At 38.9% G+C, this 115343-nt stretch carries 106 protein-coding genes, 8 tRNA genes, 2 rRNA genes, 1 pseudogene and 2 riboswitches (2 of these 119 cut by a window edge); of the genes and pseudogenes, 106 read left to right on the forward strand and 11 right to left on the reverse strand.

The window, feature by feature from the left end:
- The 10 genes from MHH33_RS01345 to MHH33_RS01390 all read left to right on the forward strand — a co-directional run.
- Positions 1–2436, forward strand: a 23S ribosomal RNA gene (locus MHH33_RS01345) (it extends 496 nt beyond the left edge of the window).
- 67 nt (positions 2437–2503) lie between these two features.
- A 5S ribosomal RNA gene (gene rrf / locus MHH33_RS01350) occupies positions 2504–2619 on the forward strand.
- Between the two features lie 20 nt (positions 2620–2639).
- Positions 2640–2714, forward strand: a tRNA-Asn gene (locus MHH33_RS01355).
- 13 nt (positions 2715–2727) lie between these two features.
- Positions 2728–2800: transfer RNA gene (locus tag MHH33_RS01360), tRNA-Thr, on the forward strand.
- Positions 2801–2838: 38 nt separating this feature from the next.
- Positions 2839–2913, forward strand: a tRNA-Glu gene (locus MHH33_RS01365).
- A gap of 158 nt (positions 2914–3071) precedes the next feature.
- Positions 3072–3147 (forward strand) — tRNA-Val (locus MHH33_RS01370).
- 22 nt (positions 3148–3169) lie between these two features.
- Positions 3170–3253, forward strand: a tRNA-Tyr gene (locus tag MHH33_RS01375).
- Positions 3254–3271: 18 nt separating this feature from the next.
- A tRNA-Gln gene (locus tag MHH33_RS01380) sits at positions 3272–3346 on the forward strand.
- Between the two features lie 12 nt (positions 3347–3358).
- Positions 3359–3431: transfer RNA gene (locus tag MHH33_RS01385), tRNA-Lys, on the forward strand.
- Between the two features lie 22 nt (positions 3432–3453).
- Positions 3454–3526, forward strand: a tRNA-Ala gene (locus MHH33_RS01390).
- Between the two features lie 65 nt (positions 3527–3591).
- On the opposite strand, the gene MHH33_RS01395 is transcribed toward MHH33_RS01390, so the two are convergent.
- Complete coding sequence (locus tag MHH33_RS01395; protein ID WP_342542704.1) at positions 3592–4482, reverse strand: LysR family transcriptional regulator; 891 nt, start codon at positions 4480–4482, stop codon at positions 3592–3594.
- 93 nt (positions 4483–4575) lie between these two features.
- Here MHH33_RS01395 and MHH33_RS01400 point away from each other — a divergent pair, with 93 nt between their 5' ends.
- From MHH33_RS01400 to MHH33_RS01530, 27 genes are all read left to right on the forward strand, one after another.
- Positions 4576–5646: a citrate/2-methylcitrate synthase gene (locus tag MHH33_RS01400; protein WP_342542705.1), complete on the forward strand. Its 1071-nt coding sequence runs from the start codon at positions 4576–4578 to the stop codon at positions 5644–5646.
- 29 nt (positions 5647–5675) lie between these two features.
- On the forward strand, positions 5676–6260 hold the full coding sequence (locus MHH33_RS01405; protein WP_342542706.1) for a GNAT family protein: 585 nt from the start codon (positions 5676–5678) through the stop codon (positions 6258–6260).
- A 67-nt stretch (positions 6261–6327) separates the two neighbouring features.
- Positions 6328–7233 carry an arginase gene (rocF, locus tag MHH33_RS01410; RefSeq protein WP_342542707.1) on the forward strand — a complete coding sequence of 302 codons (906 nt, stop codon included), beginning with the start codon at positions 6328–6330 and terminating at the stop codon, positions 7231–7233.
- A gap of 237 nt (positions 7234–7470) precedes the next feature.
- Positions 7471–8034, forward strand: a complete 564-nt coding sequence (gene sigW / locus MHH33_RS01415) for an RNA polymerase sigma factor SigW (RefSeq protein ID WP_342542708.1) — start codon at positions 7471–7473, stop codon at positions 8032–8034.
- Positions 8035–8046: 12 nt separating this feature from the next.
- On the forward strand, positions 8047–8673 hold the full coding sequence (locus MHH33_RS01420) for an anti-sigma factor (RefSeq protein WP_016429491.1): 627 nt from the start codon (positions 8047–8049) through the stop codon (positions 8671–8673).
- A 257-nt stretch (positions 8674–8930) separates the two neighbouring features.
- Entirely contained in the window at positions 8931–9767 is an 837-nt protein-coding gene (cdaA, locus tag MHH33_RS01425; protein ID WP_016429492.1) for a diadenylate cyclase CdaA, read from the forward strand.
- Positions 9760–11043 (forward strand): CdaR family protein, encoded by a 1284-nt coding sequence (locus tag MHH33_RS01430; protein ID WP_016429493.1) that lies wholly within the window; start codon positions 9760–9762, stop codon positions 11041–11043. The genes cdaA and MHH33_RS01430 overlap by 8 nt, the downstream gene beginning before the upstream one ends.
- A gap of 28 nt (positions 11044–11071) precedes the next feature.
- Positions 11072–12424 (forward strand): phosphoglucosamine mutase, encoded by a 1353-nt coding sequence (glmM, locus tag MHH33_RS01435; RefSeq protein WP_016429494.1) that lies wholly within the window; start codon positions 11072–11074, stop codon positions 12422–12424.
- A 158-nt stretch (positions 12425–12582) separates the two neighbouring features.
- Positions 12583–13032 carry an Lrp/AsnC family transcriptional regulator gene (locus MHH33_RS01440; protein WP_016429495.1) on the forward strand — a complete coding sequence of 150 codons (450 nt, stop codon included), beginning with the start codon at positions 12583–12585 and terminating at the stop codon, positions 13030–13032.
- Positions 13033–13362: 330 nt separating this feature from the next.
- On the forward strand, positions 13363–14304 hold the full coding sequence (nikB, locus tag MHH33_RS01445; RefSeq protein WP_342542709.1) for a nickel ABC transporter permease: 942 nt from the start codon (positions 13363–13365) through the stop codon (positions 14302–14304).
- 16 nt (positions 14305–14320) lie between these two features.
- Positions 14321–15217: an ABC transporter permease gene (locus tag MHH33_RS01450; RefSeq protein ID WP_342542710.1), complete on the forward strand. Its 897-nt coding sequence runs from the start codon at positions 14321–14323 to the stop codon at positions 15215–15217.
- A gap of 135 nt (positions 15218–15352) precedes the next feature.
- Positions 15353–16906: a glutathione ABC transporter substrate-binding protein gene (locus tag MHH33_RS01455; protein WP_342542711.1), complete on the forward strand. Its 1554-nt coding sequence runs from the start codon at positions 15353–15355 to the stop codon at positions 16904–16906.
- An 11-nt stretch (positions 16907–16917) separates the two neighbouring features.
- Positions 16918–17922 carry an ABC transporter ATP-binding protein gene (locus tag MHH33_RS01460; protein ID WP_342542712.1) on the forward strand — a complete coding sequence of 335 codons (1005 nt, stop codon included), beginning with the start codon at positions 16918–16920 and terminating at the stop codon, positions 17920–17922.
- Positions 17897–18898, forward strand: a complete 1002-nt coding sequence (locus MHH33_RS01465) for a dipeptide ABC transporter ATP-binding protein (RefSeq protein ID WP_342542713.1) — start codon at positions 17897–17899, stop codon at positions 18896–18898. Before MHH33_RS01460 ends, MHH33_RS01465 begins: the two co-directional genes overlap by 26 nt.
- 33 nt (positions 18899–18931) lie before the next feature.
- On the forward strand, positions 18932–20536 hold the full coding sequence (locus tag MHH33_RS01470) for a gamma-glutamyltransferase family protein (RefSeq protein WP_342542714.1): 1605 nt from the start codon (positions 18932–18934) through the stop codon (positions 20534–20536).
- Entirely contained in the window at positions 20530–21126 is a 597-nt protein-coding gene (locus MHH33_RS01475) for a chromate transporter (RefSeq protein WP_342542715.1), read from the forward strand. Before MHH33_RS01470 ends, MHH33_RS01475 begins: the two co-directional genes overlap by 7 nt.
- The gene (locus MHH33_RS01480; protein WP_016429503.1) at positions 21123–21653 is read left to right on the forward strand and encodes a chromate transporter; all 531 of its coding nucleotides are present in this window, start codon (positions 21123–21125) and stop codon (positions 21651–21653) included. Before MHH33_RS01475 ends, MHH33_RS01480 begins: the two co-directional genes overlap by 4 nt.
- A gap of 1037 nt (positions 21654–22690) precedes the next feature.
- Positions 22691–24493, forward strand: a complete 1803-nt coding sequence (glmS, locus tag MHH33_RS01485) for a glutamine--fructose-6-phosphate transaminase (isomerizing) (RefSeq protein ID WP_016429504.1) — start codon at positions 22691–22693, stop codon at positions 24491–24493.
- A 609-nt stretch (positions 24494–25102) separates the two neighbouring features.
- Entirely contained in the window at positions 25103–25942 is an 840-nt protein-coding gene (locus MHH33_RS01490; RefSeq protein WP_342542716.1) for a TnsA endonuclease N-terminal domain-containing protein, read from the forward strand.
- The gene (locus tag MHH33_RS01495; RefSeq protein ID WP_342542717.1) at positions 25939–28098 is read left to right on the forward strand and encodes a transposase; all 2160 of its coding nucleotides are present in this window, start codon (positions 25939–25941) and stop codon (positions 28096–28098) included. Before MHH33_RS01490 ends, MHH33_RS01495 begins: the two co-directional genes overlap by 4 nt.
- Positions 28073–29764 carry an ATP-binding protein gene (locus tag MHH33_RS01500; RefSeq protein ID WP_342542718.1) on the forward strand — a complete coding sequence of 564 codons (1692 nt, stop codon included), beginning with the start codon at positions 28073–28075 and terminating at the stop codon, positions 29762–29764. Before MHH33_RS01495 ends, MHH33_RS01500 begins: the two co-directional genes overlap by 26 nt.
- Before the next feature lie 96 nt (positions 29765–29860).
- Positions 29861–31690, forward strand: a complete 1830-nt coding sequence (locus MHH33_RS01505; RefSeq protein ID WP_342543712.1) for a TnsD family transposase — start codon at positions 29861–29863, stop codon at positions 31688–31690.
- A 55-nt stretch (positions 31691–31745) separates the two neighbouring features.
- Positions 31746–33608, forward strand: coding sequence for a TnsD family Tn7-like transposition protein (locus MHH33_RS01510; protein ID WP_342542719.1), 1863 nt, complete (start codon positions 31746–31748; stop codon positions 33606–33608).
- Between the two features lie 310 nt (positions 33609–33918).
- Entirely contained in the window at positions 33919–34059 is a 141-nt protein-coding gene (locus tag MHH33_RS01515) for a hypothetical protein (RefSeq protein ID WP_342542720.1), read from the forward strand.
- A gap of 289 nt (positions 34060–34348) precedes the next feature.
- On the forward strand, positions 34349–35941 hold the full coding sequence (locus MHH33_RS01520; RefSeq protein WP_342542721.1) for a type I restriction-modification system subunit M: 1593 nt from the start codon (positions 34349–34351) through the stop codon (positions 35939–35941).
- Complete coding sequence (locus tag MHH33_RS01525; protein WP_342542722.1) at positions 35931–37100, forward strand: restriction endonuclease subunit S; 1170 nt, start codon at positions 35931–35933, stop codon at positions 37098–37100. The genes MHH33_RS01520 and MHH33_RS01525 overlap by 11 nt, the downstream gene beginning before the upstream one ends.
- A 23-nt stretch (positions 37101–37123) precedes the next feature.
- Positions 37124–40291, forward strand: coding sequence for an HsdR family type I site-specific deoxyribonuclease (locus MHH33_RS01530; protein WP_342542723.1), 3168 nt, complete (start codon positions 37124–37126; stop codon positions 40289–40291).
- A 189-nt stretch (positions 40292–40480) separates the two neighbouring features.
- Here MHH33_RS01530 and MHH33_RS01535 read toward each other — a convergent pair whose 3' ends face one another.
- Positions 40481–40711, reverse strand: coding sequence for a hypothetical protein (locus MHH33_RS01535; protein WP_342542724.1), 231 nt, complete (start codon positions 40709–40711; stop codon positions 40481–40483).
- A gap of 285 nt (positions 40712–40996) precedes the next feature.
- Positions 40997–41593 carry a toll/interleukin-1 receptor domain-containing protein gene (locus MHH33_RS01540; RefSeq protein ID WP_342542725.1) on the reverse strand — a complete coding sequence of 199 codons (597 nt, stop codon included), beginning with the start codon at positions 41591–41593 and terminating at the stop codon, positions 40997–40999.
- A 339-nt stretch (positions 41594–41932) separates the two neighbouring features.
- On the opposite strand from MHH33_RS01540, the gene MHH33_RS01545 reads away from it, so the two are divergent.
- Complete coding sequence (locus MHH33_RS01545; protein ID WP_342542726.1) at positions 41933–42487, forward strand: GNAT family protein; 555 nt, start codon at positions 41933–41935, stop codon at positions 42485–42487.
- 196 nt (positions 42488–42683) lie between these two features.
- On the opposite strand, the gene MHH33_RS01550 is transcribed toward MHH33_RS01545, so the two are convergent.
- Positions 42684–44363 (reverse strand): AAA family ATPase, encoded by a 1680-nt coding sequence (locus tag MHH33_RS01550; protein ID WP_342542727.1) that lies wholly within the window; start codon positions 44361–44363, stop codon positions 42684–42686.
- A 660-nt stretch (positions 44364–45023) separates the two neighbouring features.
- Between MHH33_RS01550 and MHH33_RS01555 the strand changes: the two genes are divergently transcribed.
- Together MHH33_RS01555 and MHH33_RS01560 are read left to right on the forward strand one after the other, a co-directional pair.
- Positions 45024–45386 carry a hypothetical protein gene (locus MHH33_RS01555; protein ID WP_342542728.1) on the forward strand — a complete coding sequence of 121 codons (363 nt, stop codon included), beginning with the start codon at positions 45024–45026 and terminating at the stop codon, positions 45384–45386.
- Positions 45335–45487 carry an HNH endonuclease signature motif containing protein gene (locus MHH33_RS01560; protein WP_342542729.1) on the forward strand — a complete coding sequence of 51 codons (153 nt, stop codon included), beginning with the start codon at positions 45335–45337 and terminating at the stop codon, positions 45485–45487. The genes MHH33_RS01555 and MHH33_RS01560 overlap by 52 nt, the downstream gene beginning before the upstream one ends.
- 354 nt (positions 45488–45841) lie before the next feature.
- On the opposite strand, the gene MHH33_RS01565 is transcribed toward MHH33_RS01560, so the two are convergent.
- Entirely contained in the window at positions 45842–46249 is a 408-nt protein-coding gene (locus MHH33_RS01565) for a hypothetical protein (protein WP_342542730.1), read from the reverse strand.
- A gap of 38 nt (positions 46250–46287) precedes the next feature.
- Positions 46288–46608: a hypothetical protein gene (locus MHH33_RS01570; RefSeq protein ID WP_342542731.1), complete on the reverse strand. Its 321-nt coding sequence runs from the start codon at positions 46606–46608 to the stop codon at positions 46288–46290.
- Positions 46609–46761: 153 nt separating this feature from the next.
- Between MHH33_RS01570 and MHH33_RS01575 the strand changes: the two genes are divergently transcribed.
- Positions 46762–47055: a hypothetical protein gene (locus MHH33_RS01575; RefSeq protein WP_342542732.1), complete on the forward strand. Its 294-nt coding sequence runs from the start codon at positions 46762–46764 to the stop codon at positions 47053–47055.
- A 590-nt stretch (positions 47056–47645) separates the two neighbouring features.
- On the opposite strand, the gene MHH33_RS01580 is transcribed toward MHH33_RS01575, so the two are convergent.
- Positions 47646–48602, reverse strand: a complete 957-nt coding sequence (locus MHH33_RS01580; RefSeq protein ID WP_342542733.1) for a hypothetical protein — start codon at positions 48600–48602, stop codon at positions 47646–47648.
- 366 nt (positions 48603–48968) lie between these two features.
- Here MHH33_RS01580 and MHH33_RS01585 point away from each other — a divergent pair, with 366 nt between their 5' ends.
- The 4 genes and pseudogenes from MHH33_RS01585 to MHH33_RS01600 form a co-directional block, all read left to right on the forward strand.
- The gene (locus MHH33_RS01585) at positions 48969–50516 is read left to right on the forward strand and encodes a zinc-ribbon domain-containing protein (RefSeq protein ID WP_342542734.1); all 1548 of its coding nucleotides are present in this window, start codon (positions 48969–48971) and stop codon (positions 50514–50516) included.
- 347 nt (positions 50517–50863) lie between these two features.
- Positions 50864–51442, forward strand: a complete 579-nt coding sequence (locus MHH33_RS01590) for a hypothetical protein (RefSeq protein WP_342542735.1) — start codon at positions 50864–50866, stop codon at positions 51440–51442.
- 1219 nt (positions 51443–52661) lie between these two features.
- Complete coding sequence (locus MHH33_RS01595) at positions 52662–53492, forward strand: hypothetical protein (RefSeq protein ID WP_342542736.1); 831 nt, start codon at positions 52662–52664, stop codon at positions 53490–53492.
- Between the two features lie 18 nt (positions 53493–53510).
- Positions 53511–53756, forward strand: a pseudogene (locus MHH33_RS01600) (heteromeric transposase endonuclease subunit TnsA); the annotation flags it as partial.
- A 542-nt stretch (positions 53757–54298) separates the two neighbouring features.
- On the opposite strand, the gene MHH33_RS01605 reads toward MHH33_RS01600, so the two are convergent.
- The gene (locus tag MHH33_RS01605; protein WP_016429505.1) at positions 54299–55390 is read right to left on the reverse strand and encodes a CotH kinase family protein; all 1092 of its coding nucleotides are present in this window, start codon (positions 55388–55390) and stop codon (positions 54299–54301) included.
- 324 nt (positions 55391–55714) lie between these two features.
- Between MHH33_RS01605 and MHH33_RS01610 the strand changes: the two genes are divergently transcribed.
- The 19 genes from MHH33_RS01610 (at position 55715) to flgL (ending at position 74715) form a co-directional block, all read left to right on the forward strand.
- Entirely contained in the window at positions 55715–56029 is a 315-nt protein-coding gene (locus MHH33_RS01610; protein ID WP_342542737.1) for a hypothetical protein, read from the forward strand.
- A gap of 813 nt (positions 56030–56842) precedes the next feature.
- Positions 56843–57205, forward strand: coding sequence for an SRPBCC domain-containing protein (locus MHH33_RS01615; protein ID WP_255349295.1), 363 nt, complete (start codon positions 56843–56845; stop codon positions 57203–57205).
- Between the two features lie 324 nt (positions 57206–57529).
- Positions 57530–57979: a flagellar assembly protein FliW gene (fliW, locus tag MHH33_RS01620; RefSeq protein WP_342542738.1), complete on the forward strand. Its 450-nt coding sequence runs from the start codon at positions 57530–57532 to the stop codon at positions 57977–57979.
- Between the two features lie 3 nt (positions 57980–57982).
- Positions 57983–58204 carry a carbon storage regulator CsrA gene (csrA, locus tag MHH33_RS01625; RefSeq protein ID WP_342542739.1) on the forward strand — a complete coding sequence of 74 codons (222 nt, stop codon included), beginning with the start codon at positions 57983–57985 and terminating at the stop codon, positions 58202–58204.
- A gap of 177 nt (positions 58205–58381) precedes the next feature.
- Positions 58382–59155: a flagellin gene (locus tag MHH33_RS01630; protein WP_342542740.1), complete on the forward strand. Its 774-nt coding sequence runs from the start codon at positions 58382–58384 to the stop codon at positions 59153–59155.
- 151 nt (positions 59156–59306) lie between these two features.
- A riboswitch (cyclic di-GMP riboswitch) is annotated at positions 59307–59397 on the forward strand.
- A 77-nt stretch (positions 59398–59474) separates the two neighbouring features.
- Positions 59475–65294 (forward strand): hypothetical protein, encoded by a 5820-nt coding sequence (locus MHH33_RS01635; protein ID WP_342542741.1) that lies wholly within the window; start codon positions 59475–59477, stop codon positions 65292–65294.
- Positions 65295–65539: 245 nt separating this feature from the next.
- On the forward strand, positions 65540–66253 hold the full coding sequence (locus MHH33_RS01640; RefSeq protein WP_016429512.1) for a glucosaminidase domain-containing protein: 714 nt from the start codon (positions 65540–65542) through the stop codon (positions 66251–66253).
- Positions 66254–66425: 172 nt separating this feature from the next.
- Positions 66426–66770: a flagellar protein FlaG gene (flaG, locus tag MHH33_RS01645; RefSeq protein ID WP_016429513.1), complete on the forward strand. Its 345-nt coding sequence runs from the start codon at positions 66426–66428 to the stop codon at positions 66768–66770.
- Between the two features lie 61 nt (positions 66771–66831).
- Positions 66832–68325 carry a flagellar filament capping protein FliD gene (gene fliD, locus MHH33_RS01650; protein ID WP_342542742.1) on the forward strand — a complete coding sequence of 498 codons (1494 nt, stop codon included), beginning with the start codon at positions 66832–66834 and terminating at the stop codon, positions 68323–68325.
- Positions 68325–68714 carry a flagellar protein FliT gene (locus tag MHH33_RS01655; protein ID WP_342542743.1) on the forward strand — a complete coding sequence of 130 codons (390 nt, stop codon included), beginning with the start codon at positions 68325–68327 and terminating at the stop codon, positions 68712–68714. The genes fliD and MHH33_RS01655 overlap by 1 nt, the downstream gene beginning before the upstream one ends.
- Positions 68715–68732: 18 nt before the next feature.
- Positions 68733–69110 carry a flagellar export chaperone FliS gene (gene fliS / locus MHH33_RS01660; RefSeq protein ID WP_342542744.1) on the forward strand — a complete coding sequence of 126 codons (378 nt, stop codon included), beginning with the start codon at positions 68733–68735 and terminating at the stop codon, positions 69108–69110.
- A gap of 48 nt (positions 69111–69158) precedes the next feature.
- On the forward strand, positions 69159–69962 hold the full coding sequence (gene motA / locus MHH33_RS01665; RefSeq protein WP_016429517.1) for a flagellar motor stator protein MotA: 804 nt from the start codon (positions 69159–69161) through the stop codon (positions 69960–69962).
- Positions 69952–70725 (forward strand): flagellar motor protein MotB, encoded by a 774-nt coding sequence (gene motB / locus MHH33_RS01670; protein ID WP_016429518.1) that lies wholly within the window; start codon positions 69952–69954, stop codon positions 70723–70725. The genes motA and motB overlap by 11 nt, the downstream gene beginning before the upstream one ends.
- 11 nt (positions 70726–70736) lie before the next feature.
- Positions 70737–71168 carry a flagellar basal body-associated FliL family protein gene (locus MHH33_RS01675; protein WP_342542745.1) on the forward strand — a complete coding sequence of 144 codons (432 nt, stop codon included), beginning with the start codon at positions 70737–70739 and terminating at the stop codon, positions 71166–71168.
- A gap of 68 nt (positions 71169–71236) precedes the next feature.
- A complete protein-coding gene (locus MHH33_RS01680; RefSeq protein ID WP_016429520.1) occupies positions 71237–71674 on the forward strand; it encodes a flagellar operon protein in 438 nt (145 codons plus the stop codon).
- Between the two features lie 25 nt (positions 71675–71699).
- Complete coding sequence (gene flgM / locus MHH33_RS01685; protein ID WP_342542746.1) at positions 71700–71972, forward strand: flagellar biosynthesis anti-sigma factor FlgM; 273 nt, start codon at positions 71700–71702, stop codon at positions 71970–71972.
- Positions 71973–72001: 29 nt separating this feature from the next.
- Entirely contained in the window at positions 72002–72484 is a 483-nt protein-coding gene (locus MHH33_RS01690; protein ID WP_016429522.1) for a flagellar protein FlgN, read from the forward strand.
- A 25-nt stretch (positions 72485–72509) separates the two neighbouring features.
- Complete coding sequence (gene flgK / locus MHH33_RS01695; RefSeq protein ID WP_342542747.1) at positions 72510–73808, forward strand: flagellar hook-associated protein FlgK; 1299 nt, start codon at positions 72510–72512, stop codon at positions 73806–73808.
- A 25-nt stretch (positions 73809–73833) separates the two neighbouring features.
- Complete coding sequence (gene flgL / locus MHH33_RS01700) at positions 73834–74715, forward strand: flagellar hook-associated protein FlgL (protein ID WP_342543713.1); 882 nt, start codon at positions 73834–73836, stop codon at positions 74713–74715.
- A gap of 764 nt (positions 74716–75479) precedes the next feature.
- Here flgL and MHH33_RS01705 read toward each other — a convergent pair.
- Complete coding sequence (locus MHH33_RS01705; protein WP_342542748.1) at positions 75480–76310, reverse strand: flagellar hook-basal body protein; 831 nt, start codon at positions 76308–76310, stop codon at positions 75480–75482.
- 14 nt (positions 76311–76324) lie between these two features.
- Complete coding sequence (locus MHH33_RS01710; RefSeq protein WP_342542749.1) at positions 76325–77167, reverse strand: flagellar hook-basal body protein; 843 nt, start codon at positions 77165–77167, stop codon at positions 76325–76327.
- 230 nt (positions 77168–77397) lie between these two features.
- Positions 77398–77482: riboswitch (cyclic di-GMP riboswitch) on the forward strand.
- An 83-nt stretch (positions 77483–77565) separates the two neighbouring features.
- Here MHH33_RS01710 and flgB point away from each other — a divergent pair.
- From flgB to MHH33_RS01845, 27 genes are all read left to right on the forward strand, one after another.
- Positions 77566–77967 carry a flagellar basal body rod protein FlgB gene (gene flgB, locus MHH33_RS01715; RefSeq protein WP_016429527.1) on the forward strand — a complete coding sequence of 134 codons (402 nt, stop codon included), beginning with the start codon at positions 77566–77568 and terminating at the stop codon, positions 77965–77967.
- A gap of 5 nt (positions 77968–77972) precedes the next feature.
- The gene (flgC, locus tag MHH33_RS01720) at positions 77973–78428 is read left to right on the forward strand and encodes a flagellar basal body rod protein FlgC (RefSeq protein WP_342542750.1); all 456 of its coding nucleotides are present in this window, start codon (positions 77973–77975) and stop codon (positions 78426–78428) included.
- 25 nt (positions 78429–78453) lie between these two features.
- Positions 78454–78750 (forward strand): flagellar hook-basal body complex protein FliE, encoded by a 297-nt coding sequence (gene fliE / locus MHH33_RS01725; RefSeq protein WP_016429529.1) that lies wholly within the window; start codon positions 78454–78456, stop codon positions 78748–78750.
- 22 nt (positions 78751–78772) lie between these two features.
- Positions 78773–80416 carry a flagellar basal-body MS-ring/collar protein FliF gene (gene fliF, locus MHH33_RS01730; protein WP_342542751.1) on the forward strand — a complete coding sequence of 548 codons (1644 nt, stop codon included), beginning with the start codon at positions 78773–78775 and terminating at the stop codon, positions 80414–80416.
- 11 nt (positions 80417–80427) lie between these two features.
- Complete coding sequence (gene fliG, locus MHH33_RS01735; RefSeq protein ID WP_342542752.1) at positions 80428–81441, forward strand: flagellar motor switch protein FliG; 1014 nt, start codon at positions 80428–80430, stop codon at positions 81439–81441.
- 79 nt (positions 81442–81520) lie between these two features.
- Complete coding sequence (locus MHH33_RS01740) at positions 81521–82231, forward strand: FliH/SctL family protein (protein WP_342542753.1); 711 nt, start codon at positions 81521–81523, stop codon at positions 82229–82231.
- The gene (gene fliI / locus MHH33_RS01745) at positions 82212–83534 is read left to right on the forward strand and encodes a flagellar protein export ATPase FliI (protein ID WP_342542754.1); all 1323 of its coding nucleotides are present in this window, start codon (positions 82212–82214) and stop codon (positions 83532–83534) included. Before MHH33_RS01740 ends, fliI begins: the two co-directional genes overlap by 20 nt.
- Entirely contained in the window at positions 83531–83995 is a 465-nt protein-coding gene (fliJ, locus tag MHH33_RS01750; protein ID WP_342542755.1) for a flagellar export protein FliJ, read from the forward strand. Before fliI ends, fliJ begins: the two co-directional genes overlap by 4 nt.
- Positions 83996–84002: 7 nt before the next feature.
- Positions 84003–85334 (forward strand): flagellar hook-length control protein FliK, encoded by a 1332-nt coding sequence (locus MHH33_RS01755; protein WP_342542756.1) that lies wholly within the window; start codon positions 84003–84005, stop codon positions 85332–85334.
- An 18-nt stretch (positions 85335–85352) separates the two neighbouring features.
- On the forward strand, positions 85353–85817 hold the full coding sequence (locus MHH33_RS01760) for a flagellar hook capping FlgD N-terminal domain-containing protein (RefSeq protein ID WP_342542757.1): 465 nt from the start codon (positions 85353–85355) through the stop codon (positions 85815–85817).
- Positions 85818–85859: 42 nt separating this feature from the next.
- Positions 85860–86684 (forward strand): flagellar hook-basal body complex protein, encoded by an 825-nt coding sequence (locus tag MHH33_RS01765; RefSeq protein WP_342542758.1) that lies wholly within the window; start codon positions 85860–85862, stop codon positions 86682–86684.
- A 52-nt stretch (positions 86685–86736) separates the two neighbouring features.
- The gene (locus tag MHH33_RS01770) at positions 86737–86952 is read left to right on the forward strand and encodes a flagellar FlbD family protein (RefSeq protein ID WP_036660291.1); all 216 of its coding nucleotides are present in this window, start codon (positions 86737–86739) and stop codon (positions 86950–86952) included.
- A gap of 16 nt (positions 86953–86968) precedes the next feature.
- On the forward strand, positions 86969–87955 hold the full coding sequence (gene fliM, locus MHH33_RS01775) for a flagellar motor switch protein FliM (protein ID WP_342542759.1): 987 nt from the start codon (positions 86969–86971) through the stop codon (positions 87953–87955).
- The gene (fliY, locus tag MHH33_RS01780; protein WP_342542760.1) at positions 87945–89015 is read left to right on the forward strand and encodes a flagellar motor switch phosphatase FliY; all 1071 of its coding nucleotides are present in this window, start codon (positions 87945–87947) and stop codon (positions 89013–89015) included. Before fliM ends, fliY begins: the two co-directional genes overlap by 11 nt.
- Before the next feature lie 26 nt (positions 89016–89041).
- Positions 89042–89722, forward strand: a complete 681-nt coding sequence (locus tag MHH33_RS01785; protein WP_342542761.1) for a flagellar biosynthetic protein FliO — start codon at positions 89042–89044, stop codon at positions 89720–89722.
- Positions 89719–90411 carry a flagellar type III secretion system pore protein FliP gene (gene fliP, locus MHH33_RS01790; protein WP_342542762.1) on the forward strand — a complete coding sequence of 231 codons (693 nt, stop codon included), beginning with the start codon at positions 89719–89721 and terminating at the stop codon, positions 90409–90411. The genes MHH33_RS01785 and fliP overlap by 4 nt, the downstream gene beginning before the upstream one ends.
- A gap of 15 nt (positions 90412–90426) precedes the next feature.
- Positions 90427–90696: a flagellar biosynthesis protein FliQ gene (fliQ, locus tag MHH33_RS01795; RefSeq protein WP_016429542.1), complete on the forward strand. Its 270-nt coding sequence runs from the start codon at positions 90427–90429 to the stop codon at positions 90694–90696.
- A 10-nt stretch (positions 90697–90706) separates the two neighbouring features.
- Entirely contained in the window at positions 90707–91486 is a 780-nt protein-coding gene (fliR, locus tag MHH33_RS01800; RefSeq protein WP_016429543.1) for a flagellar biosynthetic protein FliR, read from the forward strand.
- The gene (flhB, locus tag MHH33_RS01805) at positions 91487–92575 is read left to right on the forward strand and encodes a flagellar biosynthesis protein FlhB (protein WP_016429544.1); all 1089 of its coding nucleotides are present in this window, start codon (positions 91487–91489) and stop codon (positions 92573–92575) included.
- A gap of 22 nt (positions 92576–92597) precedes the next feature.
- Positions 92598–94658 (forward strand): flagellar biosynthesis protein FlhA, encoded by a 2061-nt coding sequence (gene flhA, locus MHH33_RS01810; protein ID WP_342542763.1) that lies wholly within the window; start codon positions 92598–92600, stop codon positions 94656–94658.
- Positions 94655–95809: a flagellar biosynthesis protein FlhF gene (flhF, locus tag MHH33_RS01815; protein WP_342542764.1), complete on the forward strand. Its 1155-nt coding sequence runs from the start codon at positions 94655–94657 to the stop codon at positions 95807–95809. The genes flhA and flhF overlap by 4 nt, the downstream gene beginning before the upstream one ends.
- On the forward strand, positions 95802–96659 hold the full coding sequence (locus MHH33_RS01820; RefSeq protein ID WP_342542765.1) for a MinD/ParA family protein: 858 nt from the start codon (positions 95802–95804) through the stop codon (positions 96657–96659). The genes flhF and MHH33_RS01820 overlap by 8 nt, the downstream gene beginning before the upstream one ends.
- 374 nt (positions 96660–97033) lie before the next feature.
- Positions 97034–97810: a FliA/WhiG family RNA polymerase sigma factor gene (locus tag MHH33_RS01825; RefSeq protein ID WP_342542766.1), complete on the forward strand. Its 777-nt coding sequence runs from the start codon at positions 97034–97036 to the stop codon at positions 97808–97810.
- Positions 97811–97864: 54 nt separating this feature from the next.
- Positions 97865–98329, forward strand: a complete 465-nt coding sequence (locus MHH33_RS01830; protein ID WP_342542767.1) for a hypothetical protein — start codon at positions 97865–97867, stop codon at positions 98327–98329.
- Positions 98330–98356: 27 nt separating this feature from the next.
- Entirely contained in the window at positions 98357–98782 is a 426-nt protein-coding gene (locus MHH33_RS01835) for a YaaR family protein (protein WP_342542768.1), read from the forward strand.
- A gap of 31 nt (positions 98783–98813) precedes the next feature.
- On the forward strand, positions 98814–99173 hold the full coding sequence (locus tag MHH33_RS01840; RefSeq protein WP_016429551.1) for a PilZ domain-containing protein: 360 nt from the start codon (positions 98814–98816) through the stop codon (positions 99171–99173).
- Between the two features lie 167 nt (positions 99174–99340).
- The gene (locus MHH33_RS01845) at positions 99341–99682 is read left to right on the forward strand and encodes a zinc ribbon domain-containing protein YjdM (protein ID WP_342542769.1); all 342 of its coding nucleotides are present in this window, start codon (positions 99341–99343) and stop codon (positions 99680–99682) included.
- A gap of 556 nt (positions 99683–100238) precedes the next feature.
- Here MHH33_RS01845 and MHH33_RS01850 read toward each other — a convergent pair.
- A complete protein-coding gene (locus tag MHH33_RS01850; protein ID WP_342542770.1) occupies positions 100239–100865 on the reverse strand; it encodes a DUF899 family protein in 627 nt (208 codons plus the stop codon).
- A 216-nt stretch (positions 100866–101081) separates the two neighbouring features.
- Here MHH33_RS01850 and MHH33_RS01855 point away from each other — a divergent pair, with 216 nt between their 5' ends.
- The 15 genes from MHH33_RS01855 to MHH33_RS01925 form a co-directional block, all read left to right on the forward strand.
- A complete protein-coding gene (locus tag MHH33_RS01855) occupies positions 101082–101612 on the forward strand; it encodes a sigma-70 family RNA polymerase sigma factor (protein ID WP_342543714.1) in 531 nt (176 codons plus the stop codon).
- On the forward strand, positions 101596–102603 hold the full coding sequence (locus MHH33_RS01860) for a DUF4179 domain-containing protein (protein ID WP_342542771.1): 1008 nt from the start codon (positions 101596–101598) through the stop codon (positions 102601–102603). The genes MHH33_RS01855 and MHH33_RS01860 overlap by 17 nt, the downstream gene beginning before the upstream one ends.
- Positions 102604–102736: 133 nt before the next feature.
- Positions 102737–103468 (forward strand): ZIP family metal transporter, encoded by a 732-nt coding sequence (locus MHH33_RS01865; protein ID WP_342543715.1) that lies wholly within the window; start codon positions 102737–102739, stop codon positions 103466–103468.
- A 318-nt stretch (positions 103469–103786) separates the two neighbouring features.
- Positions 103787–104899 (forward strand): ABC transporter substrate-binding protein, encoded by a 1113-nt coding sequence (locus MHH33_RS01870; RefSeq protein ID WP_342542772.1) that lies wholly within the window; start codon positions 103787–103789, stop codon positions 104897–104899.
- Entirely contained in the window at positions 104889–105722 is an 834-nt protein-coding gene (locus MHH33_RS01875) for an alkaline phosphatase family protein (protein WP_342542773.1), read from the forward strand. Before MHH33_RS01870 ends, MHH33_RS01875 begins: the two co-directional genes overlap by 11 nt.
- A 117-nt stretch (positions 105723–105839) precedes the next feature.
- Positions 105840–106694 carry an ABC transporter permease subunit gene (locus MHH33_RS01880; protein ID WP_342542774.1) on the forward strand — a complete coding sequence of 285 codons (855 nt, stop codon included), beginning with the start codon at positions 105840–105842 and terminating at the stop codon, positions 106692–106694.
- Positions 106691–107545: an ABC transporter permease subunit gene (locus tag MHH33_RS01885; protein WP_342542775.1), complete on the forward strand. Its 855-nt coding sequence runs from the start codon at positions 106691–106693 to the stop codon at positions 107543–107545. The genes MHH33_RS01880 and MHH33_RS01885 overlap by 4 nt, the downstream gene beginning before the upstream one ends.
- The gene (locus MHH33_RS01890) at positions 107545–108558 is read left to right on the forward strand and encodes an ABC transporter ATP-binding protein (RefSeq protein WP_342542776.1); all 1014 of its coding nucleotides are present in this window, start codon (positions 107545–107547) and stop codon (positions 108556–108558) included. Before MHH33_RS01885 ends, MHH33_RS01890 begins: the two co-directional genes overlap by 1 nt.
- Positions 108559–108585: 27 nt before the next feature.
- Positions 108586–109368, forward strand: a complete 783-nt coding sequence (locus tag MHH33_RS01895) for a DeoR/GlpR family DNA-binding transcription regulator (protein ID WP_342542777.1) — start codon at positions 108586–108588, stop codon at positions 109366–109368.
- A gap of 120 nt (positions 109369–109488) precedes the next feature.
- Positions 109489–110361: an HAD family hydrolase gene (locus tag MHH33_RS01900; protein WP_342542778.1), complete on the forward strand. Its 873-nt coding sequence runs from the start codon at positions 109489–109491 to the stop codon at positions 110359–110361.
- Between the two features lie 29 nt (positions 110362–110390).
- On the forward strand, positions 110391–110720 hold the full coding sequence (locus tag MHH33_RS01905; protein WP_342542779.1) for a multidrug efflux SMR transporter: 330 nt from the start codon (positions 110391–110393) through the stop codon (positions 110718–110720).
- Positions 110721–110760: 40 nt separating this feature from the next.
- Entirely contained in the window at positions 110761–111081 is a 321-nt protein-coding gene (locus MHH33_RS01910) for a multidrug efflux SMR transporter (protein ID WP_342542780.1), read from the forward strand.
- A gap of 69 nt (positions 111082–111150) precedes the next feature.
- Positions 111151–112512, forward strand: coding sequence for a D-serine ammonia-lyase (locus tag MHH33_RS01915; RefSeq protein WP_342542781.1), 1362 nt, complete (start codon positions 111151–111153; stop codon positions 112510–112512).
- An 879-nt stretch (positions 112513–113391) separates the two neighbouring features.
- The gene (locus tag MHH33_RS01920; RefSeq protein WP_016429567.1) at positions 113392–115251 is read left to right on the forward strand and encodes a sensor histidine kinase; all 1860 of its coding nucleotides are present in this window, start codon (positions 113392–113394) and stop codon (positions 115249–115251) included.
- Positions 115226–115343, forward strand: the beginning of a protein-coding gene (locus tag MHH33_RS01925) for a response regulator transcription factor (RefSeq protein WP_016429568.1). It continues 518 nt past the right edge of the window; 118 of the gene's 636 nt are visible here — the first part of the coding sequence; it begins with the start codon at positions 115226–115228; its stop codon lies beyond the right edge, outside the window. The genes MHH33_RS01920 and MHH33_RS01925 overlap by 26 nt, the downstream gene beginning before the upstream one ends.

The raw sequence follows: 115343 nt of genomic DNA on the forward strand, positions 1-115343 counted from the left end.
GAACCAGTACCGTGAGGGAAAGGTGAAAAGCACCCCGGAAGGGGAGTGAAAGAGATCCTGAAACCGTGTGCCTACAAGTAGTTAGAGCCCGTTAATGGGTGATAGCGTGCCTTTTGTAGAATGAACCGGCGAGTTACGATTGCATGCAAGGTTAAGCTGAGAAGGCGGAGCCGCAGCGAAAGCGAGTCTGAATAGGGCGATAGAGTATGTAGTTGTAGACCCGAAACCAGGTGATCTACCCATGTCCAGGGTGAAGGTAAGGTAACACTTACTGGAGGCCCGAACCCACGCACGTTGAAAAGTGCGGGGATGAGGTGTGGGTAGCGGAGAAATTCCAATCGAACCTGGAGATAGCTGGTTCTCTCCGAAATAGCTTTAGGGCTAGCCTCAATTTTGAGAATCCTGGAGGTAGAGCACTGTTTGGACTAGGGGCCCATCCCGGGTTACCGAATTCAGACAAACTCCGAATGCCAGAGATTTATAATTGGGAGTCAGACTGCGAGTGATAAGATCCGTAGTCAAGAGGGAAACAGCCCAGACCACCAGCTAAGGTCCCCAAGTAATTGTTAAGTGGAAAAGGATGTGGCGTTGCTTAGACAACCAGGATGTTGGCTTAGAAGCAGCCATCATTTAAAGAGTGCGTAATAGCTCACTGGTCGAGTGACGCTGCGCCGAAAATGTATCGGGGCTAAACAATTCACCGAAGCTGTGGATGGATTCCGTATGGAATCCGTGGTAGGAGAGCGTTCTAAGGGCGTTGAAGCTAGACCGGAAGGACTGGTGGAGCGCTTAGAAGTGAGAATGCCGGTATGAGTAGCGAAAGACGGGTGAGAATCCCGTCCACCGAATGACTAAGGTTTCCTGAGGAAGGCTCGTCCGCTCAGGGTTAGTCGGGACCTAAGCCGAGGCCGATAGGCGTAGGCGATGGACAACAGGTTGATATTCCTGTACCACCACTCCACCGTTTGAGTAATGGGGGGACGCAGAAGGATAGGGTAAGCGTACTGTTGGTTATGTACGTTCAAGCAGTAAGGCGTGGAATGAGGCAAATCCCGTTCCTATAACGTTGAGCTGTGATGACAAGGACCATTAGGTCTGAGTTCCTGATTTCACACTGCCAAGAAAAGCCTCTAACGAGGTGGAAGGTGCCCGTACCGCAAACCGACACAGGTAGTCGAGGAGAGAATCCTAAGGTGAGCGAGAGAACTCTCGTTAAGGAACTCGGCAAAATGACCCCGTAACTTCGGGAGAAGGGGTGCTCTATTAGGGTGTTAAAGCCCGAGAGAGCCGCAGTGAATAGGCCCAGGCGACTGTTTAGCAAAAACACAGGTCTCTGCAAAACCGTAAGGTGACGTATAGGGGCTGACGCCTGCCCGGTGCTGGAAGGTTAAGAGGAGTGCTTAGCGCAAGCGAAGGTGCGAATTGAAGCCCCAGTAAACGGCGGCCGTAACTATAACGGTCCTAAGGTAGCGAAATTCCTTGTCGGGTAAGTTCCGACCCGCACGAAAGGCGTAACGATCTGGGCACTGTCTCAACGAGAGACTCGGTGAAATTATAGTACCTGTGAAGATGCAGGTTACCCGCGACAGGACGGAAAGACCCCGTGGAGCTTTACTGTAGCCTGATATTGAATTTTGGTACAACTTGTACAGGATAGGTAGGAGCCTGAGATTCCGGAGCGCCAGCTTCGGAGGAGGCGTCGGTGGGATACTACCCTGGTTGTATTGAACTTCTAACCCTTGCCCCTTAGCGGGGCAGGAGACAGTGTCAGGCGGGCAGTTTGACTGGGGCGGTCGCCTCCTAAAGTGTAACGGAGGCGCCCAAAGGTTCCCTCAGAATGGTTGGAAATCATTCGTAGAGTGTAAAGGCAGAAGGGAGCTTGACTGCGAGACCTACAAGTCGAGCAGGGTCGAAAGACGGGCTTAGTGATCCGGTGGTTCCGCATGGAAGGGCCATCGCTCAACGGATAAAAGCTACCCCGGGGATAACAGGCTTATCTCCCCCAAGAGTCCACATCGACGGGGAGGTTTGGCACCTCGATGTCGGCTCATCGCATCCTGGGGCTGTAGTCGGTCCCAAGGGTTGGGCTGTTCGCCCATTAAAGCGGTACGCGAGCTGGGTTCAGAACGTCGTGAGACAGTTCGGTCCCTATCCGTCGTGGGCGTAGGAAATTTGAGAGGAGCTGTCCTTAGTACGAGAGGACCGGGATGGACACACCGCTGGTGTACCAGTTGTTCTGCCAAGAGCATCGCTGGGTAGCTATGTGTGGCCGGGATAAGTGCTGAAAGCATCTAAGCATGAAGCCCCCCTCAAGATGAGATTTCCCATTACGCAAGTAAGTAAGATCCCTCAAAGACGATGAGGTAGATAGGTTCGAGGTGGAAGCGCGGTGACGTGTGCAGCTGACGAATACTAATCGATCGAGGACTTAACCAAAATGAATTTGAATGGTTTTCAATGACCCGTTTATCCAGTTTTGAGTGAACAAACACTCAAAAAAAAGTCTAGTGATAATGGCAAAGAGGTCACACCCGTTCCCATACCGAACACGGAAGTTAAGCTCTTTAGCGCCGATGGTAGTTGGGGGTTTCCCCCTGTGAGAGTAGGACGTCGCTAGGCTTTTTTATTTATACTTTTATTCCGAAGTAGCTCAGTGGTAGAGCAATCGGCTGTTAACCGATTGGTCGTAGGTTCGAGTCCTACCTTCGGAGCCACTACTTTCTTCTTGCTTCCATAGCTCAGCAGGTAGAGTGCTTCCATGGTAAGGAAGAGGTCACCGGTTCGAGCCCGGTTGGAAGCTTTTTTCCAAAAATACAGTACTCGTTTATCATACATATCGGCCCCTTGGTCAAGCGGTTAAGACACCGCCCTTTCACGGCGGTAACACGGGTTCGAATCCCGTAGGGGTCACCATGAATTTCTTTTTACGTAACTTTAACCAGTTCGTAAAAAGGATCAAAAGCAAGTAGTTCTAGGAAACGAACGAATGAATGAGGGAACGTACAAAAGTACGTGACTGAAATGAATGCGTGAGTTGACAACGAAATACGCCGCTTTTCATTCTTTTTACCGGAGGATTAGCTCAGCTGGGAGAGCATCTGCCTTACAAGCAGAGGGTCGGCGGTTCGAGCCCGTCATCCTCCACCATTATTTTTATATGTTTACCCTTGGAGGGGTAGTGAAGTGGCTAAACACGACGGACTGTAAATCCGTTCCTTCGGGTTCGGCGGTTCGAATCCGCCCCCCTCCACCATTTTTTCGATTTTACTAATGGGGTATAGCCAAGCGGTAAGGCAACGGATTTTGATTCCGTCACGCCCTGGTTCGAATCCAGGTACCCCAGCCATAACACTTGTACGAGCCATTAGCTCAGTTGGTAGAGCATCTGACTTTTAATCAGAGGGTCGTAGGTTCGAATCCTACATGGCTCATTTTTTTATTTAATCTTTTTTCGGGGCCTTAGCTCAGCTGGGAGAGCGCCTGCCTTGCACGCAGGAGGTCAGCGGTTCGATCCCGCTAGGCTCCATAATTGAAAAGGTGTTTGGAATATTTATATTCCAAACATCTTTTTTTGTTTTTATGAAATCATGTTTATCCAAAATAATGCGATGACAAGAGTTGAATGAACTCTTTCTCCAATTCCCCTTGTTTCTTTACGACAACATAGGTCGTGACTTTCGGTAATTCAAATAAATCAAAATGGACATTCTTCAATCTGCCCTCCAGTAGTTCACGTCTGACAATAGAGTGAGGAAGGAATGAGATACCGAGCCCTTCCTGGATAAAACGTTTGGTGATATGTGCTTGAGAGACTTTCATGGAACGCAAGCCGGTTACTTGTTTTCTTAACTTTATCAACACGTCATCCCAAAACACGGGGTGATGGTGGGTAAACAGTGTATAAGTTTGTAAAAACTCCATTTCATCGTACGCAGGTCCACTTTCATCATCATAGATATCCACAGGAGCAATGAAAAGAAGAGGTTCTTCAAAAATTGGAATCGATTCAATATGTTTATAAGTCGAATTTAATGCGGATATCCCCAAATGCACGTCTTCTTTATCCACAAGTTCTTCGATGAGGTGCGATTCTTCCACGCGAATCGTGATTTCTAAGTCTGGATGTTGCCGCATAAATGAACGCAGGATATGAGGTAATATGGTTTCTGCCAACAACGGAGAAATGGCAATGGTCCAATTCCTTCTAAACCCCTGTTTGTAAGCATGAATGGTTTGGATACTTTCTTCATATTGTTGAAGGAGTTTGTCTGCTTTATCCACAAATAATTTGCCAGCATCCGATAGCGTAACCCGGTTTTTGTTACGTTCAAATAAAGAAATTCCTAAAAATTCTTCCAACAATTTAATGTGCACGGAAACACTCGGTTGTGACATTAAAAGTTGCTCGGAAGTTTTACGGAAATTAAGCGTCTTGGCAGCTACACTGAATGTTTTTATCCATTGAATTTCAATAACAAACACCTCTATTTAAGAAAATTAATTAAGTTAATTATAACTATTTAATTTTTATAATCAATTTGCCGACGTATACTTCTTTTATAGGAGGCGATCAGTATGTTTCAAAAAGGTTTGAAAGACGTGGTGGCCGTTCACACGAAAATCGCATCGGTCGATGGAGACAAAGGTGAATTGCGCTACCGTGGAGAACTTGTGGATAAAATCATCCCAAATGCAACATTTGAACAGTTGTCCACATTTTTATGGACAGGAGAGAAGGAACCAGTTTCCTCATTACTGAAAGAAGGAAGAGTACTTCCTGAACATGTACTAAACCTAATGGGGAAATTGCCCATTGATTTACAAGTGATGGATGTATTGAAGGTAGCTGTTTCGGCTTACGGAACCCCGTCATTCCTGGGAAAATCAACATATGAACAATCGGTTATTTTAACAGCTGCTCTTCCGGTAATCGTTGCTTTTTATTATCGAAGACAACAAGGATTGGAGCCTTTGTCTTCACTTGATAATCTCGGACATACAGCCAACTTTTTATACTTGTTAACAGGGATATCCCCAACACCTGCACAAGTGGAAGCGCTTGAGACGTATTTGTTATTAACAATGGAGCATGGTTTGAATGCATCGACGTTTGCTGCACGTGTCACCATCTCAACGGAGTCTGATATTCCATCTGCAATTGTATCTGCACTTGGGACGATGAAAGGTCCTTTACATGGAGGTGCTCCTTCAGGGGTGCTTGATTTATTAGATGAGATGCAGTCTCCCGAAGGTGTGCGTGCAGTCATAGAAGAAAAGCTAGCTAGAGGAGAACGCATAATGGGGTTCGGTCACAGAATCTATAAAACGGAAGATCCACGTTCGATTGTGCTTCGTGAAAAATGTTTATCACTTCAAGGAGAAGATGCATGGCTTGATCTTGCTACTTTTGCTGAAAAAGAAATAATTCATCTGTTAAATGAACATAAACCTGGCCGCAAGCTGTATACCAATGTCGAGTTCTATGCAGCGGCCATCATGCGGGCCATTAATTTGGACCCGGCACTCTTTACACCTACCTTCAGTGTGGCTCGAATTGTCGGGTGGACTACCCATGCGATGGAACAAGCAGAAGATAACACAATTTTCAGACCGCAGTCTGTATATATTGGAAAAACTTTTGTATGATAGTGTAAAAGTTGTTGGGAGTGTGGAATATGAGCGTTTTATTAATGCATGATGATGTGACGTTACGACCGATGCAAGAATCCGATATTGAAAGACTGTGGAAACTGACAACGTTCGAAACGTTTACTTTTATGCTTAATAAATTTCAACATATGGAAGAGTTTGAAAAGTGGATGAGCTCCGGCTATGAAGATATGCAATTAACTGTTTCGACAATTGTTTTTGTTGCAGCGAACTCAAAAACGGATGAACTGTATGGTTCTACACGTATATATAACATTGACCATGCGAATAAAACATGTGAAATAGGCGGTACTTTTTATGGCAAACCATTTCAACGGACGCATATCAATACGACAGCTAAGTGGCTGCTGCTCACATATGCCTTTGAAACGCTTGGCATGATTCGCGTTCAATTTAAAACAGATGAAGAAAATGTGGAGTCTCAAAAAGCGATTGAACGACTCGGAGCCCAAAAAGAAGGCATCTTACGAAATGAACGAATTCGCTCGACTGGAAAACCGCGCAATGCAGTTGTTTACTCAATCATTGATAAAGAGTGGGCCAGCGTCAACAAAGGGTTGCAAGAAAAAATGAATAAATATTCAAAATGATGTGCAGTTGAGCCAAGTGTACCTCTTGATTTACAATAGACCTAAGTAAATGGGGAGGTATAAAATAATGAATAAATTAAATATATCTTTAATTGGGGTACCGATGGATTTGGGGCAAAATCGTCGTGGGGTTGATATGGGACCGAGTGCGATTCGTTACGCTGGCGTTGTTGAACGTTTAGAAGAGATTGGTCACACGGTAACAGACGAAGGCGATATCCAAATTGCAGCGGCAGAAAAAACTGCTCCAACGAATACAAATTTACGCAACTTAAAAGAAGTAACAGATGCAAGTACAACTTTAGCTAATAAAATCCATGATGTTATGGAAAATGGTCAATTCCCGCTTATTCTAGGTGGAGATCATAGTATTGCCATTGGCACATTGGCTGGTTTAGGCGATCGTTATGAAAATCTAGGCGTTATCTGGTACGATGCGCATGCAGATTTAAATACGGGAGATACGTCTCCATCTGGTAATATTCACGGAATGCCACTTGCAGTAAGTATTGGATTGGGCGATGAACAATTGGTGAATATTCGTGGATTTGCACCAAAAATCAAGCCTGAAAATGTTGTCATTATCGGCGCACGTTCAATTGATCCTGGTGAGCGTGAGTTAATTAAAGAAAAAGGCATCAAAGTGTTCACGATGCATGATATCGATAAGCTTGGAATGACGGAAGTTATGGACAAAGCTATGTGGTATTTAAAAGATCGTGAAGTAGATGGTGTCCATTTATCACTTGATTTAGATGGAATTGATCCGATTTATACACCAGGTGTGGGAACTCCTGTACCGGGTGGAATCAGTTACCGCGAAAGTCATTTAGCGATGGAAATGCTGTATTCTGCAGACATAATCACATCAGCTGAATTCGTTGAAGTAAACCCGATTCTTGATGAGAAAAATAAAACAGCGGATGTAGCTGTAGCTTTGATGGGCTCACTATTCGGCGAAAAATTATTATAAGTTAATATCGAACGGTTCAGCCTGGCATATGATGCTTAATGGTTGAACTGTTTTTGTATTTAATTTCATGCCACTAATTGACATGAATGGCCGTCAACTTATAGGTAAGTTTTTAATTAATTGTAAGTATCTTGAAATATTTCTGATATAATATAAGGTATTGATAAAAAAGATGAAACCTGTCTCAACTTTAATCCGTATAAGTAAGACAGCCGCATGAGCGGAGGGGAAATCACCATGGATGCTTTGGTCAACAAACGAATAAAAGAAGTATTAAAAGGCGATCAAAATGCATTCGCGGAGATTGTCGAGCTATACCAAGATAAATTATATCGTGTATGTTTTCGTATGCTTGGAAACAGGCATGAAGCGGAGGATATCGCACAGGAAGCATTTGTTCGTGCCTTTATTAACATCCATACGTTTGATACAAATCGAAAATTTTCAACTTGGTTATACCGAATTGGAACCAATTTGTGTATCGACCGTATAAGAAAGAAGAAACCGGATTATTACTTGGATGCAGAGGTTTCAGGTACAGAAGGTTTGAATATGTACTCGCAAATCGCTGCCTCAGAAGAATTGCCGGAAGATCAGGTAATGAAAATGGAAATGCAAGACCGTGTCCAATATGAAATCAGTCGCTTGCCGGATAAGTACCGCGCAGTGATTGTACTGAAATATATGGAGGATTTGCCGCTCCAGGAAATCAGTGACATTTTGGAAATGCCACTTGGAACTGTGAAAACCCGTATCCACAGAGGGCGCGAAGCGCTCAGAAAGCAATTGAGTAACATGTAGGAGGGATTCACGATGAACAAATGTCCAGAACATATCGTTCACTATATGCATGAATATTTGGATGGCGACATCAGTGGTGAACATGAGCAGGAGCTCAAATCCCATTTAGCCAGTTGTCCGTCTTGTCAACAGCACATGCATGAGTTAAGCAAAGTCGCTGCGTTCGTTCAGAGCGCTTCACATATTTCAGCACCGAATGGTTTTGTGGAAGGCGTGACGGCACGATTGCCAAAAGAAACATCAAAAGTTGGGATGAAACGCTGGTTCCACAGTCATCCACTACTGACTGCTGCAGCCTTGTTTATGATTCTGATGAGTGCTTCACTCTTCTCCAGTTATAACGATGACCAACATTTCTCGTTTACAAAACAACCAAATCTTGTGGTTGAAGGAGAAAAAGTAATCGTTCCTGCAGGAGAGATTGTCAAAGGGGACTTGGTTGTCAAAAACGGTGACCTTCAAATTGATGGAGAAGTAGATGGGAATGTAACGGTAATCAATGGACAGTATATGGCATCAACAGCCAATGTGACAGGTGAAATAGAAGAAATCAATCAAGTGTTTGATTGGCTTTGGTACAAAATTAAAGCAGGCGCAAAAGACGTCACGTCGCTTGTTGATGGAAAAGAAGATAAATAAGCCTACCCATTGAGGGTGGGCTTTTGCTTTGTCTCTATTGAAAGGTAGGAGATAGGACGTGATTCCGGCTGCGAAATATGTGAACGCGAATAGAATTTGTGGAAAAGCGAATAGAAGTCCCCAAAACACGCATAGGCCAAAATCCATGCGCTATAAGTGTCAATCTTGCCTGAAGCGTTGCGCTATTAGGCAGAAGGCTGGATGTTTATGTTATACTGATTCCATATGAATATGTGATGAAAAGTGGGGGATGCCACATGCCGTTTATTGACCAATTCACCGATTTGACGCCGGTAAACGTGCTCGTTAATATACTTGATGTGTTACTCGTGTGGTTTGTCATTTATAAGATCTTCACTTTGATAAAAGGAACGAAAGCGGTCCAATTATTAAAAGGAATCTTTGTAATCATCATTGTCCGGGTGCTAACGCAAACAGTTGGATTGGATACACTTGGTTGGATGATGCAAAAAATCATTGACTGGGGCTTTCTTGCCATTATTATTATTTTCCAACCGGAGCTAAGACGTGCACTCGAACAGATAGGTCGAGGTAAATTATTCGCCCGCACGAGCCTTCAAGAAGCAGAAGAGCAAAATCGATTAATTGAAGCCATGACGAAATCTGTAAGCTATATGGCAAAACGCCGAATTGGTGCGTTGATTTCGATTGAACGCGAGACAGGGTTAACGGAGTACATTGAAACGGGTATTAAAATGAACTCTGAAACTACATCGGAATTATTGATTAATATTTTCATACCGAATACGCCACTTCATGATGGAGCGGTTATTATGCAAAAAAATAAAATAGCGGCTGCTGCCTGTTATTTGCCGTTATCTGAAAGTCCATTCATTTCGAAAGAGCTTGGTACACGTCATCGTGCGGCACTGGGTATAAGCGAAGTGACGGATGCCATTACCATTATTGTATCTGAGGAAACGGGAGCGGTTAGTTTAACGTCTAACGGAGACCTTCACAGAAATCTATCCATTGAAGAATTTGAAACACGCTTGCGTAAAGTGTGGTTTGGACCTGAACCTGAAATGGTTAGCACTTCTAAATGGACGTGGAGGGGGAAAAAGAATGGATAAAATGATGAATAGCCCTTGGTTTTTGAGAATCACTGCGCTACTTCTTGCCATGCTTTTGTTCTTGACAATTAAATCCGATGAAGAAAGCTTGAATGCATCAACGAACGGGAACATGACGGATATTATTCGCGATGTGCCGGTGGAAGTCTATTATGATGATGAGAACTTAGTGGTCACGGGAGTTCCAGAAACAGTTGATGTAACGATAGAAGGACCTACGTCGATTGTACAATCAGCAAAACAGTTGCAAGATTTCACCGTCTTTGTGGATTTACGCAATTTGAATATGGGTCAGCATAATGTCATGCTCCAAGTGGAGAACGTGTCAGAAAAACTTGAAGTCACCTTAGATCCTTCTTATATCGAAGTGAGTATTGAAGAGAAAATAACCCGGGAAATGCGGGTAGATGCTGAATTTAACGAACGATTGCTGGCTGAAGACTTTATCGTGACGGGCATGAAAACGAACCCTGAACGTGTATTGATAACGGGAGCGAAAAGTGTAGTTGAAAGCATCAGTTTTGTAAAAGCAACTGTCGGGGGAGAGCCAGGACTCAATAAAACATTTACGCAAGAAGCGAGCGTAAAAGTATTGGATAAGGATTTATCCAAATTGAATGTGACCATTGAACCTGCTCAAGTGGACGTCACGGTTAACATTGAAGAATATAGCAAAGAGGTACCCATTGCTTTAAGGCAAATCGGGCCACCTAAAGAAGGCGTAATAATTAATGATTTAACGCCATCATTTGAGTATGTACGTGTGTACGGAAACCGAGCGGTTGTCGATGCATTGGAGTCAATCAAGGTGGACGTAGATGTGAGTAAGCTTGAAGAATCAAAAGAACTCGCATTGAAATTACCGGTACCTAAAGGTGTGTCGAGACTTTCTGAATCTCAACTGGAAGTACTTGTTGATGTGACACCAGCACCTAAAGAAGAGTCGGTGGAAGAGTCCGGCCAAGTGCCAGCTGAAGAAGATAACGAAGTTAAAACAAAATCCCGTGAATTCGCGGATGTTAATGTAGAAGTCAAAGGGTTGAATGAAAAGGATCATTACGCATTCAGCCAACCTGAAAGTGGTCAAGTCCTCTTGACTGTACGAGGAGAAAGTCCATATATTGACACCTTGAGTGCGAAGGATTTTCAAGTATATGTAGATGCAAGCACAGCTGAAAACGGTGAAAATCTTTTGGTTGTCACCGTTGAAGGTCCTGAAAACGTGACTTGGACGGTGTCTTCACCTTCTGTCACAGTGGATGTCGTGCGAGCTTAAGTTTGGATTTGAAGGAGAGAATAGATAAATGGGTAAATATTTTGGAACTGATGGGGTACGAGGCGTTGCGAATAGCGAGCTTACACCAGAATTAGCATTTAAATTAGGTCGTATCGGTGGATACGTTTTAACAAAAGAAGCTACAAGTCGTCCGAAAGTTTTGATTGGACGTGATACACGTATCTCCGGTCATATGCTGGAAGGTGCACTGGTTGCTGGTCTTTTATCTGTAGGTGCAGAAGTTATGCGTTTAGGCGTCATCAGTACGCCAGGTGTTTCTTACTTAACGCGTGTGATGAGTGCTGAAGCGGGCGTCATGATTTCAGCTTCACATAACCCGGTTGCAGATAATGGAATCAAATTCTTTGGTTCTGATGGCTTCAAACTTTCTGATGAACAAGAAGCGGAAATCGAAGCGCTTATTGATACAGAAGTGGATGAATTGCCACGCCCGGTTGGCGGCAATTTAGGATCTGTTACGGACTACTTTGAAGGTGGACAAAAATACATCAGTTACTTAAAGCAAACGTTGGATGAAGATTTTGTTGGCATCCATGTTGCTTTGGACTGCGCACATGGCTCTACTTCTTCTTTAGCAACTCATGTTTTTGCTGACCTGGATGCGGATCTTTCCACGATGGGTGCATCACCGAACGGTTTGAACATTAACGAAGGTGTCGGATCTACTCACCCTGAAGTATTGGCTAAGTTTGTCGTTGACAAAGGAGCTCATGTAGGGCTTGCGTTTGATGGAGACGGCGATCGTCTGATTGCAGTGGATGAAAAAGGTCAAATCGTAGATGGCGATCAAATTATGTACATTTGTGCGAAGCACTTGCATAGTGAAGGCCGTTTGAAGCACGATACAGTTGTTTCTACAGTTATGAGTAACATGGGCTTCTATAAGGCGCTTGAATCTCATGGTATGAGTAGCGTGCAAACAGCGGTTGGTGATCGATATGTTGTCGAGGAAATGAAAAACAATGGCTACAATTTAGGTGGAGAACAATCAGGACACATCGTGTTCCTGGATTATAATACAACAGGTGATGGTTTACTAACGGGTCTTCAATTGGTGAACATCATGAAAATTACAGGCAAGAAGCTGTCTGAACTTGCAGCTGAAATGACGATTTTCCCACAAAAACTTGTGAATGTACGTGTCACGGACAAACATGGCGTAACGGATAATGCAAAAGTGGCGGCAGTCATTGCGGAAGTTGAGCAAGAAATGGCTGGCAATGGCCGCGTGTTGGTACGTCCTTCCGGTACTGAACCATTGGTGCGTGTCATGGTTGAAGCGTCAACGCAAGAAGATTGCGAACGATATGTGGAACGCATTGCTGAAGTTGTGCGTACTGAAATGGGACTAGCAGAATAATTTATTTGGAGGGCCAGCTTCTATGAAGTTGGTCTTCTGTCGTTCTGTGTATATAAATTCCCGTTTAAAAACAAATCGTAAGAATATTAATTATTTTTCTTCCCAGCTGCTAATTCTTTTCGTATAATACCAATACAATGGTGGAAAGTGGGTGGCCCATGCGTTTAGATGCTACAGATAAACGTATTTTAGAATTATTGATTGCTAATGGACGCTTATCGTATGTAGATATAGGTAAAGAATTGAACTTATCACGCGTTGCTGTGCGCGAACGTGTACACCAGTTGCAAGAAGCGGGAGTCATTGAACGTTTCACGGTGGTAATCAACTCGGAGAAAGTTGGTAAAAGTGTATCTGGCTTCTTTGAAGTGGACTGTGAACCATCTTCGCTTGTGGAAGTGGCTGAAAAACTTGCTGATAACCCTAGTGTTGCGAGCTGTTATCAAATGACCGGACCTTCAACCCTGCATATGCATGTCTTGGTGGATGATTTCTCCAATCTAGAAAAGTTCATCAACGAAGAATTGTACGCATTGGAAGGCATTACGCGTGTGGAAAGCCACATATTATTAAGACGCTTCAAGAGCCGAAGCGGATTAAAACTATAACAAAATAAAGACCCCTGACATTTCTTATGAAAAGTCAGGGGTCTTTTTGTATAGAAATTTCAACTTACGAAATGATTGTAAACGTTTTCATCGTTTTAATAAGGCGATACTAACAATTTGATTGATTTTTTCTAAAACGAATTACGTTATGTAGGAGATAATCACTATTTATTAACGAAAGGAATATAAAAAATGAAAAATTATAATTTATTTGAATATTCATGTAGATTTTTAATTCTCAATGCTCTATAATCACATTTAACAAATAACAACCAATTGTTAATCAAATTAAAAAAATCAATTAACAATTGTAAGAAGGTGGGGGAATAAATGATAGCTTTGATTGTCAGAAGAGGGATACAACTGGTTTTTTTATTACTAGGAATTTCCTTTCTTGTCTTTTCATCCATGTACATAGCTCCTGGCGACCCAGCCACGATGGTGGGCGGACCTACGGCGACTGAAACCGATTTGGAAGCCATCCGAGATAATCTTGGCTTAAATGATCCATTCCTTGTTCAATATGGAAGGTATTTAAAACATGCAGCTCAAGGGGATTTTGGTTATTCCTATCAGTCAAAGCAAGCTGTTTCAGAGGCTATATCAATCCGTTTTCCAAATACACTAAAACTTGCGATTGCCAGTATGATTGTTGCGGTAGTCATTGGGATATTTGCAGGGTTGATATCAGCACTCAAACATAATTCATGGCTGGATGTCACGTCAACCACGTTTGCGCTTGCTGGCATTTCCATTCCGAACTTTTGGTTAGGTACACTGTTAATTTTAGTGTTTGCAGTAAATCTGCAATGGCTTCCGGTAGGTGGACTTTCCGAACCTTTTTACACGGTTGGCGGCTTCAAACAATTGATTTTACCGGCAATTACTCTTGGTACGGGCTCCGCAGCTATGATTGCACGAATGGCGAGGTCTTCCATGCTTGAAGTGATTAAAGCTGATTACGTTAGGACAGCAAGGGCGAAAGGTGTGAAAGAACGAAACGTCATTTGGATTCACACGCTGAAAAATGCCATGATTCCAGTCATTACAGTCATCGGACTTAACTTTGGATTTTTGCTAGGGGGAACAATCATTACTGAAAAAGTATTCGCCATCAATGGTGTAGGAAGGTTAATGATTGATTCAATCGCAATGAGAGATTTCCCTATGGTTCAAGGATCTGTGCTGTTAGTGGCCACTCTGTTTGTGGTCGTAAATTTAATCGTAGATATTGTTTATACCTTTATCGATCCACGTATCAGCTACGACTGATGAAAGGAGATACCATATGACGAATGCAATCCTGACGACGGAGAAACGTTTGCCGGTTGTTAAGAAAAAAGAAAAAGTTTATATGACTACTTTAAAAAGATTGTTCAAAAATAAGTTAGCAGTTGCAGGATTGGTCATCATCCTTTTACAAATCGGAATGGCAGTTTTTGCACCACTTATTGCGATCCATGATCCCATCAAACAAAACTTGGTGGCAAGCGAATTGCCAATGTTTTCAGATGGCCATTGGTTAGGAACTGACAACTATGGACGGGATGTGTGGGCACGAATTGTCTACGGTGCACGAATTTCCTTGCTTGTAGGAATTATGGCCGTATCACTCGGTCTGATTGGGGGGGGCACGCTTGGATTGCTCGGCGGGTACTATAAAAAATTAGATGGCGTCATCATGCGCATTGTTGATTTATTGTTCTCGTTCCCAGGGATATTGCTAGCGATGTTGATTATCGCAATTTTGGGCACGAATTTGGTCAATGTCGCCATCGCAATCAGTATTTGGTCCATTCCAACATGTGCCCGTATTGTACGAGGCTCGGTTCTTTCCATTAAACAGAAAGAATACATCATGGCGATGAAGTCATTGGGCGCATCTGATTTTCGAATTATGATCCGTCACATTTTACCGAATGCATTCGCACCGATCATTGTATTCGCGACGATGCGAATGGCTACGGCGATATTATCCACAGCTGCACTCAGTTATTTAGGACTGGGCGCTCAGCCTCCCACACCTGAGTGGGGGGCCATGATTGCACAAGGTCAAGATTATATGTGGACGTCGCCTCATTTAACGATCGTCCCAGGTGTTGCCATCATGTTGACGGTTTTTGCATTCAATGTTGTCGGTGATGGATTGCGGGATGCGTTAGATCCGAATATGGATATTCAATAAAAAGCGAAACGCGCCACTTTAGCTCGCCGCCGAAGAACCGATTCGAAAGCTTGTTTTCGCATGAGGGACTAAAGCTGAGGTGCGAACTGGCGTGTATTGCCAGACATCAATAATAATGGAGCAGGGGGAAAAAGAATGAAGAGAATAGTATGGTACTCAATCATGTTAATGGTAATGCTTGTACTTGCAGCTTGCTCGGGGGAATCCGCATCAGCACCTAAAGATTCTGATGGGAAATCAAGTGGTGGAACTGCAAGTAATGAAACATTCACATATGCATCGACTTCAGATGCTGTCGGGTTATCACCGATCTTAATGAACGACGCAGTATCCGCGAATATCACGGAGCATGTCTATGAGCAACTATTTACTCGTAACGGAGATACACAGGAATTTGAACCTTTGCTTGCTGAATCATATGAAAACCCTGATGAAAACACATGGGTCATTAAATTAAAAGAAGGCATCAAATTCCACGATGGCACACCTTTTAATGCTGAAGCAGTAAAATATACATTTGATAAACTTCGCGATCCAGCAACTGCTGCACCACGTGCATCATTATTGGAACCGGTTGATACGATTACAGTATTAGACGAACACACGGTTGAAATTAAAACAAAATATCCGTATGGACCGTTCTTAGCGGCTTTATCACATACAAATGCAGCGATTGTCAGCCCGACTGCCGACAAGAAACAAGACTTAATGAAAGATCCAGTTGGAACGGGTCCATTCAAGTTTGTTAGTTGGACACCTGGAGATAAAGTTGAATTAGAAGCAAATGAAGAATATTGGGATGGGGCACCGGAATTAAAGAAAGTAATGCTAAAAGTCGTTCCGGAAATTTCAACTGCGATTTCCATGCTACAAACAGGGGAAGTTCAATTTATCGATAATTTACCAACAGAGCAAGTGAAGCGATTGGAATCAATGGATAACATCAATATTGAAAAGAAAGATGGTACGAGTGTTTATTACTTAACGTTCAACCATTCACTTGAGAGAAACCAAGATGCTGAGTTCCGTAAAGCAGTTGCATTAGCAGTAGACCGTGATGCATTTGTTTCGAAACTGAATGGTTTAGGTGTAAGAAGTGATAGTGTTATCGGGCCGCAAGTATTCGGCTTTGATGAATCTGCAGACAAAGCGGGAACAGCGTATGATGTTGAAGCGGCAAAAGCCTTAGTTAAGAAAAATGGATACGGGGACAAACCAATAAAATTATTAACTGCTAATCGCGACAATTTCATCTTAATGGCTGAAATCGTACAAGCTCAATTAACTGAAGCAGGATTCAAAGTAGAGATTGAATCGATGGAATGGGCAACATTCTTGGATACAGCTCGCGCGGGAGACTATGACCTTACTTTCTTGAGTTGGTCAAATGTAACGGGAGATGGTTCTGAATTATTATATCCGAACTTCCATAGTGATAACGTTGGTTCATCTAACCGTTCTCAATACAGCAATCCGGAATTTGACGAACTGGTTGTTCAATCTCGTACAACGATTGACCAGGATGAGCGTTTGCAAATTCTAGATGAAGCCAATCATTTAATGATTGATGAAAATGTTGTCATCCCAATGTATCACGGGATTGTTACGGCAGCGCTGGATAAAAATTATTCTGGTCTTGAAATTGATCCAAATGGTAAGTGGTCCTTGAAAAAAGTTTCAAGAAAGTAGGGGGAAATGATATGGAGACATTACTCGAAGTGAATCACTTGGTAACCGAATTTCGCACAGCGGACGGCAACGTCCAAGCTGTGCGGGATGTCTCCTTTTCCATTGCGAAAGGGGAGACGCTTTGTATCGTTGGTGAATCAGGCTGCGGGAAAAGTATTACGTCCCTATCTGTCATTGGACTGCTTCCGAGTAATGGAAAGATCGCAGGCGGAGAAGTGAAGTACGAAGGAAAGCCGATTCATAATCTACCATACGAAGAAATGAGAAAAATGCGTGGCACGAAAATTTCAATGATTTTCCAAGAACCGATGACCGCATTGAATCCAGTATTGACGGTGGGGTACCAATTGCGTGAACCACTCATTTTGCATCATAAAGTCAGCAAAAGTGAAGCGACGAAACAAGGCATAGAGTTATTGAAGCAAGTCAGCATTCCCTATCCGGAGAAACGTATGAATCAATACCCACATGAACTGAGTGGGGGGATGAGACAACGAGTCATGATTGCCATTGCCCTCGCCTGCCATCCTGGCCTGCTCATTGCAGATGAACCAACTACTGCATTGGACGTCACCATTCAGGCTCAAATTTTGGATTTAATTAATGACCTTAAAGAAAAATTGAATATGGGCGTTATGATGATTACCCATGATATGGGCGTTGTCGCTGAAGTTGCTGACCGTGTGATGGTCATGTATGCAGGTAAAAAAGTGGAGGAAGGCACGGTCACTGAAATATTTGATCATCCAAAACATCCGTATACAATTGGCTTGCTGAATTCAGTTCCGAACATTGATGATCCTGATTTTGAGTTGGAACCGATTCCTGGGTCCCTTCCGAGTTTACAGGAACACATCCAAGGATGTCGTTTCCATCCGCGATGTAAATTTGCGACTGATAAATGCCGGGAACTGACACCACCTGAATTTAAAACGGATGAAGGACATGTCGTCAGTTGTTGGTTGCACGAAGAAGTGGAGGAGGTTAAGCATGGTCACCTTGTCGCCCAAATCTGATCCGAAAATTCTCCTTGAGTTAAGAGGCGTGAAAAAGTATTTTCCTATTAAAGGCGGTATTTTGAAACGCGTTCAAGGCCACGTGAAAGCTGTAGAAGATGTGTCACTTCAATTGTTTGAAGGGGAAAGTCTGGGAGTGGTTGGCGAATCGGGCTGTGGAAAATCAACTCTGGGTAGAGCCATTTTAGGACTGGAAGAATTGACGGAAGGAAAAATCCATTTTCGTGACGAAGAAATACAAGATTTAAAACGTAAAGAAAAATTGAAATTCGTCAAAGAAATGCAGATGATTTTCCAAGATCCATATGCGTCCCTAAATCCACGCCAACGTATCGGTCATGCATTGGAAGAAGTATTTACAATGCATACAAACATGTCTGCAAAAGAAAAACGAGCGAGTGTATTGGATTTACTACAAGAAGTCGGATTGAAAGAAGAACATTTTGAACGGTATCCGCATGAATTCAGTGGCGGACAACGGCAACGAATCGGCATTGCGCGTGCGATTGCCTTGAATCCTTCTTTTGTCATTTGTGATGAAGCGGTTTCGGCTTTGGATGTTTCAGTCCAGGCACAAGTGTTAAAATTATTGAAGTCGCTACAAGAAAAATACCAGCTGTCGTACTTATTTATTTCTCATGACCTGGGCGTTGTCCGTTATTTCTGTGATCGGGTCTTGGTTATGTATCTGGGCAACACGGTGGAGCTCGGCACGGTAAAAGATTTGTTTGCTAATCCATTGCACCCGTACACGCAGGCTCTGCTATCCGCTATTCCGAGGCCATCTGTTCAAAAAAATACTAAACGGATTCGTTTGCAGGGCGATTTGCCAAATCCGGCAAACCCTCCTAGTGGATGTCCATTTCACACACGTTGTCCGATTGCGCAGGAAGTATGCAAAGTCGACAAACCGGCTTGGCAAGAAGTAGAACCAGCTCATTTTGCTGCTTGTCATTTTTCAGGAACAAAAATTTAAACATTGAACTGACCGAACTTAAGGGGGAACATCATGGATTACTTAAACCACCCATTTGCTGCGAAGCGACATACGGTATTCGCGAAAAAAGGCATGGTCGCCACTTCACAGCCACTTGCAGCACAGGCTGGTCTTGAAATATTGCAGAAAGGCGGAAATGCAATTGATGCTGCCATTGCAACAGCTGCCGCATTAACTGTAGTAGAGCCCACTTCAAACGGTATCGGTGGCGATGCATTTGCCCTCGTATGGTCAAAGGACAAGTTGCATGGTCTGAATGCCTCCGGTCCTGCACCGCAATCGATTTCTGCTGAAGCCATCCGCGAGAAAGGGCATGAAAAAATGCCGGTCTTCGGTGTCATTCCTGTGACGGTTCCCGGGGTTCCAGCTGCGTGGGCTGAACTGTCCGCGAAATTCGGGAAACTTCCATTAAAGGACGTGCTCGTTCCGGCGATTCGATACGCAGAAGAAGGCTATCCATTGTCACCGATTCTCGGCAAGTATTGGAAAGCTGCCTATAAGAAGTACAAAGAAACGTTCACGGCCGAAGAATTTGCTGGGTGGTTCGAAACGTTTGCACCGGACGGTCGTGCGCCTGAAATCGGGGAAGTCTGGTCTTCACCAGGCCATGCAAAAACGTTGCGTGCAATTGGTGAAACGAATGCGCGTGATTTCTACGAAGGTGAAATTGCCGACAAAATCGATGCCTTCTTCAAAAAGCATGATGGATATTTAACGAAAGAAGATTTATCTACATATAAACCACAATGGGTGGAGCCTGTTTCAGCCAACTACCGCGGTTACGATGTGTGGGAAATTCCACCGAACGGGCAAGGAATGGTTGCGTTGATGGCGTTGAACGTATTCAAGCAAGTAGATTCACCTACTTGGCAGGATGCGGACACGTTCCACCGACAAATCGAAGCGATGAAGCTGGCATTTACAGATGGCCAGGCATTCATTACAGAACCTGAATCAATGTCTGTAAGTGTCGAACATCTGCTGTCAGATGAATACGCTGCAAAACGTGCTGGTGTCATTGGAGGTACTGCTACGAACCCTGAACCGTATGAATTGCCAAAAGGCGGAACGGTTTATTTAGCCGCTGCAGATGACGAAGGAAACATGATTTCTTACATTCAAAGTAACTATATGGGCTTCGGCTCGGGTATCGTGATTCCAGGCACAGGCATTGGTTTACAAAACCGAGGGCATGATTTTTCACTGGATGAAACACATCCGAACGTGCTGAAGCCAGGCAAGCGAACGTACCATACGATTATTCCTGGCTTCCTGACGAAAGATGGTCAGGCTGTCGGCCCGTTTGGTGTGATGGGTGGATACATGCAACCCCAAGGTCATTTCCAAGTGGTCACAAATACAGTTGACTTCCTATTAAATCCGCAAGCAACGTTGGATATGCCACGCTGGCAGTGGATGAAAGGGAAGACTGTCCACGTAGAACCGGAGTTTCCGAACTACTTGGTTCAGAGTTTGGTTAGAAAAGGACATGACATTCACGTAACATCCGATGGCGGCAGTTTTGGACGTGGGCAAATCATCTGGCGAAACCCTGAAACGGGTGTGCTTCAAGGTGGCACAGAATCCCGAACAGACGGAGCCATCGCGGCTTGGTAGAACGTGCTGGGGTGAAAAACGCTACGGGACGTCCACGTCGTGTTCTTTACCGCAATATCGCACTGGCTTTCTTTCGCACCGGAATGCTTGGATTTGGAGGGGGTCCTTCCTCTATTCCATTGGTCCATCAGGAAGTCGTGAAAAAATATGAATGGATGACGGATGACGAGTTCGGCGACACTTTGGCTCTTGCCAACACGTTGCCAGGTCCCATTGCGACTAAAATCGCTGGATATATTGGCTACCGGATAGCGGGTGTCTGGGGATGCTTGATTGCCCTTGCGGTATCTGTCATACCAACAGTTGTATTGATGATTGTCTTTTTAGGATTATTGCAAACATATAAAGATATTCCCTGGGTTCAACATATGTCAGCGTCCGTCGTACCGGTTGTTGCGGTCATGCTTGCCGTATTGACTTGGGATTTTGTTAAGAAATCAGGAGAAACTCTCGGTTGGATGCGCGCCATATTATTGATCGGGTTATCCGGCATTCTAATAGAAGGTTTGCAAATCCATCCGGCTATTGTCATTTTGGTTTGTATCCTTATCGTCTTTTCACCGCTCCTGAAAAGGAGGAAAAAAGCATGATTTATTGGCACTTGTTTTTAGCATTTTTCATTCCTGGTATCCTCGGTTATGGTGGAGGACCAGCTTCGATTCCATTAGTAGAGCATGAAGTGGTAGGGAATTATGAATGGTTAACCACGCAGGAATTTAGTGAAGTGGTCGCGATTGGCAATTCCTTGCCTGGTCCAATTGCTACGAAAATGGCGGGGTATATTGGGTACACGGAAGCGGGAGTACTCGGATCTATCGTCGCGATGTTCGCGAGCGTCGCACCGTCTTTACTCCTGATGATTGGTATGATGGCCCTCCTGCTTAAGTACAAAGACGAACCGGAAGTGAAAAACTTAACGAAGATTATTCGACCAGTCATCGCTGTGTTGCTAGGTTTCATGACCATCCAGTTTGCGCAGGAATCAGTTGAAGGTGTTGGTCCCGGTTATACTTTGTTTTTGATGGCGGCAAGTTTCGTACTGTTGGAAAAAGTGAAGTTACACCCCGCTTTTGTCATTGCGTTGGCATTGGTATTTGGGGCTATAACGGGTTTGTAGGAGTCGCAGAGATGCGGCTCTTTTCCATTTTCCCGATACACGTCGCATCTCTTTGTCAGCTGCGCTCACTCACATCCTCATGTACTTATGTACACTCCGGTGTTCACTCGCTTGCTTCCGCGACCTGCTCGTGTCTCGGAAAAATGGTGTGTTACACGTCGCATCTCTTTGTCAGCTGTGCTCATTCACATCCTCATGTACTTATGTACACTCCGGTGTTCGCTCGCTTGCTTCCGCGACCAGCTCGTGTCTCGGAAAAATGGTGTGTTACACTCGCATTTCTTTGTCAGCTGCGCTCACTCACATCCTCATGTACTTATGTACACTCTGGTGTTCGCTCGCTTGCTTCCTCGACCTGCTCGTGTCTCGGGAAAATGGTGTGTTACACGTCGCATTTCTTTGTCAGCTGCGCTCACTCACATCCTCATGCACTTTTAGTGCACTCCGGTGTTCATTTACTTGCTTCCTCGAACTGCTCGTGTCCCGGAAAAATGGGGAGAATTGTTATTTAAGAATGATTGAAAGGCCATCTTATAACAAGATACTTGGTGAAAAATGGTCATTGAGAATATATAAAATGTTTAATTAAACTAGGAAAAACGGATGGTAAATTTTAAAAGGCTGTTTTCTTAGACTTTCATGTTTCTTTGGAATATATTGAGGGTATGTACTGTATTGACGTATGTATGTGAATTCAGTATGATAGGTGTGCTGACGTGAATTGTAAGTCATTGACAACTGACTACTTTAACGTTACCGTGCAAAAGGAGTGAATTTACGCACGTCAAAAAAATCGGAAAACAATGATAGCGCCTGAGCTGAAGAAATCGGACGGAAATGGATCTTCAGCAGACGAGGAGGAGGAGTATCGAAGATTCGGCGGATACCTCCCGGCCGCGATGCCCGGTCGTAATTCTGATTCTTAAACCGCAGAAGTGATTTTGCGATTAAAGGAAGAAGAGGGCACACGAACAGCGTCTGCACGCTTAGCAGAACGCTTATTTTATTATGATTAAATTATTGGAGGATTTTAAATTATGTGCGGAATTGTAGGATACATCGGAGAGTTAGATTCAAAAGAAATTTTATTAAAAGGGTTGGAAAAATTGGAATACCGCGGTTACGATTCAGCTGGTATTGCCGTTCGCAATGAAGATGGTGTAACTGTATTCAAAGAAAAAGGACGCATTGCAGACTTACGTCAAGCAGTAGAAAATGATGTGCATGCAAAAACTGGTATCGGCCACACGCGTTGGGCGACTCACGGAGTTCCTAACCAATTGAATGCCCATCCACACCAAAGTGAATCAGGTCGCTATACGCTGGTTCATAACGGAGTTATCGAGAACTATCATTTGCTTCAAAAAGAATATTTACCTGGCATGGAAATGAAGTCCGACACGGATACAGAAGTCATTGTTCAGTTAATTGAGAAATTCTCTAAAGACGGCATGACTACTGGTGAAGCATTCCGCCATACACTTGGCTTGTTGCACGGATCATACGCAATCGCGCTATTGGATTCAGAAGAAGCACAAACAATTTATGTTGCGAAAAACAAGAGCCCATTATTAGTTGGTCTTGGTGACGACTTCAACGTTGTAGCGTCTGACGCAATGGCGATGTTACAAGTAACAGACCAATATGTAGAGCTTCATGATCAAGAAATGGTTATTGTGAAAAAAGAGTCTGTTGAAATTCAAAAATTAGATGGCTCGGTAGTAGAGCGTCAAGCTTATACAGCTGAACTGGATATGAGCGATATCGAAAAAGGCACATACCCACATTACATGCTGAAAGAAATTGACGAGCAACCGGCTGTTATGCGTAAAATCATCCAAGCTTACCAGAACGAACAAGGCGAGCTTGAAATTGATGAAGCAATCTTGACTGCTTTAAATGAAGCGGATCGTATGTATATTATTGCAGCAGGAACTAGCTATCATGCTGGTTTAGTAGGAAAAGAATACTTCGAGAAAATTGCGGGTATTCCAGTAGAAGTTCACATTTCAAGTGAATTCGGCTATAACATGCCGTTGCTATCTGAAAAACCATTGTTCATGTTCATCACTCAATCTGGTGAAACTGCGGATAGCCGTCAAGTATTGGTGAAAATCAAAGAATTGGGCCACCCAACGTTAACAGTAACAAACGTACAAGGTTCTACACTTTCACGTGAAGCAGATCACACATTGTTATTGCATGCAGGTCCTGAAATCGCTGTAGCGTCAACGAAGGCTTACACAGCACAAATCGCTGTACTTGCTCTTACTGCAGCAGTAGCGGCTAAAAAAGCGGGACGTACAGTAGATTTCGATTTCGTTAAAGAACTTGGTATCGTAGCTAATGCCGTTCAAGCGATGGTTGATTCAAAAGAAGAAATGGAGCAAATCGCTCGTGACTTCCTATCAACTACTCGTAACGCATTCTTCATCGGCCGAAACTTGGACTTCTGTGTCAGCATGGAAGGCGCATTAAAACTAAAAGAGATTTCATACATCCAAGCTGAAGGCTTTGCAGGTGGCGAATTGAAACACGGAACGATCGCTCTAATTGAAGATGGTACTCCGATATTCGCATTGGCGACACAAAAAGCAGTAAGCTTGAACATCCGTGGAAACGTTAAAGAAGTCGTAGCACGTGGCGCAAACCCATGTATCATTGCGATGGAAGGCATGGAAGAAGAAGGCGACACATTGGTACTGCCAAAAGTGCACCCATTGTTGACTCCACTTGTTTCGGTAATTCCTTTACAACTGATCAGCTACTACGCAGCACTTCACCGTGACTGTGACGTGGATAAACCTCGTAACTTGGCGAAGTCTGTTACGGTTGAATAGACACTAGAAAGTGAAAAGCCGAACTGTAGCTTTGTAAAAAAGATTGTTCATTTATAACAAAGTTTGATTATTTATAATAAAGATTGATCGTTTATAATAAATTTTGATAAAAAATAATATCTTCGTGTACCTATATCCGAAGGAGTTTCCACCAACATTAATGTTGGTAACTAAATTAGTTTAAAGTATAAAGAATTGTTTTGTTGGAAAATAATTAAAAGAATGTTGTTTTACTTTTCCGGGTAAAACAACATTGTTATGGTGAATAGTTTATCTTTGAAATACCAATTAACAAAAAGCTTTGGGAAAGGGTGTTATAAATTAAATAAACATTAGTGAAATACTAATGTTTATTTAATTTACCCTTTTTTAAGCTTTAAGTTGATTGGTATTTTTTGTTTTGTATATTCGGAATAATCAGGATTCGAGGTGTGGAATATAAGGAGATATGAGGATAAAACAAGTACAAAAAAATCAAATAAATAAGGGATTGAAGTCGTGATTGGTTGTAGGAAACTTTAAAGAAGGAGCTAAAATAATTCTGATAAAGAGAATGATTTAGATTTTAGAAAAAATATCATTAATTAATTTTAGGGATAGAGGTGAGGTATGTCAAAACGTAAACGTTCAACGTCCACTGAAAAAAAGATGAAAAACGGTCGCGGACAAGGATCAGGTACGGATTATAAGCCTTGGATAGTTATACAAGATCTAGCCTCACTTGGACGCTCAACGCGTTTAAAAGGTTATAAGATACCGAGACAATTCGAGTTCCTCTCAGATTTGGAAAGAAACTACTTTTACTTATTGGAATATTCAGATGGAGTAGTTGATATTCGCGAACAGTATCCTTTACTTCCTCTTGGAGAAACACTTAGTATCGCAGATGAATTAGGCTTAAAGCATCCTACTAATCCTATAACCAATGAGCTTATTGAAATAACTACGGATTTTCTTATAACGACCATAAACGATGGACAGCATAAACATGTAGCTCGCACTTTAAAATATAAGAATGACTTAATGAATGAACGTATACTCGAAAAGTTTGAAATTGAACGTGTTTATTGGGAAAGACAAAGTGTTGACTGGGGAATTGTAACAGAATTAGAGGTGCCTAAAACAATGGCTCATAATATAGCTTTTGTACATAGGTATGCGGACTTATCGATGTTGGAGGGCTTTGAGGAATGTAGCACATACGATATTGAAGATATGAGTATTTATTTTCTTCAAGTGCTATTAGCTGAGGAAAAGACTGTTAAGCAAATTGCAAAAGAGGTGGAAAAATATTTTGGAATGGTAGTTGGATGCGGTCTATCCATTTTTAAATATCTTGTAATGACTAAAGTAATTGAAATTGACTTAAGTGAAAAGCTAGATGTGACTAAAATTCTAAGCATTAAAGCAGTTCGGACAGATTTTTCTGAGAAGGTGAAAGCAATATGATTTTTAACAATCAAGTATATCAGTACACCGATAAAGAAGAAAAAAATCGTATCCGCGTAATTGAGATAGACAGTGATGTTGCATATTATGTAGAACTTCATAGTGATACGTCAATGCCAAAAAGAGTTGCTACTATGGATTTAGAATCAGAAATAGAAGGTGGAATCTTATTACCCATATCAGATCCATTTGCAAAAAGTTACACAGAAGGAGGTTTAACAGAAAAGCAAATTCAAAAACGGAATGTAGATTGGGAAATTTTATCTGAAGGCTGGGATAAATTCAAAGCAGATTTGTTAAATAAAAGGACTAGAGAAAAAGCTTTTGATAAGCTAGAGTTTCAATTTAACACTAGCAAATTAAAGATTAAACGCGTCTTCACTCGCTTCTGGCAACGTGGATTAAATAAAAATGCTTTATTACCTGACTATATGTATTCCGGTGGAAAGGGGAAAGAAAAGAGGCTAACAACGGCATCTAAAGTAGGTCGACCGAGAAAATATACATCGTTACAAAACGGTATTAATATAACTGAAGATATAAAAAAACAGTTTAACCATGTCATTAAGAAGTACTATCGAAATAAAGAACAACTATCCCTTACGGATACCTATAACTATTTATTAAGGGATTTTTATTCGGATAGTTATTATGAGGGTAGTATCTTAAAGTACAAGGTTTGGGATGCTTCAAAAATACCTACTTATTATCAGTTTTACTATTGGTTTAAAAAATTTGAAGACCCTAAACTTGATATCCAGTTAAGGCATAGTTCGAAAGAGTTTGAATTAAACGACCGTCCAATTTTATGTAACTCAACACTCGAAACCGATGGTCCCGGAACACGCTTTCAAATTGATGCAACGATTGCAGATGTGTATTTAGTTAGTTCATTTGACCGTTCTTTAATTATTGGACGTCCCATCGTTTATGGGGTGATTGATGTATATTCCCGCATGATTACAGGGATATATGTTGGGCTAGAAGGACCGTCTTGGCTTGGAGCAATGATGGCGTTAGATAACATGGTAATGAATAAAGTTGAGTTTTGTACTCGTTACGATATACCAATCGAAGAATCACAATGGCCGGCTCATCATCTACCAGAGATTATTATAGCTGATCGTGGTGAATTTGAAGGGTATTCGGTGGAGAATCTTATAAATAACTTAAATATTAAAATTGAAAATACAACTCCTTATCGTGGTGATCTAAAAGGGGTTATAGAACGATATTTCCGTACAATGAATGGCAAGATAAAACGTAAGGCTCCCGGAGCAATACAAAAAGAATATCGTGAACGAGGAGACCGTGATTATCGTCTAGATGCAAGTTTAAACTTAACTGAGTTCACAAAAATTATTATTCACCTGGTGTTACACCATAACAAGAAAATTGTTGAAAAGTATCCATTAGAAAAAGAAATGATGGTGGATAGATTAACAGCTACACCTAGCAATTTGTGGTATTGGGGTATTGAAAATAAAAAAGGTAGACTTCAAACTGTCACTGACCAGAATGTATTTAGGTTGAATTTATTACCTAAGGGAAATGCCAAAATCACTCGAGCAGGCATAAGATTCAAGGGTCTTTCTTATGGTTCTGAAAAAGCTTTGAATGAACAATGGTACCTAAAATACAGGGGAAAAAGTATCGAAATCGTCTATGATCCAAGGAATATGAATCAATTATATATTCCCCACGCAGATGGATACAATTTTGATACATGCTATTTATTAGATACGAATGATCAATTTAAGGGCACTTATTTGGAAGAAATTGAATTTTTTCAAGAATTACGTGAAGAGTTAAAAAAAGTGGAAAGCATTAAGCAGATTGAAGACACAATTAATGTAGATGCAAAAATTGAATCTATTATTAATGAAGCAGTAGCTGAAAAGAAAAGTACTGTACCCACTAACGTAAGTAGATCAGAAAAAATTAAAGATATTCGTGTTAATCGACAGGCAGAAAAAATTATGAACAGAAATCTTGAGAATTTTAATTTTGTAGATAAAAAAAATGAGCAACCGGCTCAAATAGTCGAATTCACATCAATACCCGCGAATAGTGAAGCGTTACCAAAGAAGTCGAGCTCACGTCTAATGGAAAAAATTAAGAAGAAGCGAGATGAGGAATTTGGGAAAGGTAACTAACTTTGTCCTTAAAGGGGATATTGAGGAAGCAAATTATAAAAAACAAGCTTTATCAGAGTATAACAATAATCCCTTCATCGAAGCTCTTCCACCGCTTTTCGATGAAGACGATGTGCTCGAACGATTTATGTTAACGCCACGTATTACGTTGCAAGATAAACAGAGTGAAAGGAATATTCGCTATCATGTATTAAAGCGAGTAAAGAATTTCATTCAGCCTTTAGAGATTCATTTTGAAGTAGAGCGTCGACTATCAACTTTAATTAGAAGAGGTTACTTAGCAAGAAATCCTTTAGATAAAAGCTTCTTAGAACGCATTAGAGTGTTACATCGATTGCGTGAGGATGAAGAAGAAGCTTATAAGTATATTGATGAAAGATTAAATTATATTCGTTCTACCGCAGATAGCTTATCGATTATTGGTATCTCAGGTATCGGTAAAACAACAGCAATTGAAAGATTGTTACTTATGTATCCTCAAGTAATTAAGCATGAAACGTATGAAGAACAACCTTTAAATCGTACGCAAATTGTGTGGCTTAAAATAGATTGTCCATATGATGGTAGTCTTTCAACATTGTGCAAAAGCTTTTTTAAGGCGATTGACGACTTACTGGGAACACGTTATTTAGAGAAATATGGCTATTTGAGTCGTGTTACGTCAACTATGCTTCTTCACATGACATCATTAGCAAGTATGTATGGGATTGGTGTGTTAGTGATAGATGAAATTCAGCACCTTTTGCATTCAAAAAATGACCAAGAAGAAATGTTAAACTTTATTGTTACACTATCAAATACGGTAGGGATTCCAACGGTGTTAATTGGTACATCAAAAGCACAAAAATTGTTTAAGGGTAACTTCCGTCAAGCCCGTCGTGCAGCGAGTGAAGGTTCCATTATTTGGGATCGGATGGCTGAGGATAGTGAAGAATGGGAGTTTTTCTTGGAAACATTGTGGAAGCTAGAATGTTTGAAAACACATTCAGAAATCACGGATGAGGTAAAAAAGACATTTTATGATGAATGCCAAGGAATTACTTCTGTTGCTGTATGCCTATTTATTTTAGCACAGGAACGGGCTATGTTTGATGAAGATAATGTTAGTGAAATTATTGATTCAAAAGTGCTTAAAAAGACATCTAAATTAGATATGCAAATTATCCAACCAATGATGAAAGCAATTCGTACCAATAATTTAAAGGACATGATGAAATACGAGGATATCATGATTAATTTAGATGAACTGATGATCAATCATAAGCGTGATACAGAACTCGAAGGGAAAATTCGCAAAGGATTTACTGAACGCAAAAATACACTAGATTATAAACGAAAAGACCTAATTGAAAATCTTGCTGTGGAAATCTCGGCATTAGGAATTTTCGATAGTATGAATGTAAATGATATTAAAAATCTCGTAACAAAAATTGTTGAGAATAACCCGATTGATGTAGATTTTAATTTACTAAAAACTGATGCAATTCAACAGGCTATTAAACTAAACCAGCATAAGAAAACAAAGAAAGAACCTAGAGTGAAAAAGTTGCAATTATTACCATTATTAGCACTAAGAACAAAAGCATTAGAAAAAAAGAATCACCCATATGAAGCCTTGCAAAGTAGTGGATATATTAAAAATCCATTACATGAGTTCTATAGATAATAAACTAAATTAATAAAATTTTTTTGTGAACTGATTAAACCCCTAGTTAAATCGACATTATAAAAACAATGCAAATTTAACTAGGAGGTAATTAAGATACTACCATTTTTCACAAACCCATATCCGGATGAACTGATTTATTCTGCGATTGCACGTTATCACTTTTATAGTGGGAATATTGATTTCAAAGATACCTTAGAAGAAGTGTTTCTAAGTCGATCAGTGATTCCGAGCGTGGAAATAGGAAGTCAATTTACTGCGTTAGCCCAGCAACTTGGTTCTAATTATTCTGTTGAAAGTCTAATAGCAGAACATACGATTTATCCATACTACGCATTGTTTCTTTCAAAGCAGCGACAGCAAGAAATCATGAAAGATATTAAAGGTAATGGTCAAGGACTATATACAAGACTAGGACTAGTTGCGGGGAGTATCTGTAAAAAGGATGGACTCTATTATTGTAATATATGTGCGACGAAAGATGTTGATCAATATGGAGAGCCGTATATTCATCGAGAGCATCAACTTCAAGGTATCGATTACTGTAGCCACCATGAAATTAAGTTAAGAAAGTATCCTGTTGATTTCAATATGAAAAGCAGAATAGAATTTATTCGTTTTGAAATAAAGAACATGGTTCTGTTGCCGTTACATGAAGTCGATGAATCTGCAAAGATTCAAATAACATTAGCAAAAATGGCATATCAGCTTTTACAATTACCACTTAATGGATTATCTCGAGAAGATATGGCTTTAAAATATAGAGCAGTTCTACGAGAACGAAATTTAGTCACTGCATCGAATCGTGTACGACAGAGCAATTTACATGAAATCTTTCAAGTGAAACTACCTAAAGGGTTTTTAGTGGAGTTTGAATCAGAGATTGATGAAAAGGATGAATACAATTGGTTGAAGGTGCTTACTCGTAATGTAAAGCGTCATGTACATCCGTTCCGTCACTTAATTATTCTATACTTTTTAGAAGTTGATATACAAAGTTTTATAAAGACAGATAAAGATTTAGGTGCATTTGGTAAAGGTCCATGGCCGTGTTTAAATAAGGCAGCATTACATCACAATCAGCTTACTGTTGTGAGAGTCGAAGTAACAAGAGACTTCAAAACGAAAAATCCTATTGGAACATTCGCCTGCTCCTGTGGTTTTGTTTATGCAAGAAAAGGTCCAGATAGAACAGAAGAAGATCAATTTCTTATAGGTCGTGTGAAAGTATTTGGACATGTGTGGCAAAAGAAGCTGCAAGAATTATCAAAGCAAGGCTTAAGTATTCGATCAATTGCGAGAGAACTTGATGTTGATTCTAAGACTGTGAAAAAGTATTTAGAGGAATTTAATGAAATATCAGTTAAAGAAAAATCCAATAATTTAGCCTTGTGTGATCTATACCGAATAGAGATAGTGGAAGGTATAAAGAAACATGAGGATTTAAATCGAACACAAATACGCGGGCAGTTCCCAAAGCAGTATATCTATTTATATAGAAACGATAAGAGGTGGCTATTTGAACATCTACCGGTAAAGAAAAAGCAAAATGAAACAAGGAGAATAGTTGATTGGGAAAAGCGTGATAAAGAATATCACAACAAAATTGATCAACTATATCAGGAATTAGTTCAATCCAAGAAGCCAATCCGGATTACAAAAACAATCATCGGAAAAAGACTGGGTATACTCGCCGATTTAGAACGTAATTTAGACAAACTACCCCGTACAGATAAATTACTTCAGAGCGTTGTTGAATCTGTACAAGGCTTTCGAATTCGTCGTTGTTACAAGATAATTGATAAGATGTTTGAACAAAATGAATCAGTATTACTTTGGCAAGTACAAAGAGCTGGGGGATTGAGATATTCGTCTTTTATTGAAATAAAAGGAGAGTTAGAAAGATATATTCAGAAAAAATGTTAGAAAAATATCTGTTATAGAGGAATGAATGGAAATGATTTATACCAAATAAAGTTATTTGGGGGAGATTGAGATTCTTACATTTTTCACTGATCCATATAAAGATGAATTGGTTTATTCATCAATAGCTCGTTATCATTTCTATAGTGGTAACATTAATTTAAAGGATACCTTAGAAGAATTATTTAGAAGTCGAAATGTTGGTGCGAGTGTTTTGTTTGGTAGTAGGTTTACCATATTAGCTGAACAAATAGGGAGAAATTATTCTGTCGAGAGCTTGCTTAATAATCATACAATTTACCCGTATTATGCACCATTTATTTCGGTTCAGCGTCAACAAGAAGCAATATCTAAAGTTAATGGTAAAGGTAATGGGCTATATTGGAGCCTTGGAATGGCTTCAGGTGGAATTTGCAGAAAAGACGGTCTCTATTATTGCTCATTGTGTGCAAATGAAGATATCGAAAAATATGGGGAGCCTTATATTCATCGTGAACATCAATTGCAAGGAATAGAATATTGCGGACACCATGAAACTCAAGTGAAGAAATATGCTAATGATCTAAGAACGGCTAGTACATTTGAATATATTCGGTTTAATAAAAAAATAATGGATTTATCAATTCCACAAAGAGTTGAACATAATGAATTTTCTATGGTTGAAATCAAATTAGCAAAGATGGCATATCAATTGTTACAAGTTCCTATTGATAAATTTTCTAGAGAACACATTGTACTTAAATATCGAGCTCTATTGAGAGAAAGAAATTTAATAACACTTGAAAATTATGTAAGAAAAGTGAAATTACACAGAGCTTTTTCTATTAAATTTCCAAAAGGTTTTTTAGAGAAATACGAATCGTCAATTATAAATGAAAGTAGTAATTGGCTAAATATGATAACATCCATTAAAAGTAGTAATGTTCATCCTTTCCGACATCTATTACTGATATTTTTTCTAGAATTAGACATTGATTCATTTTTAGACATTGAACCAGATCAAGGACCATATGGATTAGGTCCATGGCCGTGCCTTAATAAAGCTGCGAACCACTTCGAGCGAAATGTAGTGAATAAACTAGTTATTAAAAGTGATAGAACTGGCCAACCTGTTGGTGAATTTTCTTGTTCATGTGGATTGATTTACGTTCGAAAAGGACCTGATAAAACAGCTAACGATAAATGTCGAATAAGTTATATTAAAGTTTATGGCGAGAGTTGGCTTGCCGAGATTCATAAGTTACACAATAATGGTCTAAGTATAAATGCTGTAGCAAAACAACTAGGAGTTTCTAGAGATATTATTAGTAGACAACTAAGAGGTATCGGTAAATCAAAAGATAAAAATAAATCAGTGAGTAAAGAGGAGTTAATAAAGAAATATCGTAAAAAATTCCTTGAAGATATGAAACAATTCCCAAACTCCTACAGGACAGAGTTGGGAAGGAAATTTAATAAGATTTATAGTTTTTTATTCAAAAATGATAGAGAATGGCTTATTGGACACATTCCCAAAAAACAAAAGGTAATATCTTGTAAAAGGTTTGATTGGAAAGCCAGGGATGAGGATTATTACGAGAGAATAAAAGTTCTTCACAAAGACTTACTAGAACTAGATAAACCAGTAAGAATTACACGTACATTTATTGGCAAGAGATTGGAAATTCTAAATAGCTTAGTGAGATCGGATACGGAAATAAAACTACCACGTACAAATCAATTATTAAATGAAATAACCGAGTCTGTTCAAGATTTTCAGTATAGGAGATGTATAAAAATTTTAGATAAGTTGTTAGAAGAAGATGAACCGTTTGGAATTTGGAAAGTACAAAAAAAGGGTGGAGTACATCCACGTCATTTTATCGAAATAAAAACTAAATTAGAAGAATACTTAGAAAGGAAGAAGGGGGGAAATAATTAATGATTTACCGCCTTTTTTCAATACGTCTTTATTACTTTTCGACGCTTACGTTTCCTATTCACATGGAAGGATAATTAACAGTAGTATGAGGAATTGCTAAGCATGCAAGGTACATTAAAGATTGTTATTAAAGAGCATATATAAGTAAAAATTAGTTAACAGAAAAACCTTGTTCTATGGAATTCGCGTACTATAAAACTCAAATTGAATTGTATTTTTTAAACGTATTTACAATTTTTTAAAAAGGTTACAAAGTACATATATAGTAGGAATGAAAATTATGATTGAGCTCCAACATTCTTAATGGCTAGTGGAACAATTTAGATCTATTGTGGTCCATTTGACTGATGATTTTAAATCGGCTATTACAGGTGAAATGCGTCCATTCATCCTAAATTCCGTTCATGATGATTCAATTTTGCAGCTAATTGTTCCTGTTCGTACATATTAAATTCCAAAAGACGATTTATCCCTGGACAGGGTCAAATCGTCTTTTTCAATTTGCAATAAGAATCCCATTAGTTATGACAATAAATGGAATGTTTTAAACCCTTTCTAAAATTAAAGTGTCAATAATTAGGTTTTGAACTGTTATTATAAGAGGGAGTACGCTCTCGCCTTCTACTGGTAGAATAGAGGGGAGTAGGGTGCCAAAGAAGATATGTGCAAATACGACTTTCAGTTATCTACATACAAACCAGAGGCTTCAATAATTACAAGAAAAGTGAGGAATAGAACAAATGAGTGGATTGAACACGATACTATTTAGTGCTGCAGATAACTTACGCAGCAAAATGGATGCATCAGAATATAAGAACTATTTATTAGGCTTGATTTTTTATAAATATTTGTCGGATCGATTACTCGTAAAAGTAGTTGAGATTGCAGATGAGTCGCTAGAAGAATACGACACGGTAGAAAAACAATCGCAACTATATGAAACATTACTAGGGGATGCAGAAATCAAAAGTGATTTAATTGAAACCTTGGTCGATACACTGGGCTATGATATTGAACCAGCGTATCTATTTAACGTATTAACAAATCAAGCCAAACAAACCACATTCCAGTTAAACGATCTCAATAAGGCATTTATCGAATTGTCGACAAAATACGATCAGTTCAACGGCCTATTTGATGATGTGGATTTACATTCAAAAAAACTGGGGTCAGATGCTCAGCAACGAAACATTACCATCACTGAAGTGATAAAGAAATTGAATCCGATTAACCTATTGGGGCATGGGGGCGATGTGATTGGGGACGCGTATGAGTTCTTAATCAGCCAATTTGCATCAGAAGCTGGCAAGAAGGCAGGAGAATTCTATACACCTCATGAAGTATCAGTCATGATGGCGCGTATTACTTCCATGGGACAAGAGGATAAAAAGCTATTTAGCGTATACGATCCGACCATGGGATCTGGGTCGTTGATGTTGAATGTCCGAAACTACATCCGTCACCCGGAAAGTGTGAAATACCACGGACAGGAACTCAACACCACGACTTTTAATCTCGCTAAAATGAACTTAATCTTGCACGGCGTAGATAAAGAAGATATGCGTTTAAGCAATGGCGATACCTTGAACAAAGATTGGCCGACAGATGAGCCATATACGTTTGATTCAGTATTGATGAACCCACCCTATTCAGCGAAATGGTCTTCAGACGATACCTTCTTAGATGATTCACGCTTTAACCGTTTCGGAAAGTTGGCGCCAAAATCAAAAGCTGATTTTGCGTTTCTCTTGCATGGTCTTTATCACCTGAAAGATTCCGGAACAATGGCTATCGTGTTGCCACATGGGGTACTGTTCCGTGGAGCTGCCGAAGGCGTAATTCGGAAGAAGTTGTTGGAAGACGGCAGCATTGATGCGGTAATCGGCATGCCAAGCAATTTGTTCTTTGGAACATCAATTCCGACGACGGTCATTATCTTGAAGAAAAATCGCGAGTCACGTGACGTCCTTTTTATTGACGCAAGCAATGACTTTATTAAAGGTAAAAACCAAAACAAACTCTCAAAAGAGAATATCGATAAGGTTGTTGAAACGTATAGATATCGAGAGGACGTCGATAAGTATGCACATATGGCTAGTTTTGAAGAGATTAAAGAGAACGACTTCAATTTAAATATCTCAAGATATGTAGATACCTTTGAAGAAAAAGAGACAGTGGATATGGCTACAATTGGTGTAAGTATTCGAGAGGTCCGAAAAGAAAAAGCTGAACTTGAATCGAGTTTATACAAAATGATTTCTTCTCTTCAATACAGTGAAGAAGACACAGAATGGATGCAAGGGGCGTTAGAGGTGTTTAAGCATGAAGATTGATAAAAGCTCAGAAGTTCGTTTTTCAGAATTTAAAGGAAATTGGCTAGAGTATAAATTAGGAGAATTATATACGGAGCGGAAAGAAAAAGGACAAGACTCTTTACCAATGCTCTCCGTTTCGATTCATAATGGTATTTCAGATGGGGAATTAGATATTGCCAGCTTAGGAAAGTCGGTTGTGAGGAGTGAAGACAAATCTTTATACAAGCGCGTATATCCTGGCGACCTTGTCCTCAACATGATGCGTGCGTGGCAAGGGGCATATGGAGTTGTGACATCAGCAGGAATGGTAAGTCCAGCATACATTACTGCTACTCCAGGTAATCAAATTTATCCGCCATTTATGGATTACTGTTTGCATCGTGATGAGATGGTTTCTCAGATTAATAATCTTTCTTACGGTGTTACAGACTTTAGAAAAAGATTATATTGGAAGTCGTTTATTAAAATTTCATGTCTAATTCCTTCAATACCTGAACAAAAAGCAATAACATCTTTTTTAATAAAAGTTGACAAATTAATTTTGAATTACCAGCAAGAACTCACGACACTCAAAAAAACCAAACGGGGATTCTTGCAAAAGATGTTTCCAAAAGAAGGGGAGGCTGTTCCGGAAGTTCGTTTTGCTGGATTTAGCGGGGAATGGAATCAAAGATCTTTAAGAGAACTTATTGAAAGAGAAAAAAAAGGTAAAGCAAAATTAGATTCTCTCGGTCCGGGAGAAGTTGAATATCTAGATGCAGCCCGTTTAAACGGTGGTGATCCAATACTATGCGGTGCGGTTAAAGATGTCTATGAAGACGATATTTTAATACTTTGGGACGGTTCTAAAGCGGGTTCTGTATATCATGGCTTTGAGGGCGTATTAGGTTCTACATTAAAAGCATATACCATATTAGAAGATGCAGACCCATCGTTTGTTTATCAATATTTAGTCTTTTCTCAAGAAAATATATTTGATAGATATAGAACTCCAAATATACCGCATGTTATCAAAGATTTTACAGACGCGTTTAATATACCTGTGCCACTTTACGAAGAGCAAATCCAAATAGGTAATTTCTTTAAACAACTTGATGAGTTAATTGCTCTTCAAGAAAAGGAATTAGACGCCTTAAAAAAAACCAAAAAAGCTTTCCTACAAAAAATGTTCGTCTAAACGAATAGAAAGGAGGACGACTCATGACCAAGATTCTGCATAATGATGAAGTTGAAGTGGAACGTCGCTTGATAAAAGTCTTGGGAGAAGGGCATAACCAGTGGAATTATCGACCTGACTTAAAATCTGAAGAAGATCTATGGAAGAATTTACGAACAAAGATTACGCAGAATAACTTGTCGGAAATCGGCGAATATCCGCTGACGGATAAAGAATTTGATACGATCAAAACCGAATTACTGCTGAAAACCAAGACACCTTTTGATGCAGCACGATGGCTCAAAGGAGAGAATGGAATTGCCCGAATCACAATAGAGCGTGAGGACAGCACGCTTCCTTCAGTCTCGCTGGTATTGTATTCCAATCAAGACATTGGAGGAGGCATCTCTACCTATGAAGTGGTCCATCAGATTGCGAAGCAAAAAGTGGATGCGGACGGTCGTGATCGTCGCTTTGATGTCACGTTGCTCATTAACGGATTGCCGATTGTACAAATTGAATTGAAACAAGCCACCTCTAAAGACGGAGTTTTCCAAGCGTATCATCAGATCAAGAAATATGCAGAAGAGGGCATGTTCCGAAATAACATCTTCGCGACGCTACAGTTGTTTGTCATTTCCAATGAACAAACCACGCGTTATTTTGCGAATGCAATGCCAAAGGATATGCACAAGAAATTGGTCTTCAGCTGGCGCACGACTGATAATCGAAAAGTAGACAACCTCTATGAGTTCGTGAAGCAAGTTCTCAACATTCCGGATGCACACCGATTGATTGCGAACTATACCATTGTCAGTGAAGATCAAGACAACAAAGCCCTGATGGTTCTTCATTCGTATCAAATTCATGCGATTGAAGCCTTGTTCACCTCTGCGATGAAACACAAATCAGGCTACGTTTGGCATGCTACGGGTTCCGGAAAAACTTTAACGAGTTTTGTATCTACCAAGCTACTTGCTCGAAAGCCGGGGGTGGATCGTACGGTCATGCTGATTGACCGCAAAGACTTGGACAACCAAACGACAAATGAATTTACTAAATTTGCTTCCGAATTCAATACAGGGATTTCCTCTGGTAATGCGAAGTCGAACAGTTTAATTATTGGTACAGGAAGTTCCAAAGAGTTAAGTGACACGCTGCTATCAAGTGCGAATTCCAATACCGTGATCATCACTACACGGCAAAAATTAGAAGCAGCACTACGGTATGCGGAGAAACAAGAAGAACAAAAAGGTTCGCAGCGTTTCCAAAAGCTCATGAGTCAGCACATTGTCTTTGTTGTGGACGAATGCCACCGAGCATTAAGTGCAGAGGGAATGGAAGCCATCAAGCAGTTCTTCCCGAATTCCACCTGGTTCGGCTTTACAGGCACACCAATATTTGAAGAAAATAAAAAGCAAGCGAAGGGGCGTCTGGCTCGTACTACACATGATCAATACGGAGAAGTCTTACACACCTATACCATCAAGAATGCATTGGACGATGGGGCTGTTTTAGGGTTTCAGGTAGAGCATGAAGATACGATCGAACATACATCACTGAAAAATTACATTTTTAATCAAATGCGTCCTAAAGAGAAATTTGCGGAACTCAGTGATAATGAACTGAATGATAAGATCGATGAAATGGATGGTTTGGAAAAAGAGGACTATATTGAATCTTCCTTTTTTGAAAGCGATGATCATATTCAAAAAGTTCTTCATAAAATATTCCGTCCAGACAATGCCTATACGAAATTCGATTTTCAAAATGGTCGACCTCAAAAGTCAGCCATTTTCACCACAAGCTCAATTGAGATGGCGAAGCGCTATTACCAGGCCGTCAAGAAGATGACGGCAGATCCCGAATGGTTAACGAATGAGTTTACCGGACACCTGATTCGGAAAGGGCGAACCATAGAAGACGCTGACTTTCCGCGAATTGCGATTACCTATTCCATGCAGGAGAATGTTGTCGATACCAAAAATATTCAGGATGAAATGAAAGAAGTCATCAAGGATTATAACGAGTATTACGATACGTCGTGGTCGATTGAGGACATCGATCGATACAACGGCGATATCAACAATCGCTTGGCTCGGAAACGTGCGGAATTTAAAACGTTTGGAAAACAAGTGGACTTAGTCATTGTCGTGGATCGACTGTTGACAGGATTTGATGCTCCGACGATTCAAACCCTATTTGTCGACCGAAACCTAAGCTATGCTAACCTGATTCAAGCCTTTTCTCGGACCAATCGTACCTATCCTGGGAAGACAAAAGGATTGATTGTGACGTTCCGAAAACCTGTGACCATGGCGCACAATGTCAAAGCTGCTACTAAGTTATACTCGGAGGCACAGGAAGAAAATAACCTGGTGTACCCAAGTTATACCGAATCGAAGAAACGCTTTAAGAAAGCGCATAAGGTGCTCACCACACGAGTAGCCAATCAGGCAGCCATTGATGAGCATTCACCGATTAAAGAACGTATCGAGTTTATTAAAGCGTTCCAAGAATTGAACAAAGCCTATGAAGCCTTAGTAACCTATGACGATTACAACGACGATATGGAGAAATCAGTTGCGCTCCAAGAACAGGTGAAAGTCTTAGAGGAATACATTGGTGCATACAACACGGTGAAAGGTTCTTTAATCGACGACACGCCACCTGTTGAACCAACGGACGATGAAACGGATTTTTCAGGAATTGAGTTTTATGGGGAAAATGCCAGTACGATGTATGATATTGATTCTACCTATATCAACTTGCTGCTGGAAACCTACGCAGCCAATAACCAAGATATCCGCGAAGAAATTGAAAAAGCCTTACAAAAGCTGAACAAATCAATTGTCGTAAAAGAGGTGTACCGTTCGATTTTGAATGGCATCGATACTGGGGAAGTTGATGAAGAGGAAGATATATTTGTCGTTAAACGACGCTTCTTCACGGACTCTTTTGACCGGGCGATTCATGCATTCGCAAACATGTGGTTTGTTTCCGAAAACGAATTGCACTTATCCGCCATTCAATATGTAGTCGGGACGCATCCTATCCCAAATATCAGAGGGATTTTAGATAGTAAAAGGTTTGATGAATATAAAGTGACCAATCCGGGTGCAAGTCCATTGAAATACGGTCCTGAGATGAAACGTCAATGGACCAAGCTACTTGATGAGGTCATTGTGCCGTTAGGGGACGAGTTGCGATAAGGTAGTAATAGCACACCCTATTAGTGCTGAAAGAGAACAAGGGTAATTACTTTTTTGTATTTCAAATGTAAATTTTATAAAAGAATGTAAAAGGAGTGAACTGAACCCCAAATCGTAGGCACTAAAAAAGTGGCTTCACTTGGGGTTTAGTTTCTTTGTGTAAGTGTTTTTTGATTACGACAATTTTCATTAAACTTTTAAAACATACGTGGCAGGTATCTTAATCATCAGAATCCCAATGTACGCTACCACCAGCTGCATCAGCAAACACTCGTATTGCATGATCAACTCGTGACTGGTATTCATCATCAGTTCTTTATAGGAAGCCTCAAACTCATCTTCGTCCATTACTTCAATATTATCAATCAAAATATCTACAATTGTTTCCTGTTTTGGATCACTATATTTTCTATTAAACATAATCGACTCATTTCATCTATGTTGATATTCATGTAACAAATTCGTGTGTTGTTTAAGTTTCCAAAACATTTGTACTTGAAATACTTTTTTTATATCCACATTCTGTACATGACCAAATATATTTATGATCGTCAAAATTATCTTGACTGTTTAAATATGCATTACAACGATCGCAATACCAGTCAATATCTTGAAACCTTTTAACCATTGTTCGTAACCTCCCTCCATTCTTTAGGTAGGCGAAATAAATGGCTGTAAAAATGCTCACGGATATGGGCTTCATCACTATGCATTAGAGGAAAGTTTAATTTTCATTTCATTGACTATTTGTTCCAAATTGTGTATTGAAGAATTCAAGGCCTTTATATCAGGTAGGGTAAGATTATCTCGGCTAATCTCTTCAAGAGTAATGTTGTGCCATATAGGTAAAATTAATGAATTTTGTTCTATAGCTACTCGTTGGAAAATCGCATTTAATTCATAAGTTCCAGCCCAATGTTTCCTGAAGAAATCTGATGATAAAACTACGATACAAAAGCGAGAATTGATCAATCCTCTATCTAAACTCTGGCGTATACTTTCTCCCCATCCAATTTGGTCTGCATCGTACCATGTTTTAATCCCAGCACTTTTTAAAGCTTTTGTAAGAGGTTCTACGAAAGCCTGTTTGTCTTCTGAAGCATGTGAAATAAAAACATCATATTCTTTACTAGGGATAAAACTAGAGGTATGTTCTTGATTAGTTTCTTCATTTCTCAAACGTTGTATTATTTTTTCAACTTCCTGTTTTAATTTATTGTTAGTTGCTAAAATCTCTTCCCCAAACAGTTCTGCTCTCTTTATATCCTTATAATGCTTATACTCTACTAATTCTTGTAGCAATTGAGCGACTTTTAAATCTGACTCTTGTTTTAGGATTTGTCGTATTTTATTGGCTTTAGAGCAATACTCTTAGTTAAGTAGGACTAGTCTTCTTCAACTAATGGGTGCTTTAGTTTAAGATCAGGGAGGTGCGAGGACAGCTCTTTTTTCTTGTTCAACTAACGGGGCAGGTTAGCTTAAGAAGGCTTTTTTAATATTCTTGTCGAATTACTAAAAGAATAAATGGCTAAAAGGGAAAAGGACATGCAACACAAAGGACAGTTAATATATGTTTTGAAAAGGCATCTAATGATATAAATGGGACGAGCAAAAATTAAAGTGGTTAGGAGTGTGAAAATAATGGAAAATTGCGAACGTATTTATAGCCGAACAAATCGATTAATATTAAGGCAATTTTCAAAACGAGATATTGAGTCTCTTTATTTGTATCGTTCTACTCCTGAAGTGGCTAAATTTCAGTCGTGGGAGAATTATCAATATGACGAGGCTGAATTATTCGTAAAAAAGCAATTGCAGGGTATGCCGAACCAACCAGGCACTTGGTTTCAGTTTGCCGTAGCATTAGCTGAGACGAATCAATTGATTGGAGATTGTGCTCTTCACACTCTTTTAGATGAGCCTCGAATTGTAGAAATTGGTTTTACTCTCGCTAAGGAACACCAGAGAAATGGCTACGCTAGCGAAGCAGTAAGAGCTTTAATAAATTATGTATTTAATACTCTAGGAAAACACAAGGTAATCGCATTTACGGATGTTAGAAACGACAAATCTATCCGTTTACTTGAATATGTTGGTTTTAGACGCGAAGGACATTTGCTCCAGAACTATATGTCTAAAGGACAGTGGGTTGACGAATATCAATATTCGCTATTACGTTCGGAATGGTCCCTTTGAATAGGGTAATGTCTTATTTTGCAAAACTAACTAAGCAATTAAGAGCAGCGTCTTATTGAACTAACGGGTGCTTTAGTAAAAAAATCACATCCAAATATAATGAACTTGGAGACATTTCCTAGCTCATTATATTTGCTTTAATTCAACCTTTAACTTTAACAAAGCCAATTTTTAAAACGGGTATAAAATTGATATTTTATATAACTGTTACTTGGAAATAAGATTCAATGTGATTTTGAGTATGATTTATTTTATCCTCGCCAAACAAGTCATCTAAAAACTCTATACAAGGGAGCTCAGAATCCAAATTAATTGACTGTGAAAATTCATAGGCACTTAAGGGTTTACCTTTAGTTTTATTTTCCTTATAATTGTGGGCTACTTCGAAGTTTAAAAAATGTGTGTATCTTCTTGAAATACCAGGGAATTTTTTATTGGATTCTTCGATTTGGTCCCAAATTGCTTGATTAAATGTCCACATTGAATTCGTTTTAATTTCTTTCTTTTTAGTCTCATATGTTTTAGAATCGACATCATGAACAACTACATGTTTAATCCCAAAATGTGTAAGTATTCTTTGGTAAAATACTATATTAGCTTTTGAACCTGTATTCAAAACAAATATATCTTTATTACTCATATAGAATCTAGATATTAAATCTCGATAAATCACTGCTTCCGTATCTCCTTCGACTAATATTACTTCATCAGCAAAGAAACATTCGCAGATATGGGGGTTAAATCGATTTATCATTTGTAAAAAATTTTTATCCTCTCCCGTATAAAGGTCAAATTTTACCTGATAAGTCTTAGTATTTTTATTATTCTTTTCTAATCTAACTAATGAAGAATGGGGCTTTGAAGTATCAATCATTAACGGAGAATGTGTAGCACAAATTACCTGAAAAGGACTGTCTTTAGCTAGTTTATAAAGTTGATCTCTAAGTGAAAATACTGCTTCAGGGTGTAAGTATAGTTCCGGTTCTTCAAAAAGAATTAAGTATTCTTTTCTTTTTTTCTCTAAATCTGCCTCTAATGTAGATAGAAAGCTAAAAAAAGCTTGTCTCATAACTCCATGACCATTATTTTTCAAGTCATAAATATCTTCTAATAATTCTCTATCTGTAACACTCAATCCATGTGTGGCTTTTAAGGTTTTAGTTATATCTATTCCAGATTCCGGTAAAGAATAAATTTTTAATTCTAAGTCTGGGAAAACTTCAGAGAAAAATTTATTCATATTAGTATTAATAATTGATATATCGCTTGATTTAGATATATCATCTTTCAACTCTTTTAAGCCTGTAATTATAGCACCGTATTTATCTGCATATTCAGTCTCTAATTTTTTTATATGTTTTTTTGTAATAATTTCATTAATCTTTTTTTCAAGTTCTTCGGTTGAAGTTACAGCATTAATAGGAATCGCTGTGGGAGAATATCTTTTTAGTAAGGTGTCAAATCCCCCAAACCCGCCATCTTCAAATAAACGAGTAGCAGGGTTATAAGTCTGTTTTTTACCTTCTTTGTCTATAATGGACCATATTTTCTTAATTTTAATAAGTCCACTTTCATCTACCCATTTTTTAATCCAATCTGGATCTTCTTTATTTAATAGTACGTCTTTTTCATCGTTTTCTTCGGTTCTAAAAATCCCTGTAATTTCTATAGGAGTTGAACAATCTTTATTAAAAAAATCATTAATAGAAGCTTTTACTCCAGGATTAATAAAAAAATTATATGCATGTAAAAAAGTAGATTTACCATAATTATTTTTTCCAATCAAAAAAATAATATCTGATCCTTCAAAGTCAATAATATTGTCCTCTCCGTTTAATCCTCTAAAACCATTAACAATCAAATTTTTCAGCTTCACAATATAACCACCTTTTTTAAATATTCCCAATTTAATTATAAAGTGTTTATTTTAATATTGATATCTAAAATTTCTGATAAGTTTCGGAATTTCTGAAGCATCTTACAGAGGAACGTGTGTATAATAGAAGGCAATGTTCGTTTGTAAGATCTATGTGAAATAATCCAGAATCATTAGTTCTTGCTAAATATTAAAAAATTTCCATTGCTCCAATTGTAGGAGTTAGAGAAACTAGTCTGATTATCACCAACTACTACTGACCCTAGGGACGACTATCCAATTTATGAAATATTTCTTTCCGAAGATACTGAAATAGTGGGTAATCGAGATAGGAATAATGATTTTAGACCTGGTGATGAAGTGGGAGTTTGGATTGAAGATAATAGCAAAGCTATTAAAATTGCTCGAAAAATCATTATTGATTTTTATGGGAATCATCCATCCTCTACTGGAATGCAATAGTTGAACATAGTAAAGCATTTTTCTTATTCAACTAACGGGTGCTTTAGTTCAATATGAAAAAGAAAAAAGCTAACGTCTGAGAAAAGACGTTAGCTTTCTATATTTACTAGTATGTATACCTTTTAGTTGGAAATATTATTATAATTAGTCAATCTTTTATATGGAAACCTATGGTATTATCGGGACAGGTAGCATAAGTTGATTAGTTTTGAGATTGAGAAAGATAAAAATATTTATTTCCACAGAGGGACATTGTTTGAGATTGAAAAGAAGCACTATGTTGTGATCCTAAAAATGCTTGAAGAGCTAAATCATACTGTCGATTTAGATGAAGAACTCTACGAATCAGTGAGAAAAGCTTTGAAAGATGGTAAGAAGGAAAGGGAGGCTCGTTTGGAAAGAAGAAGCTCTGTTTACCCAGATACATATGAGGTAAGAACAAAGGCTTTTAAACGGAATGCCGATGTTATTGCCGAGGTATTGATTCGAGCGGTTGGTTTCTGCGAGAAATGTGGCAAGAAAGCACCGTTTATAAGAGCATCCGATGGAACCCTTATTTAGAAGTCCATCATATAAAGAGATTAGCAGACAACGGGGAGGATTCGGTTGAGAACGCAATCGCTGTCTGTCCCAATTGTCATCGAGAACTGCATTTTGGTTGATAATCAGAATATAAAGTGGAAATTAGTTAAAAAAGTTAATTAGGATTGGTGAACAAAGATTTTTTTTGCTCTTTTCGGCTCGTTCCCACGTCAGGAAAAGAACAGGAACTTACGGCCTGTAGGCTTGGCCGTACAGTCCGTGGTTATCTGACTTTTTAGAGGGAAGCGACACGCTAGAGCTTCTTGCAACGTGTTTTCTGCATTGCTAGGAGATCTCGTGCTGCAGCCCCAATCCAATTTTCATCATTTTGTTTAAAGCAAGGAGTATCGATAGTTGTTGTAAAATATTAATGACTTTTACGATAACAGTGAAGACACCCAACCTCATATAGGAAGGGTGTCTTTTAATTTAGGTTAAAATCGCACATCTAACCTATTCATTGAGTTAGCAATCTTAAGCAGATCATCCACTGTAACCGGTTGTTTAGGAGTGGGAGTTATGGCGATTGAATACATCAAGTCTTTATGCTGAAAAATAAGTTGATCTTGATGAGAAGATAATGGCTTATAAAGTGCTTCCGATCCGTTATTCAATATGTAAAACTGATCCTTATCTTCTTTAATTGACCCTAATTCACCATTCCCTGGTGCAACGGTTATCTCCATCAGTCCATGTGAATACGCGTTTTTATACGTTAATTTAAGTAAATCATTTTTCACATGGCCGCTGATATGAGTAACGCTAAAAGGAAACTCTCTTGGATAAAGTACATGTGTATGGTTTCTGGTTTCATACTCTTGTCTGGCTTTTAACTCGTCCATGAACGGGTTGGAACCGTCAAAGACAACCCGAATATCTGTTATTTCTTCTTCATTGCTTGTAATTTCCCAAATGAATGCGATTCTTTCTGGCTGGGCCTTTCCATCATAGAAGTAGCCACGAAGACTCTGACATTTTCATTCGGCGAAGGCAGACCCATGACATGCCTGATGGGGGTGCTTTCTCTTATCCCAGGGATTATTACATCTGAAGACACAAATGTCCTCATCTGTTTTTCATCCTTTTTCACAAGTGGACGAATGAAATTATCCACGACATCATAGCCATTAGGTTTTCCCATAACGGGTTGAATTGATAAAAGAAGTAAAAAAGCAACCAATACAATCGTTATCTGTTTCATTTTCATCACCATTAATAGCTTATCCTTGGCAATGGATTTTATCCTGATACAGCGTATGCAGTCAGTATACGGAAGAGGGATTTAACTAATGATTGGAGAATATTGTAAGGGGACGGAAGAACGAAAAATATGGATGGAAGCGAGGGGTAACGTATGAAGATGATAAAAACAGTGGAATCAGCGAAAAAAGCCATAAAGGAACTGGAGGAATTTGTTTTCTTGGTAGAAAACTACGAAGTGACCACATTGGAACAAAGAATCCTGAAGGAATATGCCTATACAGGGAGCATCCCCAAGGTCGTCGCAAACATTAACGGGGAACTCAGAATGGAAATGATTGATCACACAGCCGTATCCAACCTACTGCAAAGCAAATCGCAGGATTTATTACATAGAATACTGAAAGACAACTACTTACTGAAAACCCGTCCTTCCCGAAGAAAATAAGCTGCAAATTGTTATGAATACGGTAGTTTTTAAATAATGCTAATTTAATTTATGGATTGATTAGTAAAATCAGAAAAGAGGAATCATTATTGAGGATTTTAGTCGTTCAAATGCTGGTTCTTGTTTCACTGATACTTTCATCTTGTAAGGAACCACATACATCGACAACGTCTTTTATGAAATCACAGAAAAAGGTCACACGGACTCTTTATATTGGGTAAATGCCTATGATCCAAATAATTATACTGAAGAAGTAGCTTTTAAAATTGTTGTTGAAGAAGAGATGGTTTGGAATCTTATAGAGGAGAATAGAGAATATTTAACTACCTATTCTAAAGATGGGGATCAGGACTGGATTATACAAGAAATAGAACATAAAGCAATTCCCGACTAGCAGTGAGAAGACAGCCTACTCGCAAGCAGCACATGTTGAAAAATGTTGAAGTCCGTATGCTTGGTAATCATCATCCTGTTCGGCTTTGTAGTACAGGGTTATATTAAATTCTCCTCAAAGTTAAAACTTTAATTATAGATAAAATTAAAAAAATTGCTGTACTTACTCTGATTTAAAGAGTTGGTACAGCAATTATTTATTTTGGCTTAAAAGATGGCTCACTCATAGCTAATTTCAATTTACTATTATGAATTTCATTAAGATCAGTTAATTCATATTCATACCCTTGAATGAACTCATCAACGTTAAGTAAATGGTTTATATCATCACTAAGAAGGTAACTCTCTTCATCCAATTTAGAAAGTAATAAATTGAGTTTCTCCTCAATTTCTAAATTTTCTTCTTTCACATTTTTTAGTTCTTTTCTCAGCATTTCCTTATAGCTTAGATGATCCTTAATTGCATTTTGTATTACTGTAGGTAAACCACCTAAAGCGAAAGGGAGAACCTTCCAATACCACGCTATATGCGGGGTAATTTGATTTTCAATTTGCTTAAAGATATTTTGTAGCAAAAAACTTCTCAACTTTAAGAGTCTTAATTTAGCAATCTCATACTCGTCATGCCACATGTAAGTACGAATGATCCCTAACTCCGCTTGAATAATTAGGTTTAAATAGGAAATTGATTTTTCTTTGAATTTCTTATCCTTCTTCTCAAGGTTATTCAATATGTGTTGAAAGATCTTGCTTCCCTCTTCTAAAAGTTGTCTTGCTTCAAACATCTGGTTTTTAGCTATTTCTTTATCTTTCATTTTTTCTGCTTCCATCGCTAACGAAAACCCACTATTAATTTTCGAGAAGTTTTGAGCATCGATTTTTAAATTAATCTCACTAAGGCGTTGATGAATTCTTTCAAAATTGTCATGCATGTATAAAAAGTCTGCCAGAGTTAAGGAGGCTTTTCCAAGAGAAGTAACCTGGGCTATAATCGAACGACTTTCTACGCCAAATTTTGTTCCTTCTTTAAGCCACATTACAACTCTTTGAGTATCTTTTTGGACTACAACACCGCCTTTTCTAATAAAAGCTCCACTATTTAATCCTTCGAAAACATAGAGTGGGATATCAAAAGCTACGTTTATTGTTTTCATTTTCCTGGCTCCTTATTTTTATTTGGCAAAAATGAGTTAAAAGTACACATTCTGAATGGTCGATTTATTTATATAATTATATTTGAGTTTATTGTACTATCCCAATATCTCCTTCGTATACCTTAAAAAGTAATATGCGTATGGATGGCGTAAGGATGAGTACAACTAGAAACAAAAGAACAATTTATTCAATATAAATTCTTTGTACAGAAGAATATATAATAAACAGTAGGGAAGAAACAATATCTTGAAATTATAATAATGTATTGCTGGGTTCATGAAATAGAGGGGGATGAAGCATACTGGTCAGAATATATTGTTAAGGTTTTGGGACAGAATTGATTACGCTTTATATCGTCTCAAAGAATGATAGTGATTATAATTATCAAAGGATTTAAGGGAGAAGGAATTTTGAAAAACACCAGAGGATTTATCGCAAAAGAACGCCCAGAATTAATAGAAGAGTGGCATCTAATAGAAAACAAAGATAACACTCCATACAATGTAAGGTGTGGCTCTGATAAAATAATTAGATGGCGTTGTAAAGTGTGCGGGTACATATGGGATAGTCAAGCTAAAAATAGAGCGATTAAAAATACGGGCTGCCCAAAATGCAATGAACGCTATAATGTTGGATTCCCTGAACTTGCTATATTTTTTTACTTAAAAAAAATTTTCAAAGACGCAGAATTGAACTTTCCTATTAAAGCGATAGGTAAATACAAATGCGTAGATGTTTATATACCTACTCTTAATCTCATAGTTGAGTATGACGGAGGCCATACCCATAGGCATAAGTTAGAAATCGATAAAGATAAAAGCAAACTCATAATTGAAAGAGGATTTGATCTAATACGAATCAGAGACAATGGTTTATCACCGCTAAATATTGATGGAGTACAAGAGTATTTATACGAGAGAACTTCCAACAAAACAATCGGTGTAATGATTATGCATCTGTTAGAGATAATTGATAATAGTTATGACGGTTTTAATATAGAAATCAATAAACTAAAAACAAAGATCAACCTAGACCTTGATAATATTCCAATTCTTGCTCAAATTCCACCGATAATTGAAAAAGATAATCTCTTAAGGAATTGTCCGGAAATCGAAACAATATGGGATTATAACAAAAATCATCCGCTAAGGCCTGAACACTTTAAACAATATTCTAACCATAAGGCTTGGTTTATCTGTGAGAAAGAGCATTCAACATTAGCTCAAATTGGTAGTAAAGCACAAGGTCATGGTTGTATAGTTTGTACGGGTCAAGTTGCAACAGAAGAGTATAACTTGAAATTATTATTTCCTGACATTTCAAGAGAGTGGAACATGGAGTTAAATGAGAATACAACACCTGATGCTTACTTGCCCTATTCTAATCAAGTAGTCTATTGGACTTGTCCCAAATGTAATTCAAATTACGACAAGATGATAAATGAACGAACAGGTAATGGAGAGGGTTGTCCCTATTGTGCAGGTAAAAGGATAAATGAAACAAATTGTCTTTTTACTACACATCCTTCTCTGGCAAACGAATGGGATTACAATAAAAATGGAGAACTAACTCCAAAGAATGTGACAAAAGGATCGCATAATAAAGTTTGGTGGGTTTGTGAAAGGAATCATAGTTATCTTGCTTATGTATATAGCCGCGTAGACGGACGAGGATGTCCCACTTGCTATGAGCTTTACGGCCGCTATAAGCCTAAAAAAGCAAAAATGGATAAATCATTGGTAGTAAATAAACCTGAAGTAGCTAAACAATGGCATCCAACAAAAAATGAAACTATTAGCCCAGATGAAGTAGGTGCTTACGCAAGAAAAGAATATTGGTGGCTATGTGATAATGGACATGAATTCTTAAAAAGCCCTAATAGCAGACAGAGTAGTAAGTGTCCCTATTGTTAAAACTAAATATGTTAAGGCCCTCTTTGTTGAATACTTTAACTAATAGGATAGTTGAACAAGGAATAACATAAAAAATAGAAATGATTCTCATAAAAGTATGCTGATATCGTTTAAAGTTGAACTATTAATCAACAAAGGAGAACGTTTATGTTATTAAGTGAGTACATGCCTCAAGAGAAAAAAATAGTAGGTCTATTGAAATTTACGAGCTATCCAGAATCCCTAAAAGAGGGGATTATCTACATGAATAACTTTAAATATTTTAGAAGGTAGAAGAACAAAATCAACATAGAGGGAAAGGGGATTCTTTAGAGGCCACACTTTTATTAAATGATATAGAATGGAAGTTGACACCTCATGGTAGTGAAGAACCTCTAATAGTTGCTCAATCTTCTAAAGTTACGCTTGAAAACCCTGAATACTTAGAAAAGCATCTATTCTGTATGACTGCGATTACTACAGATGTTTTAGAGATTGTTGATATAGATGAGGAAAGAGAGTCAGTAAAGGTGAAATTAAAGCTTCCAGACAAGTTTTTGAATGAAGTGAGTAACGAGTTTGGAAGTCATGCTGTTTTAATAAATGCAGGACCCTTTCTAGAAAAAATGGAACAAGTTTCTTATGAGCATGGTCTTCACTTAATAAAAGGACTTGTTGATTATGAAGATTTTAATATCAATTATTCATCAAGAATACATTCATTTAACGAGGGGAATCCAAGCTTGTTTCTTAAAAAAGAGAAGTATTTCGAATATCAAAATGAGTTTAGACTGGTAGTGTTAAACGGCGAAGCTGAAGAAGATGGACATTTTGAGTTAGAAATAGATGGCTTAAATGAGCTGTTAACGGTGGTAAGTATAGATACATTTTTGAACAGTGAGATGGAATTCAACCTTAAGCTACAAAAGGATAATAAAGAAGATTAGTAAAAGAAGAGTTATGGAGTTTTTATTTCTGGAGAGAAAATATTGTTTTTTTATGCTGAAGAGGATTGATAACACTTTTTAACATAGAAATATATACAGCAGCTTATTCAAATAAAGGACACGAGTCTCTTTTCTTCTATAACTAAAGGATACATTTTTTAAATAAAGCAGATAAAAATGGCTTAGTTCCTTGACGAACTGAGCTTTATTTATTACTGAGAAAGATACCTGAAAGGCAGCAATAGCCTTTGTTCATTATCCTCCATATCGAAATACCTTTGGTTCATGCGTTAGAGGTAAAATCAGTTGATACAAAAGGTTTATTTTTTTTACAAAAAGAAGGGTTCCATGGGTTCCAGTTTTTTAAACAAATACGAACGTTACTAATGCACCAGTTGGCCACCATGAAAGAGGGCGGTTCTTCTGATTACCGAGGGACAACATATTATTAATGTGATACATATTAAGCTTTTCAGAATAATAGTCAAAGCCACTGGTGATCTAAAGAAGTTCAACTCAATTCCAATCTCTGCATGATTTCATTTCAATGAGCATCAAGCTAAAACAATCCTAAAATACATTATGAATAGAAGAAAGAATTAAAAGAGACTCTACGAAAATGGACAAGAAATTAATATTGTACTCTTGTATAAGATTAATCATTAAAATTAATTGATAATTTAGGGATTGATAATTTTGGTATTTATATATATAATTAGTACGTTAGTCACTGAGGAGTGCGGGGTGCGGGTTTTGAGCCGGCCTGACAGGAGTATCCTATGAAAAGTTACCTACTCAAAGTAATAGTAGCAATACTATTACTGGCTCAGGTTTCTCCACCTGAGACGAAAGCCCAAGACGTGCAAGTGGTCGCGGTGCTGGCGAGAGAGGAGGACATTGAGCCCCCTTAAAAGGGCTTTTTGTATTTTATGTTCAGTTAGAGTTATTTTACCCATGCTGCTTTATGACTAAATCAGTATATAACTTTATTTCAATAAGTCATTAATCGTTTAATACAAATGTTGGGAAATCAGTATACATTTTTATTATAAAGAAATTTAAAAATAATGATAAAAATCAAGGTTTAAACGACTTTTAGTATACAACTTTATTTCGATTGGTGTAACTTTGTAATAAAGTTTGTTAAAAAACCTCTTCGGGTATTATATCCGTAAGAGGTTATTTTTAATTTTCAGACAAATTTTAAGGTGGAATAGATATGGTACCAAAATATAATCCCAATAATCCGAGCTTGCTAGAATCAATTGTATGTTTTACTGATATTTTAGGATTTTCAAATTTAATAATGCAGGCACCTAATCAACAACATGGAAACCGGTTACTCAAAAATCTCCATACGATTCTTAAAAGTCAATATGCACAGATGAAAGTCATGAACCCCTATGGTCAATTTAAAACGTTTACAGATAACGTCATATTAGCATATCCAAGATTTGAAGATGGTGAGGGACAATCCGGCAGTCTATTTATGTCTTTTATTGACTATCAATTAAATATGACGTTGAATGGCTATTTTTTACGTGGTGGAGTGGCAATTGGAGATTACTATGGCGATGATGATTTTGCATATGGTCCAGCTTTAATTGAAGCACATAAGCTAGAGTGTAAAAAAGCAGATTATCCTCGAATCATATTAAGCGAAGAAATGATTAAAATCGTATCCGAGCATGTGGATTTTTATGGACCATTAACTTTTGCTCCACAGTATTCACATCTAATTAAAGATATTGACGATACATGCTTTATCAATTATTTACATGGTCTTCAAGAAGAATATGAAATTACCAATGACTTTAATTTATATATTAGCAAGTTAAACCAGCATAAAGATATTATAGTGGCACAATTAAACAAATTTAGAGCTGATCAAAAACTTTTATCTAAATATGAGTGGGTAGCACAATATCATAATTATTATTGTGATGAGTATTTTAACTCTGTAGGAATTCAACAACATAGTTTAAAAATTCAGGGTATCCCTTCACGTAAGTTTGAAAGAATTGTTGTTAATGATTTAATAAATATTTGACTTAAAGGGGTGAAAAAAATGTCCAAACGCAAGCGATCACCATCTATTGAGAGGAAGCTAAAAGAAGGTAGTGGCCAAGGGATTGGTATTGGGTATAAGCCATGGTTAGTAATTCAAGATGTATCGTCTTTAGGTCGATCACCACGATTGAAGGGCATTAAAGTTCCTCGTCAATATGAATTCCTTTCTGACCTTGAACGAAATTACTTTTATATGTTGGAGTATTTCGATTTGGTGATTGATATACGCGAGCAGTTTCCTTTGAAGCTTTAAGGAAATATTTTAATAAAAGAAATTGTTTATAAAAAAGACTTAGATATTAATGATGCTATGACGATAGGTTTATTTAACGAAAGAGTGAATACTTTCTTTAAGTAAATTGGATTTCGAATTATCGGCAGTCTTGTTTTGACTAGTACTACTAAAAATAATCAAACTTTTTTATAAAAAGGAAATTGCAATTTAAAAAGAAGAATCCATTTTGATCAATCTTTTTTCAATATGGATTCTTTTTCTTTGCCACCAAATGCGGGTTTACAAGATGATTTTTATCAAACTTTATTACAAAGCAACACGAACAAGAGTAAGTTCACAATAAATCTACGCAAGTAGACCCGGTCCATTTTTTATTGGATCGGGTCTTTTTTGTGTTGTTAGATTCAGTGGGAATTTTTAATAAAGTTTGATTACTACATGAAGGAGTTAGGGGTAAAAATACTAGGAGCATTATTGGTGTTACTAGTAATTTGATTCAACTAGAACACCCCTTACCAAATGGAGGAGGGTGGTGTAAAGGATGAAACTACTTAATCTAATGTATCTAATTTCCCTTTTATATAATTCGCCCGTGCTTCAATAAAATTCAATATATACTCCGGTTCTTTATCAAATAAAAGGATATCATCTTTCTTATAGGGATCTTCAAGAAAATATGGTCTTATCAATTCATGCAGACCTTGTATTTTCGGTTTCAAATAGTCTACATTAAATTGGTTGTTTATAATGACTTCTAGCAAGTTTTTGTATTGACCGCGGAATGTTTTTACATCGAGAATTCTTGCAGTTAGCGTATTAAATCCTTCGATTCGTAAATAATCCTCCTCCATTACTTCCCCGTTTACATCTCTTCCCCATGTTGCATCGTAATCCCACGGGAGGACTTCGAATAGTCTCGTTTCACTATTTTGGTATAGTGCGTAGTTATGAACAAAACCATCAAAATTTTGGGTGAAAACAACGCCAGCCAACCATCGAAGATACTGATCAACATTTAGGTATTTCACAATTTCTTTTTCAAAATCATCTCTTGAAATGGTATTAATATTAATAATAAATTCTTGTAAATGAAATTCATCTTGTTCTGTACCACATTTTTTTTCATAGCCAAATTTAAGTGATTTTTTTACATCTTTATCAAGATCACTCATTAACGAAAAGTTAGCATCTCCGTCAATCGCATAGAATATAGGTCCTTTCGGTAGTTGTCGATTCGCAAGGAAATATTCATCCACTGATTCTAATTCCAAATATAGCCCCTCATTTTTCCCATTCAATTTTATATTTACAAATCGAGACTTTGGAGATAGGCATCCTATATCATTGAAAAAATCGAGCGATAATTTATTTCTCATTAGAGACGGATCTTTATATTCTGCGTTGATATGAATTTCTTTGGCATTTCTATACGTATTTGGTTTATAAAACGAAATGTGATATGACTTCTTTTGAAACTCCCGGATATGCGAGCCACGATACGCAATATCGATATCATGTTTCTTTTTGTTTATCGTTAGCTTCGCGGAAACCGGATCATCCGTCCAAATTTCTTTTCGAAGTTCCCTTAAATCGATAGGATTAATAAAAAGCTGATATACAGGTATTTCCACGACATTATCCACGCGAATTCTTCCTTTCATTTTTATAATATTCGTATGAAACAAGAATAAAAGATGCCAAGAAAAGAAACGAAATTTTATTTATTTTAAAATAGTATGCGTTTGTCTCTACCATAATTAGTACAATTTCGTAACTTACTATATGAGAAAGAAATGTGTATCAGCACGAGTTTGAATTAAAGTAAAATTGATTTTTTTCTTTCTCTAATATAAAGATGAAGGGAGGTTTGAAAATGTCACGTTTTAATGTTGACGGCATTAAAAATGCAGTCGAACTATCTAACTCTAGAGGGTTAAGCAACTTCATGTTCCAGGATACTTTTAGTAGTGAACGACGCTCGAACAAAAGACGCCGCACAAGCAGAAATCGTTGCACTTGTCGAAACGGACGGTGCACGAACAGAAATCGTCGTACTTCGCGTAACAGACGATGCACGAGCAGAAATCGTCGCACTTCGCGTAACAGACGGTGCACGAACAGAAATCGTCGCACTTCGCGTAACAGACGATGCACGAGCAGAAATCGCCGCACTTCGCGTAACAGACGGTGCACGAGCAGAAATCGTCGCACTTCGTTCAACAGACGATGCTGTAGAAGAGGCTTTTTCGGTAACTGGTTCTTTTAAAAAATCTTCGTGGTGATTTTTCGCTATCTGAAGAGTATCTACTTTCAGTTCTTTAAAGAACTATTTAGTGCGTCAGTATTATAAAGTTAACTAGTTCTTAATAATGGTTAACTTTTTAATACACAATGGAGCTACCAATTTCCAACTCCTTGCATTATAGGCTATGTAGAATTAATGATGAGGCTTAGACTAAGACCCATGTTTGGGGTCTTTGCATGGAACGATTTTGGATTGTTTCGCAAATCTCCAATTGGCATTTGGCCAAAAGAAAAGAAATAATCAAGTGCGTATTTGATGATGAGAAAGAAAAAGCATGGAATGGATTGGACAGATCATGATTACAAAAGGCATCCGGATTAAGACCATCCGGATGCCTTTTGTCTTCTACCTGAGACAACCTATTAGGAATGACTTTTAGTTATTCGTTTCTCTGTCCATGAAGAAGAATTTTATGAGCAAATATTGGAAAAGAAAAAGCCATTTAATGATTGGACTAAAAACTATTTCCCGGGTAATACAAATTTAAATGAAATCGTGGGAATAGATATGTGAATAAAGTGAAGTGCGGAATGCACCTTGCTTATACAAAGGTTTTATTTAATAAGTTGAAATACACACGACGAATCCTTGATTCCAGCGATTAACCCACAGTAACGTGCCATTTGCGATGCAAATGGCACCATTTCAGCGAGTTTGAATTGTGCGGATTTCGTGAATTTTAGATATGAGTACTCGATTTCTAGATAACCCAGACACATTTCAAGATATCCCTTTCAGAAATGAAGATATCACAAGATGAATCCTCGATAAACACCCGCGAATCCTTGATATCCCCAGCTGTGAGTTTGAGCCTAACGGTGTATGGCATTATTGCATGAGGTGCATCGATGAGGGCCAAGGTGACTTTTTTGGCCACGAATCATGGGGGAAAGCTGTATTCCAAGAGATTAATGCACCTAAAAAAATCGTCTATATGGACATGTTTGCAGACGAAGAAGGTAATACTGTAGATAGTTTGCCAGAGATGCAGATAACAATGGAATTCGTTGAACACGAAGGAAAGACGAAACTTATATCACGTTCTCAATTTGCTTCCATCGAAGCACTTCAGCAAGTAATGGAAATGGGAGTTGTTGAAGGAGTAGCCTCTCAATACGAGTGCCTCGAGGACCTCCTGAACGAGATTCGGTAAGTAAGTTCTCGGTTTTTTCAAAAACAAATACTTTCCTAAAAGGCGTAATTCATCTATGAGAATTGTGCCTTTTTTAACGTTTTGTATTTTGCAGGAAACCCCAATTAATCCGCTGAACCTCCTCTAAGTTTTCATGATTTGAAAAGCAAAAGTCCTTTCCTTCCACCATTAGCCTCCCCATAGAATCTCCTAGGAGTAGTAAAATGAAAGACATATATCCTCATGTGAAAAACCCATCAAGAAATAGTTTTGCTGTCTAGTGAAACTGATTTGTGTAAAAATAGAATTAAATAGAAATTCTTTACAAGATGAAAGGAGCCGCTTATGAAGATTCAAACTACACGTTTTGGAGAAATAGAGGTAGAAGATAGCAGTGTCATCACGTTCAATAAAGGAATTCCAGGATTTGAGGAATATATGAAGTATGTATTATTGCCAGCAGATGAAAATGAAGAATCCCCATTCTTTTTCCTGCAATCAATAGATGAAGAAGAAGTAAACTTCTTTTTGGTAGATCCTTTCTCTTTTTTCAAGGAATATAACATCAACTTGGAAGAACAAATGGTAGATAGGCTTGAGTTGAAAGATCCCACAGATGCAATCGTCTTAACAACCGTTACGGCGACGGGCGAAATAAAAGATGCAACGACTAACCTAAAAGCCCCGCTTGTCATCAATAATAATAGACATCTGGGAATGCAAATTGTATTGGATAATAAAGACTATCTAATCAAGCAGCCTTTATTTCAAAGTGCTGAATCAAGGCAGGTGTAGCAGATGTTAGTGCTTGGAAGAAAAAAAGGCGAATCCATTATTATTGATGACGACATTGAAATCTTCGTTACTGCTATTGAAGGAGAAATGGTTAAACTCGGTATTAGAGCACCAAAGCGTATCACCATCCACCGAAAGGAAGTCTATCTAGAGATTCAGGAAGAGAATCGAAGAGCGACTTCTAACGTCATTAACTTGAGCGATTTTTTGAATATGAAGAAGTAAATTTAGGGAAAGCCTGCAGAATTATAGCAGGCTTTTTATTTTTTAAAAAATAATAGAAATATTTTCAAAAAACGCTAAACATTTATCAAAAGCCTCCGATATAAATTATGTAAGCTAGTCCAAACGGATTTGGACACTTGCAAAAAACAAAAAACATTACACGGAGGTAATACAAAAATGAGAATTAATCACAACATCGCAGCACTTAACACACACCGTCAATTGGGCAGCGCAAGCAACGCACAAATGAAAAACATGGAGAAACTATCTTCAGGTTTACGTATTAACCGCGCAGGTGATGATGCAGCTGGACTTTCAGTTTCAGAGAAAATGCGTTCACAAATTCGTGGTCTAGATATGGCTGCACGAAACTCTCAAGATGGTATCTCATATCTTCAAACTGCAGAGGGAGCTCTAAATGAAGTTTCTTCTATGGCTACTCGTTTGAAAGAACTTGCTGTTCAAAAAGCGAACGGAACTTATAACACAACGGATACAGCTAATATCGATTTAGAAATGACTTCTTTAACTGATGAAATCAATAACATTATCGACACAACAAAATTTAATGGTAAGACAGTTTTCAATACAGCAATTGATATTACAGTAACTGAAGACGCTTCAGCCAAATTAACTATTGCTGCTGCTACTTTAACAGCAACAGCTGCGTTAACTTCAACTAGTACAGTTGCAAATATTGATGCTGCAATCGATGAAATTAACTTACAACGTGCAACTTACGGTTCACAACAAAACCGTTTAGAGCATACAATCAATAACTTGAATACTACTCAAGAGAACTTAACTGCTGCAGAATCTCGTATCCGTGACGTTGACATGGCGAAAGAAATGATGGAGCAAACTAAAAACTCAATCCTTTCTCAAGCATCACAAGCTATGTTAGCTCAAGCTAACCAACAGCCTCAAGGCGTTCTACAACTTCTTCGTTAATTTTTATTTTTTAAAAATGAGATCCTTGTTTACGAGGGTCTCTTTTTTTAAAGACTCCATATAGGTCTTTTTGTGTATATAAGGGTTATTTGTGCCTGTTATTTTGATGTTTAAAATAGGGTAGTAAGATTTAAATATATTATAAAAAACCAAGTGAAAAAGGCAAACCATTGGGAAACCATGGGACGCAAAGCCAAGGGCCTGAAACATGTAGATTTACATGAAGGTAGCCGGTTGCCGCAAGGAATCATAGACCGATTCTATGAACCTTGTTGAAGGTTCTTTTTCTTTGGAACTCAAGAAGCGGAGAGGTTATGGAATGAGTAAACGAACAATTAAATTGACGTCCTATTTGGCGCTATTGCTGCTTTTGATTCAAATGATTAACCCATTTGCAGCTGCATTTGCTGCAACGAACAGTAATATGTTGCCGCCAAGTAATCTGGCTGCCCAACAAGTGACACCAGATGACGTGAAACTTACGTGGAGTTCTGTATTCGGTGCTACCGGATACAATGTATATGAAATTCAAGAGGGGCAGCTGAACCTGCTTGGTAATAGCAGCTCTCCAAGTTTCAATCTAAATAATCTGTCTGAAGGGACTACTCGATATGTTGTTTCTACGATGAGTCCAGAAGGGGAATCAGGCCCGAGTGCACCTGTATCGGTAGAAATTCTTTACCCGGAAATGATTGCCCCTTCAACATTGACGCAAACAATCAAGAACGGAAATGATATCGCCTTGAGCTGGGGGTCATCTGCATATGCAGAAACTTATAATCTTTACCAGCTTTCAGTTGACGGACAGAAAACACTAGTAACAACTACTCAGAACAAAACGACATTCACTGTTAATAACGCTCCTGAGGGGAACTTCATATATGCAGTTACAGCAGTAAATGCATTGTATGGGGAATCTCCGCTTTCAGAATCAGTTCAAGTGGAAGTTGTTTATCCTACGATAAAAGCTCCTGCCAATTTTACGTATTCTGTGACAAATGGGAGCGACATTACATTCAAGTGGAATGCAGCTGCAAATGCAGCAAATTATAAACTATATCAAATCGTGGATGGACAGCCAGTTTTGAAAAATACGGTGGTTGGTACGTCTGTGAAATTAACGAATGTGCAAGCAGGAAACTATGAATATGAGATCCGTTCAAACAGTGACCGCTTTGGTGAGTCTGGGGATAGCAGCAAGGTTTCTGTAACTGTAGGTACTGTTTCAATGACGGCACCTGGCAATTTTACATATAAGCTTGAAAACACAAATGATGTTGTGTTGGCTTGGGATACAGTCCCGTACGCTAACAGTTACAAAGTCTATCAAATCATTGATGGAGAAAAAGTATTGAAAAGTATGGTAACCGGAACTGGAATCAAGTATTCGAAGATGCCTTCCGGAAACTACATTTATGAAGTGTACTCTTACAGTACTCGTTATGGCGAATCTGCTGAGGGAAGTAGAGCCGAATTGACAGTTGATGAAGTTCTGATTCAAGCACCTGCCAGCTTGGAGTATAAAATACAGAATGGCAATGATGTTGTCTTAAACTGGATTGCTGCGGACAATGCGACAAGCTATAAAGTCTATCAAATTGTAGAGGATCAAAAAGTATTGAAGAGTACAGTGACTGGAACCTCGGCAACCCTAGCTAATAGAACAGCTGGTAGTTATAAATTTGAGGTGTATTCACTGAGCGACCGTTTTGGGGAATCGAAAGAAGGTAGCAGTGTTTCATTTGAATTGATACATCCAACAATGAATGCTCCTGCTAACTTGAAAGAAACCATAAAAACGGATACGTCCTTTACGTTGTCTTGGGACACTACCGAGTACGCAACGGACTATAGAATCTACCAAATTATAGCGGGACAAAAAACATTAAAGAAAACAGTAACGGCTTCCAATAACACATTTACGAACATGCCGTCAGGTGACTATGTATACGAGATACATTCATACTCTTCTAAATTTGGTGAGTCCAATGAAGGATCGAAAGTGTCCTTTACACTGAAAGGCCAGACGATGCTTGCTCCGCAGGATTTATCGCACACCATTACTAACGGTAATGACATCAAATTGAACTGGACAGATGTAGAAAAGGCGACAAGCTATAAAGTCTATCAAATTATTAATGGGGAAAAAGTATTTAAGAGCAACCCAACGAGTGAATCCATTGCTTTTTCGAACTCGCCTGCCGGAGATTACACATTTGTGGTTCACTCCTATTCAACTACTCATGGAGAGTCGGAATATGGAACGGAAATCTCGTTTAAATTGATTTATCCAACGATGCATGCGCCTGAAAATACTGCATATCAAATTAAAAATGGAAATGATGTTGTATTATCGTGGGGTGCCGCTTCATATGCAACGGGCTACAAAGTATATGAACTGGTAGATGGTCAGAAAGTATTGAAGTCTTCGCCAACAGCATTAACCACCATACTTTCTAAAGTGCCTACTGGCGAGCATATGTATGTAATCCATTCTGTCAGTTCACGTTTTGGAGAATCGACAGAAGGTACTTTGCAAAAGGTGACTGTGGATGAGCATACGATGGAAGCTCCGCAAAATGTGACATCAAGCATTGCAAACGGCAACGATTTAACATTGAGATGGGAAGCTTCAATATTTGCAACTTCCTATAAAGTTTATCAAGAAAAGAATGGTCAGCTAGAGTTAGTCAAAACAACAACAGGACCATCAACGACATTTGCTAATATGCCTAAGGGAGATTACAAGTATATAGTTCATTCCTATAGTGATCGTTTTAATGAATCTCCAGTAGGCAGTGAAATAGTTGGTACAATGGTATATCCAACCATGCAGGCTCCTGGAAATCTTAAACAAAGCATCGTAAACGGAAATGATATTAAACTAACATGGGATGCAGCGGCTTATGCAACCGGCTATAAAGTGTATCAAAACGTCAATGGCGAATTGATTTTGACAAAAACTGTACCTAGCACGACTGTTACATTTTTCGATATGCCAGAAGGGGATTACGAATATGAGGTTCGCTCATACAGTGATCGTTTCGCTGAATCACCAGTCGGTAGCACAGTAGATATTAATGTGATTTGGCCAGTCGTAGAACCACCTGTACTTACTAGTAAATTTACTAATGTCAACAATGTGGAGTTAACATGGAAAACCGTTACTTGGGCTAATGAATATCGTGTTTACCAAACTGTAGGGGGCAGCCAAACGCTTGTTTATAAAGGAACTGCTTTGAAAGCTAATGTGTACAATTTGGTCGAAAACACGCATTCCTTTGAAGTAAGAGCCTACAGCACACGATTTGGAGAATCCCAACCATCCAACGCCATTACACAAAAGATTGTATATCCAGAAATGCAGCCACCAACGGCCACAGTGACAGTTTTGAGTAATTCTAGTGCTAGAATAGTCTGGGATTTCGTCACTTACGCTAACGGATATAATATTTATGAAATCGTTGATGGCAAGGCAGTCTTGGTGGCAGGAAAAGTGAATAACTTATCTTACACAATTAACAATCTGTCATATGCTAACCATGAGTTTTATGTCACTTCTCAAAGTAATTCGTTCGGGGAATCAAAACCATCAAATACGGTTTTGGCCAAATTGATTGTGGATACAGAGGCACCGGTTACTATATCTGACGCACCTACAGTTTGGACAAATAAGCGTCCTGTCATCACACTGTCAGCATCCGATAATGAAACCGGAGTGGCAACTACGTATTATTCAGTGGATGAAAGTGATTTCATTGCTGGAACTAACATTTCAATTGAAGAGGAAGGCATCCACAAAGTTTCCTTCTATTCAGTTGATAAAGTAGGCAACAAGGAAGCGATTAAAACCATTAACATCAAGTTTGACAAGACTGCACCTGTGACAAAAGAAAGCGTTACTCCAGCTTGGTCTAACCTGCCTATTACAATAACTCTGGCATCAGCTGATGTGCATAGCGGTGTTGCAGCTACCTACTATTCGATTAACGGATCAGAATATATGGTAGGCACAGAACTTACATTAGATAAAGAAGGAATCAACGAAGTATCCTTCTATTCGATCGACAAAGCAGGCAATAAAGAAAATCCGCAGACAGTAGAAATTAGTCTAGACCAGACAGCTCCTGTCACGTTGTCCAATGTTGGAGAACAATGGTTCAATGATCAATTTATCGTTGAATTAACTGCAACTGACGATTTCAGTGATGTACAGGCATCCTATTATTCAATCAATGGTTCAGAGTACCAGCAAGGTACAAGCTTCGAATTAAGTAAAGAAGGCATAAATGAAATATCCTTCTACAGTATAGACAATGCAGGAAACAAAGAAGAAGTGAAAACAGCTGAAGTCAAAATCGACAAATCAGCACCAGCAACAATTTCTAATTCAACTGACGAATGGCACCAAGAGTTCACTGTGGAGTTCACTTCAAAAGATGAACTTAGCGGTGCAGACTCAACGTACTATTCAGTAAATGGTTCTGAATTTGCAGAAGGAAATAGCCTTCTTGTAAATGAAGAGGGAATCAACGTAATCACGTTCTATAGCGTTGATAACGCCGGTAATAAAGAAGAAGTAAAAACAGCTGAAGTCAAAATCGACAAGTCAGCACCAGTAACTTCTTCCAATGCAACAACTGAATGGCAACAAGAGTTTACTCTAGAATTTACTGCTAAAGATGACCTAAGCGGTGAAGCAACAACATTCTATTCAGTAAATGGTTCTGATTTCACAAAAGGCAATAATGTTGCTGTAAAAGAAGAAGGAATCAACGTAATTACGTTTTATAGCGTCGATAACGCTGGTAATAAAGAAGAAGTGAAAACAGCTGAAGTCAAAATCGACAAATCAGCACCAGCAACAACTTCTAATTCAACTAACGAATGGCACCAAGAGTTCACTGTGGATTTCACTTCAAAAGATGAACTTAGCGGTACAGACTCAACGTACTATTCAGTAAATGGTTCTGAATTTGCAGAAGGAAATAGCCTTCTTGTAAATGAAGAGGGGATCAACGTAATCACGTTCTATAGCGTTGATAACGCTGGTAATAATGAAGAAGTAAAAACAACTGAAGTCAAAATCGACAAATCAGCACCAGCAACAACTTCTAATGCAACTAACGAATGGCACCAAGAGTTCACTCTAGAATTTACTGCTAAAGATGTACTAAGCGGTGAAGCAACAACATTCTATTCAGTAAATGGTTCTGATTTCACAAAAGGCAATAGCGTTGCTGTAAAAGAAGAAGGAATCAACGTAATTACGTTTTATAGCGTCGATAACGCTGGTAATAAAGAAGAAGTAAAAACAGCTGAAGTCAAAATTGACAAGTCAGCACCAGAAACAACTTCAAATGCTAGCGATTTTTGGGTAAAAGAAAGCTTTGCGGTGGAATTGACTGCAGCGGATAGCCAAAGCGGTTTATCATCAACTTATTACTCTATCAATGGTTCTGAATACGTTGAAGGAAAAAGCTTCACGGTAAATAAAGAAGGAATTAATGTAATTACGTTCTACAGCGTAGACAAAGCAGGTAACAAAGAAGAAGTGCAAACAATCGAAGTGAAGATTGACAAAACGGCCCCAACTGTAACGTGGGAGCTTAAGGAAATCTATACTCTTGGTACAAAACTTCAATTGGCCTATACAGCTAAAGATGCTGAATCAGGAATCAAAACGGAAAGCTTGACGGTTAATGGTGAAGCATATAAAAACGGTGATATCATCGACTTTACTAAACCGGGTAAATATACCGTAAGAGTAACTGTAACTGACCATGTTGGACTGACGACAACTCTTGAAAAGACAATCGTAGTCTACATTCATGTAAGCACCATCAAAGTCAATCCTGGTGTTATCAAGGATAACGGCGGAGTTTTCACAGTTGACGTATCGTTGCCAAGAGGATTTGACACGAAGAATTTCATTTTAGAAACAGTAACGATCAATGGCGTATCTGCCCTTTCCGGTAAAAATGGCTATGAAAAACAAGCCGAAAAAGGCCAATTCAAATTCAATCGGGATGACTTTGACTGGAGTAATGGCAAGCAGACACTTGAGTTCAGTGGAATGGTTGGCGATTACCTAGTACTTGGAACTACTGAAGTGGAAGTAAAAGGGTCAAAAAAATAAGGCTCGAATAACGGCCATCACCATGGGTTCAAATACTGGGAATGGTTAGCTTCTTTAGTAAAGCGAGCAATCGGACAATACTAATATAGAAGAAGGACTGTGACTTATTTCCTGCCACAGTCCTTCTTTTTGTTCTTTTTTTCTATAAAGTACCAACTAATGAGATTATACGACTATTCTTTTAATTATTTTTTCTATGTAAAATGATTGGTATGAATATATAAAGAAGGATGCGAAATCTATCAATGACCAGCCCGATCTCTTCCAATTGGTTTTATTACATGACAATGGCTTCTATGGCACAAGCAATGCCTTCGATAAATCAATCAGGCAGTGCAACCAATTTACTCGGTAATGTAGGAAATGAAAATTCTCTATTCCTTATGGTATTGAATGCAGCGATGCAAGGGAGCGAATCGAACAATACAACCACTCTGCCTTTTGCTCAAAATCAGTTGATTCCACAAATAAACAGTCCATTTACTCTTCCAGTAAATGTGCAGGCAGTAGATAAAATAGATGTCCCTACAAGTCCAAATGATACAAGTGACTTCCATTTCAAACCCGTGCAATTCTTGAAACTTGATAGTAGTTTGGAAGGGAAATTGAGCGGATCAGCCTCGCACTTTATCAATGCAGGGAAAAAGTATGATATAGATCCGAGTCTTCTTTCTGCGATTGCCATCCATGAAACGGGGAATGGTTCATCAAGAGCAGTCAAAGAGAAGAATAATGTCGCTGGCATGATGGGTAAGAATGGCTTGAGAAGCTACGCATCTATAGAAGATAGCATTTTCGATATGGCTCGTAATTTACGTAAAAATTATTTGAACCAAGGAAAATCCACGATTGCCGAGATTGGAGCGAAATATGCCCCAATTGGTGTTGCAAATGATCCAACTGGTCTAAACAATCATTGGACAACAGGGGTCAGCCGTCATTTTGATAATCTATCATAGAAAAGACTGATTCTAATCGAATCGGTCTTGTTTTTTTGAACAAATATATTTGTAAATAACACTAAAAATTTCGCTGTTTATGCCGATATACATAAAATAAAGGTTGATTTGCAGTGAAGTAGATTTGTTTTCTTTCTCAACCGACAATGACGATACAAGGGGATAGCCACTGATGGAAGTTAAACCAGCACCTGCAATACCGTTTCCAAAGAAAGTCGATCTTGCAATGGAGTATCCTGTCAAAGGTCCAGTTCAATTAGAAGAACCGACCACTGAACTAAAAGAGAAAGTAACTAAAGAAATGCTGATAGATAAAGTCGAGGGGATGAATGAGTTCCTGGAACCGACTCCTACTGAAATAAAATTCAAACTGCATGAAAAACTGGATATCTATTATGTACAAGTAATCGATACAAACTCGGATACAGTCCTGAAGGAAATTCCACAAAAGAAATTTCTTGATATGTATGCTTCTATGGCGGAGTTAATGGGTTTGATTGTGGATGACAAATTTTAATTAAGTCTATTATAAAAATCATGACATAAACACAGAAACGAAAGAAGTGGAGTGAGGTAAATTGCGTATTGGCGGAATAGCATCAGGAATGGATACGGATTCATTAGTCAAGGAACTTATGAATGCACAAAAAATACCATTAAATAAATTGATGCAGGAGAAAGTATGGACAGAATGGCAACGGGACGCCAATCGAGAGTTTAACTTGACTCTATCGAAGTTAAGGTCAACTGCAAGTGAACTGCGTTTTCAAGGTTCATTTAATGCCTTTAGTGCAACATCATCAAATCCGAGCAGTTTAACGGCATCAACAACAGCCAACGCATTGAATGGTACTTATCAGGTAGAAGTAGTGAATGTTGCGAGTCCTGCAAAAATCCATTCTGCCGGCATGATTGAAAAAGTCGCTGGAGTTGCTGCTAAATCAACTGATGTAATGTCTGCTACAGGATTGATCACAATTAAAGATAATACGGGCACGGTTTTGGGAAGCGTTGATGTTACTAGTGGCATGACTTATGCCGAGGTCGCGAAAAAACTTCAGGAATCAACAGCAGGAAAGACAACCGAGTTACGAGCGAGCTTTGATGACACTACATCGAGCTTCTTCATGTCGACCAAAGGCATGGGTTCTGATCAAAACTTCACGTTGGAATTCAGTGATGACCTGTTAGCCAAACAAGTAATAAACGATGGCACCAATACTGTCTTCACCACTGGCACTGCTGTAGGGGGTGGCTTCATGTCATCCGCAACAAATGGAGAAGTGAAATTCGACGGAATTACTGTCAATAACTTGACGTCAAACAAAACAACGATCAATGGCCTCACCATAAATCTATTACAAAAAGGTACATCCACTATTACGGTTCAATCAGATACAGCCAAACCATTAGAAATGATAAAAAATCTAGTGGAGAAATACAATGAAACAATTTCTGAAATCGAGAAAAAGCTGGTAGAGAAACGTTATCCCGACTTCAAACCACTTTCCGATGAACAACGAAAAGGCATGAGTGAAAAAGAAGTGGAACTATGGGAAGAGAAAGCAAAAAGTGGTTTGCTACGAAATGACCCTATTCTAAAAAATGCTTTGCAAGAGCTTAGAAGTGCCTTCATGAACCCAATAACAGAAATTGCTAATGGAAATATTAATATGCTTACTCAAATTGGCATTAATACCGGCAAGTACACGGAAGGAGGAAAACTTTTCATTGATGAAGATAAGCTAAAAGAGGCATTGTCAAATAAACCTGATGAAGTCATGGAGTTATTTACTAACAGTGCAAACGGCATTGGTCACCGAGTTTATCAGGAACTGAACGATGTTGTAAAACGTTTGAGTGAACGTGCAGGCAGTACAACGAGTGCTGTCGACAACAGTACCATGTCAAAAAAAATCACCCAAATGAACCAAGAAATTAGTAAATGGAATGACCGGTTAAAGATTGTTGAAAACCGCTATTGGAAGCAGTTCACTGCCATGGAAAAAGCATTGAGCCAGATGAACTCACAAAGTTCTTGGATGCAACAGAATATGTTCGGTGGCATGTAATGATCGGGTACCAAAACGTACTAGCTGAGTTTCTTCAATTGACAGAAGAAATCCATAATCAGTCTAAAAAGCTTTATTCAAACATGAAAGATAATGAAACTGGGCAAGTGGAAACCTTGCTATCCCTTTTCGATAAAAGACAACAGCTGATTTCTCAGCTGGATACATACATGCAACTGACTGACTTTCACTGGACAGAAGAAGATAAGAAAGTAATTCAGCAAATGAAGGAAACCGAACAATTAATCCAGACGCTTATGAAGGGTTTACATCAGTCGTTCAAGTCGCAAATGAATCAAATCACTCAAACGAAACAAGGGTCCAAGAAGTTTGTGGATGCGTATCAAAATGTATCGACCGAGGGATCTTTTATCGATAAACGGAAGTAAAAAGCAGGAGGATTCAATATGTCAGTTATCAACCCTTACCAAACTTACCAACAAAATTCAGTGATGACCGCATCTCCGCAGGAGCTTACACTGATGTTATATAACGGTTGCTTAAAGTTCATCAGGCTGTCCAAAAAAGCGATGACCGAAAAGAATTACGAGGTAAAAAATACAAATATCATTAAGGCACAAAACATAATTCAAGAGCTGCGAATCACCTTGAACCAAGAAATCGAAATTTCCAACAATATGACACAACTTTACGAATATATGTACACTAGACTTGTTGACGCCAATATAAAAAATAACCTGGAAATACTGGAAGAAGTTGAAGGGTATGTTGTAGAGTTGCGTGATACATGGAAGCAAGTCATTGAGCTTGCGAAAAAGAACTAAAGGTCACGGTACGTTTGTTATTCTTTGAAATTGAAATGAGGGTTTGGTGTGGATAAGACATCATGGTTAGGCATAATACTTGGAATGTTCGTACTGGTCGGTGGGATGATTTTGAAAGGCTCCGATCCAATCGCTTTATATAATCCTGCGGCACTCGTCATTATTTTTGGCGGAACAGTTGCCTGCATACTTATTGCGTTTCCATTTGAAGAAGTGAAGAAAATCCCTGTTCTATTTAAGGTGATTTTTTCTGAGTCGAAGATGGTTTCTCTTAAAGAATTGATTCCAGTGTTCACGGGGTGGGCGATGGTCGCAAGAAGAGAGGGATTACTGGCATTGGAAGAGCGTTCGGAAGAAGTGGAAGACCCATTTTTACAACGTGGTTTGAAAATGGTGGTTGATGGACAATCACAGGAACATATTCGTGAACTGATGGAAGAAGAAATTGCTGCGATGGAAGACAGACATGAGCTTGGGGCGAAAATTTTTACACAAGCTGGTACATATGCACCTACACTCGGGGTACTCGGTGCCGTAATGGGATTGGTATCGGCACTTGGCCACTTAGACGATATTTCATTGCTTGGTAAATCCATTTCGGCGGCATTTATTGCTACTTTGTTCGGTATTTTTACGGGGTATGTCATGTGGCATCCATTTGCCAATAAATTAAAGCGTAAATCAGAGCAGGAAGCCAGAATGAAATCGATTATGTTAGAAGGCTTGCTGGCTGTTCAGGAAGGTCTTCCAGTACGTATAGTAGAAGAGAAATTACTGACGTATTTACCTGCTAAAGATCGCGTTCTTGTGCAGGAAGAAAAAACAAGAGAAGGTGTTCGCGTTGAAGCGTAAGAAAAAACATGAAGATCATGTTAATGAATCATGGCTGATTCCTTATGCCGATATTTTGACGCTATTACTCGCTCTTTTCATCGTATTGTTTGCGGCAAGTGAAGTCGATTCACAGAAATTCAAGGAAATCTCAGAGTCATTTAATAATGAGCTCCAAGGTGGGACAGGCATTCTGGACGAAGAAGCGGCTATCGAAATTATGACTGATACGTCCAAAATCTCCAAACTGGATGAGATTAAACCTGAAACTGGAGTGAAATCAGTAGCTGAAATAACCCTTGAGCAGGACCTTAAAGAACTCGGGGAACTCAGGGGGAAAATTGAAGTTTACATAAAAGACAAGGGATTATCTACAAAAATTGAAACAGCTCTGACAAGCAAAGGGTTGGTGTTGAAGATAAAAGAAGGTGTACTTTATCCTTCGGGTAGTGCGGATATAAACGAAGAATCAAGAACGATTGCGGTTGAGATTTCAAATTTACTGGTTACAGACCTACCACGGAACATTTATATTGATGGTCATACGGATAATATTCCGGCTAATTCAGAAGAGTTTCCATCAAACTGGGAATTGAGCGCTGCAAGGGCTATCAATTTCATGAAAATACTACTGGAAAATAAAAAGTTAGATCCGAAAGTATTCAGTGCAACCGGATACGGTGAGTACCGACCGATTACTTCAAATGACACTCCACAAGGCAGAGCAGAAAACCGCCGTGTGGAAGTTTTGATATCACCATACAAGCAAGAAACTAACCACTGAAGAGGTGTATCATGGGGAAAATGAAAGTTTTAGTCATCCTCTTCTTCGCTATCATTTTATTTGGCGGGGGAGCCATGTTTTTTTTGAAAGAAGAAGTAATGGGCAAGGAAAATGAAAAGGAAAAAGAAATTTCAGCAGAAGAACTGGTTGAAATGAGTGTTGACACCGACGTCATCACAACCAATCTAGCATCCGCCAACAATTTTGCGATTGTTCAGTTCAATATTTTGTTAAGTAGCAAGGAAACGAAAGAAGAGGCGGAAAAACGTAAACCTGAAGTACGCGCAGCCATCATTTCCACTGTTGCTGGCTTTACAAAGGACGAGTTAATTGGCAAGGAAGGCATTGTCAAACTTGAAAAGGAACTATCTACAAAACTTGAAAGTATTGTGGAAACAGGAGAAGTCGAACGGGTATTGGTAACGGAATTTAAATTACAATAATTCGTATTTGTACTAAACATTTTGTGAGAAGTGCCGATATATACATTAGAAAGATTCAGGTGATTTAAATGCAATCAGGTCAATTGGATAACTGCAGGATTTGTGGCAAATTGTTTCTCAGAGAGCATACAGATTATTGCTTGAGCTGTTACAAAAAAACTGAGGACGATTTCAAACTGGTTGCCGACTTTTTAACAGACGAGAAAAATCGTTTTGCTACGATTGAAGAAGTAAGCATAGAAACGGATGTTTCATTGAAACAGGTTGCTGATTTCATTCGTGACGGTCGGATATTTGCGGAGGACTACCCGAACCTGGGTTACCGCTGTGCGCATTGTAGTAAAAAGATAAAAAGACAGTTGTTATGTGACGAGTGTTTCAATCAATTCTCATCTGAAATCAATCAAACCTTGAAAAGAGAAAATCTCCAAAATGAGATTAGAAATAAACAAAATAAACAACCGACAAAAGTGAACACGCCACAATATTGGCAGTTAAAGAAATGAAAATAAACGACAGGGCGGTGAAGGAATGAATATCGATAAGACGACAGGTTCTTCCTTTATTCAATCTTATCAAAAACGAATGCAGGTCTCCCAAGTTGGCAAAACGAGACCATTGCAAAAAGAAGACCAGCTTCAAATTTCAAATCAAGCAAAAGAGTTATTTGAAAAGAACACCGAAATAGATTTAGACAGACAAGAAAAAATCAGCACATTAAAGGCACGAATTCAGTCAGGTGAGTATCAAATTCACAATGATAAAGTGGCAGATAAAATCTATCAATTTTGGTTTGATAAATAGATGTTCGTCTATATAGAGGAGGGTGTCGGATGCTTCAGTTAATCACGACGCTAAAAGAATTGATGGTAATACTGGAAAAACTCATCAACTTGGCGGAACGAAAGAAAGTTGTTTTAGTCGAACGAAAAGTGGACGAGTTGAATCAACTGGTACAAGAGGAAGCAAAGATTATAAAACAGCTCAATCAAGTAGATCAGGAGCGTGAACAGCTGGTTGAAAGTGTGATGCAAAATCATCCTTCTCTTAGTTTCAGTCAATTTGTAGAACAACTTCCAGATGAACTTACGAGGAAAAATCTACAATCAAAATTGAAAACATTACAACAGCTCATGATGGAGCTGCATGATATAAATAAAGTAAATGAGTCACTAATTGAAGACTCAGTGAATTTTGTTCAACATATGATCGAACACATTACTAAGTCAAAACAACAACACTTCAATTATCAATCTCCTATAGGTCAACAAAAATCACAAACAAGCAATCGGGGCTTTTTCGATACAAAAGCTTGATTGACGTTAGAAGGTAGGGAATAAGATGGTTTCAACATTTCACGGATTAGAGGTTGGGAAGCGCGGATTAATGATGGGGCAGGCAAGAATTGCAACAACAGGTCACAATATTGCCAATGCAAATACCAGAGGCTACTCACGTCAACAAGTGAATGCATCCACTTCCCCTTTTCTAAACATTTGGACAAGTGGTACGGTCAACCCTGGCCAACTTGGTACTGGGGTCTCATTGGACTCCATTACTCGTGTGAGAGACAAGTTTTTAGACGGAAAATTTCGTGAGCAATACGCAAAACTAGGTGAAGCATCCGTCAAACAAGAAACACTTGATCAACTTGAAACGATTATCAATGAACCAAGCGAAACGGGATTAAGTTCTTCAATGGATCAACTGTGGGGAGCTTGGCAAGACTTGGCGAATGATCCGGATAGCCTTTCCGCTAAAGCAGTAATCAAAGAAAGAGCACAGGCATTCATCGATACCGCGCAAGCTATGGATAGTGCAATGACAGGTGCTAAAGCGGACTTGGATAACCAATTGACTGCGAAAATTAAAGAAGCGAACGGTTATTTGGAGCAAATTGCCCAGTTGAACGACAGCATCAAACGCAATGGTACGCAGGCGAATGATTTATTGGATAAGCGAGATGTACTTGTTGAAGAACTATCGAAAATTGTGGATATTAAAGTTGCCGACCAAACAGACGGAACTTATAAAATCAGCTTAAGCTCTGGTGAAACACTAGTTGATGGATCAGCTGTTAATGAGCTTGCCACTGTAGCTGATAGTGATCCAACTACTACTGAAGTTATTGTTAGTGATTTAGTCGGAGGCGAATTATCCGGTATCCTTAAATCGTTAGAAACGGTTGATGAGTACCAAGCGAACCTGAACAAAATTGTCAATGATTTTGTCCAGGCAAACCAGATGTCATCAACTGATCCCAACGTACCTGGAGAAAATCTATTCAGTGGGAATACGATTGCTTCACTTAAAGTCAATCCGTTAATTGAATCTGATAGTAGCCAAATTACTTCTTTGATTCCGGGCAATGAGCAAAAATACAAGAGCGTAAACAATGAATACCGAGCGCTTGTTAGTGAGCTTGGGGCGGAAAGCCAAACGGCCATCCGCAATGTGGCAAACTATGAAGCAACCTTGCTAGCGACAGATAGCCGTCGTCAATCGATAACGGGTGTTTCACTAGATGAAGAAATGGCTAATTTAGTTCAGTACCAACATTCATATAGTGCTGCAGCAAGAATGATTTCAACGACGGATCAGATGCTCGATACAATCATCAACCGCATGGCTGCACGTTGATGAAGTGCATGGGAGGAAAATGATGATGAGAGTTACACAGCAAATGTTACATCAAAATTCAGTTCGCCATATGAATCAGAACTTGAGTCGACTGGAAAAAACTAATAATCAAGTGACGACAGGCAAACAGCTACACCGCCCATCTGATGATCCGAATGGCGTAAGTAAGGCTATGAACCTGAAAAGTGCACTTGTTGCTAATGATCAATTTGAACGTAATACTAATGAAGCTAACCTTTGGTTGGATGAATCAGGTCAGACGATTAACGAAATGGTTAATGCCATGCAGAAAGTACGTGAACTAGGAGTCCAAGGAGATAGCGGGACTCTTTCGGATTCTGATCGAAATATTATTGCAATAGAAGTGGAAGAATTGACCGAGCAAATTCGTCAATTTGCCAATTCAAAAGTAAACGGCAAATATATATTCAATGGTTTAAAAACGGATGAGCCTCCTTATCCCAATAAAAATTCCTATCAAATTGATACATTTGATACGAGTGCCAAAATGTTTACGATTGCGGATGGCGTAGCAGTAAAAGCAAATGTCACTGCCGATGAGTTATTTGGAAATGCTGCTGATAATACCAATTTGTTTAACACATTGAATTTACTAGCTTCAGATCTTCGTTCGGGTTCTGACATTCAGATGGATCAAATCGATAAAGGCATCAATCGAATGTTAACTGTAGCTTCAGAAGCGGGCGCAAGAAAGAATCGCGTTGAAGGAATTGAAAACCGGATTCAAGACAGCAATATTGAACTTAAGTCCATGTTATCAAAGCTGGAAGATGCGAATTATGCAGAAGCCGTTACGAAGTTGAAAAGTGAAGAGAGTGTCTATCAGGCAAGTCTTGCTGCTTCAGCAAAAATCATACAACAAACTTTGATGGACTTTCTAAGATAAATAATAAGGAGCATTCGCCATAGGTGAGTGCCTTTTTCAGCTTGTTGAGAAAAGAATATTAATCAAAATAAAAGTATAAAAATTCGCATTCTTATCTCTCTTTCGAAAAATATTATGGTCGGCTATTTCTTTCGCTTTCCGCGGACGAAACGCTAGCCTCCTCGGCTCAGCTGTCAATGACAGCTGAGCCTGTGGGGTCTAGCTTATTTCGTTTTTCCGCAGGAGTATTCAGAAATAGACGACCATCTTACTAATGAAATAATATGAAGAGATACGCAAACAGAAGCGAAATCCGTTGATTGGAGTGGAGGCGGTGGAAAACCCCGCAGGAAACGAATAGTGCAAGTGTAAGTTTGCACTATTCGTTTGCGACGAAGCTAGCGAAGCGATCCAACGTACTTTCATGTTTCGAAGCTAGCGAAGCGATGCAGAAACAGAAACAGGAGCAATGTATACTGCGTCGAGTAACCGCAGGCGCACCGGTTTTTCTAGTGACAAGGAGACTAAAGCCGTGCCCGCGAAACGCGTCCGCCGCAAAGGAAATCAACATTTTCTTGCATACGTTCTTTTTCATTAGTATTCAGTTATAATCACTCTATTTATTTTTTGTCTACAGTCTATAAGGAGCATTCGCCATATGGTGAATGCTCCTTTTTTGAATTTACATATTGGGTGAACGAAAATAAAACTTCATAGGAAAATTTAACAATAGAAAAAAGGATGGGATTAATGACAAAGTCACTAAACCCATCCTTCTATTTAACTTATGATTTCATTGTATTGACTAAGCCCATCATATCATCCGCAAATGATATTGCTCTTCCTTGGGATTGCAGCAATCGTTGAGTGGAAATTAATTCGGTCATTTCATCAGTCAAATCAACATTGGACATTTCGAGTGCCCCTTGCGTGATTCGGAACGAACCATCATTGTTTCCAATTTGAAGGGTACCGTTTGCTACTTGATTTGCTTCCGTTCCAGGAAGTTGATAACGGTTAGCTCCGATTTTTTCGAGAAGGTTCGGTCTGTTAATTTGAGCAATACTCAACTGGATTTGGGTTGGCTGTTTTGAAGGATTCCGATAAGACACTTCAAGTGTTCCGTTTTCCGTTACTTTGATGTTGTTATAATCTCCATCAAAAACAATCGGGCGGTTATTGCTATCGAGAACAGAGTCTCCAGAAGACGTAACCAAGTTTACTTGGTTAGAATTCAGGACTGGCTGAACTTGAAATGATCCATCTTTTGTATAGTATGTTTTTCCTTCGGAAGCCACGCGGAAAAATGCATCATTTCCCTGAATCATGAAGTCAAGAGGGCGATCTGTTTTTTTCATGGACCCTTGTTCAGTCCGAATCGACGTCTGGGTAATGATTGCACCAGAACCAACTCGAAGACCGTTCGGCGTGATTCGGCCAATTTCGTTGTGAGTTCCGGCTTGCTTTACAATGGATTGGTAAAGGGCATCAGAAAAGTTCGCTTCCTGACGTTTGTACCCGTTTGTATTTAAATTGGAAATATTATTAGCAATGATATCAATTTTTTTCTGCAATTCACGCATGGATGTTGTGGCGGAAATCATTTGGATACTCATGTATTCATACCTCCTTAGTAAATACGGCCAATCTCATTGACTGCTTTTTCCATGCTGCGGTCATAGGCCTGTATGACTTTTTGATTCGATTCGAAACCACGATAAGTGTTCATCATTTCCGTCATTGTTTGAGTCAGATCCACATTGGATTGTTCGATAAATCCTTGTTTGACGAAGGAACCGGTTAAGCCTGCACCTTCAATGGACTGAGGACCGTCTGCCGGATTTCCTTCCCAGCGTAATAATCCCTGACCCTGTTTAACTAATTGTTCAGGCTGTTCGGTATACCCAAGCCATAGACGATTTGTAGCGGAACCATTTTGTAGAATAATCTGGCCATCTTCTTGAACTGTAAATTCTTTTGAGTTCACTTGGATAGGTTGCAAGTTTTGATTCAAGACATTGTAACCGTCACTCGTTTTCAGGAAGCCGTTTTGATCAACTGAAAATTGTCCATTTCGTGTATACCGGACTTGGTCATTTTCCAGTCCAACTGCAAATACAAGAGAACCCTTTTTTTGAGTGACCGGATTCACGGGCAAACTTTCATCAAGAAGAGCAAAGTCTGTTGTATTTCCTGTGTCTTTTAGTGGTCCTTGAAGAAATGAAGGAATTCCTTCCTGTGTATATACGCCTGTATTTAAAGTGCCCACAGTAGATTGACCCATTTTCATGGTACCGCCAGTCGTGCTTTTCATTTCCATTGCTTTTATCAATTGTTCAGGAAACGCACGCAAGACATTTTGATCTTGTTTAAATCCAGGAGTACCCGCATTGGCTAAATTATTTGTCAAAATTTGTTGTTTTCTGTTATTTGCCATCATACCTGATGTGGCAGTATATAAACCACGAAACATGCCTTTTTTCTTCCTTTCAAACGCGATAGGGTTGATTATGCGTTAGCATAACACGAAGTTGACAGAAAATATAGGTCAATATTGTAAATTAAGGTAAACAAAATACAACGAAAAATAAAAATATACAAATAGACGAAAATGTGAGATTATATTTTTGGTACAATTATTACTAAAATATGACGAAATATGACACGATATGACAATTAGATTAAAATGTAGAGTTTTTATCATACCGATAACGGCAAACTTATTCGAAAGATAAGGACGCAAAGCCACGGGCCTAAGTGAAATCGATAGGGCAGCCGGGTTACCGAAGATGGAAGCTTTTAAAGTTATCCACCTTTAATTAAAGGTGGATTTTTATATGGACCAAACACTTAAACATGGGGGGTTAAAAGATGAAACTATTTCCTCAATCTTTTCAGTCATTGGAGCAGGCATTATCAAATGCCACATTAAAGCAACGAGTTCACTCGGCTAATATCGCAAATGTCGATACACCCAATTACAAGAGCAAGCAAGTGAGTTTCAAGTCTACATTGAATGATGCAATCAATAACCAAAGCATGTCCAGTTACAAAACAAATGCAAAACATATTTCTTTCAGCAGTGAATCGTCTAATTTTAATCCGACCATAAAAGAAAATAAGTCCACACAATTCAATCCTAATGGAAACAATGTAGATATGGACTATGAAATGGCAGAGTTAGCCAAAAATCAACTATGGTATAACGCCGTAACGGAAAGAGTGAACGGCAAATTCAACAGTTTACGAACAGTAATCAATGATGGGAGGTAGCATTTATGAGCTTATTTAATGGTTTTAATATCAGTGCATCAGGGTTAACGGCGAATCGTATGCGAATGGACGTTGTTTCTTCAAATATTGCCAATGCCAACACGACTCGTTCGCAACTTGTAAACGGCGAATGGGTACCTTATCGTCGGAAATCTGTGGAGTTATCACAAAGCGGGGTATCACCATTTCAACAGCAACTTCAATCGGCAATGAATAATCAGTCTTCTAAAGTTTCGGGAGTTACTGTTTCAAAAATTGATGAAGATAAAGCACCATTTACACTTTCCTATGATCCTTCTCATCCTGATGCTGACGAGGACGGGTATGTTCGATTGCCAAATGTTGATCCGATAAAAGAAATGGTCGATCTCATGTCTGCAACACGTTCATACGAAGCGAATATTACAGTATTGAACGCTTCAAAGAATATGTTCATAAAAGCTTTGGAGATTGGTAAATAATCTATCAGATTGCTAGGGAGGCACTATGGATAAATTAAGCTTGATTCAAACACCATTTATACAAAACCAATCAATCTCAAAACAAAAGCCTGAAGATAAGGTGGAAGGTTTTGGTCAACTATTTAAACAAAAGCTCGAAGAAGTAAACACCGCACAGAACACATCGGATAAACTGACCAACCAATTGGTAACGGGTGAAGTAAAGGATGTCCATGAAGTGATGATTGCTTCACAAAAGGCAAGTCTTTCTTTGCAACTTACCGTTCAAGTACGAAACAAGGTTGTTGAAGCTTACCAAGAAGTGATGAGAATGCAACTATGATTTTTAGGGTGAGATGAGATAAATGAAAGAAAAGATATTGGATTATAAAAACAAAATAATAGAATCATGGGGCAGTTTTTCTCCAAAAATAAAATGGTCTGTGGCCGGCACATTTTTTATCACATTACTTTTACTTTTTGTATTTGTTTTTTTTAACTCTCGCCCAAGTTTTGCGGCGCTATATACTGGTTTGTCTCCTTCAGAGGCTGGTGAAATCAAGACGGCAATCGAAGAACAAGGTATACCAGTACAAGTTTCATCTGATGGGAAGTCGATCAGTGTTCCAAATGAAGAAGTGGCCAACTTAAAAGTCAGTTTGGCAGCAGACGGCATTCCGAAAAGCGGGAACGTAAACTACAGCATCTTCAGTGAAAATATGGGGTTGGGAATGACAGATCGTCATTTTGATGTAGTGGAACGAGACGCAATGCAAAACGAACTTGCTGATTTGGTTAAGCAAATTGATGGCGTAACCGAAGCAAACGTAATGATCACACTTCCAAAAGAAAATGTTTGGATATCGGATGAAGAACAAGTGGCAACTGCATCTGTTGTTGTAAAAGGTGATCCATCCTTTCAACTAGATCAGAAGCAAGTCAATGGTCTGTATCATCTAATCAGTAAAAGTGTACCCAATTTGCCTCAAGAAGAAATTGTCATAATGGATCAAAATGGTCAGGTTTTCGAGATTCAAAAAGAAAACCAACTGGATACGGCCTTATCTGTCTATCAACAGCAACGGGAAATCAAAAAGGATATTGAACGAGATATACAGCGTGAACTGCAACAAATGCTGGGATTGACACTGGGACATGACAAAGTGGTCGTGTCAGTCATGACAACGATTGACTTCACCAAGGAAAAGCGGGAAGAAAACCTGGTTGAAGCCGTGGATAAAGAAAAGAATGAAGGCATCGATATCAGTGTAGAAAGAATTAAGGAGTCCTATTCGAGTGAAGGGGAGGCTATTGCTGATGCAACGGGGACTGGAGAGACTGAAATCGCCAATTACCCCGGGGTTGATGGTGAGGGGAATACGAAATCCGATAAAACGGAAGAACGTATCAATCGTGAAGTCAATCGAATCAACCGCCAAATTGAATTGAGTCCATATGTCATAGATGACATAACAATCAATGTTGGAGTTGAACCTCCCAATCCTGAAAATCCTGATAGCTTAACACAACAAAATATAGATGATATCAGCAATCTCTTGAAAAACGCGGTAAGTACTTCATTAAGCATGAATGGAACGCAAGTGACGGAAGAAGCGCTGGATGACCGTATATCAGTATTTGCAACGGAGTTCCAAGGAAAACCTGTGGTTGACGGTGAAGCACAGGGTGAATCTTTGTTGTCAATGAACAATATCTCGAACCCACTGTTTTGGATTATCGTTGGGGGTGTTGTCCTACTTCTGATTCTGATAGTTTTAATCTTCATAATCCGTAAAAGGAAGCGTGAAAGCATGGAGGAAGAAGAAGAATATGTTCTTGATATGTTTAATCAACCTATCGAAAAAGTCAGCAACTTTGAAGAAGCTGAGGTTGACCTATCCGAGTTCAATACAAAAGCAAATCCTAAGAGAAAAACGATTGAAAAGCTTGCTACAGGTAGACCTGAAGACTTTGCTAAATTGTTACGCTCTTGGATGGCAGATGAGTAGGAGGGTGACACATGGCTAAAAATGCAAGAGAGCTAAGTGGGATACAAAAAGTTGCCGTATTGTTAGTGGGATTGGGACCGGACGTGTCTGTGGAAATTTTTAAACAGTTGACGGAACAAGAAATTGATCAAGTAACAATGGAAATTTCAAATATACGACAATTAAAAAACAGTCAAACAGAACAGGTAATCGATGAATTTTATGAAATGATTCTTGCCCAAGATTATATGAATGAAGGCGGCCTGGAATATGCAAAGGATATTCTTGAAAAAGCGCTAGGTAAAGAAAAGGCAATGGATGCAATTGGCAGATTAACGAGCAGGTTGCAAGTTAAACCTTTCAGTTTCGCAAGAAGAGCAGATCCGAATCAAATCTTGAATATTTTACAGCATGAACATTCACAAACGATTGCACTAGTACTATCGTATTTGGAACCAAAGCAATCATCGCAAATCCTTTCTGCACTGCCTCCTGAAAAGCAAGCAGAAGTAGCAAGGAGGATTGCCTTAATGGAGAGTACTTCGCCTGAGGTTATTCATCAGGTTGAACAAATTCTTGAGAGAAAGCTTTCGGCTACTGGATCACAAGATTACACATCTACCGGTGGTGTAGAAGCAATTGTTAGAGTGCTAAGTAAAGTGGATCGTGGTACCGAGAAAGCTATTCTTTCTAAGCTGGAAACCGAAACTCCTGATCTTGTTGCAGAAATCAAGAAGCGGATGTTTGTATTTGAAGACATCGTGAACTTGGACACACGTGCCATTCAACGTGTCATTCGTGAAGTTAATGATGCAGATTTAACTTACGCACTGAAAGTAGCAAGTGATGAAGTGAAGGATACGGTTTATACCAATATGTCTACAAGACGGGCAGATCTGATCCGCGAAGAAATTGGATTAATGGGTCCTGTGAAACTCAAAGACGTAGAAGACGCACAAACAAACATTGTTACGTTGATTCGTAGTTTAGAAGAAAAAGGCGAAATCATTGTGGCCCGTGGTGAAGGGAATGAAGTGATTGTCTAATATCATTCGCTCGCATTCGCTCCCGACCAATGAAAAGAAAATAATTCATACAAAAAAAATAGAAAGCAAAACATTGGCCTTGAATGAACAAGAACCTGATCCAGTTTTGCAGAAGAAACAGTTGTTAATGGAAATCGAAGCATTGGAAACACAGTACGGAGAACTTCAAAAGCAAATGAATAATGAAATGGAAAGTGCCCGAGTGGAAATTGACCACTGGTGGTCAGAAAAGCAAGATGAAGCGGTGCAGGAAGCTAGAAGAATGGCAGAAGCAGCATCTGAACAAGGTTTTCAAGCGGGATTTGAGCAGGGCAAGCTGTTAGCGGAAGAAGAATTCCGGCAAAGACGCGAGGAAATGCATGTATTGATAGAGACGGCTTACGAAGAAAAGGCAAAAATTGTTCAGGAATCTGAGTCGTTCTTATTGTCACTCAGCGTTAGAGTGGCTGAGAAAGTTATCAAAAAAGAATTGAAGCAGCATGATGACCAGTTACTGAACGTCGTAAAGCAAGCCTTAAAGCATATAGAAGAGTCAGAGGATGTCACTATGCAAGTATCGCTTGAAGATTATCCGATAATTTTACCGTTTCTAGAAGAGTTAAAGACCTATGTAAAAGCTGACTCAGAGTTTAAATTGGTTCCGGTTGCCAACCTTTCCAAAGGTGGCTGTATGATTCATACGGCAAGTGGTTCTTATGATGTCACGATTGACAGTCAGCTGCAGGAGATTAAAAAGCACTTACTGGCTTATTGTGAGGAGAAAACCAACGATGAACCTAAGGGAAGATGAATACCTCGAATTATTGGAAGAGATTGAGCCAGTAAAAAAGCATGGGAAAGTGATTCAAGTTATCGGCCTGACCATTGAATCAAGAGGACCATATGCAAAAATTGGAGAACTTTGTCTGTTGTATCCGAACCACTATGAGCGGCCAATTGAAGCTGAAGTGGTCGGCTTCAAAGAAAACAAAATTTTACTTATGCCGTTGAAGGACGTATCTCAAATAGGTCCAGGATGCCTGGTTGTTGCAACCGGATATCCACTCCAAATCAAAGTGGGACCATCCATTTTAGGAAAAGTTCTCGATGGAACGGGCCAGCCGTTGGATGAAAACATACTTCCGAAAGGGTTGAAGAAATATTCAACCAATAATACACCACCGAATCCATTGAAAAGACCGAGAATCGATAAACCATTGGAAGTTGGTGTAAGAGCCATTGATGGACTATTGACAGTTGGACAAGGCCAGCGCGTTGGTGTGTTTGCAGGAAGTGGCGTCGGAAAAAGTACATTGCTTGGTATGATTGCCCGCAATACAGAAGCTGACGTCAATGTAATTGCCCTGATAGGTGAGCGGGGCAGGGAAGTTCGAGATTTCATTGAACGCGACCTTGGTCCTGAGGGGTTAAAAAAGTCGGTCGTCGTTGCGGCAACTTCCGATCAGACGCCATTACAACGAATAAAAGGTGCTATGACGGCTACAGCCATTGCGGAATATTTCCGTGATCAAGGAAAAAACGTCATGTTGATGATGGACTCGGTGACACGCTTTGCTATGGCACAACGTGAAGTGGGACTAGCAGTTGGCGAGCCACCAACAAGTAAAGGATACACACCAAGTGTTTTTGCACTGCTGCCAAAATTGCTGGAACGTTCCGGAACGTCTAACAAGGGTTCGATTACCGCTTTCTATACAGTGCTGGTTGATGGAGACGATATGAACGAACCAATTGCCGATGCTGTCCGAGGTATTCTAGATGGACATATTGTATTGGATCGGAAAATAGCTCAAAAAGGTCAATTCCCGGCAATCAATATTATGTCGAGTGTCAGTCGGGTCATGCATGATGTTGTATCAGACGAGCACCAAAAGGCAGCTGTTGAATTCAAAAGATTGTTGGCAGCTTATGATGCATCGGAAGATCTGATTAATATTGGCGCTTACAAAAGCGGAGCCAACAAAGAAATAGATGATGCCATCCGTTCCTATCCACTGATAAAAGAATTCTTGCAACAAGATATTTATGAAAAGACAAAGCTGGAAGAGAGTATCGACCGGCTATCAGCGCAATTTGGGGGAGCACAGACGTGACGCAATTCAACTTTAGATTTCAAAAAATATTGGATTTAAAAGAGAATGAAAAAGGCTTGGCGCAAATGGAAATGGCGGATGCCATCAAACAACAAGAAATAGGCCATCGAAAAAAAGAAGCAATTCATAAAAAAATTATGGATGCAGAACGTTTGAAAAAAGAAAAACAGAAGGATGGAGTCAACATTTCGGAATTAAGAATGTTGGTCAATTATATCCATCAACTTCAGGAGCTATTGATTTCCTTGAATCGCGAGCTGGAGCATTTGCAGAACAATGTGTCGAGAACACAAACTCATTTGCAAAAGAAAGCTCAAGAAGAAAAGACATGGGGAAATCTAAAGCAACAAGAACTTACTATATATGTTGAGCAAAGCAAAATGGCAGAACAGAATTTCTTCGATGAATTGGCAAGTACAAGATTTTACCGAACAACACAAGCTAGTTTAGCTGAAGGGTGATGAAAAAATGGAAACTATGAGTTTATCTATTCCTTCCAACATTTCAACTTCAAAGCCCATTGCATCAAAACAAAGTAGTGGGTCAGCCACGGTGAATTTCGCTGCACTATTAGGTTCTGTAGCTGCAGAAGGACAAAGTGCAAGCGAAGAAAAAGTAAATGTAAATCAACAGGAAGCACTGCTGGAAAAACTTCAGGATATGTTGCAAACCTTGCAGGAAATACCGAAAGAAAATTTGTCACCCGAAGAGCAGGAAATGATGTATGTAATCGTACAGATGCTTTCTCTTCAAACGGTTCAAATAGAAAACCAGCTACATAGTGTCGAGCCTGGCCAAGTGATGAGTGATTCAGTTCAGGAAAAACTGATAAATCTGCTGAACCAGATCGATCAGGAAATTCAAAAACAATCAACTGTTACTAAATCATTCGAAGCCACTGCAGAACTTGTGGGGGTAGAAGAAAATATTTTAGCTGATCCGAAAAAATTAGAGCAGGCATTTAAACAATTGGTCGCCTTTATCCAGCAACTTGATAACGACCAGCAGGCTATTACAGGAAAACAACAGCAAAATGAAGTGGCAAAAATAATTAAACAAATGGACAGTTTTACACAACAACCAACTGACCAAACACAGTTAACTGAACCTCCAAGGAATAATGGACTGATTGTAAACACTTCACGACCACTATCAACACAATCTATTTCACAGCTTCAACAATTGGATGGTAACGCTGCACGAGCGGAACCTGTTCCAACTGAAGTGAATGGACAAGTTTTAACTGGCACTGCATCGGAAGTCGCAAAAGCTAGCCAAGCTCCAACGCGCCCGGAAGCAAGTGCACCACCAGCACCCACGGTTCGTATGTCAAACCTGATTGAAGAGTTAGGTGGGGTGCTGAAAGGTTCTTTCCGTTTGAATGGCACGCAAGAAGGAACGCAAATAAAAGTGAACATCTTTCCAGAACATCTCGGACATCTGGATATTCGTTTGACAGCTTCAGAAGGAAAGATTGCAGCCCAAATTTTCACCAGTAACTTACTGGCTAAAGAGGCGTTGGAACTTCAAGTGAATCAGTTAAGAAATTCATTGCTTCAGCAGGGTGTAACGCTTGATCGTATTGAAATATCGCAACAGAGTTCGCAGCCATCATTTGGACAACAAAACGCACACCCAGATCAGCGTTTTTCACAACAACAACAACAGCAACAACAACAACAGCAAAAGCAAGGAAACGCATCACACAATAAAAACGGCTATCAACGAATTGAAGAAGAAGCCGCTGTAGAACGTTACCATTCGTCAGAGGGATTAATGAAAGTAGATTATACAATATAACGAGGAAGGGGCATTGCAATGAATGTGAATAGTTCTAGCACGGTCAAAATGCCGACGGCAGGCGCAACAATGCACACAGAGCCACAAAATGGACTTGGTAAAGATGCTTTCATGCAAATCCTTGTGACACAAATGAAGAACCAGAATCCATTGGAGCCGATGAAAGATACGGAATTCATCGGACAGATGGCTCAGTTCAGCAGTTTGGAACAGTTAACAAACTTGAATCAGGCAATGAATCTGTTTATTGGTCTTCAATGGAGACAGTCACTATCCGAAAACGCTGATTTAATTGGTAACAAGGTGTATTGGGAGCGGGAAGTAAACGGAGAGTTGCAGTCAGGTGAGGGGATTGTCAAGGGACTGGAAATCGTAAATGGGGAGTTAATAGTCGAGCTTGAGGATAACGTCAAGGTTCCAATCGACTCAATCCATCGTATTGAAAAAGAGTCAAAAACAATAAATGAACAGGAAATTGTCTAATCCACAAAAGGGATAAGGCAATATTTGAAAGGGGAAAAACAAATGTTACGTTCAATGTATTCTGGAGTATCAGGTATGAAAGGTTTCCAAACAAAATTAGATGTGATCGGGAACAATATTTCGAATGTAAACACGATTGGATACAAAAAAAGCACAATCAACTTCCAGGATTTATTAAGTCAAAACTTATCAGGCAGTGGTGTTAATTCGATGCAAGTTGGTTTAGGATCAATGACTTCTGCAATCAATGTGATTCATAATCCAGGTTCATTTATGACAACTGGTGTTGGATCAGATGTGGCTATAAATGGCGATGGATTCTTCGTAGTTCAAGATCCAACGGTACCGGCTAATAGTACTGCAGATCGCTATTTGACTAGAGCTGGTAATTTTGTTGTTAATGCACAAGGGAATCTTGTTACTTCACAGGGCTACAATGTAATTGGTAGACGAGAACCTGTCACAAACCCTGCAATCTACGAACCAATTAAGATTGATTCGAATACTTATGAGTCCTTTAGCATCAATCTCTTAGGTGAAGTGGTTGGTAAAGATGCGAATGGAACAGAAACAATAATTGCTTCTATCGCAATTGCACAACCTGACAATCCAGCTGGACTAAATAAATCTGGCGGATCTTTGTATGAATTAACTTCTAAAGCTGATTCACAAACACTGACTCAAATGATTGGAACTGCAACGACAAATAATGTCGAAGTAGGTTCAGGCATGCTCGAAATGTCCAATGTTGATTTGACAGAGGAATTCACAGAAATGATTATTGCTCAACGTGGTTTCCAGGCAAACTCACGTACGATTACTACTTCTGATGAAATCTTACAAGAAGTCGTAAACTTGAAACGATAAAATAGGGAGGGCAGGCTGAGAGGGATGAAGCGTCTCTCCAGCCGCTTTTAACATGATCCAATTAACGAAACTTAATCGAACACCATTTACATTAAATGCTCTTTATATCGAAAGAATTGAATCCACTCCAGATACTGTGGTCACGTTGGGGTCAGGAAAGAAAGTACATGTTTTGGAGTCAGTTGAAGAAGTAACGAATAAAGTGACAGCCTACTATCAAAAATTAAACCTTTTGCCGAGTTTGCAGAAGCCAAACTGGATGGAATGAAGGGAGGACGATCCTGGTGGATTTCTTATCAGATGAAAATATTGAGACCATTCTATCGTCCTTGAAAAAGGAAGAACCTAAACCGGTTAAACCTAGCAAGGAAAGAAATGTTAAAACATACGACTTTAAAAAGGCAATGCGTTTTTCACAAGATCAAATTCGAACACTAAATAGAATACATGAAAACTTTGCCCGATTGCTGACATCCTATCTTTCTACACAGCTTCGTACATTCGTGCAGATTTCTGTTACATCTGTTGAGCAATATCCTTATGAGGAATTTATCAATAATGTTCAGAAGAAATCCATTTTGGGTGTTTTTAAAGCGCCACCGCTTCAAGGAAGCATGGTTATGGAATTCTCTCCGGATGTGGTGTATGTCACTGTGGATAGATTGCTTGGTGGACAAGGGAACATCTCCTTAAAAAGCAGCGATTTAACGGAAATTGAAATCAGTGTGATTCAACGGATTTTTGTTAAGGCACTGATCAGTTTTCAAGAAGCCTGGTCGTCTGTAGTGAAACTGTCTCCGGAGTTCAAAGAAATAGAAGTGAATCCTCAGTTCTTAACCATGTTCCCGCCTAATGAAACAGTTATTTTAGTAGCATTACATGCAAAAATTGGTGATGTTGAAGGAATCATCAATATTTGTTTGCCGCATGTAGTGTTGGAGCAAATTTTACCGAAGTTATCTGCTCGCCATTGGTTGGCCAATCAGAAAAAAAACGTGGTCAATCAGGAAGTTGCAGCATTGGAGAAAAAATTGCAAGCCACGAAACTAAATGTTAAAGCGGTATTAGGTCGATCAACGATAGACGTTGGCGATTTTTTGAATCTTAAACGCGGTGATGTCATTCGCTTAAATGAGTCTTACGATGCTCCTGTAACAATATTGGTAGATGATAAACAGAAATTTTTTGCACAACCTGGGGTTTCGAAAGGACGAATGGCTGTGCAAGTAACCGAAGTTCATAGAGAAGGAGATGAATTCGATGAAAACTGATAAGTTATCTCCAGATGAAATCAAAGGTTTACTGGGGCAAAGTGGAACGGACGATGAAACGATTTCCGAGAGTTCCCTATCGAAGCGTGAAATGGAAGCATTGACAGAGTTATTGAATGTATCACTGGGAAGTTCGTCTGCAGTGCTCACTACTCTATTTTCCCAGCAAGTAAGTTTCTCTACTCCAAAACTATCCATCAGACAAAATGATCAGTTATTAACCAATACAAAAGAGCCCTTCATCGTGGTTCTGGGAGAATATGAGGGTGGCATCAACGGCTTACAAATTCTTTCCCTACATGTAGATGATGTTCAGACCATGACAAACCTGATCTATACGGACAGCGAAGAGAACCATATCAGAAAACAATTTCAAGTGGTAGAAGAAGTGGTACAAAAAATGTTTACTTCTGTCTCACAATCAATGACTACGGTACTAGACCAAGAGGTTTCCCATTCCTTGTCATCGATGGACTTGATTGAAACACTGAAAGACTTCCCTGTTGCAAAATTTACAGATGAAAAATGGTTTGTAGAAGCAGATTTTCAACTGAAAATAGGTACTCAGGAAAATATCAGCCTTCAACTATATATTCCTGTCCGCTTGGGGAAACAAGTGGTAGAAATATTAACAGATTTATTGGAAGAAGGACGTCATCCAGAGGAGACAAAAGAAATGCAATTTCAATCCACTACTCAAACAGATGTAACTACTAAAACGGACGAATCAGGTTCATCACCTAAAATCCAATCTGTTCAATTTTCAAATTTCGATGAATCCGGCTCCGCACATTCAGAACCGAACAATTTGGACATGTTACTCGACATTCCACTTCAAGTAACGGTTGAACTGGGAAGAACGAAACGTATGGTGAAAGAAATTTTGAGTGTTTCCCAGGGCTCGATTATTGAACTTGATAAATTGGCAGGTGAACCTGTTGATATTTTAATCAATAACAAGTTAATCGCTGTAGGTGAAGTTGTCGTGATTGATGAAAATTTCGGCGTCCGTGTAACAGATATTTTAAGCACAGCAGAGCGTATTTCAAAACTACGATAATGCCGTAAGTAAGGAGTTTGCCAGGTTTGATTCAAAAAAGATATGTAAAAGTACTTGCGATGATTTTGCTTTTCTCTTTATATGTGATGTTGACCCCGAATTTGGCAAATGCTGCTAAAGATCCGACCGTAAAAGAATCTTTGGCTGTAGAAAAGCAGTCCGATGAAAAGGTAGAGCCGGTTGTTGATGAGGAGTTAAAGCCTACTCAAAACACTAGTCTAGTGACCATCATTATTAAACTTATATTCTATACGTTGCTGATTCTCGTCATGATTTATGGATTGATTAAGTTTCTGGCAGTAAGACAAAAAAAATTCCAACCAAATCAAGCAGTTAAATTAATGGGCGGAACTCCTTTAGGTAACAATAAATCACTTCAACTTGTAAAAGTAGGTGACAAGGTTTATTTACTGGGAGTGGCAGATCAAGTCACATTGATTAAGGAATTTTCAAATACGGATGAGATTAGCAGTATTGAGAATGATTTAGAGCAGCAACCAAATATGTTATCAAACCCGATCATGAATTTATCGAACTCGATCGTCGATTTTTCGAAAGAAAAGATAAGCAAGCGGTTGGAATCTAAACCTACAAATGGTTTTGAACAATTATTCAAGCAAAGCCTGAATAAACAAAAGAGTAAACAAGACCAACTCAAGCAAGATTTGAACAAAGTAGATGATGAAAAGGAAGGTAAATCAGAATGATGATGACAAACTTCCTTCTTTCACTTAGCATTCCTGGCATCAATTTTGGTACGGATGCGCCGGGAGATGTTTCCATTACATTGCAGATTTTGTTCCTGATGACCATCCTTTCACTGGCTCCAGGAATCTTGATCATGCTCACGTGTTTTACTCGAATCATCATCGTGTTGTCATTTGTTCGTACCGGTTTAGGGACACAGTCTATGCCACCGAACCAAGTGTTAGTGGGACTAGCCCTGTTTATGACCTTTTTCATTATGACGCCAGTAATTAATGAAGTTAACGAAACGGCCTTACAGCCATATCTGGCGGGGGATCTCGCACAAGAGAAGGCGTTGAATACTGCAGTGATTCCAATTAAGGAATTTATGGCAGAACATACGCGACAAAAAGATCTCGCTTTGTTTTTTAAATACGCTGGTTTGGAAAAGCCAGACAGCATTGAAGATATCCCGTTAACCTCGCTTATTCCGGCGTTTGCCATCAGTGAGTTGAAGACTGCATTTCAAATTGGCTTTGTCATATTTATCCCGTTCTTGATCATCGATATGGTTGTTGCCAGTACGTTAATGGCCATGGGGATGATGATGTTGCCTCCGGTTATGATTTCGTTGCCTTTCAAGATACTGTTGTTTGTTCTGGTTGATGGCTGGTATTTAATTATAGAATCGCTGCTTGTCAGCTTTTAGGGAAGGAAGAAAACGATGACTCCAGATACGGTGATCAAATTAGCGGAACAATCGATATATATGATCATTATCATATCTGCTCCTATGCTATTAATTGCACTTGCTGTCGGACTGATTGTCAGTGTGTTCCAAGCGATGACACAAATTCAGGAACAGACACTTGCGTTCATTCCAAAAATATTGGCAGTGTTTTTGTCCATCGTGTTGTTTGGACCATGGATGCTGACGATATTATTGGATTTTACAAGAGATTTGTTCCAACAACTTCCGCAACTAATCGGATAGTGGGATTGATATGAATACTATTTTTGAGATGTACCCATATCTACTGCTGATCTTTGTTCGATTAACTAGTTTTTTCCTCGTTGCGCCTTTATTTTCAATGAAAGGTGTTCCGAACCAATTCAAGATTGGATTGGGGTTTTTCATTTCATTAATTGCTTTATCCGGCATGGACGCTGAAGAAGCACTTCTAATGGATTCCTATTACATCCTGCTGATCATAAAAGAACTTGCAGTAGGCATCGCACTTGGCTTTACAGCAGCATTATTGTTATACACAGTTCAAATAGCGGGGGCATTCATCGATTTTCAGATGGGCTTTGCCATTGCCAGTGTGATGGATCCGCAAACAGGCAGTCAGGTGCCGATTATTGGTCACTTCAAATATATCTTGGCACTGCTTTTTTTATTGACCGTTAATGGACATCATTTAATGCTGGATGGAGTCATGCAAAGCTTCAAGTCATTTCCGGTTGAATCTGTTTCCTTCTCGGCTGATTTTGGTGACATCACTCATTTTTTCACGACATTATTTGTAGAAATGTTCGTCATCGCCTTGCAGATCGCATTACCGATTGTTGGTGCACTGTTTCTGATTGATGTAGCTCTTGGCATTTTAGCCAAGACCGTCCCACAATTAAACATTTTTGCAGTCGGGTTGCCATTGAAGATTTTTGTAGGGTTTATCATGTTATTACTTTCGATGCCCATTTTCTTTTACCTATTACAAATCCTGTTCGAAAAAATAATGGTAAGCATGTCTCAGCTGATCAAGTTGATGGGAGGACCATAAGTGCAAAAAAGATATCCTCTCGACTTACAGTTTTTTGCTTCGGAAAAGACGGAAAAAGCAACACCTCAAAAGAGGCAGGAGTCAAAACGAAAAGGCCAAGTGGCCAAAAGTGCTGAAGTACCTGCTGCACTAATTATGCTTGGTGGAATTATGTTGCTCAATTTTTTGGGTGGCTGGATACTGGATCGGCTTCTAGCAATCTTTCAAATCAATTTCACTCAGTATATTGGATGGGAGTGGAGCCCGGAAAATATTCGCACCTTGTTCGAACAAATGACGTTCAATGCAATAATGATCACGGCTCCAATTATGATTATTGCGATGGTATTCGGCTTTTTGGGGAATTACATTCAAGTTGGGTCTCTATTTACGACAGAGCCTCTCAAGATGAAGCTTGAACGTTTGAATCCGATAGAAGGTGCCAAGAAAATCTTTTCCATGCGTGCATTGGTGGAACTATTAAAGTCATTACTTAAAATCGCCATTATTGGTTTTGCCGCTTTTAATGTTTTATGGTCGGCAAAAGAAGAGTTGTTTTTACTCTCACAAAAAAGTATCGGCGATTCCTTGTCATTTATCGGTTCCCTGGTTTTCAAGATGGGGATGGTTGCATCAATTATCTTATTAGTTTTAGCCATAATGGATTACATGTATCAAAAGTATGAATTTGAAAAGGGCATTCGAATGTCTAAGCAAGACATCAAGGATGAATTCAAGAAGGCAGAGGGCGATCCTCTGATTAAATCCAAAATTAAAGAACGACAAAGACAAATGAGCATGAATCGAATGATTCAGGACTTGCCGAATGCAGATGTTCTGATTACAAACCCCACTCACTATGCAATTGCAATTAAGTATGATGCAGAAACCATGGAAGCGCCAATGGTCATTGCAATGGGGAAAGACCATCTTGCCCTGAAAATTAAAGAAAAAGCTAAAGAACTTGAAATTGTGATTATGGAAAATAAACCCCTTGCCCGTGCTCTATACAACCAAGTGGAAATAGGTGACTATGTTCCGGAAGAATTGTTCTTGGCGGTTGCAGAGGTTTTAGCATATATCTATCGCTTAAAAGGAAAGATTAAATGAATTTGTGGGAGGAGGAAACAGCATGAAAATCAAAGATTATCTCGTCTTAGTTTCAGTCATTATGATTGTCGTGATGATGGTTATTCCTCTTCCGCCGATTTTACTGGATTTCTTGATTATGATAAACATCAGTATTTCCTTGACAATTATTTTAGTAGCGATGAATACGAAAGAAGCACTACAATTTTCAATCTTTCCTACGTTACTCTTACTGACAACATTGTTCCGTCTCGGATTAAATGTTTCTACAACTCGATCTATTTTAACCAATCAAACAGGGGGAGAAGTTGTTGAAACGTTCGGTTCATTCGTAGTCGGTGGAAGTCCCGTTATTGGTATATTGGTGTTTTTAATTTTAGTTATTATTCAGTTCTTGGTCATTACTAAGGGGTCAGAACGTGTGGCGGAAGTAGCAGCTCGTTTTACTCTTGATTCTATGCCAGGTAAACAAATGAGTATCGATGCAGACCTTGGAGCAGGAATGATTTCTGACCAGGAAGCTAAAAAACGCAGGGAAAAGGTAAGCCAGGAAGCTGATTTCTACGGTGCCATGGATGGTGCGAGTAAGTTCGTTAAAGGGGATGCGATAGCTGGTATTATTATCGTTCTCATTAATATTATCGGTGGCTTAATCATTGGAGTTGTCGTACACAAACTTCCAATCGGTGAAGCTGCTCAACTATTTACCTTATTATCCATCGGTGACGGTCTGGTAAGCCAAATTCCGGCATTGTTGATTTCTACTGCAGCCGGCATCGTCGTAACAAGAGCCGCTTCAGAAGGGAACTTAGGTTCAGATATTACGAAACAATTATTCGCTTATCCAAAGCTGCTTTATGTGGTGGCAGGAACTCTTTCTTTATTTGCTATTTTCACGCCTATCAGTCCTTTATTGGTGTTTCCAGTTGCTGGGCTTGTGGCGTTCGGAGGCTATAGAATGCAACGCACACTGAATGCCGAAGAAGAGGAAGAGAAAGAAGCTTCAAATGAAGGACAGGAGCTGGAAGGATTGAAAAGTCCTGAAAGTGTTGTTGACCTCCTCCATGTGGATGCCATCGAATTCGAGTTCGGATACGGCTTGATTCCTATTGCTGATAAGAATCAAGGTGGGGATTTATTGGACCGCGTCATTATGATTCGCAGACAATGCGCGATTGAACTTGGCATTGTGGTGCCTGTCATACGAATCCGCGACAATATTCAACTCTTTCCAAATCAATATGTCATTAAGATAAAAGGTAACCGAGTGGCTTCAGGTGAGATTATGCTTGATCACTACTTGGCAATGAGTCCTGGAGTTGATGACGAAAGCATTGAAGGTATTGCGACGGTAGAACCGGCATTCGGGATGCCAGCATTATGGGTCAATGAAGAAATGAAAGAAGAAGCGGAGATGGCAGGATATGCAATTGTCGATCCACCTTCTGTTGTTTCGACCCATCTAACGGAAGTTATCAAGAAACATGCCCACGAACTTATTGGCAGACAGGAAGTAAAAACCTTGGTTGAGAACATAAGAGAAAACTCTCCTGCCGTCATTGAGGAATTGATTCCAAACTTAATGGCAATAGGGGAAGTGCAAAAGGTTCTCATGAAGCTGCTGAAGGAAAAAGTGTCGATCCGAAATTTACTCGTTATTTTGGAAACGTTGGCAGACTACTCACCTCAAACGAAAGATACAGATGTATTGACGGAGTATGTGAGACAAGCTTTATCCAGACAAATCACTTTGCAATATACGAATCCTAATGAGGCATTACAGGTTATTACGGCAGGTGCAAGTCTCGAGAAGAAATTTGCAGAGTCTGTGCATCGTACTGAACAAGGGAGCTACTTATCGATTGACCCAGAAGCTTCACAAATCATTTTTCAAAAGATTTCGGAACAAGTCAATCAGCTTCAGCAGTCCGGTGTGCAGCCTATATTGCTGACATCGCCTGCAACCCGCATTTATATGCGCCAATTCGTCGAACAGTTTGCACCAGATCTTCCTGTCCTTTCTTATAATGAATTGGAACCGGAAGTAGAGATCCAAAGTGTTGGAGTCGTTAATATCTCAGGAGGGGTGGGTAGTTTCTCATGAGGCTGAAAACGTATGTTGTCAATAATATGACCGAGGCCATACCCAAGATCAAAAGAGACTTGGGTCCGGACGCTCTTATTTTAAATACAAAGCAAATTAAAACAGGCGGTTACTTAGGCTTTTTCAAGAAAGCCAAACTTGAAGTAATTGCTGCAGTTGAGCCAGCACCAAGTGAATCAAAGCGAGTCGTATCAATCAAGCCTGAGATTCAAGCTTCTGAAAAGGAAATGGACGTGGATTCTGAGTTAAATAAATCAGTAAGTCCGATTGATAAGAATGAGGGAAATCTGGATGAGCTGATGAGTGAACTGAAAAGCCTGAAGCAGTTCATGTTCCAAGTGATTGATGAAGACCGTTTGCCAGAGACGTTAAAAGCACTAAATAAAAAATTAAATGCACAAGGAATTACCGCAGAAGTTCAATCGGAGATAATGGCTAAGCTGATGCTGGTTTTAGAACAGCATCCTAATACCTCTGAAGATAAAATTAAAGCTTTGGCTAAAAGAGAAATCATCAAGTTGATCAATGCCCATAAAAAAAGACCGAGCAGAAGAAAAGCAGATATCATTTGTTTTATTGGTCCAACCGGAGTAGGAAAGACCACAACCATTGCTAAAATAGCGGCTGATTATTTGCTGAGTGAAGATAAAAAAGTGGGACTGATTACGTCAGACACCTACCGGATTGCAGCAGTGGAGCAATTAAAAACGTATGCAGGCATTTTGAATATCCCAATCAGAGTAGTGGAATCTTCAGTCGACCTGAGTGCGGCTATAGATGATTTAAGCGGCTGCGATATCATTCTAATGGATACGGCCGGCAGAAACTATCAACAAAAACAGTATATTGATGATCTAAAGCAGATGCTTCCAGACAAGAAGGAAATACAAATTAATTTAGTGTTGAGCCTTACCGCCAAGTACGAGGATATGAAGAAAATCATTGATAATTTCCAAACAATTGTGATGGACCAGCTGATTTTGACAAAAAAAGATGAAACCAGTTCATCTGGTGCCATCTTGAACTTGATTTATCATTACTCAATCCCAATACGATATATTGCCAATGGCCAAAATGTTCCAGACGATATTCTTACCGTAACCCCTGAATTAATAGCAAACTTCGTATTAGAGGAAGATGAAAATGATTGATCAAGCTAAAAAATTAAGGGAAAAAGTGTTGCAAAAGACACCCCGAAAAGAGCGGAGACAAACCCGGATTATTGCCGTCACCAGCGGAAAAGGTGGTGTCGGAAAATCAAACTTCGCACTGAATTTTGCTTTGAGTCTTGTTCAACAAAACAAGAAAGTCCTAATTTTTGACGTAGACCTGGGATTTGCGAATGTCGATGTATTACTCGGCAGATCCAACAAAGAATCCATCGCTACCATGATCGAAAAGGATTTATCTATTTGGGATATTATCGAAGAAGGACCGAATGGCTTGTTATTTATCTCAGGAGGATCGGGATTTAATGAGATGTTCAGCCTGGATGAAACGAAAATGAACAAATTTTTCAGTGAGTTGAGCTCGATACAAGGATCTGTGGATTATATTATTCTGGATACTGGTGCGGGATTATCTTATGAAAATTTACGGTTTATTTTAGCGGCTGATGACGTCATTCTAGTCACTACCCCAGAGCCCACTTCGATAACCGATGCTTATTCCATTGTGAAGATGGTTCACGCGAAGGATACAAATGTACATATTAAACTTATCATCAATCAATGTACGAGTGATAAAGAAGGAAAACAAACAGCCGATAACTTCAAAAAAGTAACCGAGCAATTTTTAAATAAACAAATCGGTACATTGGGGTTTATCCCAAGTGACATAAATATTCCAAATGCCGTCAAAAAACAAATCCCGTTTTTATTGGCTTTTCCAAACTGTCATGCTTCACAGGCTATGCAAAATGTGACAAACGAATTTCTTCAACTTCCTGTTTCTTATAAGCTTGGGATTAAAGGGTTTTTATTGAAAATGCTTTTTAAATAGGCTCTGTTAAAAGATATTGTTGATTTTTGTTCCATGCGGACGCTTTCCGCGGGCGGTCCACTAGCCTCCTCATTCGCTATGCTCACTGCGGGGTCTAGTCTGGACACGCTTATCCCGCTGGAGTCGCCGCATTCCACTACAATCATTAAAGAGAACAGGTATATGACATAGCTTACGATTTAGTGATATGGAGTAAAACAGCGGAGACTCCAACAGGAAAAAGCGAAGTGCCGAAATCCACTCGGAAGCTAAGTCCGAGTTAGTTCGGTGCAAGCCTGTGGAAAGCGCAGCTGTTTTGCGGAATATCAACAGCAAGATTTAAAAAAGCCTTTAAATAAAAGCTTAAAGCACTCTTATAAGTGGTGGTGAAACTCATGTTGAACAATAAATTGTCTAAAGAAGAACTGGCCATTTGGGGAAATTGGCAAAAACAGCGTGATCCACAAGCGGGTGAATATTTAGTCGAGCGCTATCTACCATTGGTTGATTACATCGTTCAGCGATTTATGATCAGTTTGCCTAAAACAGTCGATAAGGACGACATTCGTAGTTTCGCATATGAGGGACTGCTTGATGCATTTGATAAATTCAATATGGATAGAGATATGAAGTTTGAAACATATGCGTCATGGCGAATCAAAGGAGCGGTCATTGATGGACTGAGGCATAGCGATTGGTTACCACGTTCCGTAAGGGATAAAGTGAAGAAAATCGAAAATGCCTACGCAATTCTCGAACAGCAGAAAAATGATTCTGTTACAGATGAGGAAGTCAGTGATTATTTAGGGATTACAAAAGCGGAACTGAACAAAACGGTTTCAGAAGCGGCACTGTCTACCATGATATCAATTGATGAGACTGTCTACGATGAGGATAATCAGGTCGGAAAATATTCAATGATTGAAAACGATCAAGCGGAATCGCCAGAACGCCATTTAACAGCACAGATGATAAAAGAATCATTGTCACATGCGATTGGCCGCTTGCCAGAAAAAGAAAAGCTCGTCATCTCACTCTGCTATTTCGAAGAACTGAAATTAACGGAAATTGCGGAAGTGCTCAGTGTAAGTGTATCTCGAGTTTCCCAAATGCACTCTAAAGCAATACTTCGTTTAAGGTCAGCGACACTGGCAATACACGAAAACTATTGATTTTAAAAAGGATAGAAGGATAAGGTGATACCCTTGGACTGGTTTCTGATCGCAATGATTATTTTAGTTATATTAGTGAATATCAGGTCATTTCTTGTATTAGCCGAATTGAAACAAAAAAGGGCTCAAATGAAAGAAGATTTAGACGCCATTCATGGAAGCATGGAAGAATTCGTGACGAGTGTGGAAAAAGAAAATGATGAACTTTATGAGAAACTGGTCGACTATATTCGAGTGAAAGATAGTAAACTCGATGAGAGAATCCGAATGTTGGAAGAAAAACTCAACACCGTAACGACGGATAGCTCCGCTCAGACGTTTCCACTGGAGGAGCATGACGATGTAAAGCAGGTGTACCCCGAAGCGTCTGCAGTCAATGATCAGGAAAATGATAAAATGTTGAAATTGTATAAACAAGGTTTTTCTGAAAAGCAAATTGCCAAAGTATTGCAGATTGATCTGGGAGAAGTGGAGCTTGTCCTGAATATGTTCAGGAAAAAGCAAAGTTATCAAAAGTAGAATGAGGTGTTTCATTTGCGTATTGGAATGCAAACGAACTTTTCAAACGACAGGATTTCAAAAAATGCAGTGGAAAGTAAGACATCCGATTCTTTTGCCAACATGATGAGAAAATCACAGACTAAATTGCACCTGGATTCTTTAAATCAATTAATGTCTCGTGTGGATTCACAAGGGCAGAGGCTGGCTAAGCAAAGAACCCTTGAAAACCTCTTGGATTATAAAAACTTAGTAAAGCAGTTCATCGGGGAATCCTTAAGTTTAGGGTTGCAATTGTCCGAAAAACAAAGCTTCAATCAAAGTGGTGGAATGAAAACGCATCAATTAGTGGAAGTGATTGATCAGAAACTCATTGAAGTCCAGGATGAAGTATTAAATGATGAAAATGAAGGTCTTAATACGCTTCGTTTGGTCGGCGAAATCAAAGGGTTGCTCGTTAATTTATATATGTGATAGAAGTTAATATTAACTGGAGGGAAACGAAATGAGCGAGAATCGTCGCGAGTTTTTTCGAGTGGTATTTCATCAATCAATCAACGCAGAAATTTCATTGGATGGAGCAATCTTCTTCATGCCGGTAGAGATTGAAAATGTAAGTGTGAGAGGCTTGAAATTCATCTCATCTATGGATATTCCATTGGAGAGACAAGTAACATGTCGTTTTGAAATTTTAGGTAGTCCTTTTTTATTGGAAGGATCTATTATTCGTAAGTCCATAAGATTGCATGATATTGAATACGGTGTTGGATTTGAAGTGAACCAAGATACTTCTTCTGAGTTATTTAAGCAATTGAACTATTATCAAATTCGTCAGCGTAAAGGAAATCCAATGGAAATGGATTGAATCATTTCCCGATTATGCTTAAAGACCCGATCAGGAATACAACTGACCGGGTTTTTATATTTGCGGGATGCGGTGTATACTTGTGAAGGAAATACTTATCGTGAAAAAATAGATTGAGACGAACCTTTGTCTATGGAATTAAAATAATGCTTGGAGGAAATAAATTTATGTCAGTTTTACCAAATTGCCCGAAATGCCATTCAGCTTATACTTATGAGGATGGGAATATGCTGGTTTGTCCGGAATGTGCACATGAGTGGACGCTGGAATCAAAGAATGAAAATAGTAATGAAGATAAAGTAGTTAGAGATGCAAATGGAAATGTATTGAATGATGGTGATTCTGTAACCGTCATCAAAGACCTGAAAGTAAAAGGAAGTTCATCTGTCCTGAAAATAGGAACAAAAGTGAAAAGTATCCGTCTGGTTGATGGCGATCATGATATCGATTGCAAAATTGATGGTTTTGGAGCTATGAAGTTGAAATCAGAATTTGTTAAGAAGAACTAAATACAGCTTTGTATAATGAAAAACCGCTTACTCCATTTACGAGTAAGCGGTTTCAGACTGTAGACAAACAAAAAAATGAGTGAATATAACTGTATACTATTGAAAAAGAGCCTATGCAAGAAAATGTTGATTTCCATTGCGGCGGACGCGTTTCGCGGGCACGGCATCAGTCTCCTCGTCACTACGTTCCTGCGGGGTCTTCAGCTCGTGCTGTTCCCGCTGAAGTCGCCGCCTCCACTCCAATCAAAAGAAACTGCTTCTGTAAGCGTGTCTCTGCAAAATATTTAAGTTGGAAGGTGGTTGGCTATTTCTGAAGACTCCTGCGGAAAAACGAAACAAGCTAGACCCCACAGGCTCAGCTGTCATAGACAGCTGAGCCGAGGAGGCTAGCGTTTCGTCCGCGGAAAGCGAAAGAAATAGCCGACCACAATCTTTCTCGATAGAGTGCAAAAAATAAGAACTCAATTTTTATACTTTTATTTTAATTATTATTCTTTTGTCAACAAGCTGAAACCGCTTACTCCATCTAGGAGTAAGCGGTTTTTCATTATAAAGATTAGATCATCATCCTTTTTTTCACTGCCTTTGGGTTAAAACCTTCAACACCTGAATCTAACAAGTCAAAGAAGTGCCATGGTGAGCTATAATCATCTCCAGGTCCGAATGCATCGTTTGCGACCAAATAAATGACGCCATCTGCTTCTTTTTTAAAGGTCGAAACTCCAGGATATTGGTAATTGTCTCTTTCAAATCCCATATCCTTTTTGAAACTACTTTTTATCGTCGAAACCATCGGAAATGGCCAATTTCGTTCTTTAGCGAACGATTGTTGAACTTCCGGAGAATCTGGCGTAGCCAAAACAAATGGTGCTTTAAGTAAAAGATAATCGTACACTCCGACAAAACCATCCGCCCACATCGTGCAGTATGAACAGGATTTCCCCATATTGTGAACAACAATCAATTCATTGCAATCTCCAAAAAGTTCAAGTAAAGAAATGGACTGACCGTCACTTTTTATAAACTCGTAGTTCTTCACAGGAATGTACGGAGCAGCTTTTTTTAATTTCTTCAAATGTTGCTTTTTTTCCATGATTTCTTTCTCAAGTTCTTCAATCTCCGCATTGATTTTCAACATCCCGAGCACCCTTTCTGGTTGGCAAGTAATTGATGTATTCTCCACAAAGGAAAAAATCTCCTTTACTTCACAAAAAATAGTTAATGGATGTGAGAAAATTAGGATTATAGATTAGTTGTATATAGTGTGAAACATTTTTGGCGAGTGAGGATTTTTTAAAGACATGCAACCATTGAACCGAATTGTTTATCTAATCTTTTGAAACAGAAACAAGGGAATGCAACTTAGTCCCGACAACAGGGAGGTGTATGGGTGGTTAATATGAAAGCTTTGGTGAAGAAAGCGAAGAGCGGGGACGGTGAAGCATTTGTCCAATTAATAAAGCAATACGAAAATGTTCTTTATAGAGTAGCCAGTAAATATCTGAATCACGATGAAGATGTGGCTGATGCCATGCAAGAAACCATCATGACAGCGTTTGAAAAACTGCCGACGTTAAAAAAACCGGAATATTTTAATACGTGGATATGCAAGATCTTAATCAATAACTGCAATGGCTTATTGAAGAAAAATAACAGGACCGTCCAACTGGTCGATATGGAAAGCATTCGAGAAAAAGATAATCCTGCTTTATTGAAAATGGAGCTGGAAGAGGAACTGTCTTCCTTGAATGCAGATTATAGAACGGCCATTGAGCTGTATTACATCGTCGGGATGAATATCAAGGAAATTGGCGAGTTGCTAAAGGAACCCGAAGGAACAATCAAGTCACGACTTTCGAGAGCGAAAGCCATACTACGAATCAATCATGATAAACAAAAAGGAGTGATTGGCTATGAGCAACGAGTTTAATGACGAGTTCGTCAAAGAAATTCCGGACCATGTGAGGCAAAGGCTGGATCAAACCTACGAGCAGATTCGCTTCCAATCTATAAAGAAAAAGAAACATATCATTTGGACGAGAATGGCTACAGCTGCCTGCTGCCTACTAATTGTCGGGGTAGCCTCGACAAGTGAACCTGTCAAAGCAGCGATTTTTGGAATCTTCAAGTTCAACGACTCAGGAATTGAACAAGCGGTGAAAGCCGGGTTTGCAGAAGAAACCGATCAATCGGCAACGAATGAGAACGTGCGGATTACACTCGACAGTTACTTCTCGGATAATAATAAAATGGGATTTAGCTTTCAGTTGCAGTTCAAGGATCTAACTTTGTTAGGTGAAGAGGCAGAAAGGTTATCCTTGGATGTGCGTTTGAAGAATGGTGATGGGGAATACATTGTGGAACTGATACCGGATACAAAACCTTTATACGGCAAAAGTGAATATTCAGCTGGCGTGCATGTTATGAACCCGTTCATTGAACAGGAAACCGGTAAAGCCCAATTTGATACGGTTTTTGAATCCACGGAAGGTAATTTTCCGGCATTGTCCAATGCTATTATCGAAGTGGAAAGCATTAATGTTCAATATGCAAATGGAGAATTCAAAAAGATCGAAGGGGAGTGGAACTTGCCTTTGAAAGAAGCTGCTAAACCATTTGAAGTCGTGGAATACGTGGCACAGGAATCTGACAAAATTAAGTTAGTAAAAGCGAATGGCAATCCAACATCCCTTTCTCTGACCATTTCTATAGATGGAGAACCAACGGAAACCCCATTCGCTATTATGAAAGTGGTGGATGAACAAGGAATAGAATATGAGGCGGGTAGTACTAACATGACGGTCAAGAGCGAACAAACTATCATTTCAACCACGTTTCCAATCTCATCTTTCGTTCATGCGGAAAAGCTGCAATTAATCGTGGGGAACGAACAGGTGGAACTGACCAAAAAGAATGATTGATGAAGAGTGAAACCCTAAGTCCATGTTGTTTTGGATTTAGGGTTCTTTTTGATTTTGCAATACTATAGGCTTACATTTCGGTTCATAAATCCGTGACATAACCCATATAACCATAGAGACAAGGATCGTGAGGGTGATTTGGTTGGCTTCAATTTGGGCAATGGGCACAATATTTACGGCGTTCGGTTTTGGTCTAGGGGGAATCATTGCTTGGGGGATTAGGGGACTCAAGAAGAACACCGATACGGTTCTGTGTTTATGTGCAGGGTTGATTCTCGGGTTACTGAGTTTTGAAGTTGCTCCAGAAGCAATAGAGCTCGGCAATTGGTTTACTTTTAATGGAGGGTTTTTAGCAGGGGTGCTTTTGTTCAACTTTTTGCACGGGTTTTTCAGGTTTCATGTAGTGAGGGAAAAGGGTGGGAAAAAGCGAGTCGCATTTTACACAGGCGTGATGCTGCTGATCGGTATTTCCATACATAACATTCCTATAGGAATAAGTTTAGGTGCTGTTCAGGACACCAGTTTATCTCGTTCCATTCTACAAATAATCCTCCTACATAATATTCCGGAGGGGATGATCGTCTTCACTCCATTACTTGTAGCGGGAGTGAGGAAAAGAACATTGTTGATATTTTCAATGCTTGTTTCATTGCCAGTGGCGGGTGGTGCGTATGTAGGAAGTAAATTAGGGATGGATTATCCTCTTCTCTGGTCAACTTTTATCAGTCTGTCCATTGGGATGATTTATATGGTAACGGTAAAAGAGATATTAATTGAATCCATTCACGAGGCAACATCCAAACAAATTTTTATACTGACACTTCTTGGGTTTGGTTTGATTGGTGCTTACTTTGCATTAGTTTAATTAATTCACAACGAATAGTAAGTACAAATAGTGAACTTATCAAATCCCCGCTGACAGAAAAAAATCAGCGGGGATGTTTGTGATGGAGAAAGCATTTACGAAGTTAACCTATTGCCACTTTGAAAGAGTAAGACGATTTACTGAAACAAGCACCCGTTAACAACATGACCACTTGAAAATGATGAATTGGACAAATAAAGCACTGATTTACATAACCTTAACATCGGATTAATGTGGGATTAATAATGAATGATTATGATTAAACCGTAACAAACAGTAGCAAACATTAAAAATCCCACACTAATTGGAGGCAATTTTATGAATTACAAATTCAAGAAGAATTGTTACAAGTCTATTCAAGTTTTGATGTTAGGAGCGAGTGTACTAGGATTAGCTGCTTGTGGAGGTACTAAAGAGGAGGCAGCTCCAGTTGTTAAGGATCCAAGTACGTTAACCCTGAAAGAAATTGAAACAAAGGCAAAAGAAGAGGGGACAATTAATAGTGTCGGTATGCCTGATTCATGGGCTAACTGGGGAGAAACGTGGAATGAAGTGACGAAAAAATATACTCTGGAGCACAATGATACAGATTTATCCAGTGCCGAAGAGATTGCCAAAATGGAATCTGAAGGAGAGAATGCAACAGCTGATATCGGCGATGTAGGGATTTCCTTTGGGCCAATCGCGGAACAAAAAGAATTAACGACGCCATATAAAACTTCCTATTGGGAAGAGGTACCTGACTGGGCAAAAGATGACAACGGAGATTGGGTTGTTGGCTACCAAGGAACGATTGCATTCTTTACTAATAAAGAATTAGTAGATAACCCGCCAAAATCTTGGGATGACATATTAAAAGGAGATTATAAAGTAACAGTTGGAGATGTTCAGCGTGGTACACAGAACCAAATGGCCGTTCTTGCTGCCGCTATCGCTTACGGCGGTGATGAAACAAATCTCCAACCAGGAATTGACTATTTTGCTAAGCTTGCCAAGCAAGGCCGTCTTAGCTTAACGGATGCCAAGCCAGCTAACATCGAAAAAGGGGAAGTGGAAGTTGCCCTTGTTTGGGATTTCAATGCTCTTGGTTACGCTGACCAAATTAACCGTGATCAATTTGAAGTAGCCATTCCAAGTGAAGGTTCAGTCGTAAGCGGCTACGCAACTATTATTAACAAATATGCAAAGCATCCGTATGCGGCGATGGCAACTAGAGAATATATCTTAAGCGATGAAGGACAAATTAACTTAGCTAAAGGATTTGCCCGCCCAATTCGCGATGTAGAACTTCCGAAAGAAGTAGCTGAAAAAATGGTTCCAGAAGTACAGTACAAAAATGCAAAACCAATTGAAGATTACAAAGCTTGGGAAGAAACGGCAAAAAATTTACCGCAGCTTTGGCAAGAAGAGGTGTTAGTCCATGTCAAATAAAGTAATAGCAATTGTTGTTGATGGTATGAGATACGATAAAGCATGTGAGGCTCTTGGATTTATTCAACATCTAGTTGAAACAAATCAGGCAGCACTTTACAAAGTAAAGTCGGAACTCCCAAGTCTTTCCCGTCCATTATATGAAGTGTTACTAACGGGTACACCGGCATCAGTGAACGGAATTACGTCCAATCAAGCCGTTCGTTTATCTACTGAGAAAAGTCTCTTTCATCTTACGAAAGAAAACGGCTTAAGAAACGGAACGGCATCTTATTACTGGGTAAGCGAACTTTATAATCGCGCGCCATTCCATTTTATTGAAGATCGTGAGCAAGAGGATGAGTCTAAGCCAATTCAATATGGAAAATTTTATTGGGATGATGATTATCCAGACAGTCATGTGTTAATGGATGCAGAAGCTTTGAGAAGAAAGCATGACCCACACTTTCTCTATATTCATCCGCTCGGTGTAGATGTAAAAGGAGAAATTTTCGGTTCGGAATCGAAAGAATATCGTGAACAAATCTTAAAAATGGGAAGCTTGTTGGCACAACTTTTGCCAATTTGGATCAAAGAAGGTTACCACATTTTAATTACATCTGATCATGGCATGAGTGAATATGGCAACCATGGCGGCATAACTGATGGTGAGCGAGATGTACCGCTCTTTATCATTAGTCCAAAAGTTGAGCCTGGCGTTTACAGTGAAGTGGTTCCGCAATTAGCTTTTGCACCGCTCGTTTGTGAACTTTTAAATATTGAGCCATCCAATAAAATGATTTCATATCAACTGCCAGGTCTGAAAGGGAAAATTACCCTTTAAAAAAGATACACGATTCAACATTAAAATGAAGAATGTAGGTGGATTGGGATTGGTTTAACGGAACGTATTGTTAGACCAATTCCCAAATTAATAGAGAACATAGAGGGGCGAGAAGTCTTGCGAAAAATAAAAAAACAAAAAATTTACTTATTAGCTCTTTTATTGCCATTTATTATGTTTGTGATTGCATTTGAAATAGGACCATTAGTAGCAATGATTAAAAATAGTTTTTATGCAGACGATGGAATTCAAGTTACGATTAATCAATATATTACTATATTTAAAAGTAAATTTTACTTACAAGCCATTCAAAATAGCCTTGTCATTTCCTTATTTTCTGCTGTAACTTCTGTGATCATAGCAGTCATAGCAGCCTATTCGTTAACAAAATTCTCACAAAAAATACAAAATCGCTTACTAATGATTACCAATATGACTTCGAACTTTGAGGGAATTCCCCTTTCATTTTCATATATTATTTTACTTGGAAACAATGGGTTGTTTACGTTGCTTTTTTCTAAGATTGGTTGGGATGTGTTTGCGGATTTTAATTTATATTCATGGACAGGCCTCGTTCTTGTGTATGTTTATTTTCAAATTCCGCTTGCTGTTATGCTCATCTACCCGTCTTATCAAGGAATTAAGAAACAATGGAAAGAAGCCTCTTCATTATTAGGAGGGTCAACAGCATCATTTTGGCGTCACATTGGGATTCCAGTTCTTTTACCTAGTATTGTAGGTACATTCAGTATTTTGTTTGCTAATGCGATGGGAGCTTACGCTACAGCCTATGCATTAGTCGGCAGCAACTATAACTTATTGTCATTGCAAATTGCCTCTCTAGTTGCTAGTGACGTTGCCTTAAAGCCGCAGTTAGGTAGTGCGTTGGGAGTTCTTCTAGCGGCGACTATGATAGGGGCGATGTGGTTTAATGGACGAATGATGCGTCGCATTAGGAGGGATTTACGATGAAATATTCATTGACTTTTCATAAAGTGATTGTTGGGTTATTAGTTATCTATTTATTAATTCCTCTTGTAGGAACATTTTTATTCTCGATTGCCGGTAAATGGGATCATACCATTTTACCTGAGAGTTATACAATGCAATGGTATTTTGAATTATTTCAAGATGAACGGTTTTATGATGCTTTTGGACGAACGCTGTTTTTAATTGTCATGTCTGTAGGTCTTAGTGTTGTTATTATGCTTCCGACTATCTTTATTATCACGGTATATTTCAGTAAATGGGAAGGATTACTTCAAGCAGCAGCTATGCTTCCTTATGGAATTCCACCCATTGTTGGAGCTGTTGGATTAATCAAGATATATTCAGATGGGCCGATTCAAATTGCCGGAACACCTTGGATTTTAATCGGTGCTTATTTCATAACGATTCTGCCTTTTATGTATCAAGGTATTCGTAACAGTCTTAGTACGCTTAATGCTGTGCAACTTGTTGATGCAGCTGAACTACTCGGTGCTACAAAATTCCAGGCGTTTCGCACGGTGGTGTTTCCAAATATTATTTCTGGTATTTTAGTTTCTACCTTATTATCAGTCGCTCTTTTATTTAGTGAGTTTGCTTTTGCCAATTTGCTTGTCGGGGGCCGATTTGAAACTCTTCAAATTTATCTTGCCGACAAACTAAATAGCAGTGGTCACTTAACAAGTGCAATTGTTATTACTTATTATTCAATGATTTTGCTTTTAACGGGGACTGTATTAAAACTTACGTTTAAAAACGAAAAAAAAACTGTCGTGTCAAATAAGAAGCGATTTCTTTCATTTCATAAAAATACTACTTTAGAAGGTGAAAAATAATGAGCTATGTAACCATTGATCAAGTGACTAAGGGGTATGAAAATCAAGTCGTTTTAAATGACATTTCTTTAATACTAAAAAAAGGAGAATTTGCTACACTTCTTGGGCAAAGCGGATGCGGAAAAAGTACATTATTACGTTCCATTGCGGGGCTTGAAGACGTAGATTTAGGAATAATCTCAATCGATGGAAAAGATATTACTAATTTATCACCGCGTCAGCGTGAAGTCGGTATGGTATTTCAGTCTTATGCGCTTTTCCCGAATATGAGCGTTTTTGATAATATCGCGTATGGCCTTAAAATGAAGAAGGTGAAAAATATTAAATCAAGAGTGAAAAAGATGATTGATATGGTTGATTTAATAGGAAAAGAAGAGTCTTATCCTCATCAGTTATCTGGCGGGCAACAGCAAAGGGTTGCTCTTGCTCGTGCGCTTGTCATGGAGCCGAAAGTACTGCTTTTGGATGAGCCGTTAAGTGCATTGGATGCGAAAATTAGAAAAAGTTTGCAAAAAGAATTAAAGAGAATACAGAAAGAATTAGATATTACAACTATTTTTGTTACTCATGATCAGGAAGAAGCAATGACGATGTCTGATCGAATTTTTGTCATGAATAAAGGACAAGTTGTACAATCCGGTTCTCCATCAGAAATTTATACTTCTCCAGTCAATACATTTGTTGCAAAATTCATCGGAAATTACAATGTTTGTAGTTTGGAAGTTTTCCGTAAACTTGTTCGCAGCACAGAAATAAAAGGGGATGAAATCGCAATTCGTCCTGAAGTTTTACAATTAGTTTCTGTTGGTGACGATAGCGTGGATTTACAAGAGAACTGGGTAATTAAAGGGTTTATTAAAGATGTTTCCATGATAGGGAATGTTTTAAGATATGAAGTAGAAACAGAGGAGTCCGCTTTCCTTGTAGACTATCTTCACCACCGAGGGAATATGTTTGAGCAAGGAGCACACGTTCATATTCTTGTACCGAAGAAAGAATGCATTATTTTTTAAATTATTAATGATCGCGGGGGAAGAAATATGTCTGTTTTTCCAGAAGAAAGAAAGAATGAAATTTTAAAAGAACTTAACATTATGGGAAAAGTAAAAGTGATGGAATTAGTTAATCAGTTTGATGTTTCAGAGGAAACGATTCGACGCGATTTGATGATATTAGAGGAAAAAAGACTTTTAAAAAGGGTTTACGGTGGAGCGATTAAAACAGTCTTTGAATTTGAGGAGCCTCCATTTACACAGCGTACAACTGTGAATCAAGAAGCGAAAGTCAAGGTTGGAAAAAAAGCAGTAGAACTCATTTCTAACGGAGATGTGATTGCCATAGATGTAGGGACAACCATGCTTGAATTTTCGCAGTGTATTGAAAATAAAAAAGACATTACGATTTTAACCAATTCTCTTCCTGTGTCGTCTGTGTTAACCGAAAAGCTCAATCAAAATAAGTTTACAGGACAAATTCTATTATTAGGAGGACAAATTGATCCAAAGCATCAATCTATAAGCGGCAGTCTCACTGAACAAATGTTAAATCAATTTAATATTGATAAAGCGTTCATTTCAGCTGGTGGTGTTTCCATTCAAAGTGGGGTTAGTAATTATCATTTACATGAAACATTAGTTTCACGCAAGATGGTCGAGGTATCAAAGCAAGTTATATTGCTAACGGATTACTCTAAAATTGGTGTTGAAACATTTTGTAAAGTTTGTCCTCTAGAAAAAGTCGATGTGATTGTCAGCGAGCAACCATTTCCAGAGGAATGGAGAAATCATTCAAAATTAGAGGAAATCAATTGGAGTCTAGCATAGTCAATCAATAAAAGGACATATCGAGATGAAAGAGCGAGTTCTCTCTAGTTTTTTATTGATAGTAGGCAAAAAAGCTAGAAAGATAATTTAATAGCTAGAATGAGAAAGGAGCTATATAGCATGAGTTTCATTGCGATAGATTTAGACGGAACATTATTAAACGACAAGAATGAAATTAGTGAAGAAAATGTAAAGGCGATTCAATATGCCCAAGATAGAGGTTTTGAAGTAGTTATTTCAACAGGGCGGGCTTATTTTGACGTTCAAATAATTTGTGAAAAGGCCGGGATTTCCCCATTTGTAATCGGGACAAATGGCGCAACTATTCATTCAAAAAGCGGAAAGTGTATTTCATCTGTTACGATAACTAAAGATTGTGTCGAATCTATTCTCCAATCGTTAGATGAACGGAATTATTATTACGAAGTGTTTACTGATAAAGCCATTTATACTCTTAAAAAGGGAAGAGAACATTTCCAGAATGAGATTAATAGTTTGAAAAGCGCAGAGTTGAATACAGATATGAAAGAATTAATTGAAGTAGCGGAAAGGCAATTTGACCAGTTTGGATATGTTTTAGTTGAAAATTATCATGATATCTTAAAACAGGAGGAAGAATTCTATAACATTTTAGCCTGTTCTTTTGATAAAAAGAAGTTAGAGGATGCATGGAGCCAATTCAAAAAGTTTGATGAGTTAATGGTTGTTTCATCTGCTGATCATAACATTGAAATTACAAGTAAAAGTGCTTCAAAAGGAACGGCCCTCGAAAAATTGGCTATCTTGATGAATGGCTCCTTAGATCAGTCTATGGCAATCGGGGATAGCAACAATGATTTATCCATGTTCCAGAAAGTTGGATACAGCGTAGCGATGGGAAATGCGAAAGATGTCATTAAAACTGTTTGTACAACGACAACCCTTAAAAATGACGAGGATGGGGTAGCTTATGCGATTTATCGATATATGGAGAACTTCGTGATTCAAAAATAAGTGTCAATGCCAAAGGAGAGAGCGACAAAATGGCATGGATATATATCATAATGGCAGGGGTTTTGGAAATTGTCTGGGTGATAGGTCTTAAATATTCACACGGATTCACCGAAATTATACCTAGTATAGTAACGACAATTATCATAATCTTTAGTTTCTTTTTGCTTTCAAAAGCTTTACACTCAATTCCCTTAGGAACTGGTTACGCCATTTTTACTGGATTGGGAACGGTGGGAACTGTAGTAACTGGGATGCTTTTTTTTGGAGAGACCATTAATCTACTGAAAGTATTTTTTGTGACTTTAATGATAGTAGGGATAATTGGAATAAAAATTGGTCCAGCACAACCTAAAAATTAAAAAAAATGAAATGATTTATATAAGGTTAGGGGATGATTCGATGGCTTGGATTTTTCTTCTTATTGCCGGATTTGCCGAGATTGGTAGTGTTATAAGCTTGAAACTTGCAGACGGATTTAAAAAATTTCTCCCCTCTGTCGCGTGTCTTTTTTTTGGGAGTTTAAGCTTTTATTTTCTTTCTTTGTCATTAACTTCTCTTCCAGTGGGAACTGCCTATGCAATATGGACCGCTATCGGCTCTGTTGGAAGTGTTTTAGCAGGAATGATATTCTTTAATGAACCTAGAAGTTTAAGATTAACCCTATTGATTATGTGTATAATTGCAGGAGCTGTAGGTATTAAAATGACTTCTGGACATTAATATCAGGGTTTTAAATGGCAATAAGTAGATACAGAAAAAGGTGCAATCCCTGAATGGAGGAGAAGAGAGATGAAAACTATTCAAGATTGGATAAAAGAATATCCTTTAATAAACGAGTTAGTTGCTACAAAGGAAGTGTTTTGGTCAAATCCTAAATATGAACCATTTCAAACTGAGGGTAAGAAACTTCCACTTAATGATAAAGATGTAGAAGATGCTGAGGAAAGGCTCAAGCGTTTTGCTCCTTACATTGCTAAAGTTTTTCCTGAAACAAGAAACCTCAACGGAATCATTGAATCTCCGATTGTACCCATCCCGGCGATGCATCAAAAGTTATCACACACCTATGAGCATCCATTAGAAGGGACATTTTTGTTAAAATGTGACAGCCACCTTCCCATTTCAGGTTCCATTAAAGCTCGCGGCGGCATTTACGAAGTGTTAAAACACGCAGAAACGTTGGCGATTCAACATGGTTTATTATCAGTAGAGGATGATTATTCGATCCTTGATAGCGATAAATTTAGAAACTTCTTTTCCGATTACTCCATTGCCGTCGGATCTACAGGCAATTTAGGGTTAAGTATAGGCATAATGAGTGCCAAATTAGGTTTTAAAGTATCGGTCCATATGTCTGCGGATGCAAAGAAATGGAAGAAAGCTCTCCTTAAAAGCAAAGGAGTAACGGTGATTGAATATAAGGAAGATTACAGCAAAGCGGTCGAAGAGGGGCGCAAACAGGCTGATAGTGATCCGAATTGCTACTTCATTGATGACGAGAACTCTCGCGATTTGTTTTTAGGATATGCAGTGGCAGCAATTCGACTAAAAAAACAATTAGAAGATTTAAATGTAACTGTAGATGAAAACCATCCACTATTTGTTTACCTTCCATGCGGAGTAGGCGGTGGGCCGGGAGGAGTGGCTTTTGGTTTAAAACTTATGTATCAACATCGAGTACATTGCTTCTTTGCAGAGCCTACGCATTCTCCATGTATGTTACTTGGGCTAGTAACAGGTCTGCATGATAAAGTCTCTGTACAAGATTTTGGAATTGACAACATCACATCAGCAGACGGCCTTGCGGTAGGAAGGCCATCAGGATTCGTTGGTCAAACCATCGAGCCTTTATTAAGTGGAAGTTATACGGTTAGCGATAATGAATTATTTAAACTATTAAGCGCATTGGTCGATACAGAAAATATTCACCTGGAGCCTTCCGCATTAGCCGGTGTAATAGGGCCGGTAAAGTTATGGACTGAAAAAGAAGGAAAAGAATACATACAAAATCATAACTTAACAGATAAAATGAAAAATGCTACACATCTCATGTGGGCTACCGGTGGAAGTATGGTTCCTAAAGAAACGAAAAACGAATATTATAAAAAAGGAGTAACGTTATCACAAGGAACCCAGCCGAATTGTGATTAGACGGATTCATGATAAATATTGTCCAATGGCCAGGGACCAATTAAGAAAACAGGGCCATAGAGTAAGGCTCTGTTTTCTCTACTCTAGACTTTCTGAATAATATAAAGGAACAAAACAAAGGCTACCTGAAAAGAAGCCTCAGGCTTGTTGATAAAAGAATATTAATCAATATAAAAGTATTCGCATTCTTATCTTTTGCACTCTATCGAAAAAATTATGGTCGGCTATTTCTTTCGCTTTCCGCGGACGAAACGCTAGCCTCCTCGGCACAGCTGTCTATGACAGCTGTGCCTGTGGGGTCTAGCTTATTTCGTTTTTCCGCAGGAGTCTTCAGAAATAGCCGACCATCTTACTAATGAAATAATATGAAGAGATACGCAAACAGAAGCGAAATCCGTTGATTGGAGTGGAGGCGGCGACTTCAGCGGGAACAGCACGAGCTGAAGGCCCCGCAGGAACGTAGTGACGAGGAGACTAAAGCCGTGCCCCGCGAAACGCGTCCGCCGCAAAGGAAATCAACATTTTCTTGCATACGCTCTTTTTCATTAGTATACAGTTATATTCACTCTTTTTATTTTTTGTCTACAGTCTGAGGCTACCAGAAAAGTAGCCTTTTTTTAAAATAGTAGCTTCTAGCTTGATGGCATGTGATGGGAATCGTATATATCTTTTGTACTATACGGTCTAGTGTGAAAGTGTGATTAAAATTACAACATTTGATGAACAGGCAAATGAAGATTTAAGCTTTATACTAGTACTGTGTCTAGGAGCACAGCCGGTTATTGACTAGTGGGGAATTTCTTCATTTTGCCAGTGCCGGTTTTTTGATGCATAATAATAGTAATCTTATATTTCGTTGAGATAAAGGAAGGGATTGTTTTGAAAAAGATAGACTCTATATCTATGAGAGAAAAAATAGCGAGTTTTTATCTTTATTCTATTTCTTTTCTTGGTATGATTGCTGTTATCAATTCCCTATTTAAAAGTGAAATGCCTTCTGAATTAATAATCCTTTTGCTGTTAGCTGTGTTTATGGGGATTATTGAGTATTTTCCTTTCCGCATTGGGAGAAGCGGAATCACGCCCAGCCTTACGCTCATTTATCCAATGATTTGGGGGTTTGGGATACATATAACTGTCATTGCTTCTGTGTGTGTAATGGTATTTTCCCAGTCCCTTCGCCGTTTTCACATGCAAAGAATACTATTTAATAGTACTCAACTTGCTTTAAGTATCACTCTAGCAGAGTGGTTGTCCAAACAATGTATTTCTTTTTTTATTACGGAGATGAACCTGCCTTTTTTATATGAAGAATTAATAAGCACGCTTTTATTTACCGTATTCTTTTGCTCTATCAACACCCTTTTATTCGATCTTTTAATGGTGCTTCTTCCCCAGCCATACACGCGAGAACAATGGCACAAGAAAAATTTGTTAGTATTTTTGAGTGCAAGTTTTTGTTTATTCTACGCCTTTCTTATATATATTTTAGAACATCGATATCGCGGAGAGATGGATGGAATTACTGTTCCGTTCTTCTTTTTTCCGCTTGTAGCCATTTGCATCATTAGTTCTTTCTCCTGGCAAATACGGATTGAAAAAGAACGATTATATAAACTTTTTTCTATTACAACGGAGTTGAGTCAGGGTCTGTCTGCCGGAAACTTACATCAGATGAAACAATCACTTAAAGGATTCTTGGGAATACAAGCATATGCTTTATGGGCAAAAGATGAAGGGGACTGGCAGATTCTGTTAAAGGATGGAAAAGTACATTCCAATATTTCAAGTTCGTTTGATCTGCATCCGAATTTTGAGGAGATAGCCCAAACCTTTGTTGTTACTGATTGGAAAACGGGTATGGCTCCTGGAGATGAAGTATTTGAAGATGTCATACGCTCCCTCGTCTACTTACCTCTTAAAGTCAATAATGAGTTGGTTGGAATGTTTGTTGCAGGCAAAAGCAGGGGGGCGAGTTTTATTACCGAAGATATACAGTCTTTAGCTACGTTTGCCAATCATTTGGGTAGCTTGCTTAAAACACGGTCGCTCGTCTCTGAACAGGAAAAGCGAGTTATTTTGGAAGAAAGAAATCGACTAGCCCGTGAAATCCACGATGGAATTGCACAAGTATTAGCTGGGGTCATATTTCAGCTGGAATCAGCTCAGAAGCAATCCGAAGATCAATCAGGAAACATGCAGCAAGTGGTAGACAAAAGCATAAAAAAATTACGGAATAGTTTAAGTGAAGTTCGGTATTCTATCTTTGCTTTAAAGCCATATCCTACCCAAAGGCTAGGGCTAAAACAAGCAATTGCTGATAAAATTGAATCTATAAAACAAGAATATGATCTGGCCATTACTTATCATGAAAGAGGCCGTTCTCGTACACTCAGTTTTTCAAAAGAACGAGTTATTTTTGATACTTTACAGGAAAGCTTGCAGAACATTGTAAAACATGCAAAAGCGGACAAGGTTGACATTCTCCTAAGCTATCAACGTGAACATACACTTTTAAAGGTGAAGGACAACGGGGTTGGCTTTTCCCTTTTTGAAGCCATGATTAAATCGAAACATGAGCCTCATTATGGCATTTTGTATATAAATGAACAAGCTGAACAACTGGGAGCTACCCTTCAGATTGATAGTTCAGTAGGAAAAGGTACAGAAATTACATTGTCAATTCCAAATTCAGAAACAGGGGAGGAGTATCATGATTCAAATATTACTAGTGGATGATCATGCTGTTTTGCGTGATGGACTTCGGAGCATATTGGATCTCGAATCCGACATCCGAGTCGTAGGAGAAGCCGTTACCGGGGAGGAGGTAT

This window comes from Paenisporosarcina sp. FSL H8-0542 (assembly GCF_038632915.1).
In the GTDB taxonomy this organism is placed as follows: Bacteria; Bacillota; Bacilli; order Bacillales_A; family Planococcaceae; genus Paenisporosarcina.

Coding starts and splice junctions, on each gene's coding strand:
- fliP (WP_342542762.1), top strand. CDS start 89,719: ATGATGATGACAAACTTCCTTCTTTCACTTAGCATTCCTGGCATCAAT.
- MHH33_RS01440 (WP_016429495.1), top strand. CDS start 12,583: ATGCGTTTAGATGCTACAGATAAACGTATTTTAGAATTATTGATTGCT.
- flhF (WP_342542764.1), top strand. CDS start 94,655: ATGAGGCTGAAAACGTATGTTGTCAATAATATGACCGAGGCCATACCC.
- fliG (WP_342542752.1), top strand. CDS start 80,428: ATGGCTAAAAATGCAAGAGAGCTAAGTGGGATACAAAAAGTTGCCGTA.
- MHH33_RS01630 (WP_342542740.1), top strand. CDS start 58,382: ATGAGAATTAATCACAACATCGCAGCACTTAACACACACCGTCAATTG.
- MHH33_RS01525 (WP_342542722.1), top strand. CDS start 35,931: ATGAAGATTGATAAAAGCTCAGAAGTTCGTTTTTCAGAATTTAAAGGA.
- MHH33_RS01675 (WP_342542745.1), top strand. CDS start 70,737: ATGGGGAAAATGAAAGTTTTAGTCATCCTCTTCTTCGCTATCATTTTA.
- MHH33_RS01535 (WP_342542724.1), bottom strand. CDS start 40,711: ATGTTTAATAGAAAATATAGTGATCCAAAACAGGAAACAATTGTAGAT.
- MHH33_RS01840 (WP_016429551.1), top strand. CDS start 98,814: ATGAGCGAGAATCGTCGCGAGTTTTTTCGAGTGGTATTTCATCAATCA.
- flgC (WP_342542750.1), top strand. CDS start 77,973: ATGAGCTTATTTAATGGTTTTAATATCAGTGCATCAGGGTTAACGGCG.
- MHH33_RS01635 (WP_342542741.1), top strand. CDS start 59,475: ATGAGTAAACGAACAATTAAATTGACGTCCTATTTGGCGCTATTGCTG.
- MHH33_RS01830 (WP_342542767.1), top strand. CDS start 97,865: ATGATTATTTTAGTTATATTAGTGAATATCAGGTCATTTCTTGTATTA.
- fliI (WP_342542754.1), top strand. CDS start 82,212: ATGAACCTAAGGGAAGATGAATACCTCGAATTATTGGAAGAGATTGAG.
- MHH33_RS01470 (WP_342542714.1), top strand. CDS start 18,932: ATGGATTACTTAAACCACCCATTTGCTGCGAAGCGACATACGGTATTC.
- MHH33_RS01490 (WP_342542716.1), top strand. CDS start 25,103: ATGTCAAAACGTAAACGTTCAACGTCCACTGAAAAAAAGATGAAAAAC.
- fliE (WP_016429529.1), top strand. CDS start 78,454: ATGGATAAATTAAGCTTGATTCAAACACCATTTATACAAAACCAATCA.
- MHH33_RS01495 (WP_342542717.1), top strand. CDS start 25,939: ATGATTTTTAACAATCAAGTATATCAGTACACCGATAAAGAAGAAAAA.
- MHH33_RS01565 (WP_342542730.1), bottom strand. CDS start 46,249: ATGGACGAGTTAAAAGCCAGACAAGAGTATGAAACCAGAAACCATACA.
- MHH33_RS01460 (WP_342542712.1), top strand. CDS start 16,918: ATGGAGACATTACTCGAAGTGAATCACTTGGTAACCGAATTTCGCACA.
- fliR (WP_016429543.1), top strand. CDS start 90,707: ATGAATACTATTTTTGAGATGTACCCATATCTACTGCTGATCTTTGTT.
- MHH33_RS01885 (WP_342542775.1), top strand. CDS start 106,691: ATGAAATATTCATTGACTTTTCATAAAGTGATTGTTGGGTTATTAGTT.
- MHH33_RS01820 (WP_342542765.1), top strand. CDS start 95,802: ATGATTGATCAAGCTAAAAAATTAAGGGAAAAAGTGTTGCAAAAGACA.
- nikB (WP_342542709.1), top strand. CDS start 13,363: ATGATAGCTTTGATTGTCAGAAGAGGGATACAACTGGTTTTTTTATTA.
- MHH33_RS01855 (WP_342543714.1), top strand. CDS start 101,082: ATGAAAGCTTTGGTGAAGAAAGCGAAGAGCGGGGACGGTGAAGCATTT.
- MHH33_RS01875 (WP_342542773.1), top strand. CDS start 104,889: ATGTCAAATAAAGTAATAGCAATTGTTGTTGATGGTATGAGATACGAT.
- MHH33_RS01480 (WP_016429503.1), top strand. CDS start 21,123: ATGATTTATTGGCACTTGTTTTTAGCATTTTTCATTCCTGGTATCCTC.
- fliF (WP_342542751.1), top strand. CDS start 78,773: ATGAAAGAAAAGATATTGGATTATAAAAACAAAATAATAGAATCATGG.
- MHH33_RS01915 (WP_342542781.1), top strand. CDS start 111,151: ATGAAAACTATTCAAGATTGGATAAAAGAATATCCTTTAATAAACGAG.
- MHH33_RS01570 (WP_342542731.1), bottom strand. CDS start 46,608: ATGAAACAGATAACGATTGTATTGGTTGCTTTTTTACTTCTTTTATCA.
- fliY (WP_342542760.1), top strand. CDS start 87,945: ATGAAAACTGATAAGTTATCTCCAGATGAAATCAAAGGTTTACTGGGG.
- MHH33_RS01595 (WP_342542736.1), top strand. CDS start 52,662: ATGGTACCAAAATATAATCCCAATAATCCGAGCTTGCTAGAATCAATT.
- csrA (WP_342542739.1), top strand. CDS start 57,983: ATGTTAGTGCTTGGAAGAAAAAAAGGCGAATCCATTATTATTGATGAC.
- MHH33_RS01580 (WP_342542733.1), bottom strand. CDS start 48,602: ATGAAAACAATAAACGTAGCTTTTGATATCCCACTCTATGTTTTCGAA.
- flgM (WP_342542746.1), top strand. CDS start 71,700: ATGAATATCGATAAGACGACAGGTTCTTCCTTTATTCAATCTTATCAA.
- sigW (WP_342542708.1), top strand. CDS start 7,471: ATGGATGCTTTGGTCAACAAACGAATAAAAGAAGTATTAAAAGGCGAT.
- MHH33_RS01520 (WP_342542721.1), top strand. CDS start 34,349: ATGAGTGGATTGAACACGATACTATTTAGTGCTGCAGATAACTTACGC.
- MHH33_RS01705 (WP_342542748.1), bottom strand. CDS start 76,310: ATGAGTATCCAAATGATTTCCGCCACAACATCCATGCGTGAATTGCAG.
- MHH33_RS01560 (WP_342542729.1), top strand. CDS start 45,335: ATGTGGCAAGAAAGCACCGTTTATAAGAGCATCCGATGGAACCCTTAT.
- MHH33_RS01845 (WP_342542769.1), top strand. CDS start 99,341: ATGTCAGTTTTACCAAATTGCCCGAAATGCCATTCAGCTTATACTTAT.
- MHH33_RS01640 (WP_016429512.1), top strand. CDS start 65,540: ATGACCAGCCCGATCTCTTCCAATTGGTTTTATTACATGACAATGGCT.
- MHH33_RS01400 (WP_342542705.1), top strand. CDS start 4,576: ATGTTTCAAAAAGGTTTGAAAGACGTGGTGGCCGTTCACACGAAAATC.
- fliW (WP_342542738.1), top strand. CDS start 57,530: ATGAAGATTCAAACTACACGTTTTGGAGAAATAGAGGTAGAAGATAGC.
- MHH33_RS01655 (WP_342542743.1), top strand. CDS start 68,325: ATGATCGGGTACCAAAACGTACTAGCTGAGTTTCTTCAATTGACAGAA.
- MHH33_RS01405 (WP_342542706.1), top strand. CDS start 5,676: ATGAGCGTTTTATTAATGCATGATGATGTGACGTTACGACCGATGCAA.
- MHH33_RS01500 (WP_342542718.1), top strand. CDS start 28,073: ATGAGGAATTTGGGAAAGGTAACTAACTTTGTCCTTAAAGGGGATATT.
- flgK (WP_342542747.1), top strand. CDS start 72,510: ATGGTTTCAACATTTCACGGATTAGAGGTTGGGAAGCGCGGATTAATG.
- MHH33_RS01870 (WP_342542772.1), top strand. CDS start 103,787: ATGAATTACAAATTCAAGAAGAATTGTTACAAGTCTATTCAAGTTTTG.
- glmS (WP_016429504.1), top strand. CDS start 22,691: ATGTGCGGAATTGTAGGATACATCGGAGAGTTAGATTCAAAAGAAATT.
- flaG (WP_016429513.1), top strand. CDS start 66,426: ATGGAAGTTAAACCAGCACCTGCAATACCGTTTCCAAAGAAAGTCGAT.
- MHH33_RS01835 (WP_342542768.1), top strand. CDS start 98,357: ATGCAAACGAACTTTTCAAACGACAGGATTTCAAAAAATGCAGTGGAA.
- MHH33_RS01585 (WP_342542734.1), top strand. CDS start 48,969: ATGATAGTGATTATAATTATCAAAGGATTTAAGGGAGAAGGAATTTTG.
- MHH33_RS01895 (WP_342542777.1), top strand. CDS start 108,586: ATGTCTGTTTTTCCAGAAGAAAGAAAGAATGAAATTTTAAAAGAACTT.
- MHH33_RS01450 (WP_342542710.1), top strand. CDS start 14,321: ATGACGAATGCAATCCTGACGACGGAGAAACGTTTGCCGGTTGTTAAG.
- MHH33_RS01760 (WP_342542757.1), top strand. CDS start 85,353: ATGAATGTGAATAGTTCTAGCACGGTCAAAATGCCGACGGCAGGCGCA.
- MHH33_RS01905 (WP_342542779.1), top strand. CDS start 110,391: ATGGCATGGATATATATCATAATGGCAGGGGTTTTGGAAATTGTCTGG.
- flhA (WP_342542763.1), top strand. CDS start 92,598: ATGAAAATCAAAGATTATCTCGTCTTAGTTTCAGTCATTATGATTGTC.
- MHH33_RS01710 (WP_342542749.1), bottom strand. CDS start 77,167: ATGTTTCGTGGTTTATATACTGCCACATCAGGTATGATGGCAAATAAC.
- rocF (WP_342542707.1), top strand. CDS start 6,328: ATGAATAAATTAAATATATCTTTAATTGGGGTACCGATGGATTTGGGG.
- MHH33_RS01545 (WP_342542726.1), top strand. CDS start 41,933: ATGGAAAATTGCGAACGTATTTATAGCCGAACAAATCGATTAATATTA.
- MHH33_RS01690 (WP_016429522.1), top strand. CDS start 72,002: ATGCTTCAGTTAATCACGACGCTAAAAGAATTGATGGTAATACTGGAA.
- MHH33_RS01680 (WP_016429520.1), top strand. CDS start 71,237: ATGCAATCAGGTCAATTGGATAACTGCAGGATTTGTGGCAAATTGTTT.
- flgB (WP_016429527.1), top strand. CDS start 77,566: ATGAAACTATTTCCTCAATCTTTTCAGTCATTGGAGCAGGCATTATCA.
- MHH33_RS01860 (WP_342542771.1), top strand. CDS start 101,596: ATGAGCAACGAGTTTAATGACGAGTTCGTCAAAGAAATTCCGGACCAT.
- MHH33_RS01900 (WP_342542778.1), top strand. CDS start 109,489: ATGAGTTTCATTGCGATAGATTTAGACGGAACATTATTAAACGACAAG.
- MHH33_RS01770 (WP_036660291.1), top strand. CDS start 86,737: ATGATCCAATTAACGAAACTTAATCGAACACCATTTACATTAAATGCT.
- MHH33_RS01910 (WP_342542780.1), top strand. CDS start 110,761: ATGGCTTGGATTTTTCTTCTTATTGCCGGATTTGCCGAGATTGGTAGT.
- fliQ (WP_016429542.1), top strand. CDS start 90,427: ATGACTCCAGATACGGTGATCAAATTAGCGGAACAATCGATATATATG.
- MHH33_RS01575 (WP_342542732.1), top strand. CDS start 46,762: ATGAAGATGATAAAAACAGTGGAATCAGCGAAAAAAGCCATAAAGGAA.
- MHH33_RS01420 (WP_016429491.1), top strand. CDS start 8,047: ATGAACAAATGTCCAGAACATATCGTTCACTATATGCATGAATATTTG.
- MHH33_RS01825 (WP_342542766.1), top strand. CDS start 97,034: ATGTTGAACAATAAATTGTCTAAAGAAGAACTGGCCATTTGGGGAAAT.
- cdaA (WP_016429492.1), top strand. CDS start 8,931: ATGCCGTTTATTGACCAATTCACCGATTTGACGCCGGTAAACGTGCTC.
- MHH33_RS01755 (WP_342542756.1), top strand. CDS start 84,003: ATGGAAACTATGAGTTTATCTATTCCTTCCAACATTTCAACTTCAAAG.
- MHH33_RS01890 (WP_342542776.1), top strand. CDS start 107,545: ATGAGCTATGTAACCATTGATCAAGTGACTAAGGGGTATGAAAATCAA.
- MHH33_RS01455 (WP_342542711.1), top strand. CDS start 15,353: ATGAAGAGAATAGTATGGTACTCAATCATGTTAATGGTAATGCTTGTA.
- MHH33_RS01430 (WP_016429493.1), top strand. CDS start 9,760: ATGGATAAAATGATGAATAGCCCTTGGTTTTTGAGAATCACTGCGCTA.
- glmM (WP_016429494.1), top strand. CDS start 11,072: ATGGGTAAATATTTTGGAACTGATGGGGTACGAGGCGTTGCGAATAGC.
- MHH33_RS01465 (WP_342542713.1), top strand. CDS start 17,897: ATGGTCACCTTGTCGCCCAAATCTGATCCGAAAATTCTCCTTGAGTTA.
- MHH33_RS01530 (WP_342542723.1), top strand. CDS start 37,124: ATGACCAAGATTCTGCATAATGATGAAGTTGAAGTGGAACGTCGCTTG.
- flgL (WP_342543713.1), top strand. CDS start 73,834: ATGAGAGTTACACAGCAAATGTTACATCAAAATTCAGTTCGCCATATG.
- MHH33_RS01765 (WP_342542758.1), top strand. CDS start 85,860: ATGTTACGTTCAATGTATTCTGGAGTATCAGGTATGAAAGGTTTCCAA.
- fliS (WP_342542744.1), top strand. CDS start 68,733: ATGTCAGTTATCAACCCTTACCAAACTTACCAACAAAATTCAGTGATG.